The 114,894-nt window shown below is 63.8% G+C and carries 101 protein-coding genes (1 of these 101 only partly in view); 65 read left to right on the top strand and 36 right to left on the bottom strand.

What is annotated here, in order from left to right; genetic code table 11:
* The 16 genes in view from tssC to NKJ58_RS21250 are tightly spaced (at most 58 nt apart) and all read left to right on the top strand, a layout consistent with a single transcriptional unit that may run on beyond the window.
* Positions 1–533 carry the final stretch of a type VI secretion system contractile sheath large subunit gene (tssC, locus tag NKJ58_RS21325; protein ID WP_023682611.1) on the top strand. The gene continues 973 nt to the left of window position 1, outside the view, so 533 of the gene's 1,506 nt are visible here — the last part of the coding sequence; its start codon lies off the left edge, out of view; it ends in the stop codon at positions 531–533.
* 52 nt (positions 534–585) lie between these two features.
* Positions 586–1,035: an Hcp family type VI secretion system effector gene (locus NKJ58_RS21320; RefSeq protein ID WP_023673716.1), complete on the top strand. Its 450-nt coding sequence runs from the start codon at positions 586–588 to the stop codon at positions 1,033–1,035.
* Positions 1,022–1,777, top strand: coding sequence for a type VI secretion system baseplate subunit TssE (tssE, locus tag NKJ58_RS21315; RefSeq protein WP_023673715.1), 756 nt, complete (start codon positions 1,022–1,024; stop codon positions 1,775–1,777). The genes NKJ58_RS21320 and tssE overlap by 14 nt, the downstream gene beginning before the upstream one ends.
* 3 nt (positions 1,778–1,780) lie before the next feature.
* Complete coding sequence (tssF, locus tag NKJ58_RS21310; protein WP_352561271.1) at positions 1,781–3,655, top strand: type VI secretion system baseplate subunit TssF; 1,875 nt, start codon at positions 1,781–1,783, stop codon at positions 3,653–3,655.
* Complete coding sequence (gene tssG / locus NKJ58_RS21305) at positions 3,619–4,662, top strand: type VI secretion system baseplate subunit TssG (protein WP_352519184.1); 1,044 nt, start codon at positions 3,619–3,621, stop codon at positions 4,660–4,662. Before tssF ends, tssG begins: the two co-directional genes overlap by 37 nt.
* Positions 4,659–6,140 carry a type VI secretion system-associated FHA domain protein TagH gene (tagH, locus tag NKJ58_RS21300; protein ID WP_352561273.1) on the top strand — a complete coding sequence of 494 codons (1,482 nt, stop codon included), beginning with the start codon at positions 4,659–4,661 and terminating at the stop codon, positions 6,138–6,140. The genes tssG and tagH (NKJ58_RS21300) overlap by 4 nt, the downstream gene beginning before the upstream one ends.
* Positions 6,141–6,143: 3 nt before the next feature.
* Positions 6,144–6,596, top strand: coding sequence for a type VI secretion system lipoprotein TssJ (gene tssJ, locus NKJ58_RS21295; protein ID WP_352519182.1), 453 nt, complete (start codon positions 6,144–6,146; stop codon positions 6,594–6,596).
* A gap of 58 nt (positions 6,597–6,654) precedes the next feature.
* Complete coding sequence (gene tssK, locus NKJ58_RS21290; RefSeq protein WP_352519181.1) at positions 6,655–7,989, top strand: type VI secretion system baseplate subunit TssK; 1,335 nt, start codon at positions 6,655–6,657, stop codon at positions 7,987–7,989.
* 4 nt (positions 7,990–7,993) lie between these two features.
* Positions 7,994–9,319 carry a type IVB secretion system protein IcmH/DotU gene (gene icmH / locus NKJ58_RS21285; protein ID WP_023682616.1) on the top strand — a complete coding sequence of 442 codons (1,326 nt, stop codon included), beginning with the start codon at positions 7,994–7,996 and terminating at the stop codon, positions 9,317–9,319.
* Between the two features lies 1 nt (position 9,320).
* On the top strand, positions 9,321–12,857 hold the full coding sequence (tssM, locus tag NKJ58_RS21280; protein WP_023682617.1) for a type VI secretion system membrane subunit TssM: 3,537 nt from the start codon (positions 9,321–9,323) through the stop codon (positions 12,855–12,857).
* The gene (tagF, locus tag NKJ58_RS21275; RefSeq protein ID WP_023682618.1) at positions 12,839–13,375 is read left to right on the top strand and encodes a type VI secretion system-associated protein TagF; all 537 of its coding nucleotides are present in this window, start codon (positions 12,839–12,841) and stop codon (positions 13,373–13,375) included. Before tssM (NKJ58_RS21280) ends, tagF begins: the two co-directional genes overlap by 19 nt.
* A gap of 5 nt (positions 13,376–13,380) precedes the next feature.
* A complete protein-coding gene (locus tag NKJ58_RS21270) occupies positions 13,381–14,247 on the top strand; it encodes a DUF4150 domain-containing protein (RefSeq protein ID WP_023682619.1) in 867 nt (288 codons plus the stop codon).
* A gap of 3 nt (positions 14,248–14,250) precedes the next feature.
* Positions 14,251–14,700, top strand: coding sequence for a hypothetical protein (locus NKJ58_RS21265; protein WP_023682620.1), 450 nt, complete (start codon positions 14,251–14,253; stop codon positions 14,698–14,700).
* A gap of 18 nt (positions 14,701–14,718) precedes the next feature.
* The gene (locus NKJ58_RS21260) at positions 14,719–15,198 is read left to right on the top strand and encodes a hypothetical protein (RefSeq protein WP_023682621.1); all 480 of its coding nucleotides are present in this window, start codon (positions 14,719–14,721) and stop codon (positions 15,196–15,198) included.
* A 3-nt stretch (positions 15,199–15,201) separates the two neighbouring features.
* Complete coding sequence (locus NKJ58_RS21255; RefSeq protein ID WP_023682622.1) at positions 15,202–16,293, top strand: DUF2169 family type VI secretion system accessory protein; 1,092 nt, start codon at positions 15,202–15,204, stop codon at positions 16,291–16,293.
* The gene (locus tag NKJ58_RS21250; protein WP_023682623.1) at positions 16,281–17,327 is read left to right on the top strand and encodes a hypothetical protein; all 1,047 of its coding nucleotides are present in this window, start codon (positions 16,281–16,283) and stop codon (positions 17,325–17,327) included. Before NKJ58_RS21255 ends, NKJ58_RS21250 begins: the two co-directional genes overlap by 13 nt.
* Before the next feature lie 33 nt (positions 17,328–17,360).
* On the opposite strand, the gene NKJ58_RS21245 is transcribed toward NKJ58_RS21250, so the two are convergent.
* Genes NKJ58_RS21245 through NKJ58_RS21235 form a run of 3 tightly spaced genes read right to left on the bottom strand, consistent with a single transcriptional unit; the run spans position 17,361 to position 21,301 of the window.
* Entirely contained in the window at positions 17,361–18,524 is a 1,164-nt protein-coding gene (locus tag NKJ58_RS21245; protein ID WP_023704807.1) for a hypothetical protein, read from the bottom strand.
* A gap of 10 nt (positions 18,525–18,534) precedes the next feature.
* Positions 18,535–18,960 (bottom strand): DUF6484 domain-containing protein, encoded by a 426-nt coding sequence (locus tag NKJ58_RS21240; RefSeq protein WP_023682625.1) that lies wholly within the window; start codon positions 18,958–18,960, stop codon positions 18,535–18,537.
* 7 nt (positions 18,961–18,967) lie between these two features.
* A complete protein-coding gene (locus tag NKJ58_RS21235; RefSeq protein WP_023815182.1) occupies positions 18,968–21,301 on the bottom strand; it encodes a type VI secretion system Vgr family protein in 2,334 nt (777 codons plus the stop codon).
* A gap of 271 nt (positions 21,302–21,572) precedes the next feature.
* Between NKJ58_RS21235 and tagH (NKJ58_RS21230) the strand changes: the two genes are divergently transcribed.
* The 8 genes from tagH (NKJ58_RS21230) to NKJ58_RS21195 all read left to right on the top strand — a co-directional run bounded on the left by tagH (NKJ58_RS21230) (position 21,573) and on the right by NKJ58_RS21195 (position 36,001).
* On the top strand, positions 21,573–22,622 hold the full coding sequence (gene tagH, locus NKJ58_RS21230) for a type VI secretion system-associated FHA domain protein TagH (protein WP_352853760.1): 1,050 nt from the start codon (positions 21,573–21,575) through the stop codon (positions 22,620–22,622).
* A gap of 223 nt (positions 22,623–22,845) precedes the next feature.
* Entirely contained in the window at positions 22,846–24,372 is a 1,527-nt protein-coding gene (gene tssL / locus NKJ58_RS21225; RefSeq protein ID WP_352519180.1) for a type VI secretion system protein TssL, long form, read from the top strand.
* The gene (tssM, locus tag NKJ58_RS21220; protein WP_352519179.1) at positions 24,369–27,890 is read left to right on the top strand and encodes a type VI secretion system membrane subunit TssM; all 3,522 of its coding nucleotides are present in this window, start codon (positions 24,369–24,371) and stop codon (positions 27,888–27,890) included. Before tssL ends, tssM (NKJ58_RS21220) begins: the two co-directional genes overlap by 4 nt.
* A gap of 157 nt (positions 27,891–28,047) precedes the next feature.
* Positions 28,048–28,806 (top strand): PP2C family protein-serine/threonine phosphatase, encoded by a 759-nt coding sequence (locus NKJ58_RS21215; RefSeq protein ID WP_023692196.1) that lies wholly within the window; start codon positions 28,048–28,050, stop codon positions 28,804–28,806.
* Complete coding sequence (locus NKJ58_RS21210; RefSeq protein ID WP_352519178.1) at positions 28,803–31,256, top strand: serine/threonine-protein kinase; 2,454 nt, start codon at positions 28,803–28,805, stop codon at positions 31,254–31,256. Before NKJ58_RS21215 ends, NKJ58_RS21210 begins: the two co-directional genes overlap by 4 nt.
* 11 nt (positions 31,257–31,267) lie before the next feature.
* Positions 31,268–31,729 (top strand): DUF1036 domain-containing protein, encoded by a 462-nt coding sequence (locus NKJ58_RS21205; protein WP_023667922.1) that lies wholly within the window; start codon positions 31,268–31,270, stop codon positions 31,727–31,729.
* On the top strand, positions 31,726–34,122 hold the full coding sequence (locus NKJ58_RS21200) for a M23 family metallopeptidase (RefSeq protein ID WP_023830364.1): 2,397 nt from the start codon (positions 31,726–31,728) through the stop codon (positions 34,120–34,122). The genes NKJ58_RS21205 and NKJ58_RS21200 overlap by 4 nt, the downstream gene beginning before the upstream one ends.
* Before the next feature lie 265 nt (positions 34,123–34,387).
* Complete coding sequence (locus NKJ58_RS21195) at positions 34,388–36,001, top strand: caspase family protein (protein ID WP_245274414.1); 1,614 nt, start codon at positions 34,388–34,390, stop codon at positions 35,999–36,001.
* Positions 36,002–36,089: 88 nt separating this feature from the next.
* On the opposite strand, the gene NKJ58_RS21190 is transcribed toward NKJ58_RS21195, so the two are convergent.
* Positions 36,090–36,626 (bottom strand): OmpA family protein, encoded by a 537-nt coding sequence (locus NKJ58_RS21190; protein ID WP_023709975.1) that lies wholly within the window; start codon positions 36,624–36,626, stop codon positions 36,090–36,092.
* A 229-nt stretch (positions 36,627–36,855) separates the two neighbouring features.
* Here NKJ58_RS21190 and NKJ58_RS21185 point away from each other — a divergent pair, with 229 nt between their 5' ends.
* On the top strand, positions 36,856–37,419 hold the full coding sequence (locus NKJ58_RS21185; protein WP_023667916.1) for a DUF6931 family protein: 564 nt from the start codon (positions 36,856–36,858) through the stop codon (positions 37,417–37,419).
* Positions 37,420–37,477: 58 nt separating this feature from the next.
* On the opposite strand, the gene NKJ58_RS21180 is transcribed toward NKJ58_RS21185, so the two are convergent.
* Positions 37,478–38,722 (bottom strand): caspase family protein, encoded by a 1,245-nt coding sequence (locus NKJ58_RS21180; RefSeq protein ID WP_352519223.1) that lies wholly within the window; start codon positions 38,720–38,722, stop codon positions 37,478–37,480.
* A 56-nt stretch (positions 38,723–38,778) separates the two neighbouring features.
* Complete coding sequence (locus NKJ58_RS21175; RefSeq protein ID WP_352519176.1) at positions 38,779–39,864, bottom strand: OmpA family protein; 1,086 nt, start codon at positions 39,862–39,864, stop codon at positions 38,779–38,781.
* Positions 39,865–40,242: 378 nt separating this feature from the next.
* Here NKJ58_RS21175 and NKJ58_RS21170 point away from each other — a divergent pair, with 378 nt between their 5' ends.
* The 4 genes from NKJ58_RS21170 (at position 40,243) to NKJ58_RS21155 (ending at position 47,385) form a co-directional block, all read left to right on the top strand.
* Entirely contained in the window at positions 40,243–40,890 is a 648-nt protein-coding gene (locus NKJ58_RS21170) for a LuxR C-terminal-related transcriptional regulator (protein WP_031244072.1), read from the top strand.
* Positions 40,891–41,226: 336 nt separating this feature from the next.
* The gene (locus NKJ58_RS21165; RefSeq protein ID WP_023726320.1) at positions 41,227–44,034 is read left to right on the top strand and encodes a DUF5801 repeats-in-toxin domain-containing protein; all 2,808 of its coding nucleotides are present in this window, start codon (positions 41,227–41,229) and stop codon (positions 44,032–44,034) included.
* Positions 44,035–44,139: 105 nt separating this feature from the next.
* Complete coding sequence (locus NKJ58_RS21160) at positions 44,140–45,855, top strand: type I secretion system permease/ATPase (RefSeq protein ID WP_023726319.1); 1,716 nt, start codon at positions 44,140–44,142, stop codon at positions 45,853–45,855.
* Positions 45,856–45,858: 3 nt separating this feature from the next.
* Positions 45,859–47,385, top strand: a complete 1,527-nt coding sequence (locus NKJ58_RS21155; protein WP_352444507.1) for an HlyD family type I secretion periplasmic adaptor subunit — start codon at positions 45,859–45,861, stop codon at positions 47,383–47,385.
* A 199-nt stretch (positions 47,386–47,584) separates the two neighbouring features.
* Here the strand turns inward: NKJ58_RS21155 and NKJ58_RS21150 are convergent, their stop codons facing one another.
* On the bottom strand, positions 47,585–48,232 hold the full coding sequence (locus tag NKJ58_RS21150; protein ID WP_352511498.1) for a ThuA domain-containing protein: 648 nt from the start codon (positions 48,230–48,232) through the stop codon (positions 47,585–47,587).
* Between the two features lie 257 nt (positions 48,233–48,489).
* On the opposite strand from NKJ58_RS21150, the gene NKJ58_RS21145 reads away from it, so the two are divergent.
* Complete coding sequence (locus tag NKJ58_RS21145; RefSeq protein ID WP_352519175.1) at positions 48,490–49,134, top strand: YjbE family putative metal transport protein; 645 nt, start codon at positions 48,490–48,492, stop codon at positions 49,132–49,134.
* Between the two features lie 13 nt (positions 49,135–49,147).
* Here NKJ58_RS21145 and NKJ58_RS21140 read toward each other — a convergent pair whose 3' ends face one another.
* Entirely contained in the window at positions 49,148–50,533 is a 1,386-nt protein-coding gene (locus NKJ58_RS21140; protein ID WP_023724280.1) for an FAD-binding oxidoreductase, read from the bottom strand.
* Between the two features lie 226 nt (positions 50,534–50,759).
* Between NKJ58_RS21140 and NKJ58_RS21135 the strand changes: the two genes are divergently transcribed.
* Positions 50,760–51,824, top strand: coding sequence for a LacI family DNA-binding transcriptional regulator (locus NKJ58_RS21135; RefSeq protein WP_031200553.1), 1,065 nt, complete (start codon positions 50,760–50,762; stop codon positions 51,822–51,824).
* On the opposite strand, the gene NKJ58_RS21130 is transcribed toward NKJ58_RS21135, so the two are convergent.
* The 3 genes from NKJ58_RS21130 to NKJ58_RS21120 form a co-directional block, all read right to left on the bottom strand.
* Positions 51,812–52,792 carry an alpha/beta hydrolase gene (locus NKJ58_RS21130; protein WP_023830367.1) on the bottom strand — a complete coding sequence of 327 codons (981 nt, stop codon included), beginning with the start codon at positions 52,790–52,792 and terminating at the stop codon, positions 51,812–51,814. The two genes, NKJ58_RS21135 and NKJ58_RS21130, sit on opposite strands and share 13 nt — an antisense overlap.
* A gap of 14 nt (positions 52,793–52,806) precedes the next feature.
* Positions 52,807–53,955, bottom strand: a complete 1,149-nt coding sequence (locus NKJ58_RS21125; protein ID WP_023732214.1) for a Gfo/Idh/MocA family protein — start codon at positions 53,953–53,955, stop codon at positions 52,807–52,809.
* Positions 53,956–54,210: 255 nt separating this feature from the next.
* Positions 54,211–54,972 (bottom strand): DeoR/GlpR family DNA-binding transcription regulator, encoded by a 762-nt coding sequence (locus NKJ58_RS21120; RefSeq protein WP_023682641.1) that lies wholly within the window; start codon positions 54,970–54,972, stop codon positions 54,211–54,213.
* A gap of 162 nt (positions 54,973–55,134) precedes the next feature.
* Between NKJ58_RS21120 and NKJ58_RS21115 the strand changes: the two genes are divergently transcribed.
* The 9 genes from NKJ58_RS21115 to NKJ58_RS21075 all read left to right on the top strand — a co-directional run bounded on the left by NKJ58_RS21115 (position 55,135) and on the right by NKJ58_RS21075 (position 63,989).
* The gene (locus NKJ58_RS21115; RefSeq protein WP_023692211.1) at positions 55,135–55,935 is read left to right on the top strand and encodes a beta/alpha barrel domain-containing protein; all 801 of its coding nucleotides are present in this window, start codon (positions 55,135–55,137) and stop codon (positions 55,933–55,935) included.
* 3 nt (positions 55,936–55,938) lie between these two features.
* Positions 55,939–56,889, top strand: coding sequence for a PfkB family carbohydrate kinase (locus tag NKJ58_RS21110; protein ID WP_023732215.1), 951 nt, complete (start codon positions 55,939–55,941; stop codon positions 56,887–56,889).
* An 89-nt stretch (positions 56,890–56,978) separates the two neighbouring features.
* Positions 56,979–58,124: an ABC transporter ATP-binding protein gene (locus NKJ58_RS21105; RefSeq protein WP_023686996.1), complete on the top strand. Its 1,146-nt coding sequence runs from the start codon at positions 56,979–56,981 to the stop codon at positions 58,122–58,124.
* A 115-nt stretch (positions 58,125–58,239) separates the two neighbouring features.
* Complete coding sequence (locus NKJ58_RS21100) at positions 58,240–59,487, top strand: ABC transporter substrate-binding protein (RefSeq protein ID WP_023729221.1); 1,248 nt, start codon at positions 58,240–58,242, stop codon at positions 59,485–59,487.
* 139 nt (positions 59,488–59,626) lie between these two features.
* Positions 59,627–60,523, top strand: coding sequence for a carbohydrate ABC transporter permease (locus tag NKJ58_RS21095; RefSeq protein ID WP_023726309.1), 897 nt, complete (start codon positions 59,627–59,629; stop codon positions 60,521–60,523).
* 4 nt (positions 60,524–60,527) lie between these two features.
* The gene (locus NKJ58_RS21090) at positions 60,528–61,370 is read left to right on the top strand and encodes a carbohydrate ABC transporter permease (protein ID WP_352853759.1); all 843 of its coding nucleotides are present in this window, start codon (positions 60,528–60,530) and stop codon (positions 61,368–61,370) included.
* 39 nt (positions 61,371–61,409) lie between these two features.
* Complete coding sequence (locus NKJ58_RS21085) at positions 61,410–62,231, top strand: sugar phosphate isomerase/epimerase family protein (protein ID WP_352519173.1); 822 nt, start codon at positions 61,410–61,412, stop codon at positions 62,229–62,231.
* A gap of 4 nt (positions 62,232–62,235) precedes the next feature.
* Positions 62,236–62,961 (top strand): ribulose-phosphate 3-epimerase, encoded by a 726-nt coding sequence (locus NKJ58_RS21080; protein ID WP_352853757.1) that lies wholly within the window; start codon positions 62,236–62,238, stop codon positions 62,959–62,961.
* Positions 62,961–63,989, top strand: coding sequence for an ROK family protein (locus NKJ58_RS21075; RefSeq protein ID WP_352519172.1), 1,029 nt, complete (start codon positions 62,961–62,963; stop codon positions 63,987–63,989). The genes NKJ58_RS21080 and NKJ58_RS21075 overlap by 1 nt, the downstream gene beginning before the upstream one ends.
* A 77-nt stretch (positions 63,990–64,066) precedes the next feature.
* Here NKJ58_RS21075 and frp read toward each other — a convergent pair whose 3' ends face one another.
* The 3 genes from frp to NKJ58_RS21060 all read right to left on the bottom strand — a co-directional run bounded on the left by frp (position 64,067) and on the right by NKJ58_RS21060 (position 65,760).
* Entirely contained in the window at positions 64,067–64,402 is a 336-nt protein-coding gene (frp, locus tag NKJ58_RS21070; protein ID WP_023704781.1) for a fluorescence recovery protein, read from the bottom strand.
* Positions 64,403–64,476: 74 nt separating this feature from the next.
* Positions 64,477–64,752, bottom strand: coding sequence for a hypothetical protein (locus NKJ58_RS21065; protein WP_023729215.1), 276 nt, complete (start codon positions 64,750–64,752; stop codon positions 64,477–64,479).
* 96 nt (positions 64,753–64,848) lie between these two features.
* Positions 64,849–65,760 (bottom strand): LysR family transcriptional regulator, encoded by a 912-nt coding sequence (locus NKJ58_RS21060; RefSeq protein ID WP_023818559.1) that lies wholly within the window; start codon positions 65,758–65,760, stop codon positions 64,849–64,851.
* A 102-nt stretch (positions 65,761–65,862) separates the two neighbouring features.
* Between NKJ58_RS21060 and NKJ58_RS21055 the strand changes: the two genes are divergently transcribed.
* The 3 genes from NKJ58_RS21055 (at position 65,863) to NKJ58_RS21045 (ending at position 68,059) form a co-directional block, all read left to right on the top strand.
* Entirely contained in the window at positions 65,863–66,501 is a 639-nt protein-coding gene (locus NKJ58_RS21055; RefSeq protein ID WP_352498044.1) for a DsbA family protein, read from the top strand.
* A gap of 52 nt (positions 66,502–66,553) precedes the next feature.
* A complete protein-coding gene (locus tag NKJ58_RS21050; protein WP_023692222.1) occupies positions 66,554–67,162 on the top strand; it encodes an NAD(P)-dependent oxidoreductase in 609 nt (202 codons plus the stop codon).
* Between the two features lie 165 nt (positions 67,163–67,327).
* A complete protein-coding gene (locus NKJ58_RS21045; protein WP_023753996.1) occupies positions 67,328–68,059 on the top strand; it encodes an SDR family oxidoreductase in 732 nt (243 codons plus the stop codon).
* Here the strand turns inward: NKJ58_RS21045 and NKJ58_RS21040 are convergent.
* Positions 68,010–68,942: a LysR family transcriptional regulator gene (locus NKJ58_RS21040; RefSeq protein WP_023751826.1), complete on the bottom strand. Its 933-nt coding sequence runs from the start codon at positions 68,940–68,942 to the stop codon at positions 68,010–68,012. The genes NKJ58_RS21045 and NKJ58_RS21040 overlap by 50 nt on opposite strands.
* A gap of 264 nt (positions 68,943–69,206) precedes the next feature.
* Between NKJ58_RS21040 and NKJ58_RS21035 the strand changes: the two genes are divergently transcribed.
* Positions 69,207–70,115: a dihydrodipicolinate synthase family protein gene (locus NKJ58_RS21035; RefSeq protein ID WP_352519171.1), complete on the top strand. Its 909-nt coding sequence runs from the start codon at positions 69,207–69,209 to the stop codon at positions 70,113–70,115.
* Between the two features lie 168 nt (positions 70,116–70,283).
* Here the strand turns inward: NKJ58_RS21035 and NKJ58_RS21030 are convergent, their stop codons facing one another.
* Positions 70,284–71,699 carry a trypsin-like peptidase domain-containing protein gene (locus NKJ58_RS21030; RefSeq protein WP_352853754.1) on the bottom strand — a complete coding sequence of 472 codons (1,416 nt, stop codon included), beginning with the start codon at positions 71,697–71,699 and terminating at the stop codon, positions 70,284–70,286.
* Positions 71,700–72,785: 1,086 nt separating this feature from the next.
* On the opposite strand from NKJ58_RS21030, the gene NKJ58_RS21025 reads away from it, so the two are divergent.
* From NKJ58_RS21025 to NKJ58_RS21010, 4 genes are all read left to right on the top strand, one after another.
* Complete coding sequence (locus NKJ58_RS21025; protein ID WP_245263069.1) at positions 72,786–74,618, top strand: ABC transporter ATP-binding protein; 1,833 nt, start codon at positions 72,786–72,788, stop codon at positions 74,616–74,618.
* Entirely contained in the window at positions 74,618–76,504 is a 1,887-nt protein-coding gene (locus NKJ58_RS21020) for an ABC transporter ATP-binding protein (protein WP_023818565.1), read from the top strand. Before NKJ58_RS21025 ends, NKJ58_RS21020 begins: the two co-directional genes overlap by 1 nt.
* A gap of 361 nt (positions 76,505–76,865) precedes the next feature.
* Positions 76,866–77,030: a DUF3309 family protein gene (locus NKJ58_RS21015; protein ID WP_023667887.1), complete on the top strand. Its 165-nt coding sequence runs from the start codon at positions 76,866–76,868 to the stop codon at positions 77,028–77,030.
* Positions 77,031–77,245: 215 nt separating this feature from the next.
* Positions 77,246–77,380, top strand: a complete 135-nt coding sequence (locus NKJ58_RS21010) for a hypothetical protein (RefSeq protein ID WP_023804413.1) — start codon at positions 77,246–77,248, stop codon at positions 77,378–77,380.
* Here the strand turns inward: NKJ58_RS21010 and NKJ58_RS21005 are convergent.
* Both NKJ58_RS21005 and NKJ58_RS21000 read right to left on the bottom strand, forming a co-directional pair.
* A complete protein-coding gene (locus tag NKJ58_RS21005; RefSeq protein ID WP_023804414.1) occupies positions 77,371–78,552 on the bottom strand; it encodes an MFS transporter in 1,182 nt (393 codons plus the stop codon). The two genes, NKJ58_RS21010 and NKJ58_RS21005, sit on opposite strands and share 10 nt — an antisense overlap.
* Positions 78,553–78,654: 102 nt before the next feature.
* Positions 78,655–78,882 carry a DUF1127 domain-containing protein gene (locus NKJ58_RS21000; RefSeq protein WP_023692229.1) on the bottom strand — a complete coding sequence of 76 codons (228 nt, stop codon included), beginning with the start codon at positions 78,880–78,882 and terminating at the stop codon, positions 78,655–78,657.
* Positions 78,883–79,137: 255 nt separating this feature from the next.
* Here NKJ58_RS21000 and NKJ58_RS20995 point away from each other — a divergent pair, with 255 nt between their 5' ends.
* On the top strand, positions 79,138–80,655 hold the full coding sequence (locus NKJ58_RS20995; RefSeq protein ID WP_031193231.1) for a winged helix-turn-helix domain-containing tetratricopeptide repeat protein: 1,518 nt from the start codon (positions 79,138–79,140) through the stop codon (positions 80,653–80,655).
* A 532-nt stretch (positions 80,656–81,187) separates the two neighbouring features.
* A complete protein-coding gene (locus tag NKJ58_RS20990) occupies positions 81,188–82,684 on the top strand; it encodes an aldehyde dehydrogenase family protein (RefSeq protein WP_023682665.1) in 1,497 nt (498 codons plus the stop codon).
* Between the two features lie 24 nt (positions 82,685–82,708).
* Here the strand turns inward: NKJ58_RS20990 and doeB are convergent, their stop codons facing one another.
* The 10 genes from doeB to ehuR form a co-directional block, all read right to left on the bottom strand.
* On the bottom strand, positions 82,709–83,713 hold the full coding sequence (doeB, locus tag NKJ58_RS20985) for a N(2)-acetyl-L-2,4-diaminobutanoate deacetylase DoeB (RefSeq protein WP_352519169.1): 1,005 nt from the start codon (positions 83,711–83,713) through the stop codon (positions 82,709–82,711).
* Positions 83,714–83,718: 5 nt separating this feature from the next.
* Positions 83,719–84,897 (bottom strand): ectoine hydrolase DoeA, encoded by a 1,179-nt coding sequence (doeA, locus tag NKJ58_RS20980; RefSeq protein WP_023682667.1) that lies wholly within the window; start codon positions 84,895–84,897, stop codon positions 83,719–83,721.
* A gap of 129 nt (positions 84,898–85,026) precedes the next feature.
* A complete protein-coding gene (locus NKJ58_RS20975) occupies positions 85,027–86,019 on the bottom strand; it encodes a cyclodeaminase (protein WP_352519168.1) in 993 nt (330 codons plus the stop codon).
* Between the two features lie 232 nt (positions 86,020–86,251).
* Positions 86,252–87,238, bottom strand: a complete 987-nt coding sequence (gene eutB / locus NKJ58_RS20970) for a hydroxyectoine utilization dehydratase EutB (RefSeq protein ID WP_023732232.1) — start codon at positions 87,236–87,238, stop codon at positions 86,252–86,254.
* A 5-nt stretch (positions 87,239–87,243) separates the two neighbouring features.
* Entirely contained in the window at positions 87,244–88,023 is a 780-nt protein-coding gene (gene eutA, locus NKJ58_RS20965) for an ectoine utilization protein EutA (protein ID WP_023682672.1), read from the bottom strand.
* An 8-nt stretch (positions 88,024–88,031) separates the two neighbouring features.
* Positions 88,032–88,691, bottom strand: coding sequence for an ectoine/hydroxyectoine ABC transporter permease subunit EhuD (gene ehuD, locus NKJ58_RS20960; protein ID WP_023709687.1), 660 nt, complete (start codon positions 88,689–88,691; stop codon positions 88,032–88,034).
* Positions 88,691–89,350, bottom strand: coding sequence for an ectoine/hydroxyectoine ABC transporter permease subunit EhuC (ehuC, locus tag NKJ58_RS20955; protein ID WP_023682673.1), 660 nt, complete (start codon positions 89,348–89,350; stop codon positions 88,691–88,693). The genes ehuD and ehuC overlap by 1 nt, the downstream gene beginning before the upstream one ends.
* Before the next feature lie 204 nt (positions 89,351–89,554).
* Complete coding sequence (ehuB, locus tag NKJ58_RS20950) at positions 89,555–90,406, bottom strand: ectoine/hydroxyectoine ABC transporter substrate-binding protein EhuB (RefSeq protein WP_023682674.1); 852 nt, start codon at positions 90,404–90,406, stop codon at positions 89,555–89,557.
* Between the two features lie 63 nt (positions 90,407–90,469).
* Positions 90,470–91,255 carry an ectoine/hydroxyectoine ABC transporter ATP-binding protein EhuA gene (gene ehuA, locus NKJ58_RS20945; RefSeq protein WP_023682675.1) on the bottom strand — a complete coding sequence of 262 codons (786 nt, stop codon included), beginning with the start codon at positions 91,253–91,255 and terminating at the stop codon, positions 90,470–90,472.
* A 124-nt stretch (positions 91,256–91,379) separates the two neighbouring features.
* Complete coding sequence (ehuR, locus tag NKJ58_RS20940) at positions 91,380–92,765, bottom strand: MocR-like ectoine utilization transcription factor EhuR (protein ID WP_023682676.1); 1,386 nt, start codon at positions 92,763–92,765, stop codon at positions 91,380–91,382.
* 82 nt (positions 92,766–92,847) lie between these two features.
* Here ehuR and NKJ58_RS20935 point away from each other — a divergent pair, with 82 nt between their 5' ends.
* The 4 genes from NKJ58_RS20935 to NKJ58_RS20920 all read left to right on the top strand — a co-directional run bounded on the left by NKJ58_RS20935 (position 92,848) and on the right by NKJ58_RS20920 (position 97,482).
* Positions 92,848–93,336, top strand: coding sequence for an Lrp/AsnC family transcriptional regulator (locus NKJ58_RS20935; protein ID WP_023686966.1), 489 nt, complete (start codon positions 92,848–92,850; stop codon positions 93,334–93,336).
* 129 nt (positions 93,337–93,465) lie between these two features.
* Positions 93,466–94,959 carry an NAD-dependent succinate-semialdehyde dehydrogenase gene (locus tag NKJ58_RS20930; protein WP_023695234.1) on the top strand — a complete coding sequence of 498 codons (1,494 nt, stop codon included), beginning with the start codon at positions 93,466–93,468 and terminating at the stop codon, positions 94,957–94,959.
* Positions 94,960–94,990: 31 nt separating this feature from the next.
* On the top strand, positions 94,991–96,370 hold the full coding sequence (locus NKJ58_RS20925) for an aspartate aminotransferase family protein (protein ID WP_023695233.1): 1,380 nt from the start codon (positions 94,991–94,993) through the stop codon (positions 96,368–96,370).
* A gap of 8 nt (positions 96,371–96,378) precedes the next feature.
* Positions 96,379–97,482, top strand: coding sequence for an alcohol dehydrogenase family protein (locus NKJ58_RS20920; RefSeq protein ID WP_023695232.1), 1,104 nt, complete (start codon positions 96,379–96,381; stop codon positions 97,480–97,482).
* A 12-nt stretch (positions 97,483–97,494) separates the two neighbouring features.
* Here the strand turns inward: NKJ58_RS20920 and NKJ58_RS20915 are convergent, their stop codons facing one another.
* Positions 97,495–97,671, bottom strand: coding sequence for a hypothetical protein (locus NKJ58_RS20915; protein WP_023692240.1), 177 nt, complete (start codon positions 97,669–97,671; stop codon positions 97,495–97,497).
* A gap of 178 nt (positions 97,672–97,849) precedes the next feature.
* On the opposite strand from NKJ58_RS20915, the gene NKJ58_RS20910 reads away from it, so the two are divergent.
* The 6 genes from NKJ58_RS20910 to NKJ58_RS20885 are packed head-to-tail and all read left to right on the top strand — an operon-like array spanning position 97,850 to position 102,676.
* The gene (locus tag NKJ58_RS20910; RefSeq protein WP_023751818.1) at positions 97,850–98,521 is read left to right on the top strand and encodes an amino acid ABC transporter permease; all 672 of its coding nucleotides are present in this window, start codon (positions 97,850–97,852) and stop codon (positions 98,519–98,521) included.
* Positions 98,521–99,192, top strand: a complete 672-nt coding sequence (locus tag NKJ58_RS20905; protein ID WP_023667866.1) for an amino acid ABC transporter permease — start codon at positions 98,521–98,523, stop codon at positions 99,190–99,192. The genes NKJ58_RS20910 and NKJ58_RS20905 overlap by 1 nt, the downstream gene beginning before the upstream one ends.
* Before the next feature lies 1 nt (position 99,193).
* Positions 99,194–99,928, top strand: coding sequence for an amino acid ABC transporter ATP-binding protein (locus NKJ58_RS20900; protein WP_023699816.1), 735 nt, complete (start codon positions 99,194–99,196; stop codon positions 99,926–99,928).
* A 2-nt stretch (positions 99,929–99,930) separates the two neighbouring features.
* Positions 99,931–100,851 carry an isoaspartyl peptidase/L-asparaginase gene (locus NKJ58_RS20895; protein WP_352519167.1) on the top strand — a complete coding sequence of 307 codons (921 nt, stop codon included), beginning with the start codon at positions 99,931–99,933 and terminating at the stop codon, positions 100,849–100,851.
* Positions 100,852–100,868: 17 nt separating this feature from the next.
* The gene (locus NKJ58_RS20890) at positions 100,869–101,660 is read left to right on the top strand and encodes a transporter substrate-binding domain-containing protein (protein WP_023667863.1); all 792 of its coding nucleotides are present in this window, start codon (positions 100,869–100,871) and stop codon (positions 101,658–101,660) included.
* The gene (locus tag NKJ58_RS20885) at positions 101,654–102,676 is read left to right on the top strand and encodes a LacI family DNA-binding transcriptional regulator (RefSeq protein ID WP_023714894.1); all 1,023 of its coding nucleotides are present in this window, start codon (positions 101,654–101,656) and stop codon (positions 102,674–102,676) included. Before NKJ58_RS20890 ends, NKJ58_RS20885 begins: the two co-directional genes overlap by 7 nt.
* Before the next feature lie 80 nt (positions 102,677–102,756).
* Here NKJ58_RS20885 and NKJ58_RS20880 read toward each other — a convergent pair whose 3' ends face one another.
* Genes NKJ58_RS20880 through NKJ58_RS20855 form a run of 6 tightly spaced genes read right to left on the bottom strand, consistent with a single transcriptional unit; the run spans position 102,757 to position 107,096 of the window.
* Complete coding sequence (locus NKJ58_RS20880) at positions 102,757–104,016, bottom strand: ABC transporter substrate-binding protein (protein ID WP_352521191.1); 1,260 nt, start codon at positions 104,014–104,016, stop codon at positions 102,757–102,759.
* A 36-nt stretch (positions 104,017–104,052) separates the two neighbouring features.
* Positions 104,053–104,481 (bottom strand): hypothetical protein, encoded by a 429-nt coding sequence (locus tag NKJ58_RS20875; RefSeq protein WP_023667860.1) that lies wholly within the window; start codon positions 104,479–104,481, stop codon positions 104,053–104,055.
* Positions 104,478–105,533 carry an aldo/keto reductase gene (locus NKJ58_RS20870; protein ID WP_023667859.1) on the bottom strand — a complete coding sequence of 352 codons (1,056 nt, stop codon included), beginning with the start codon at positions 105,531–105,533 and terminating at the stop codon, positions 104,478–104,480. The genes NKJ58_RS20875 and NKJ58_RS20870 overlap by 4 nt, the downstream gene beginning before the upstream one ends.
* Positions 105,530–105,883 carry a TIGR04076 family protein gene (locus NKJ58_RS20865; RefSeq protein WP_023667858.1) on the bottom strand — a complete coding sequence of 118 codons (354 nt, stop codon included), beginning with the start codon at positions 105,881–105,883 and terminating at the stop codon, positions 105,530–105,532. The genes NKJ58_RS20870 and NKJ58_RS20865 overlap by 4 nt, the downstream gene beginning before the upstream one ends.
* Positions 105,884–106,372: a DUF3830 family protein gene (locus tag NKJ58_RS20860; protein ID WP_023667857.1), complete on the bottom strand. Its 489-nt coding sequence runs from the start codon at positions 106,370–106,372 to the stop codon at positions 105,884–105,886.
* Between the two features lies 1 nt (position 106,373).
* Positions 106,374–107,096, bottom strand: coding sequence for a GntR family transcriptional regulator (locus NKJ58_RS20855; RefSeq protein WP_023686960.1), 723 nt, complete (start codon positions 107,094–107,096; stop codon positions 106,374–106,376).
* A gap of 124 nt (positions 107,097–107,220) precedes the next feature.
* Here NKJ58_RS20855 and NKJ58_RS20850 point away from each other — a divergent pair, with 124 nt between their 5' ends.
* Genes NKJ58_RS20850 through NKJ58_RS20830 form a run of 5 tightly spaced genes read left to right on the top strand, consistent with a single transcriptional unit; the run spans position 107,221 to position 111,941 of the window.
* Complete coding sequence (locus NKJ58_RS20850; RefSeq protein WP_023686959.1) at positions 107,221–108,021, top strand: ABC transporter ATP-binding protein; 801 nt, start codon at positions 107,221–107,223, stop codon at positions 108,019–108,021.
* On the top strand, positions 108,018–108,764 hold the full coding sequence (locus tag NKJ58_RS20845; protein WP_023686958.1) for an ABC transporter ATP-binding protein: 747 nt from the start codon (positions 108,018–108,020) through the stop codon (positions 108,762–108,764). The genes NKJ58_RS20850 and NKJ58_RS20845 overlap by 4 nt, the downstream gene beginning before the upstream one ends.
* Positions 108,761–109,669, top strand: coding sequence for a branched-chain amino acid ABC transporter permease (locus NKJ58_RS20840; protein WP_023682690.1), 909 nt, complete (start codon positions 108,761–108,763; stop codon positions 109,667–109,669). The genes NKJ58_RS20845 and NKJ58_RS20840 overlap by 4 nt, the downstream gene beginning before the upstream one ends.
* Complete coding sequence (locus NKJ58_RS20835; RefSeq protein WP_352853795.1) at positions 109,666–110,649, top strand: branched-chain amino acid ABC transporter permease; 984 nt, start codon at positions 109,666–109,668, stop codon at positions 110,647–110,649. The genes NKJ58_RS20840 and NKJ58_RS20835 overlap by 4 nt, the downstream gene beginning before the upstream one ends.
* The gene (locus NKJ58_RS20830) at positions 110,646–111,941 is read left to right on the top strand and encodes an NAD(P)/FAD-dependent oxidoreductase (protein ID WP_352462108.1); all 1,296 of its coding nucleotides are present in this window, start codon (positions 110,646–110,648) and stop codon (positions 111,939–111,941) included. Before NKJ58_RS20835 ends, NKJ58_RS20830 begins: the two co-directional genes overlap by 4 nt.
* A gap of 132 nt (positions 111,942–112,073) precedes the next feature.
* On the opposite strand, the gene NKJ58_RS20825 is transcribed toward NKJ58_RS20830, so the two are convergent.
* The gene (locus NKJ58_RS20825; protein ID WP_352853793.1) at positions 112,074–114,839 is read right to left on the bottom strand and encodes a nitrate reductase; all 2,766 of its coding nucleotides are present in this window, start codon (positions 114,837–114,839) and stop codon (positions 112,074–112,076) included.
* Positions 114,840–114,894 lie beyond the last annotated feature (55 nt).

Here is a 114,894-nt window from a genome sequence, read left to right as displayed (position 1 = left end):
GCTCGATCGCGATGAAATGCCCGACGGAAGTCGCCATCGACGACCGGCGCGAGGCGGAACTGGCCAAGCTCGGGCTGATGCCGATCCTGCACCGCAAGAACACCGATCTCGCGGCCTTTATCGGCGCCCATTCGCTGCAGGATGACGAGACGCGGGCGGGCCGCCTGGTCGACCCCGACGCCCAGTCCAACGAGCGGCTCTCCGCCAACCTGCCCTATCTGTTCCCGGTCTCGCGCTTCGCCCACTACCTCAAGGCGATTGCGCGCGACAAGGTCGGCTCGTTCAAGGAACGCACCGACATGCAGATCTGGTTGACCGAATGGATCAACCGGTACGTGCTGGCCAACCCGGCCTTCGCCGACGACAAGGCGCGCGCCAAGCGTCCGCTTGCCGCCGCCGAGGTGCAGGTCGACAGCGTGGAGGGCCGGCCGGGCTACTACAACGCCCGCTTCTATCTGCGCCCGCACTACCAGCTGGAGGGCATCAACGCCTCGCTCAGGCTGGTGTCGGAATTGCCGTCCGTTAAGACCTGATTGCAGCAACCAAACCTTTGTTTGAAAGCGGTGGAGAACGAAAATGCCCACAATGAAGATCGACGGTTTTCTGAAAGTTCCGGATATCAAGGGGCCCAGCACGCGCGACGGCCATGACGACGAGATCGAAATCCATGGCGTCGATTACAAGATGGTCGCGCCCTACGACCCCAATTCCCTCTCGCGCCGAGGCCGCGTGTCGATGGGCATGATCAAGTTCACCAAGCACTACGACAAGGCCTCACCCTATCTGGCCAAGGCCCTGTTCGAAAACAAGGCGCTGGACGAGGTCAAATTCTCCGCTCGGCGGACCATCGACGGCGAGAGCAAGGACTATCTGGTCGTTACCCTGACCGACGCCTCGATCATGGAATACGACATGTCGCAGGCCGATGATGAAGCCGACCTGATCCAGGAGGAAGTCTCCTTCGCCTACAAGAAGATCAAGTTCGTCTATGACGACAATGACGAAGCCGAAATGGATGTCTATGTCGGCAAGTGAGGGGCGAGCAAAGCGCCCTGCCGCCGACAAGGTACAGGCGGGCGGTTCACGGGCCAAGCGCGAGGCGGTACAGCCTTCGCTGTGGGACCGCCTCGTCAACGACCTGCCGGGCCTGAGCTCGGAGATAGACGGGCTCAGGCAGGCTCTGCAGGAGGAGCTTGGCGCAGAGCGCCTGGACGAGCTGCTGGCAGACGGACCGAGGCGCATCGACGCCGATGACGCATTGAACCCCGATCAGAAGCGCCGGCTGCACCGGCTGGCGTTTCAGAACCGGCACCGTGGCGAGCTTGAAAGCCGAGGCATCGTGGTGTCGCCCGATGTGCTGCGCGAGGCCGTGCGGCGCGACATCGAGGCGCTGTTCAACACCGAGCGTTTCGAATCCGCGCCGCTGCTATCCGATCTCGAGGCCGAGCAGATGACCGACAGTCCGACATCGCTGGCCGACTTTCCGGAGGTGCGCCGCAGCGTTGTCAATTATGGCGTGCCGTCCTTCTCCGGCCGGTCGTCGCGCGACTTCGATCGCGATGTTCTGGCACGCGAGATCCGCGCCGTGCTCGCCGCATTCGAGCCGCGGCTGAAGGAGAGCGCGACGAAAGTCACGGTCAACCTCGGCGACAAGACCGGCCTGAAGATCGAGATCGACGCCGTGCTGATCATGACGCCGACGCCCGAGCGCATGCGCCTGCGCACGACGATCAATCTCGACAACGGACTGGCGCGCACCGAGTTCAGGGAAGCCTGAGAGATGGACAGGGTCTTCGTAGAATATTACGAGGAGGAACTGTCCCACATACGCGGGCTGGCGGCGGAGTTCGCCGACATGCATCCGGCGGTTGCCCGCAATTTGTCGCTGGATACGGTGCCGTGTCCCGACCCCTATGTCGAGCGGCTGCTCGACGGCGTCGCCTTCCTCGCCGCGCGCACGCGCCTGAAGGTGGATGCCGAGCGCTCGCGGTTTTCGCGCAGCATCCTCGACGTGCTTTATCCCGATCTAGTCACGCCGGTGCCGGCAACCGCCATGGTGGTGCTGAAGCCCGGCCAGCAGGTGCAGACAATGCTTGCCGGCCACGTCGTCAAGCGCGGCACGCGGCTGGTCTCCAGCCTGCAGGCTGGCCTGTCGACACGCTGCACCTTCACCACCGCGCAGGACATGACGCTGTTTCCGATCGCGATCAGTTCGGTCGGCTATTTCCAGGACCGCAGCGCGCTTGCCGCCGCCGGCATCGGCCCGATCGCCGGCAAGGCCGGCGAAGCGGCACTTCGCATCACGCTGGCGCGGACCGGCAAAGGCAAGCTCGACGAACTGGCGCTCGACCGGCTCGACTTCTATTTCGCCAACCGCACCAAGGCGCCGCTGATCTTCGACGCCATCTTCGGAGTCTGCTCTGGTGTCGGCGCTCGACCGGAAGGCAAGACCAATCCATTGTCGCCGCTACCGCCGCCGGAGATGGTCGGCATTGCCGATGCCGAGGCGCTGATGCCGCGCACGCGGCCGACCTTCGAAGGCTACCGCCTGCTGCGCGAATATTTCATGATGCCCGAGCGCTTCCATTATGGGCGCGTCACCGGCTTGCTGCCGGTCGTGCGCAAATGCCAGGCCGGGCTCGAAATCATCTTCCTGTTCCGGCGTCCGGTGCCCGAACTCGCCGATCTGACGCCGGCGGATTTCGATCTCTTCGCCACCCCGATCATCAATCTCTTCGAGCGCGAGTGCAACATCGTCGAGCTCGACCAGCGCAAGACGCGCCAGGTGCTGCATGCCGACCGCACGCGGGCGCGCGACTTTGAAATCTACCGGGTCATCCGCGTCGAGGACGCCGATGCCGAGGGGCCCGATGCCGAGATACCGGAGCTGTTCAGCCTCGGGCAAAACCGCGGCAGCGGCTGGGTCTATTCGACCGAGCGGCGGCCGCGCCGGCCAACCGAGGACGAGCGGCGCCAGGGGGTGACCCGCACCTCCTATGCCGGCGACGACGTCTTCCTGGCGATCTCGCGCCCGGTCCACAGCCAGGCCAACAGGCCGCTCAAGCGCGTCGATATCATGGCGCTTTGCACCAATCGCGACCTGGCCATCCTCGACGACACGCCGACCCTGACGCTGGAAGCCGGCGACCCTGTGGAGACGGTCCGGCTGCTCGGCGCATTGCGTTCGCCGCAGCCGGCGATCCCGGCAGCGCTGCCGACCGGCGCCGACGGCGAGTCGCGCGCCGACGACCTGGCCTGGCGACTGGTGTCACAGCTGGCGCTCAACTTCCTCAGCCTGGCCAAGGAAGGCCGCGGCGTCGATCCGCTGCACGCGCTGCTCGATCTCTATGCCGAGCGCGGCGACCCCGGGCTCGCCCGCAATGTGCGCTCGATCGTGCGCATCGACTCGCGCGCGGTGATCGAAAGGCTGGCGATCGAAGGGCCGATGTGCTTCGGCCGCGGCACGGAAGTGACGCTGCATGTCGACCAGTCGGTGCTGGCGGGACAGAGCACTCTGCTGCTGTCGGGCCTGCTGTCGCGGCTGTTTGCCCGCCATGCCGGCATTAACGGGTTCGTGCGCACGCGCACGCGGTTGCTCCAGAAACAGGAGGATGTGCCATGGCCGATGACGCCCGGCAATCGCTACCTGATCTAGAGCGAGCCGCAACCCTGTCCGAGAGTTTCGACTTTTTCGAACTGCTGCGCCGGCTCGAACGGCAAGGCGGCCTGTTCGGCCATTCCGGCCGGCCGGACCGCGAGCCGGCAAGGCTCGGCCAGAATGTGCGGCTGTCCTTCGCAGTGCAGGACGTGGTGGATTTCCGCGAGCCGACGGACAAGTCGCCGGCACGCGTCACGGTCAACAATCTCGGCCTGCTCGGACCCGAAGGGCCGATGCCACTGCATCTGACGCGCTGGGTGCTCGATCGCCTGTCGCAACGCTGGTATGCCGGCGCCGAGGCGCGGCAGATGAGCGACACGACCTTCGTCGATTTTGTCAATATCCTGCAGCACAGGATGATCGCGCTCTACTATCGGGCCTGGGCGGATGCGCATCCGGCTGTGCAGGTCGAACGCGGTGTCGGGGGCCGCGTCCGTTCCATGCTGGAAGCGATGGCCGGCATCGGGCTGCCGGGCACGCAGGATGCCGAACTCGATACAGTAAAACTTCGCCAGGCCGCCTCGCTCGCTGCCCAAGTCGACGGCCCCGAGCGACTGACGCTGTTCCTGGCCGAAGCCTTCAAAGTGCCGGTGGTGCTAAAGGAGTTCGTCGCGGCCTGGATGACCATCCCCAAGGCGCTGCAGACGCGGCTTGCCGGCAGCTATGCCACGCTCGGCCGCAGCGCCACCATCGGCCCGCGCAGCTTCAGCCGGCAGAGCCGCATCGAGCTGCGCATCGGCGCGCTCAGCTATATCGATTACAAGGCCTTCCTGCCGGGCGGTGAGCGGCTGAAGCTGTTGAAGCAGGCGGTGCGCGACCTGATCGGCGAGACCATCGATGTCGATCTCAGGATCGTGCTTGCGGCAAAGGCAGTGCCGCCGGCGAAGCTCGGCACCGTCCAGCTTGCCCGCACCACCTGGCTGGCGCGACCGGTCGAAAAGGGGGACGCCGACGACATGCGGTTGCGGACCATCGTCGGCTGGCGGGAAGAGGTGGCGGCATGAGCCTGCTTCTGACTCTCGAACAGGGACCACGCGCGCAAGTCACGCGGCAGGCGCGGCTGGACGAGGGCGAGCTGGTAATCGGCCGCAGCGCCGACGCCGACTGGCAGATCAACGATCCCGACATGTTCGTCTCGCGCGCCCACTGCAAGATCACCAGCAAGCAGGGCGGCTATTTCGTCACCGATACCTCCAGCAGTGGGTTGTTCATCGACGATGCCGCCAGCCCGCTCGGCGCGGGAAATACCGCGCGCCTGCAAAGCGGCATGCGACTGCGACTGGGCGACTATGTGGTGTGGGTCGATTTGCAGACGGCGAAGACCGAGGCGCCGGCCTCCAGGCCTTCAGCGCCTGCCAGTAAGCCGGCGGCGTCGCGGGCGCCGGTCAGCCTCGGCGGCGACGATTTCTTTTCGTCCACCACGGAAGAAGAGCCGGGACGGCCACGCCCTGCCAACCTGCCCGATCCATTCGAAAAGCCGGTGCCCGGCGCATTCGCGCGTGCGCGGTCCGATGAACGCAGCTCGCAGGCGTTCGACGATCCGTTCAGCCTCGACCCTGTGGCAACGCCGGTGGCCGAGACCGCCCCCGACAAGGGTGTTGGCAAGCCGCTGTTCGACGATCCCTTCGGCCTCGATTCCGCACCGCTGTCGAGAGAGCCGAGCAGATCCAGTTCCGAGCAGCCGCCGGCCTACGATGACGGGTTTGGTTTTGGCCCGGCCGAGTCCACCAGTCTCGACGCAGGCGCGACGGATGGCGGCGCAGTGGATGCGCCCTCGCCTGCCCCGGCGCCCTGGGATCTGCCGGTCCGCGCGGCCGAGGCATCGCCACAGCGGCCACCGCCAACCCCGCCTCCACCGCCACCACGTGCTCCTGTCCGGCAAGCTGCTGCGCGGCCGTCGACCGGACAGGCGGACGCGGAATTGCGCGCCGCTTTCCTGCGCGGCATGGGCATGGACGAGTCCGATTTTCCCGGCAGCGATCCGGTGGCCGACATGGAGAAGTTCGGCCGCGAATACCGGCTGATGATGGAAGGGTTGATGCAACTTTTGCGCAAGCGCGCCGAAGAGAAGGGCAACGCCCGCGTCGCCCAGACCGTGGTTGGCGCGTCCGAGGTCAACCCGCTCAAATTCCTGCCTTCGGTCGACGATGCTCTGGTGACCATGCTGGCCGAGCGCAGCCCCGGTTTCCTCGGCGCCGAAGCGGCGATCAAGGACGCGGTGCGCGATCTGGCGCAGCACCACGTTCGTGCCTGGCGCGGCGTGCAAGGCGCGCTCAAGCGCATGATCGACCGCTTCGATCCGGCGGCGATCGAGCAGGAACTGAAGTCGAGTTCGGCGATCGGCAATCTGCTGACCGGCGGGCGCGGCGCCAAGCTCTGGGAATTGTACCAGAAACGCCACCGTGAAATCGCTCACAGCGCCGAGACGCGTTTTCTGGGCGAGATCGGCGCTGATTTTCGTGATGCATATGAGGAGGACTGAGACATGATCGACAGACGCGAATTCATTCTGGCCATCGGGGCTACGGGACTGCTGACGGCTTGCCAGAGCGGCCCGCCTAAACCGTCCGTCATAACGGTCAATTTGGCCGGTGGGGCCGGCATGAACCCGGGACCGGGCGGCGGCGACAGGCCGGTAACGGTAATGGTCTTACGGCTGAAGAGCACCGGCGCCTTCAATTCGGCCGATTACTTCGCCCTGCAGGGCGGCGCCGGCGCGGCACTTGGCGGCGATCTCATCGGCTCCGATACGATATCGGTCGGACCCGGCAAGACCGCATCGAAGACCATCACGGTCGAACCGGAAGTGGCCGCACTCGGCTTCGTCGCGCTGATCAGGGAACCCACCGGACGCAACTGGCGCACGACCAAGTCGGTGTCGCCGGGATCGAAGTTCACCGTCAATGTGAAGCTCGGCAGCGGCGGCATTTCCGCCTAGCGGCGGCGGGTCCGCAAAGCCGCGCCAAGGTGATGAGCAGGAAGCAGAGAGTGCCGGCATGAGCGATGCAAACAGGGTGCTGTGGTCGGAGGGGCTTTTCCTTCGCACCCAGCATTTCCAGCAACAGGACCGCTTCTTCGAAGCGACGGTGCGCGGCGCCTTGCAGGCCGGGCATCTGCATACGTTCGGCTTTCGAACGCTGATGCTCGATCAGGCACAGCTCGATGCCGGCCAGATCTCGGTGCTCTCGGCACGCGGCATCTTTCCAGACGGGACGCCGTTCGCGATCCCCGAGACGATGGATGCGCCGCGGCCGCTGGCGGTGACGCCGGAGATGGGCGCTGGACCGGTGCTGATAGCGCTGCCGCTCGAACCGCCAGGCGGCGTCGGCTTCGACCCCGCTCACGCCGAGCCGTCCGGCGCGCGCTATCGCGGCCGGATCGTGTCGGTGCGCGACGCCGTGCATGGCGGCTCCGATCCCGAGGAAATCGAGATCGCACGGCCGCAGGCGCTGTTGCTGGCGCCGGGCACGGCCGTCGGCGGCTACACCGCGCTGCCGGTGGCCGAATTCAAGGGCGTGCGCGCCGATGGCGGCGTGGCCCTGGACGACACCTTCCTGCCGCCGACCTTGGTCATCGGCGCGGCGTCCTGGTACAGCCGGCTGCTGCAGGAAGTGGTCACCGGCCTCGACCAGATCGCCGAGGCGCATGGCAAGATGGTGCTGGGCGGCCCCGGGCGCAGCGTCGAGGATCTTCTGATCCTCAATTTGGTCAACGCCGCGCGGCCGCGGCTGGCGCACATGCTGGTGCAGGATGTCTTCCATCCAGCCGAGGTCTATATGGAGCTGGCTGGCTTAGCCGGCTCGATGGCGACCTATGGCTCGAGCGCAAGGCGGCTCGGCGAACTGCCTGTTTACGACCACATGGCGCCAGGCCCGGCCTATTCGGCGCTGGCCGACGCGCTGCGTTCGCTGATCCTCAGCCTGCGCTACATCGAGCCGAAATCGCGCGCCCTGCCGGTCATGCGGCATGCCACCAATGTGTGGAAGATCCGCATCGACAACCCGAAACTTCTGGTGGCGAGCCGCATCGTGGTGCGGATCGGCTCCGAACTGTCGGAGGATGCCTTGCGCAAGATTTTCGTCAACCAGGCGACGGTCGGCTCGGCCAGCGAATTCGAAGGGCTGTGGAAATCACGCCTGCCCGGCATTCCGCTGAAGCCCCTTCATTCGCAGCCGCGCGAAATTCCCTATGACGGCGACCGGCTGTGTCTCGAACTGGACCAGAAAAGCGAGCACTGGGCCTCGCTGCTCGAAGCGCCGGGTTTTGTGATCGGCGTTTCGGGCGTGCTGCCCAGCGAACCGCAGGTCGACTGCTACTCGGTCAACAGGTGAGATGATGAGCAGGGACGATCCATTCGGACTGTCCGAGGATCGGGAGCGGACGCGCATTCGGCTGAGCGGAGCGCCAACGCCGCGCGCCATGCCGCTGCCGGCGTCAGGGGTGACCGCGAAACGCACCGCGCGCGCGCATTCGAACGTGCTCGTCAACGCGTTCTCGCCGCTGCTGGAATTTGCACCAGAACTCGAAAACGCGCAGCCGCCGGAGAACCCGGAAGCCCTGCGCACCAGGCTGCTCGACGAACTTGTGCGCTGCCGCGACACCACCATGGCGCAGGGCTCCTCGCTCGAGCGCGCCGACCAGGCCGCGTGGCTGGTGGCGGCCCTGCTCGACGATCTGGCGCTGAACACGCCGTGGGGCGGCGCCAGCGCATGGCCGCGCCAGCCGCTGGTGGTGATGCTGCGCGGCGACGTCGACGCCGGCGCGCAGTTCTTCGCCCGGCTCGAAGAGCTTGAACGCCATCCCAATCGCGACCGCGAAATGCTGGAGTTGCAATATCATTGCATGGCGCTCGGCTTCCGCGGCAAATATCGCGTTCCGGGCCGCTCCGGCGACCGTTCGCTCAATGCGGTGCGTGTGGCCGCGGCGCGTTTCCTGCGCGACAGCGACGCCGAAGGCGCACAGCTTTCGCCCAACTGGAAGGGCGTGATCGCCTCCGACGAGCCGCAGCGCTTCATCGTGCCGATCTGGGTGATGGTTGCGGCAGCGGCGGTGATCGCCACCGCCATTCATATCGGGCTGTCGATGAGCCTGAGCAGCCAGGCGGTCGAGCTTTCGGCGCTGGTTCGCGCCTTGCCGCCGCCGACGCGTACGGATGTCACCCGCGCTTCGCCGAAGGTCGACGCGCCGCCGCCGGTGGCGGTGGATTTCGCGCTGCTGCCGGAATTCCAGGCCGCGGCGCCGGACGAGCTCAAGAGAGCGCTGAGCGGCACGGAGAGCGTGTCGCTGGCGCGGCTGGTCATCCAGGCCTCCAATCCCGAACTCTTCCAGTCGTCGCGCGCGCAGCTGACAGACGGCTTCGATCCGCTCATCGCCTCGGTCGCCAAGGTGATCCTCGAGAACCAGGATCTGATCGGCGATATCACCGTGGTCGGCCACACCGACGGCGTTCCCTTGCAAAAGACCAACCCACTGTCCACCAACCAGCGGCTGTCGGAAGCCCGCGCCGCGGAAATTGCCGATATCCTGATTCAGAACGGCGTGCCGAAGGAGCGCGTGCGCTCCGAAGGCCGGGCCGCCACCGATCCGGTGGCCGACGACGGCACACGCGAAGGCCGGGCCTTGAACCGCCGCGTCGAAGTGCTGGTCGAAAAGAGGCTGTGACATGTTCATCCTGCGCTTCCTCTGGGCGGTCCTGACTTCGCGTTTCCTGTGGACGCTGATCGGCCTGGCGCTGCTGTCGCTGATCATCTGGGTATTCGGCCCGATCGTACGGGTCGGCGACTATGTGCCGATGGCGTCGGAGACGGTGCGCATCGTCATCATCGCGCTTTTGGTGATCTTCTGGCTGATCTGGCTGATCGTCGCGCAGCGCCGCGCGATCCGCGCCAACCGCATGTTCGTCGCCGAGATTTCCGCCCCGGTCGAGGAAAAGCGGCTCAGCCCGGGCGAGGAAAACGTCGCCGCGGTCGGCGCCAAGTTCCAGGACGTCATGGTCGAGTTGAAGCGCCGCAAGCTCGGCGGCCGCAAGTTCCTGCGCGAGATGCCGTGGTATGTGATCGTCGGCCCCCCGGCGACCGGCAAGACGACGGCCTTGCGCCAATCCGGCCTCAACTTTCCGATCGACCTCACCGACGATCTGCAGGGCATCGGCGGTACCCGCAACTGCGACTGGTTCTTCTCCGAAAACGCAGTGATGATCGACACCGCCGGGCGCTATGTCCAGCAGGAAAGCCAGCCCGATGTCGACGCCGTGGAATGGCTGGGTTTCCTCGATCTGTTGAAGAAGCATCGTGGCCGTCGTGCGCTCAACGGCGTCATCGTTGCGCTTGGGATCGACGCGCTGTCCGAGGGCGACGAAGCCGTCAAGGCGCATGGCCGCAAGATCCGCAGGCGCTTGGCCGAGCTCGAGGAGCGGCTGGAAATCCGCTTGCCGGTCTATCTCATGCTGACCAAGGCCGATCTGATCAGAGGCTTCGAGGCCTTCTTCAGCGGCCTGTCGACACAGGCGCGCGAACAGGTATGGGGGACGACCTTCCCGCTCGATGCACGCGTCGACGCCAAGACGATCGCGGGCGAAATCACGACGCTGTCGAGGGAGCTGGAAAAGCGGTTGGTGCCGCGGCTGGAAGACGAGGACAAGCTGGCCGAACGGGCCGAGATCTTCCGCTTTCCCGCACAGCTGCAAAGCCTGTCCGAGCCGATCCAGGTGCTGGTCGAGGCGATGTTCGGCGAGAGCCGCTACGAGGAGGCGGCCTGGCTGCGCGGCCTCTATCTGACCTCGGCGACCCAGGAAGGCGCGCCGATCGACCGGCTGACCGCGGCGCTCGCCTCCTCCTTCGGCCTGCCGGCACGACGCACGATGCCGGCGCAGCGCTTCGAGAAGCGCAGCTTCTTCCTCAAGAACCTTTTGACCGAGGTGATCTTCAAGGAGGCCGGACTCGGCACTTTCGATCCGCTGGCGCAGCGCCGCCGCAGCTGGATCTGGCGCGGTGCCGCCGCTGCCAGCGCGGCTGCGGCCATACTCGCCGGCGGCCTGTTCACCTGGTCCTACTACGACAATCGCAACGCCATCGCCGCGCAAGCCGGCCAGTTCGAAGCGCTGCAGGCGCCGCTGACGTCGACCGCGGCGACGCCCGCCTCGGTGCTGCAGCCGGCGATGGACGTTGCCCTGACCGCCATGGACGAAGTCGTCAATGCCAGGACTGCGCCTCCGAACAAGGCACAGGACCTGCTCGGACCATCGGCTTCGGCCGAGATGATGCGGGCGCAGACCGACACCTATGACCACGCTCTGCGCAACGTGCTGGAGCCGCGGATGGTGGCGCTGCTCGAAGCGACCATGTGGCGGCAGATCCGCGATCCGGACTTCATGCTGGGCGCACTCAAGACCTACCGCATGATGACCGGCCTGTCTCAGATGGACTCCGACTTCGTCGAGAATTGGTGGGTGAACGACCTGCCCGAATTCGCGCCGGCCGCGCCCTTCCCGACCGCCGATGCGGAAGAACACCAGTTGGCCGCGATCCGGCGCATGGCGGTTGACGACAGCTACATCGCGCCCGACCAGGCGCTGGTCGCCGAAGCGCTGAAAACGGTCTGCACGATCTCGCTGCCGGCGCGGGCCTACAAGCAATTGCTGGCCGATCCGGCGGTGGCCGGATTGAAGGAATGGATCCCCGCCAATTTCGCCGGGCCGAACGGCGCCAAGGTGTTTTCGCGACGCTCCGACAAGACGCTGCGCGTCGGCATATCAGGCGCCTTCACCTATGACGGCTTCCACGACGCGATCCTCGACCGGGTCGAGGATGTGGCCGCCCAGGCGGCACTCGACCGCGCGGTGTTTGCCGGCGGTTGCTCGGAAAATTCCGAGACCTCGGTGTCGGCGCTATCGGAAGATATCCTGAAGCTCTACTATGACGATTACATCGCGCAGTGGGACAGTTTTTTGCGCGACATGCGGCTGGCGCCGCTCAGCGACCTCAACATTGCCAGCGAGAATCTGAAAGACCTTTCCAGCGCCGATTCCGCGCTGAAGCGGCTGCTGACGGCGGTGGTCCAGGAGGTCGACCTCACCCGCTCGGACGAGGCGCCGACCGACGACAAGGCGGCGGCGAAGGGCGGCTCGAAACTGCTGGGCAAACTCGGCAAACTGGGCAAGATCGTCAAGACTGGCGCCAAGCTGCTGCCGCGCGCAGGATCGGCCAGCGAAGTCGACCTGACCGGCACGCTGGTGGCCGAACACTTCAAGCCGCTCAAGAGCACGATTGCCGAGGTCGACGGCCAGCCGCCGGCGCTCGATGCCGCGGTCGTTGCGCTGACGGCGCTGTCCAATGTGCTGCAAACGGTGACCGCCAATCCCGACCCGCAGGACGCGATCAAGAAACAGGGCGGGCTGGCCGAACTGACCGGCGCCGTCGCCCGCCAGGCACAGATCCTGCCCGACCCGGTCAACACCTGGCTGAGCGGCATTGCCGGCGACACCAGCGGGTTGACGCAGAAGGCCGTGGCCTCCGAGCTCAACGCCATCTGGCGCGCCGATATCCTGCCCTTCTGCCAGGCCGCGCTCAACGACCGCTATCCGTTCAGCCCAGACAGCGCCGTCGACGTCAATGTGCGCGACTTCGCCCGCCTGTTCGGACCGGCGGGCATGATCGACGGCTTCATCAACGACCATCTGCTCGGCTATGTCGATACATCGGCGCAGCCATGGAAATGGCGCGCCGATTTCGGACTCGATCCGTCGGCGCTTGCCGCCTTCGAGCAGGCGCGGCGCATTCGCGACGATCTCTTCCCTGGCGGCCAGGGCCCGGTGATGGCCTTTACGCTGGAGCCGACAGACCTGTCGCCCAACGTCACCCGTGTCACGCTCAATCTCGACGGCCAGAACCTGGTCTATTTCAACAATGCGACGCGGCCGCAACCGATGACCTGGCCCGGCAAGGACGGCACCGGCGTCATCTCGCTCGCCTTCCAGCCGATCGACGGCTCGCCCGAAATCATGCTCAACGAGACGGGTAGCTGGGCGTGGCTGAGGATGCTGCGCGGCGGCCGCTTTACCGGCACCTCGCTGTCCGACGTCTACAGCCTGCGGCTGGGGACGAAAGGCATGTACGCCGACTTCAAGCTCAAGGCGGCGAGCGTGGAAAATCCCTACAACCTCCAGATGTTCAAGAAATTCTCATGTCCGCCGCAGATCTGAACATCGGCTTCTTCGGCAAGATTCCGGCGACCGGAGATTTCGTTGCCGTAAACCTGCCGCGGACCTTCATCGACCGCTGGGACCGCTGGATGTCGATGGAGTTGCGCGAGAGGCCAGACGAGGGGGAATTGGATTCGCGTGTTTGGCGCTTCATCGTCAAGAGCGGCATTTTCGGCGACCGGCCCTGTGCCGGCGCATGGCGCATGAGCGAGGACCGCGTGGGACGCCGCTATCCGTTCGCGATCATCGGGATTGGGGCTACACCGGCACCTGACGATGCATGGTTCGACGGCGTTGCGTCAATCGTTGATGAAGCGGTCGAATTGCAGAGGACGCAGTCCTGGATAGCCGAAGGCTTGGCCAACCTTGCCGCGCCCAGCAACAGCCATGGCGATCCGAACCGGATTGGCTTCTGGCTCGACGACTGGTCGGTGCATGAGTTCGCGTTCTCGGATATTCACGACCTGGCGGCCAACGCCCTGCCGAAAATGCGCGCCCCGCGCCCTGAGACGGAATAGCTCTGATGGGCAGCACAGTCTTTGCTGAAGGCATGGGCTTCTTCCACAAAGGAAGCGGCGGCAAGGGCGTGGCGCCGGGAGATGTGTGCTTGAGCCCGCCTTCCCCGCCGGCAGGCCCGGTTCCGGTTCCATACGTCAACATGCTGTCTTCCAGCGATCTCACCAAAGGCAGTAAGAGCGTCAAGATCGAAGGCAATCCGACCGCGCTCGAAAGCTCGTCGGAGGTTGCGACCAGCACCGGCAACGAGCCGGCCACCCAAGGCCTCGGCGCGGGGGTCATAACGCACAAGATCAAGGGCAAGGGAGTGTTCAAGCTCTGGTCGTTCGTCGTCAAGGTGGAGGGTAAGGGTGTCTGCCGCCATGGCGACACCATGGAGCAGAACACGGCAAGTCCACTCCCGAACACCATCGATACCGCCGCCTTGGTCAACTTCCGCAATGCTCTTCTGGTGAAAGAGAAGAAGAAATGCACGACCGATTATTGCTACGACGATCATTACACCCAGCCAACAGGCCCGCAGAAAGCCAAGGTTCAGAACCGGCCATGCTGGGAATGCAAACGTAACCTTGACAGGTTGAAGAAACGCACGACCGGCAAGAACAAGACCGCGATCAAGCGACTGGAGGCCAAGGTCAACCGGCAAATTTCGGGGAAGGAAGCCCCGCTGATCGCCGATCACCAGCCGACGCAGAAGGCAGCGTGGTACGCGGGTGGATGCAATATAGAGATCGTCCCACAAGGCTTCAAGGATGCGATGAAAGCGCTTTACGTCAGGCCGCATTGCTCCAGCCACAGCAACAGCCAGCCGGGCCGGCAGTCGAAGGTGGACAACAAGGCGATTAGGAAGTTCATGAACGCTCGGGGGATCTAGGCGATGAGTGCAACGGGTTTTGCCGATCTCGACGCTGACTATACGGCGATAATCGATGCGTGGACCGCAGAGCTCCACGCCGTCATGCCGGCGATCGAGGAATGGTGGGGCGCACTGCAGCAGCGCCTGAACGCCTCCGGTGAGAACATAGCCAATCTGCATTGGCCCGCCGGGCTGGTGGCCCATCCACGGATTCTGGCGATCTACCGCAAGCACTACTTCAAGGTTCATGGCCTGAACCTTGAACGGTACGCCCGACAGACCGATGATGACGACGAGGACGATGAATCGAACTGGGGTGAGGATGGCGACGAAGCGGACGCCAGCGGTCCCGTGCCGCCCAATCTGCTGCTGGTCGAAATGATGTCCGAATACGACACGGAACTATTCAAGTACTTCAAGTACTTCGTCTATGTCCCGATCGGCGAGGATCCATCTCTCGAAATGTGCTGAGGCTAGAAGAAGATGGCAATGCGGATTGATCATAGTGTCGAACTCGGCCTGAACCGGCTTCTCAACGCACCCCAGGACGTTGTCGGTCCCGATCATGGAATTCGCCTTTCGCGCCGCGAGGCCTCTGCTGCCTATAGGTCCCTGTTCAAGGCCTACCTCGCTGACTTGCAGGAGACGTTCGAGGTGGCTTCCGAGATCTGGGAAGCTGGCCTCGACGAACTGGTCGATGGCGGCCTGACCGTCAATCAAGCGATCACGGCCCAGCTGGATGATGCAGCGGCCGGCCCGGCGAATCATCCGGCGGTGGTGTGGCTCGTGCGGGAATACTGGCTGCGATGCGTTGCGGTGGGGGAAACGCTGCCCGCGGCCGACCGCCTCGCGCCTGAGGTGTTCCTGCTGCAATGGGTCGTCGATGAAGGCAACAAGGAATATGTAGAACTGCTGACGGCCATGCCCTATTGGCCGATCGGGCTTGATGAAAACGGCCGGTGGTGCTGAACGATGGCCTTCGATGTCTGGCTGGAAAACAGGACACCCTTCGCCGCCGCGACGCACGTCCAATTGAATGCTGACGGCCAAGAAACTCTGATTGTCATGCTATCGGCAAGTTTCACGGCGACGGATGAAGGAAAGGAATTCCAGCCAGCGGCCGAACAGGTGCCGGTGATCTTTGGCGATGAGCCTTTTGGCGATCCGGCCCTTTCATCGACCCGCTACGAAGCGGACATCGCGCCCGTCAAGCCTGGCGCCGAGGTGATCGTGAATGGCGTCGCGCACGCGCCGGATGGAAGGCCGGTACGCGAGATGCAGGTTGGCCTGCGTGTCGGTAACTCGATCCGCAAGGTATTGCAGGTCGTCGGGGACCGGATCTACGACTCCGGCGGCTACAGCGCACCGGCGCCTTTCCGGACCATGCCGATCGTCTATGAACGCACCTATGGCGGCACTTTGGAAGACTTGCGCACGGACCAGCGCAACCCAGTCGGCGTGGGGTACCATAACGCCCGGTCTGCAGATCCTGCGGTCAGAACCGAGGCGCCCAACGTCATGTATCCGGGCGAAGCGCAAGCCCGACCTGGGGAATCCCTGAGGCCGGCGGGATTCGGGACGATTGGCCGGGGCTGGCAACCGCGCCTGGCTTTCGCCGGAACCTACGACAAGGCTTGGCTCGAATCCCAATGGCCGCTCGCTCCCAAAGACTTCGACACGCGGCATTATATGTGCGCCCCAGCCGATCAGCAGATGGCCGGCATCGGCAACGGCGAGGATATCACGGTGATCGGCATGACGGCTTCGGGCAGATGGGATTTCCGCCTGCCGCGCATCACGGCCCCGCTTCGGCTCATTTATGACGATCGTGTAGAAGAAAACGCGTTCAAGCCTGACACCGTGCTCATCGAGCCTGACTTGAAGCGCGTGACCCTTAAGGCTCGTTTGGCAGTGGTAATCCGGCGCAACGTGCCGGCGCTGCGGGAAATCGCCTTCGGCCACATTTCTCCTGTTTGGATCAATGCGCGCCGCAAGCGAAAACTCTATCTCAATCTTCTCGGCGGCGACGGGGCCCTGCGCGATCGCTCGGCGTGGCAGCCGTGAAGCGGCCGCTCTACATCTCGGTTGGTGGCGCCGTCACGCCTGCTGGATTGAACGCGCGCCAGACCATCTCAGCCATTCGCGCCAACCTGTCAGCATTTCAGGAGGTGCCTCTTTCAGAGCCGTTTCCCACCACACAGATCGTGGCACGCATTCCAGCCAAGGCGGGCCTGCGACGCAATGACGGGGTATGGCTCGCCAGCATGGGCGCCCGCGCTCTCAAGGAGGCGATGCTCGACAACAAGGCAACGCCGGACCAGACCGCTGTTCTGCTCGCGCTGCCGGAGAGTTTCCGCGACCATCCGGCGTATGAAGAGGTCGAGCGGGGGCGCCTTTTGAATGCCATTTTCGAGCGATGCGGCCTGCGCTTCAATGCCGGCTCGCGCGTATTTGACGGCGGTGCCGCAGCCAGCGCCGGACTGCTCGACTATGCCGGCGACATGCTAGAATCCGGGACCGTCGCGCAGGTGCTGCTGGGTGGTGTGGACAGCCTCGTCAACGGGACCGACATTGCGCGCTTGATGCGAGCCAATCGTCTGAAATCCGAAAACAATGCTCAAGGGGCAGTCCCTGGCGAGGGCGCTGTCTTCGTGCGCCTGACGCGAGCGCCGGGGAGCGGGCCGGCTGCAATGATTTGCGGGGCGGGCCTGGCTCAAGAGATCGACAGCGTTCTTTCCGAACGCCAGAGTCAAGGCCGTGCGATGGTGGCTTCGCTGCTTGCTGCCTTCAGCGGGTCCGGACCCAAGGAACCCGATATCGAGTTCCTTGTCAGCAATGGAAACGGGGAACGGTACAGCGGGCTCGAACAACTGGTCGGTCGCTCGCGCTTCTACCGCACGCACCGCGAGATATTCCCGACAGCCTACCCTGCGATGACGGTCGGCGACATTGGAGCCGCTAGTGCGGCACTTGTTCTGATGCTGGCGGCCGACAGTTTTATAAGCGGTTACGCGCCGGGCCGCGTCGCAGCCTGCGAGCTTGCATCCGAGGGTGGCAACCGGTCGGCGATCGCGCTTACCGACCTCCGCCAACGCTGAACGGAGGGACAAGCCTTCCCTCGGCGAAAGCGATCACATCCACGCCGGGAACTTGCGTGTCCTGCGCCAGTCTGCCAGCGGCGCCTCGGGCGTGGCGATTGCCGCGCGCAACGCATCCACCCTGAGCCTGCGCATCGAACGGAACAGACGATGGTTGCGCCCGCCGCGCCCTTCGTCCCACCATGCTTCGACGCGATCGGCGGCCGGCAGCGAGCTGTCGTCGAGTTGGGCAAAGCCCTCGCCAAGAACAGCTGGATCGGCAACGAAAAGGTCGGTGTCGCCGAAGTCCACCTCGAACAGATCGCGAAGTGCTGCACCCGCTGCGGATGCCAGTTCCGGCTCGCGCATCTTCTCGATCAGCCACGGCACCACCGCTTGGTCGCCGAGCAGCCCGATCGATGCCGTGGCCGCGATGCGCAAGACAGGCTGTCCGAGACGTGATTGCAGCCAGGCCTTGCCGGCCTTCGGCGGCGTCGTCAGCAGGCGCAACTCGATCGCCGCCTGCGCATGGTCCGTCTCCGTCAGCACGATCTTGTCGATCACCGAGTGCGCGGACCGAGCCTCGCCAAGCAGGCAAGCAGCGAAGGCGGCCGCAAGACGTTCTTTCGTTGTCTCGCCGTCAAGCCCAGCCAGGACTTCCGGAAGCAGGTCGCGCCGCCTGAGCACGCCGGCGAGCCGGACGGCGCGCCAACGCACGTTCGCATTGGAATGGCTGGCCAGATCATGCAGGCGCTGTCCCGGATCGACGCGATGATGCCAGAGCGCAGATAGCCCAAGACAGCGCAGCCGCGCGTCGCGCGTGTCCAGCCACTGCGCCACGAACGGGCGCAGGTTTTCGCCCGGCGTGCGCGCGATCGCGGCAGACAGGCTCGATATGCCGGCGTCACCTAGGCTTGCGCCCGCGTCGATTGCAGAGGTCACCAATTTGGCATCGCTCCAACGCATTGCCAGAGTGCCAAGCACGAAAATCTCGCCCGGTTCGGCGTAGTCGGCGAAGCGCGCTTGAGCAGCTTCCCAACCGGCCTTGCCGGCTGCCATGAGCCCTTCGAGATTGGCTTCGAGACGCTGGTCGATGCGGCCGATATCGGTCTCGTCGAGGATTGGACCGTCGATCTCCAGACGACGTCGAAGCCACAGGAACGCCGCGTCCTCGGCGTGTTGGTCCACGATCGCCGCAATGGTCGCGATGCTGTGCATCGGCAATGCCTCAGTTAAGATGCACGGCCCCGCCGCGGATGCGGTTGGTGCCACTGGCCTGGCTGGTCAACTGGGTGCCACGAATGGTCACGCGTCCATTCTTCTCCAGAATGATCGATGCCAGGCCGCAGCGCAGTTCAATGCGCTCATCGCCGTTGATGACGACACGTTCGCCGTCGCGGACGACTTCGAGGCTCCTGCCGCGGGGCGCAGGATCGACGATGCGCCCGACCACCAGCGGCCGCGCCGGGTCGCCGCCCTCGAAGAGCAAAGCCAGTTCGGATCCGACGGCCGAAACGTCCAGCTCCGTCAGGCTGCGCGCCGCTATCGCGGTCTCGCGCGGATTGCCGACGAAGACAACCAGCGGCGCCCCGCCTTGGAAGCCGATCAGCAGGCCGATCACGACGCCGTCGATACGCTCCAGCACTTCCATGATGATGCCCTCAATTGTTGTTGATCGTGCTGCCCTTGACGATCACCTCGCCGTCGGCCTTGACGGTGATCTTGCCGCTGCCCTTGAGGGTAATATCCTTCCCATCAGCGACAATGGTGCCATCCTTTTTCATCGTGATCGAGGCCGAACCGCATTTGAGCGTGATCGAGTCGGCCGCCTCGATCATCAGATTCTTGCCGACCTTGATCACACTGTCTTCGGCTATCTGGATTCCGCTGCCTTTGCCGACCTTGAGCGCGTGCCCGCCGCCGACATCGGTTGCGTCGTCCGCAGCGATTTTTGCCGACCTGCCCTTGCCGATCTGCGACGACTGTGCCCCGCCGATGGTGAAACTCTGATCGGCGCCAACATTGACGCTTTGCGCCGCCGCGATGTTCCAGCTATCAGCCGCGCCGATATCGTGGCTCTGCGCAGCACCTACGGTGACCGACCGCGTCGCACCGATCGTGTTCGTCTGCGGACCGCCCACAGTTCGGGTCTCGGATGCTCCGACCGAATCGACCCGGGCCGCGCCAACGGTCACCGTCTGGACGATTGCAACCGTCTGGGTGTGGTTGGCACCTATGGTCTCCGTGGAGTTCGAGCCGATGTTGATCGTCTCATCGACCCCCACCGTCAGTGAGCGGTTCTTGCCCACCGTCTCAGTGTCGTTCGACCCGATATTGGTCGTCTGGTCGACGCCGACCTTGACCGTCTTGTTGTTGCCGACGTCCTCGTCGAGGTTGTGACCGACGGAGTGCTTGGCGTCGTGGTCTATGCGGTCGGACTGGTCGTGCTGGACCAGCTTCTGGCGATCATTCTTGATCAGAAGGTGATGGTCCTTCTGCGCCTGGAAATTGACCAGTTCGGAGCCGGCCTTGTCCTCGAACATCAGCTCGTTGTAGCCGCCACCGCCCTTCGACGAGTTGGATTTCCAGCCCGACTGCGTGGCGTTGCCGGGCAGCCCGTAGGGCGGCATCTGCGAGGCGTTGTAGACCCGGCCGGTGATGATCGGCAGATCCGGATTGCCTTCGATGAAATCGACGATCACTTCCTGGCCGATGCGGGGAATCTGGATGAAGCCCCAGCCGCTGCCGGCCCAGGTCTGCGACACGCGCACGAAGCACGAGCTCTTCTGGTCCTTCTTGCCCAGGCGGTCCCAGTGGAACTGCACCTTCACCCTGGCATATTTGTCGGTGAAGATTTCCTCGCCGGACGGACCGACGACCGTCGCCGTCTGTGGCCCGCGCATGATCGGCCGCGTCGTGATGCGCGGTGGCCGATAGGCGACTGAAGTCGGCGCCACGCCGAGCACGACCTTGAAATTCTCGCCATCGGTGTCGACGCCGGCGCGGTAGCCCGGATCGAACAGCCGGTATTCGGCGCTGACGACCAGATACTCCTTGTTCTGGTCTTTGCGCGGAAAGCCGTCGAGCTTGAAGGTGCAGCCGGAGAACAGGCCGCGCACGGTGCCGACGGCGGCAATGCGCATATGCGGCGCCTGGATTTCTTCGCGCCTGATCGCCGCCAGGCTGTCGCCGCGGCCGACTTCCAGATGCGCGCCGGGGTGGCGATAGTTCTCGCCGGCAGCCTGCTTGTGGCCGAAGGGCTGCGCCGACTTCGCCATCAAATCGGCGGCGGGTTTTTCGAAGTCATAATCGGTGTGGGCATAGGCGCCGGGGCGCACCGCGCTGCCTGGAATCCAGTCGGTGATGTATTCGACGTCGCGGCGCGAGCCCTGCCCTTCGAACTGATATAGCACCGTCTCATAGCCCGGCGCCGGCTTGAGCTTGCTCATGGCGTCGGCCAGGATCAGTGTGTGCTCACCCTCGGCATGCTCGAAGAAGTACATTATGCCTTCATGCTCGAGCAGCCGCTGCACGAAATCGAGGTCGCTCTCGTCGTACTGCACGCAATATTCGCGCGGCGGATAGGAGCCTTGCAAGCGCTTCTCGAACTTGGCGATGCCGCCATATTTGGAGAAAATCTCCTCCACGATCTCGACGGCGGTCTTGTCCTGGAAAATGCGGCAGTCGGTGGTATTGCCGAGGAACCACAGCCACGGCCTGACGACCGCCTCATAGTGAGCCAGCCGATCTTCGATGCGGGTAAGGCGAAACTCGGCGATGAGGCCGCTGAACCAGCGCTTGGGGTCGGCCTCGCCTTCGATCGAAACGGCGCCGCCCAGCATCTTCAGCGGGTCGATATCGGCATTGGTCGAAACAAATCCAACGGTGTAGGCAAGGCAGCGGCTGATCTCGTCGCGGCCGACGAGATGCGTGAAAGTCAACAGTTCGGCGCCGACCGGCGTCTGCACAAGCGCGGCGCGTTGTTCACTCGGCATGGGTCGTGCCCCTCCTGAGCGCTAGTGTGGCAGGTTCGAAGCCCTTCTTGTGTTAACGACCTCACGTTCAGGGATATTTCGCAACTTGCCACCCAAGCCATGTTGAGCCTACCACATGTTCTATGGCAGACCAAAGAGGACAAGCGGCAGGCCGTTGCTGTTTGCGCCGCTTTCGCCAGTGTGAAACGCCGCTCTCCCGCTGTGCCCGCAAGCTGCTAGACTGTGGCACATCGGATCAATGGAAACGGCAGCGGTCGACGGTCCATAGCGCATGTTCATCAGTCTGCAGATCAGCAATGTCGATGTCCTGCCTGCCGGGCTGCCGCCCGGCTACGCATCGCGCGACCGCGGCTTCGAGATCGGGCGGGAGAACTGCGCCTGGACCTTGCCCGATCCGGACAAGTTCATCTCCGGCCGACATTGCGAAATCCGCTACGAAGGCGGCGCCTTTTTTCTCCACGACGTCTCGCGCAACGGCACATTCGTCAACGGGTCGAGCCAGCGCCTGACCGGCCCGCATCGGTTGGCGCAAGGTGACCGGCTCCGGATCGGCCGCTATATCGTCTCGGTGTCGATCGATGACGGGAACCCAGCCTTCGGTGGCCATGGTTCGACGCAACGGCAGATGCCAGTTGCCGGATCCTTTCCAGACCATGTCGCATCGCCACGGTCACCGACCGCGCCACCCGCTTCGGTCTCCAGCCGGCCGCAGCAAGCCGACGAGATCCTGCGCGCGATTGCCGCCGGCGCCGGCATTCCGCCAGAGGTGCTTTTGCTGCGCCAACCGCAGGAGGTAGCCGGCGAGATCGGCGCGGTGCTGCGCATCGTCGTCGACGAGCTGGTGTTGCTGTTGAAGGCGCGCGCCGCTGCAAAAGTCCTGGCCAAGACCAGCGACCGGACCATGATCAATTCCGCCGACAACAATCCGCTGAAGTTCGTGCCCGGGACAGACGAAATCCTCGACATCATGTTCGCGCGGCGCAGGGCCGGCTATCTCGATGCCAGGCACAGCATCGAAGACGCTTTCCACGACCTCAAAACACATGAATTCGCCACCTTCGCCGCCATGCAGGCAGCGCTGTCGCGGTTGCTTGACGATCTGTCGCCCGAGGCGATTGCGAAAAAACTGCCGCCATCCTCCTTTGCCTCGAAGAAGACGCGCGCCTGGGACGCGCTGGTCGCGACCTGGCGGGCCAAGGAGGAAGCGCACGAGAACGGCATGCTGGACATATTCCTCACCTATTTCAGTGAAGCCTATGCCAAGGCCGCCAAACAGAAGACCGGCAAGGGCCAAGCCCGCGCACCGCTGAAGACACCGTGAAGGCGACCCGAGCACGGGCCGGCCACCAAAATTGCGCCGGGTTTCCATCGCAACCTTCTGAGACTACGATCACATACGACGATTGAGCACGCGGGTACGGTTGGTCGACCTCGGGGGTCTGCGGCACATGTCATGTCACGGCGAGATAGCGTCCTGCGGTCCGCGTTTGCGCGGACATGGCGCTGTGCGTCGCGGCGCGCGGGCGTAGAGGCAGGGATCGGCGATGAGCTCGAAGGATGATCCTTTCGATCCGACCGGCAAAACCGTCATCCGCCCCAGCCGCCCCAATCCCGGCCGCAAGCAAAAGACGGTTCTCGCCCGCGATGCGCCGGCCCCCGGCAGTACGGTGATCGCCCCTGCCAGCGTCCCGGAACCCACGGTTTTCGATCCCAACGCCGGCCGCCAGCCGCCGTCCGACGTCACGGGGACGGTGATCTATCAGGGAACGCCCTTCGCCAACGCGCCGGCCGATCCGCCCGTTCACGGCTCAGCCGGGACGGCGGGGAAAACGCCATGGGATGCGCTGCACGGCGCCAGCGATGCCGTCGATTATGGCGCGGCCAACCCGATCGTCGCTGCCGCGGCGCCCTTGCTGATACTGCTTGGGCATCTGCGGCTGATGGCTGTCGAAAGACCGGCCGAGCCGCTGGCGCAGCATGTCGCCGGCCTGATCGAGGATTTCGACCGCAAGATCGCCAGGACCGATACCTCGGAAGAGGATGCGCGCATCGCCAGCTATGTGCTTTGCGAAACCGCCGACGATATCGTCGCCAATCTGCCCGGTTCCAGCCGGGATGCGTGGGCGCAGCACGCCATGCTGCAGCGCTTCTTCCAGGTCAAACCCACCGGCGCCGGTTTTTTCCAGGCGCTGAACACGGTGCTGGCGACGCCGGAACCTCATCGCAATCTCATCGAGCTGATGCATGTCTGCCTGTCGCTTGGCTTCGAAGGCCAGTATCGCGGCCAGCCGCGCGAGAGCCTCGAACGGGTCCGCCGCGACGCCTACGAGACATCAGCCTATTTCCGCGTCCTCGGTGACGACGACATTTCGCCGCGCTGGCAAGGCTTGTCGGTCACATCGGCGCAAGGCTCCAGGCGGGTTCCGCTCTGGGCCATAGCCGCTGCAACCGCGGCAGTTTTGACCGCAGCCTTTTTCACGCTGCGCGTGCTCATCACCAATGATGGCGAGGCTGTTGCCGGCGAGTTGCTGGCGCTCAATCCGGCGACGCCGGTCACCATCGAGCGCACCGGTTTCGTGCCGCTGACCGAGGAGGTGAAAGTCGTCGCAGCGCCAACGACGATTGCGCAGGTCGATCGCATCCGCACTGCCTTGGCCAAGGAGATCGAAGGCGGCGGCGTCAGCGTCGGCACCAAGGGTGATTTCATCATCGTGGAAATCAGCAACGCCCTGCTGTTCCAGTCGGGACGAGCCGAGGTCAAGCCGGAGTTCGAGCCGGTGGCCGCCAGCATCGCGGCGGCTCTCGACGCGGAGCGCGGGCCGATCCGGATCGTCGGCCACACCGACAACGTCAAACCGAAGAAGACCAGCGCCTTCAAATCGAATTTCGACCTCTCCGTCGCACGTGCCCAGTCGGTGGAAAAGATGATCGCAGCGCATTTCAGCGATCCGTCGCGGACAAAGGTCGAGGGCAAGGGCGAGGACGAGCCCATCGCCGACAATGCAACGCCGGACGGCCGCGCCAAAAACCGCCGTGTCGATGTAATGATCCCGCGGGAGGAGATGCTGTGACCGGCTGGCTGCTGCGCATCTTCAGCGCGCTCGCGCTCGCCGGCTTTGCCGCCGCGGTCTGGTACGCCGGCCCGTTAATCCGCTTTGCCGGCGCCCGGCCGTTGGATCCCATCTGGCTGCGGGCAGCGATCATCGGCATCGTCGTCGGAACGGTGGCGATCATCTATGCAATCCGGTTCTGGCGCAGGCGCAAGGCGCAGAAGGCGCTGGAGGCCGCCATGGCCAGCGCCGAGGATGACGGCAGCGATGCAAAGGTGCTGGAAGCTCGCATGAACGAAGCAGTCGCGACGCTCAGGCAGTCGAGCGGCAAGCGCAACTTCCTCTACGACGTCCCCTGGTACATCGTCATCGGCCCGCCGGGCGCCGGCAAGACCACCGCGCTGGTCAATTCCGGCCTGAACTTTCCGCTTGCCGGGTCGGGCCAGGCGCAGCCGGTGGCGGGTGTCGGCGGTACGCGCAATTGCGACTGGTGGTTCACCGACGAGGCGGTGCTGATCGACACGGCCGGGCGCTACACGACGCAGGATTCCCATGCACGGACCGACAGCAAAAGCTGGCTGGCGTTCCTGTCGCTGCTCAAGCGGCACCGGACGCGTCAGCCGATCAATGGCGTCATCCTGGCGATCAGCCTTGCCGATCTGATGGCGGACGGAGAGCAGGCGGCCCGTGTCGCCGAGATCCGCAGCCGCCTGCAGGAAATCCACGAGGTCCTGAAGGTCCGCTTTCCCGTCTACGTGCTGTTCACCAAGGCCGACCTGGTCTCCGGATTCATGGAATATTTCGGCGGTTTCGACGAAGCACGCCGGCGCAAGGTGTGGGGCGCGACCTTCCAGACCGCCGAGCGCGGCCTGAACATGGTCGCAGAAGCGCCAGCCGAATTCGACGCGCTGGTGAAGCGCCTGACCGAAGAGATGAGCGAGCGGCTGCAGGCGGAGACCGATCCGGTCGCGCGCATCGCCATTTTCGGCTTCGCCGCGCAGCTCGGTGCGCTGAAAGGCCGGATCGTGAATTTCCTCGAGGGCGTTTTCGAGCCGACGCGCAAGCAGCTGAACGCCCCCCTGCGCGGCCTGTATTTTTCTTCCGGCACGCAGGAAGGCACGCCGATCGACCAGTTGCTGGGCAGCATAGGCCGCAGTTTCGGCAGGAATGCCCAGGCGCATCTTTCCGGCACCGGCAAAAGCTTCTTCCTGCACGATCTGTTGAGCCGCGTCATTTTCGCCGAGTCCGGCTGGGTGTCCTATGACAGGGCGGCCGACAGGCGCGTTGCGATCGCCCGCTACGCCGGCCTGACAGCGATCGCGGCCATAGCGATCGCCGCGCTTGGCGTTCTCGGCCTGAGCTTTACGACCAACAAATCGCTGGTCGCCGCGACCGGCCAGGCGGCAGGCCAATACCGCGCGACAGCCGCGCCGCTGCTGGCCAGCACGACGGTGTTGGATGCCGACCTCGAAACCGTCATCGGCGCGCTCGATGCGCTGCGCGGCCTGCCGGCCGGCTACGATACGAGAGACCAGCCCACCCCGGCCACGGCGACGTTCGGCCTCAGCCAGCGTGAGCGTATCCTTTCGGCCTCCGAGACCGCCTACCGGCAGGGGCTGGAGCGGATGTTCCGCTCGCGCCTGCTGTTCCAGCTCGAACGCACGATCGAGGCCAGGATGGCCGATCCGATGGCGCTGTACGAGCCGTTGAAGATTTACCTGATGCTGGGCGGCAAGGCGCCGAAAGTGGATGACGAGCTGGTCGTCACCTGGCTGAAGCGGGACTGGGAACAGAACCGCTATCCCGGCGCCCACAATCGCGACGGCCGCGCGCAACTGGAGAAGCATTTGCGCGCCATGCTGGCCCTCGACGATGACCAGGATCCCTCGTTCGAACTCAACCGCGCGCTGGTCGAATCCGCCCAGCGCTCGCTCGGCCGCATGAGCCTTGCCGATCGCGCCACCGCGCTCATCCAGTCGGCCACCTATGCGGCGGCGCTGGACGATTTTTCGGTGTCATCGCAAGCCGGCGCGGAGGCGCCGATGCTGTTCGAGCGCAATGACGGAAACGATCTCGCCGGCCTTCGCGTCCCCGGTCTCTACACCCATGCCGGCTTCGACTTCTATCTGGCGCAACTTGCCAGGAGCGCGCAGGCGCTGGTCGACGATCAATGGGTGATCGGCTCGAGCGGCGAGCAAGGCGGTTTCGACCAGGAACTGCTCAAGCTCGGCCCGGAGCTGCTCGATCGCTATGGCAAGGGCTTTGCGGCGGCGTGGAACGAGGTGCTCGACAGGTTGAAGTTCAAGGCAATGGCCGCCGACAAACCGCAATATCTGGCGCTGTCCGCAGCGGGATCACCGAGTTCGCCGCTGATGCAGCTGTTCGAGGCGATCGCGCGCGAAACAGCTTTGACGCAAGAGCGCAATCCGGCTGCGCCGTCTCAAGACAGCGACCAGGAAATCGCCGCGCGCGCCAAGGGCCTCGCCCGCATCGGCATCGAGATTGCGGCGCGCAAATCGCAGAGCAGGGCCGGGACCGCCTTTGTCAGCACCCAGAACCAGGATCCCGGCGCCAACATCGAAGCCCAGTTCCGGTCTTTCCAGGCTTTGGTGGCCGGGGCGCCGGGGCAGCGGCCGCTCGACGCTCTGACCCAGAATTTCCGCGAAATCTACCAAAGCGTGCGGCTGGCGGCCGATGTCCCCGCGCAGACCGACCAGGCCAACGCCAATCTGCAGCTGCAGATCTCGACGCTGCGCGCCAATGCCTCGCGGCTGCCGAAGGCGCTGGCCAGGATGGTGAGCGCGGCGGCGGACGATTTCGAGGGCACCGTCGCCGAAACATCGACCACGCATCTCAACGAGATGCTGGAAGAGACCGTTGGCCGTCCGTGCGAAGAGGTGATTGCCGGGCGCTTTCCATTCGCCCCCGCCGGCACCGACGATGTCGCCATGGCGGATTTTGCGAGATTGTTTTCTCCGGGCGGGGTTCTCGACCGGTTTTTCGCGCAGAACCTGGCGTCGCTGGTCGACATGAGCGGCCAGGACTGGGACTGGAAACAGGACACCAGGTTCGGCCGCAATCTGGCGAAATCGACGCTGAAGAACTTTCAGCTCGCGGCACAAATCCGCGCGGCTTTCTTTCCGCTCGGCGGGCCGGCGCCGTCGATCAACATCACCTTCACGCCGCTGTCGCTGCATGGCGATGCCGACATGGCGCTGCTCAATATCGACGGCCAGGTGTTGCAGGCCACCCAGGCCGGCAACACGCCGGGCCTGATTCCGTGGCCGGGCAAGACCGGTTCGGCCAGTCTCAGCCTGACGCCGGAGCTGCCCGGCCGTGAGTCCGCAATCAAATTCGACGGCCCCTGGGCGTTGAAACGATTGCTGGACAAGGGACAGGTCACCGCCAATGGCGACAGTCTCGAAGCGCATTTCGTCATCGGCGGACGGGATGTCGCCTACACGATCAAGACCGGGGAGGACGGCAACCCATTCACGCTGCCGGCGCTTTCCGCCTTCAGCTGTCCGAAGGCTTTCTGATGGGGAATTGCATGGCAGGACCAAAGATTGCAGGACGCAGAGACAGCGGCGGCACCACACCGTCCGTCATCAGCGGCTTAGATTTCGATACTCTAATGAATGGGGCTGTGGCAGACTGGCCAGGCACGTCAGCCAAGGCGTTGCGGAGCGTAGGCAAGTGAACGATGCCGCCTTTGAGAGCTACGGCGTGAGCCACAAGGGCTGCGTGCGTGACCACAATGAGGACAGCTTCCTGGTCGAGCCGCGGATCGGCCTCTGGGTGGTGGCCGACGGCATGGGCGGGCACGAGGCCGGAGAAGTCGCTTCGGCAAGCATTGTCGAGCATCTGGCGACGATCGGCATCGCCAGTTCGGCGCCGGATCTGCGCGCCCGCTTTGAGGATCGGCTGAACCGGGCGCATGCCGAGATCCGCCGGATTTCGCGCTCACGCGGCGTGACCATCGGCTCCACCGTTGCCGCACTGCTGGCCATGGACGGCAGGTTCGCCTGCCTGTGGTCGGGCGACAGCCGCGTCTATCTCGTGCGCAACGCCGCGATCTCGCAGATTTCGCGCGACCACACCGAGGTCCAGGAACTGCTCGACAGCGGCGCGATCAGCGCGGCCGAAGCGGAGAACTGGCCGCGCCGCAACGTCATCACCCGCGCCATCGGCGTCAACGACGAAATCGCCATCGACTTCCAGCAGGGAGAGACCCTTGCCGGCGACATTTTCATCCTCAGCACGGACGGCCTGACGGCGCATGTCAGTGACGCGGAGATTGCGGCTGCAGTGCTCTCGGCAGCGCCGCAGGCTGCCTGCGAAAAGCTGCTTTCCATGGTGCTTGAGCGCGGCGGCACGGACAACGTCACCATCGTTCTGGTCAAGATCAGAGACAAAGGCAATGGCCTGTCCCGAGCAGAAGGCCGCGACCGATGAGCTCCGACGACAAGACCCGGCTATTGCCCAACATGGCGGATACCAGCGTCGGCACGCAGCTCAGCGGCATCTACGAGCTCGACGAACGCATCGCGTCGGGCGGCATGGGCGAAGTCTATCGCGGCCACAACATCCAGACCGGCGATCATGTCGCGATCAAGATCGTGCTGCCGGAATTCGCCCGCGACCAGACGATCCTGTCGCTGTTTCGCAAGGAAGCCTCGATCCTCAACCATCTGTCGCATGACGCGGTCGTGCGCTACCACGTCTTCACCATAGATCCCGGCATCGGGCGGCCCTATCTGGCGATGGAATTCGTCGACGGCCAGTCGCTGTACGACGTCATGCGCGGCGGGGCGATGGCGACTCCGGATGTGCGCAAACTGTGCCACCGGCTGGCCTCGGGCCTGAGCGCCGTGCACCAGGCCGGCGCCATCCACCGCGATCTGTCGCCCGACAACATCATCCTGCCGGGCGGCCGGGTCGAGCGGGCAAAGATCATCGATTTCGGCATTGCGCGATCGGCCGCGGTCGGTGGCGAGACGCTGATCGGCGGCAAGTTTGCCGGAAAATATAATTACGTCTCCCCCGAGCAGCTCGGGCTCTTTGGCGGCGAGGTCAGCGAACAGTCCGACATCTACAGCCTGGGGCTGGTGCTGGCGGCGGCGCTGCGCGGCAAGCCGATCGACATGGGCGGCTCGCAATACGAGATCGTCGAAAAACGGCGGACCGTCCCTGATCTCTCCGGCATCGATGCCGATTTCAGGGACATTGTCGAAGCGATGCTGCAGCCTGACCCGGATGATCGACCGGCCAGCATGGCCGAAATCGCCCGGTTGACGCGCGACGACAGCGACGCGACCTTGCCGCCGGCATCGCTCGCGCCCCGGCCCGGTCTGCCGCGAACCGGGCAGACCGCAGGGCCTGTCTCCAAGATCGGGGACTCGCCGGCCCAAGGCTTCGGTTCGGCCCCGCCAAGCGGCACGGCGGAGCCGTCTTTCGTGCCGCACGTGCGCCCGGCGCACCTGTCGCAGCCGAAACCGGCTGCTGAAACTCCCAAGCGAGCAAGCACACCGCCGAAGCGTGCTACTACAGGCAGAAATCTGACGATCGCGGTGCTGGCGGCGGTGGTCATGGTATCGCTTGGAGGGCTCTATGCATCGGGTATCGTGGGATTCGGAGACCGGCCTCGCCTCACCGACCCCGGCAAGCCGCTCCAACCCGAACTGACAAAGCCGATCGTCGCTGACAAGCCCGTTCCGGACACTGCGCCGGTCGAGAAGACGGTGCCAAAGACGCAACCAGCGGAGACTGCGGCTGAAGATCAGGCCAAAGCGCCGGTCGAGCCGCAGCCGACGCCACCAGTCGCGTCGAGCGCTACGGCCCCGCTGCCGGCCGCACCAATCGACAAGACCGTCGCGCTGCAACCGCCATCCGGCCCGTCACAGTCCGATGCCGCGAAGAACCCCGAGCCTGTCAGTCCGCCGGTAGAGCCCAAGGCGACAGCGCCGGCCACGCAAACACCTGAACCAACGACCCAGGCACCCACGCCCACAGCACCGGCGCCGCAACCCACCGCTCAACCGCCCGAGCCCAAGGCGCAGGCGCCTGAACCGACCGCGCAGGCGCCCAAGCCGGACACGCAGGCGCCCAAGCCGGACACGCAGGCCCCCAAGCCGGACACGCAGGCGCCTGAAACGACCGCAGAGCCCAACCCAAGCCGGCCCAATATCGCCAGCGGCGAGCAGGCCGACAAGTCCGCAGAGCCCGACATTGCCATGAACGTGCCCAAGCCGGAGGTGCCGCCACCGGCCGATGCGGCCGCGGAGCGGGTCACCTGGGTACGCGCCTTCAATGGTGGTGACTGTTTTTTTGCGACGGTGACGTCGGCCGCCGACAAGGGTGTCGCGATCGAGGGCTTCGGCACGTCGGTGCCACCCTTCGAACAGTTGCTTGGGGAATTCCAGGCGAAGTTCCATGTCGAGCCGGATATCAGCGTCCGCCTTATCCAGCCCCCGCAATGCGGGATCACCGGCTTCCTGCGTTTCATGGGCGCGAGCACGGCCGACAGGCCGCAGCTTGTCCTCGACCAGACATCGGTGCCGGACGGCTCGCCGATCGACGGCACGCTGGTGACGCATGGCGGGCTGGTGTCGAGCGTGTTCCTGATCGACCACAGGGGCATCGCCTTCAACCTCGACGACCATGTTGTCGTACAAGCCGACAAGGCGACCTTCTCGATCCCGATCGGGCTCGGCGCCGCCGACAAGGCGGCTGGCAAGGCGTTGCCGCAGATCATCATGGTGATCACCGGGCCGCAGGACATTAAGGCGGCGGACTTCACAACGCCGACGCCGGCCTCGGTGCTGTTGCCCAGGATACTCGACGAGATCGGCGCCAGGAGTTCGGCATTTTCGGCGACCGCCAAATATTTCCGCCTCGGCGGCTAGCACCGACGCCGATGCAACGTCGTCGCCGAGATCCCGTCCTGCTTGCCCGGAACGTGCGGGTGAAGCTCGCCGCGAGCGCGGTCGCGACGCTGTTGCTGGCGCTTCTTTCCACCGGGCAAGCGCGCGCCGAATTCACCGTCTGCAACCAGACGCTCGACGTCGTCAATCTTGCCGTCGGCCAGAAGGTCGACGATGCCGACCAGACCGATGGCTGGTGGACCATCGGCGCCAATCAATGCGTCAACGTCATACGCGAGGAGCTGACCAACCGCTACATCTACATCTACGCGACGGATGTGTTCGGCCACGCCATTCTGGCAGGCTCCACCGACATGTGCATCGAGCGGCGGCGGTTCTCGATCCGCGGCATCGATGAATGCTGGCAGCGCGGCCATATCGCGGCGAAGTTTCTCGAAGTCGACACCCAGGAACAGGTGCGCTGGACCTTCTTCCTGACCGGAAGCGCGCCGTGACGCACAGCATCGACACCAGCTTCAAGGCAAAGAAGCAGGCGCGCGCCGCGCTGCGCAGGCGCAGGATCTGGATCGGGCTAGCGGCTGGCCTGGCGACAATCGTCCTCGCCGCGATTGCCACCGGCTTTTATCTTACCGCCGACTACTGGTCGTTCGGCGACGAAGACGAGGAACTGCACGCCGTCGAAGGCTCGGACGACGTGCCGGCCGACGCATCGGTCTATGTGCCGGCCATCATCGACCTTGCCGGCGACCCGATGTGGATCACACTGGCGCCGGAGGCGGGCGCTGCCAAGAGCCGCGGGATGCCGCGCCCGACGGAGCTCGACCAGGCCGGCATCTCCCCTCAGATCATGGTTCTCTCCGACGTGATGCTGAGCGCCAGCGAAAAATTCATGACGACGATCCCCTCGACGCAAGAGGATTTCGCCTTCTTTCAGGCGCAGCGGAAGACCGCGGTCGCGCCACCCGCCGAGCCCAACGATCCGCAGAATGACCTGCAGAACGATCTTCAACCATCGCCCGGCACGGACGGGGCTCCGGCGGCCTCCGGCCCAGCTCCTGACCCGCAGGTCGCTCCGGGTGCATCGGCGGCGGCCGATGACCCCGAGGCCGGCTGGGGCGAGACCATCGATGAGGGCGAAGCAGCACTCCCCGCCTTTCAGAAGACAGCGGTCGAAAACAACACCAGCGTTGCCACCGTCAGCTCGGAATACCAGCGCTTCGAGGCGACCCAGGACATTTTCGTGAAAATCCTCAACGACCGCAGCCTGGACAGCGTGGCGCTCGATGCGCATTTTTCCGCCGACGACGCAAAGCTTGCCGGCGAGGCGCTGAAGGCGCTGTTCGACAAGGACGGCCTGCAGCCTGGTTATGTCGTGGCGATGCGCGGCTTCAGGCCGACGCGCGAGACCACGACGATGTCGCTGATGCAGGTTTCGATCTACGCCAGGAACGTCTTTGTCGGCACGCTGACACGCAACGCGGTGGGCGCCTTCGTGTCGGGCGTCGACCCGTGGGTGCGCGAGGACCTGTTCAATTATTCGGGCGCCGAGACCGAAGGCACGCAGAAACGGCAATACCGCCTGCTCGACGCGATCTACTCGACGGCGGCCCGCAACAATGTGCCGAGCGGCATCATCGGCGAAGCCATTATGTATCTGTCGCGCGGACAGGATCTGGATGCTTTCGCCAGCGAGGACCAGCGCCTTGTGCTGATCTATTCGCAGACGCCGCGCGGCAAGAACGAGACCGACGGACGGGTGCTCTATGTCGGTATCCAAGGCACGCAAAAGAGCTTGGATTGTTTCGTTTTCCAGCAGGGCGACGGCCAGTTTTCCTGCGTCTCGGGCGATGACCAGGTGCGCTCGCTGACGGTGGCCAACGGCATGGTGACGCCGGTCAACGGTGTCATGACGTCGACCTTCGGGCCGCGCAAGCATCCGATCCTGGGCGTTGTTCGCATCCATAAGGGCGTCGACTGGGCAGCACCCGTGGGGACGCCGATCGCCGCAGCCTTCGACGGCGAGATCATCTTCCAGGGCGACGGCGGCGGCTACGGCAATGTGGTCAAAATCGCCCATGGCGGCGGCCGCGAGACGCGCTACGCGCATATGTCGAAATTCGCCATTGCCAGCGGTGTCGGCACCAAGGTGAAGGCCGGCGACATCATCGGCTATATCGGCACCACCGGCCTGTCGACCGGGCCACATTTGCATTTCGAACTCTATCAGAGCGGTCAGGCGATCGATCCGCTCGGAACAGTGACCGCTGCAATCGCCGTCACTTCCAGCGATCCCGCCGTCGAAACGCTGACCGACCGTATCGTCCACGTCGAATCGGGCGGTAGCGCGCGGGCCAAGAACCCGCTGTCTTCGGCAACAGGCGCCGGCCAGTTCATATCCAAGACCTGGATCCGGATGATGAACACCTATCGTCCCGAACTGGCGCGCTCGCTGTCGACCGCAGACCTGCTCGCTTTGCGCTACGACGCCACCATCTCGCGTGAGATGGTGCGCAATCTGGCGCGCGAGGGCGAAGCCTATCTCAAGGCGCGCGGCCATCAGATTACCGCCGGCCGGCTCTATCTCTGCCATTTCCTCGGCATGGAAGGCGCACATCAGGTGCTGGCGTCGCCGGGATCGGCGCAGTTGAGCGCCGTGCTCGGCTCGTCCGTTATCCAGGCCAACCCGTTTCTTGCCGGCAAGACCGCCAGCTACGTCGTCGACTGGGCGGAACGGAAGATGGGCCGCAAATTGCCGACGCCCGCCACCACCGATGCGGGCCAGCAGACGACGACGGAAGTCCGCCAGACATCGCCGGAGTTCGAAAAATACAAGCAGGCGATAACGGCACTGGTCGGCTCGATCCAAAATACTCTTGAGCCGGGCTAGAGCTGGCAGTTCGCCCCGGCTTTCGCCAAGCCGATTGGTTCTGAGGCCGGCGAATGGTATGTTTGCGGATATTTGGGAAGGTTTTTGGGTCCTTGTGAACCAAAACTGTGGCTGGGATCACATACGCCCAACAGCCATTTTGGCAGAAGCGATACAGTCGCTGGTGAAATTTAGCATGCGCAGCCATCAATAACGCGCCCCATTGGGGCGGAGGGCCGATCCCATGAAAGCGTTTGCCGTCCTTTTGAGCGGATTTTTTCTGTTAATGCTGACCGCGCTTGGCACCGTCCAGGCGGCGGCGCCGGATGCCGGGGGCGTCAAACGCGTCGCGCTGGTCATCGGCAACAGCAAATACGTCCATGCCGTCGAATTGCCCAATCCGGCCAATGACGCGCATCTCATCGCATCGACGCTGCGCAATGCCGGCTTCGAGGTGATCGAGGGCGTCGACCAGGACAATGCCGGCATGCACAGCCTGATCAGCAAATTCACCGAGCAGTCCTACGATGCCGACCTCGCCGTCATTTTCTATGCCGGCCACGGCATGCAGGTCGACGGCAAGAACTTTTTGATCCCGGTCGACGCCGAACTGACGTCACCTGCCTATCTCAAGACCCGCACCGTCCAGATCGACGACTTCATGGCCGCATTGCCACCCGACCCGGCGGTCGGCGTCATCATCCTCGATGCCTGCCGCGACAATCCGCTGGCACGCACACTGGCGGCCGCGATGCCGAAGACCCGCTCCACCGCACTGGGCACCGGCCTGGCGCCGATCGACCCTAAATCAGAGGGCGTCGGCACCGGCGGCATCCTGATTGCCTATGCCACCGACCCGGGCGCCATCGCCTTTGACGGCAACGGCGTCGACAGCCCCTACTCGACCGCGCTCGCCCGGCACCTGACCGAACCCGGCGTCGAGATCCAGAGTGCGCTGACGCGGGTGCGCGGCGAAGTGGCCGAGACCACGCAAGGCCGCCAGCGGCCATGGCACAACGCATCGCTGGGCCGCGAGGTTTTCCTTGGCAAACCGGCCGCCGAAGCCGTGCCGGTGGCAAAACCGGCCGCCGACGACGCGAACGCCGCGACAGCGCCCGCCCCCACTCTCGTCACCAGCGAACCGCCTTCGTGGGAAGTCGAGCAGCGGCTTTGGGACGAGGCCTCGAAGCGCAACACCGCGCCATTCTACGAAGCCTATCTCGAACAGTTCCCGAATGGCCGCTTCGCCACGGTGGCGCGGCTCAACATCGATGCGCTGAACGATCCGAAAGCCCAGGAACGGGAAGTCGCCGCGCTTGCTGCCGAAGAAGCGAACTCGGGTTCTGCCGTGCGCACCTCGGTAGGCATTTCGGACGACATGAAGAAGGTGCTGGGCACCGAGGCGACGGAGAACGCGATCGGTCTCGATCGCCAGGGCCGCATCGACCTGCAATTGCGCGTCGAGGCGCTGGGCAACGAGCTTGGCCGCGTCGACGGAAATATCGGCGCCAAGACCCGGCAAGCGATCGGCGACTGGCAAGAGGGGAACGGGCTGCCTCCGACCACTTTCCTGACGCGCGAGCAACTGGCGTTCCTGGTTATCCAGACGGATCCGATGATGGAGGCCGTGCGTGCCAAGCATGAGGCCGACCAGGCCGGCGTGGACAAGCCGAAAAAACAGGTGGTGCAGAAGGCCCGCACGCTGAAGCCGGTGGCGGAAAAGCCACGCAAGAAGCAGTACGCCCAGAAGCCGCGCCGACAACAGCAGTTCGTGCAGAAAAGGCGCAACCGGGAGGTCGTGCGCGAGGATGAGCCGCCGCCGCGGGACAACAATGATTTCCTGACCAAGGCGCTGATCTTCGGCACCGGCGTAGCGGTCGGCGGCGTGCTCAAGAACTGATCGATCATGTCAAACAATAAAAACGCCGCGTGTCCGTTGGACGCGCGGCGTTGTGTTTGACGACGGCCGGAAGACGCAGCCGGCGAAGCTACTGCGCCTTGATCCGCATCTCGACCCGCCGATTGACGGGATCGTAGGGATCGGGATTGCGTGGATTGGCCTCGCCGAGACCGACCGCCTTGATGCGGGTGGATTCGATGCCGTTGGATTCGAGGAAGGCGGTGACCGATTGCGCCCTGCGCTGCGACAGGCCTTCATTGTAGGTCGCCGAGCCGGATGCGTCGGTATAGCCTTCGACGACGAAGGACAGCTTGCTCAGCCGATCGTCCTTCAGCGCCTTGGCGAATTCGTCGAGTTCGCTGCGCGCCTTGGCGTCGAGCTCGGACGAATCCAGGCTGAAATTGATCAGCATATCGAGGCCGGTCTTCTCCGGGGGCTTTTCTTTCTGGCTGGTCTTGCTCTTGCACTCGTCCTCGGTGCCGACACAAATCCCGCGTGCCGCGCCGTGATCGATCGCGCCGGCAAAGAACTTCACAATGTCTTCCGATCTCTGAAGTGGGTCGGCATAGACGTGAGTCGAGAAAAGCACGGTCGCCAATGCCAAGACTGAAATGTGCCGCTGCATAACGGTTACTCCCGTTTCGAGCATCCGATTTTCACTCAGGCCCGATCCATGGATCCGGGCCAACTCTTCCTGTTCGACAGTGATCTGTCGAGATCACGGTCGGCTGTGGAATATACCAAACCGTGAGGCGTTTGTCTGTGAACAACGTCATGGACATGTGGTGGTCGACAGACTTGACCCGCGCCTCGCAGGCGGGTTGAGTGAGGGCTGGGGGAGGATAACAGCAGCGATGGTCAACGGGCTTCGATTCCAGACCGCACGCGATCTCTTCGCCGCGAACACGGCTGTCGCCCGGGACATGACGGCCGTTCCGACCGACCAGCCCTCGCTCGAGTTCTGCCGCCGGCTGATGGCCGGGCGCATCCCCGAGGAAGCGATTACCTTTTGCGCCTATCTCCTGCCTGACCGGGCCGCAATCTGGTGGGGCCATGAGTGCCTTGGGCATCTGACCGAGCTGCTCGAAGAGCAGGATCTCGCAACGCTGGCCCTGATCCAGGACTGGGTCGGCGACCCCAACAATGCGAGCCGCCGGGAGGCTGTCGCCGGGGCGGCGATGACGCAGCAGCACACGCCTGCCGGCTGGATCGCGCTAGCGGCGCAACGGCACATCAATGGCCTGACGCCGCAGACCAACGGGTCGAGGCTGCGGCCGCTGCCGGCTGCGCATGCCGTCAATGCCGGCATACTGGCCGGACTGGCGCGGGTTGCGGTGGCGGACCGTTTCTCCGTGCTCACCGCCTTTGTCGAGATGGGCATCCATCTGGCCGAAACCGAGGCGCTGCGCCGAGCCTGATTGCTCTGGATCGTGATGAGATTTCATTGAAATCTGATCCAACCCATTGTTGGCGGTCTCATTTGCAGCCGTTTTGCGCCCATTTGCCGAGTGCCACCTTGAAGCGCGTGCCCAGCGGGTGTTGCAGGCGCAACACCGAGACATCATTGGTGACGTAGGTCTTGGCCTGGTCGCACAGCCGCTCCTCGGTCCATTGATGACAGTTGCTGCACTGGTTGTCCCAGACGGACTTTTCCAGGCCCTCGACCGGACTGAAGTGCGGCTTGCCCTGGATGAGTTGGGCGATGCTCTTGCCGTCGATCGCCGGGTCGCCGAAATTGACCGGAACGTCGAAAAGGACTGGCGCGTCCGAGCCCAGCTTCGGAATTTCCTCACGCAGCTGTTCCAGCGCCTGCTCGCCGGCGTCCGTACCCGGCGGATTGGCGGCCGCGCCGGTGCGCGCCTGCGTATCGCCTTCGGGCGCAGCCGCGCCGGAATCGCCGACGATCAGCGGCGCCTTGAGATCGACCTTGTGAAGCACGACATCGGTGGTCAGCGAAACGTTGATCCAGGGCCGCTGGCGTCCGGCTGTGGCCTTGAACACATCCGACGTAACCCGGTTCATCGCTTCGGTGATCGAGACGTTGACCTCGCCGATATGGGCAAGCAGCGCCGCCGAAAATGGCGAGTGCTCGCCCGGTCCGTCATAGGCGAGCTGGTTGGGACTGGCAGCGAAGGCGACCAGCGTGCCGGCGCCGCCATTCTCGATCGGTATTTCGGCAAGGCCGCTGCTTGCCGTGCTGTCGTCGCCAGTCTCCTTGGCAAGCACATCGGCGAGCGGGTTGTCGCGGCAGGCGTCGAGGAACACCAGCCTGATGCTGGTCTCGCGCGACATCTGCCGCAGGATGAAGTCCACCTGCACGGCTTCGAAGTCGAGCGAGGTCTCGTCCTCCAGCGCCGCATCGACAGGCAGCAGGTAATTCCTGCCCGAGACCTGCAGGCCATGACCGGCATAGAAGAACAGCGCGATATCGGCGCCACGCACCTGCCGCGCGAATTGCGCGATCTTTTCCTGCGTCTGCGCCTTGGTGAGATCGAGGCCGGAGACGATTTCGAAGCCCAGCCCCTTCAGGCGATCGGACATTGCCTGCGCATCGTTCACCGGATTGGGCAGCACCGGCGCGTTCCGGTAATGGGAATTGCCGAGCACCAGGGCGATGCGGCGTTCGGCACTGGCCGCGGTCATGGTAATGGTCATGGTCAACGCAAGCGCCAGCACGGCGAGGCCGATGCCGCGCATGAAGTTGCCGCAACTTGCAATCATGTCCAAACGCACCGGATTCCTTTTCGGTTGACGGGCCTTCTCAGTTAAGGACCGGCTCAGTTGGAGAGCGGCGTGGCGGAGAACTCGATCCGCCGGTTCAGCGCCTTGTTCTTCGGCGTATCGTTCGGCGCCACCGGCTTTTCCTCGCCATAGCCGGAAGCCGTGATCTGCGCCGATGGAATGCCCGCAGCGATGATCGCGTCGGCGACCGCCTTGGCGCGCCGTTCCGACAGGTTCTTGTTGGCCGTCGGCGAGCCGTCGGAATCGGTATGGCCCGAAACCTCGACCTTCAGTTTCGGACATTTGCCGACGACGCCGACCACCTCGGCCAGCAGCGGGCGGCTCTTTTCATCGAGCCGAGCGCTGGCTGGGCGAAAATAGACGGCGCCGGTGCGCGACAGCACCTCGAACCTGTTCAGGCATTCATCGTCGCTGAAGGACGTCTTGCCTGCATCTGTGGCGACCGGCCCGGCATCGGCTGGGGCTGCGGCCGCGACGGCAGGCGTGGCCGCAGGCTTGGCGCCATCAGCGGCGAAGACGAAGTCGAACGACACCGAAGCCGTCGGGACGATGCTGCTGACATTGGCCGCCTGCTGGAGTTTTTCGATGTTGGGCAACAGGCCGAAATCCTCGACATGCACGGCGACCGGCGCCTCCGAGGCGATCGACACCATGCTGTCGGTGATCATGGTGACCACGACATTGGCCTCAAGGTCCTTGTCGACGCCGTGCAGGCTCATGCGAAACGGGATATGCGCGCTCATGCGCCGTTTGGTGGCGAGATCGGCAAAAGCGGCGGGATCGACTTTCGCCGTCACTTCCGCCGTCGGGAATTTGAAGGTTTCGAAGAACAGGAAGCGCATGCGGACATTGCGAAGGTCGATACCGGTGTCGACCGAGTTGAGGTCGAACGTGACCTTGGCGGCGCCATCCGATGTCAGCGTGCCCGAGAGGTTCCTGATCTTGTTGGTTTCGACAATGGTGTTCTTCTTCACCGATTGATAGGTGAGCGTCGAATTCGCCGGATCGAGCGTCCAGTTCGGCTTCGCATTCGCCACTTCCGGTGCGAGCAGCAACAGCCCGAATACAGCGGCGACGAGAGCAAGGGCGCCGACGATGCGCCGGCCCTTTGAGAACGGCATTCGTTGCCGAAAAAATCCGCCGACCTCGAACATTGATGCCCCGCCTCAGGACAACAGACCTCAGTTCCGATCACGGCTGTCGAACGCAGTGATGCCAGCGAGCATAGAACATATGATTTGGCTTTGCGAGTAGCTCCGCCTGTCTGCCCAAGGGGAGAAGACAGCTCAAAAATCCGTCATCACTGGCAGCTTAACAGGCGTCAAATCCAGAGGCGCCTTGCGCGATCACGAGCGCTTCGGCGGGCCTGTCGAACGCAGAAAATGCCATTCATAGCCTTGAATATACTACAATATTAGCAACTCCTTGACAATCGACCGAAGCTCTGGTTTCTTGACATATTAAACAAAGTTCGTTGCGTTTTTTACGGACGTGTTCCCATGTCGAGCTTGGTAGTCGCGGACCCGCGGGGGGTGTATCTCGCCGGTCTGGAGTGGGTTTTGCGGAAGGCGGGACACAGCGTTGTCGCAGAATGCCACCACACGATTGAGGTTCTCCCCTTGGTGGAGCGCCACCGGCCCGATCTTGTCATCATAGGGTTGGATGGTGTGGACCGGCAGACGGCCGGCCTTTCCGCAAGGCTGAGAGCCACCAGCAGCCCTTTGGGCATCATCTACATCCTGCAGCCAAACGGCGGATTCGACTTCAACGAAATCCCCAAGCTCGATGCCGACGGCCTGCTGATGGACGGCATCAGCCACAGCTACCTTGTCGAATGCGCCAATGCAGTGGCAGGCGGCCGAAAGTGGGTCGACGACCATATCCTCCAGCATCTGCTGACGCCGAGATCGCTGCCTCAGCGCGCGCCAAAGCTTACTGGACGCGAGACGGAAGTCGCCGGCCTTGTTTCACGCGGCCTGCGCAACAAGATCATTGCGCAGCGACTGCATGTATCCGAAGGCACGGTGAAGATGCACCTGCATCACGTCTACGAGAAGCTCCGCCTCGGCAGCAGGGCGGAACTCGCCTGGGCGACTTTTGGCGAAGCTTCCGACCATCTGGGACCAAGTCACAAAAGCGGGCTTTGATCCTACCTTCGGCGAGCTGGCAAGGCAGGCTGCGTCGACAAGATGCCGACAAAAGGCCGGAAACCCACGGCATATCGATCGATCCATACCAACGCGGTTGCCCGCGAGCGCCTGTCGCGGCTCGATCTTTCGAAGGATGTATATCGTTCGATCAGGTAGGGGCATTCACCATAACACTATCGAACCGCGAATGGACGCGTCCTCTGCGTCGGCGGCACAATGGAGGATAAACGGCCGCAATTCTGTGCGCCGGCGGATGCCCTGGGGTAGGTGCATCCGACATCGGGTGGGGGTGAACCCCTTTTCTTGATGTTGTTCAAAAAGGGGAGAATCTCCATGGCAATCGACATCACAGCTCATGACATCATCATCGATGAGAGCGCTGGCCTCACGGACAATGATATTGACCCATCCGATCCGCTGTACAGCACCAACACCACGCTGCAATATCTGCTGAATCTTGGCACCGCGCTGGAGGTCGCCTTCAAGGAGGACTTCGTGGTGGCCTCCGCGGACCCAGGGGAGACCATCACCTCGGTCGTTCTCGCCCAGGACTCTTCGGGAACTGCGTTTTCACCCACCGACGGCGCGGTCACCGGCATCCGGACGGTCGATGGCAATTATGTCTGGCTGTTCCAGGACCCGAACAATGCAGACGTCGTGATCGGCGTCATTGGGACCTCTGACCCGACCTCAGTTGGCGAGCCCGATCCATTACTCGATCCCCTCGCCTTCTCGTTTGCGCTGGACGGCGACGCGGACCTGTACCTGGTCCAGTACGTGGCGTTGATGAATCCGGACCCTGACAACGCGGACGTCGATCTAATCGATCTGGATCAGCTAGTCTACGCCTCGGTCACCGGGACCAGCGTCCTGAATTTCAGCTCGCTTGGTGACGCCCCTCCCGGACACAACAAGTGGTATATCCTCGACGCTGACACGGCGAGCACGCAGAAGATCCTGGTCACGGCTCATGACAATGGCGTACAGGCTGAAGTCAATGTCAGCACGCAAGGCCTGGGCGTCTCATCACAAGACGTGCGCTTTGGCCGTGAGCTTCAGATCGACCTGATCAACGGCGGCACCCAGAGCGCCGGCAAGAACTTTACCAACACGCCGACCGCGCCGAACTACACAGATCACATCGAGACCGTCTCCACCGCGGGTTTCTCGATTTCGCAGTCTACTCCGACCCATACCGTGGCTGACATAGAGGTCCACGCCTACAACAATGATGACAACGCGAAAGGCGCCACGTTACCGGGTGATGACAACGATGCGGAAGTCAACATCGCCTCAGTGACTTTCAAGCTGAACGGCGTGGTAACGGATGCCGCCACCCTGGGCATCACGGTTGATTACACCAACCTGGGAGTGATCCTTCACAATGTCGGCGAGGGTGTGACGGTCGATTTCACCGCAGACGCAACCTTTGACCGCTTCACTATCAAGAACATTGACGAGCAAAAAGACTATTTCGATGTCAAGGAAGTGCATTTCGGCACAGATCAGACCAACGTCGCCAGCGCAGAGGTCGGCTCCTTGATCAACTTCGACGATGACGGCCCATCGATCGTGCCGTCCGGCAATGACGTACCGACCCTGGTGGTCGGCGATTCGGACTTCGTTACCGACGACTCGACCAGCTTCGCGGCGCTGTTCACGCCGAACTTTGGCGTCGATGGACCAGCGGCCACCGACGATGTGACCTACACGCTGGATGTACTCGGCGGCGGCAGTAACGTCGCCAGCGGCGTGTTCGATACGCTCAGCGGCCTTGAGGTGCTTCTCAATGTTGTCGGCGGCGACATCGTCGGCACTGCCGGCACGGATGAGGTGTTCCGCATCTCGGTCGATGCCGACGGCAACGTGACCCTCGACCAGTCGCGTGCGGTTGTCCATGGCGATCCAACCGATCCCGTAGAGGCGGACACTCCGGTCATCCTTGCCGCCAACCTGGTGAGCCTGACCGCAACCGCAACCGACGGCGACGGCGACAGCGCGCACACCTCGGTCGACATAGGCGGTGCCTTCACCTTCGAAGACACCGGGCCGGCAATTGCTGTGGAGAACGCAACCGGTGACTACGACAGTGGCGCCCATGGCACCTGGACGCACGACCCAGGCGCCGACGGGTTCAACCTGCTGGGCGTAACGCTGGACGATTATACAATCGACTCCAACCCGACGGTAACGTCGGGCCTATCCCTGACACCGGACGCGGCAGACCCTTACACCTTCACAGGCTCGATCCACGATGACTTCAACGGCGACGGCACGGCTGAAGACGTGGACTTCACACTGACCTTCGATCCGGTCAACGGCACTTACGACCTTGACGTCGACACCCCTCCCGGAACGATCACGACCTTCGACACCACACAGGGTTCGCTGAAGGCGGGCGGTCCGGACGCGGTGCAAACGCTGCAATTCCCGCCGACCGGTCACGACGGTGACGTCATCTTCTTCAGCAATCTGGTGACCGCTCCCCTGGAGAATGGGGCGGGCAGTTTCCCGAACGACATCGAAGACCTGGTCAACAATGACCCTACCGAGGCAACGCTGGAGGGGTATGGTGCCACTAGCCTGATCAACAGCTCATCGAAGATGAACGTGTCGACTTCGGGCATCGGCGTCAACAACAACAACCTCGACGGCAAGAGCGGGGGTACCCCGCTGTTCGCCGGCACCTCAATCACCTCGGGCGACGAGAGCTTCGTGGTCAATCCCCAGCAAGACGTGGATAAGGTCACGGTCTATATCGACAACTCCGTCGGCGGCTACAACCCGGCTACGGAAGACCTCTATTACATCGTCTATTATACGGACGGTACCGTCAGCGGTCCTACCGACGTGACGGCGGGCATGCTCAGCAATGCCCCGCGCCACGACCCGCTCATTCCTGACGTCGCGGAGGGCGGGAAGTACTTCGAGATCGACGGCGGCGCGAAGCAGATCGAGGCGGTCCAGCTCATCATGGGCGTGGGCACCGTCAAGATCCCCGTGATTCAGTTCTCGCTCGAGCAGGAGTCCAACCCGGCGCCGCTCGACCTGGATTTCACGGCCAATCTCGTCGACGGCGACAATGACAGCTTTACCGACACGTTCTCGGTCCATGTCGACGCCCCGGACGGCATCATCTGACCCGACACCGGGCGGGCGCCTTTCCTGGCGCCCGGCCGGCACAATCCAAAGCATCACAATGGGGGGCGAGCCGTGCCGCAGCCAAGACCGCAGTTCGAAGAGGTAATGCATCTGGCCCGGCGCCAGGCGCCCGCCCTGCTCATCTTCAGCCTGCTTGCAAACGTCCTGATGCTCGCCAGCACCGTCTACATGCTGCAGATCTACGACAGGGTGCTGTCGAGCGGGTCGATCGACACGCTGGTGTGGCTCACCCTGGCGGTGATCGGCGCGATCGCCGTCTATGGCCTTTTGGAACAAGCCCGCCGCATGATCCTCGGCCATATCAGCCAATGGCTCGACGACCAGTTGAACGTCCCGGTGATCGAACGAGCCATGGAGGCTCGCCTCGCGGGTAGCAACGTCGAGGCCGGCCTGAAGGACGTAGCGGACCTGCGCGGTTTCGTCGGTGGCGACAGCATGCTGACCTTTCTCGACGCGCCGTGGACGCCCGTCTTCCTGGCTTTCATGTGGCTTCTGCACCCAGCACTGGGCGTGCTCGGACTCATCGGGGCGATCCTTTTGTTCTGCGGCGCGCTCGCCAATGATTTCTTTACCCGCCGCAGGAGCCAGGAAACGTCGGCAGAGCTGCGTCGCAACCAGGTCGCGGCCGGCCAATACATCGATGGCGCTGAGACGTTGCGCTCGCTCGGCATGTCGGGCTCGGCGCTGCAGCGCTGGGAAGAAAAGCAGCAGTCGTTGATGACCATCCAGGCGCAACTTCTCGGTCGCACGACCAGCATCGGGAGCCTGTCGCGCTCGCTGCGCATGGCCCTGCAAGTGGCCGTGCTGGGACTTGGCGCCTACTTTGTCTTGCGCGGCGAACTGACGGCCGGATCGATGATCGCGGCATCGGTACTGCTGAGCCGCGCGCTTGCGCCGATAGAACGCTCGATCGGAGCCTGGCGCAGCCTGGTTACCGCTCGCACCGCGCGTCGCAACCTCATGCGCCTGTTCGCGGACACCAATTCTAGGCAGGGCGGTGAAGTGACCTTACCCCGCCCGCAAGGCCGGCTAAGGCTCGAGAACGCACACTACCATGCGCCGGGTACACAGCAGGCCCTGATGAACAAAGTATCCTTCAACGTCGAGGCCGGCGAGACCTGCGGCGTGATTGGTCCGTCGGGTTCCGGCAAGACCACACTTTGCCGCCTCATGGTGGGAACGTTGCGGCCTTCGCTCGGTCATGTAAGGCTGGACGGCGCAGAGCTCGCGAGTTGGCCTTCGGACCAGCTTGGAATGCACATCGGCTACCTGCCGCAGCAGGTCGAGCTGTTTCCGGGAACGATCGCCGACAACATTGCGCGCTTGCGCGATGTCGATAGTGCCGCAGTGATCGCCGCGGCGCAGGCCGCAGGTATCCACGAGACGATATTGCGGATGCCAAATGGCTATCAAACGGAGGTGGGGCCGCATGGGGCGCGAATCTCGCGTGGCCAACGTCAGCGCATCGCTCTCGCCCGGGCGCTATTCGGCAATCCCGCGCTCGTCGTGCTCGACGAACCGAACACTGGCCTCGACGGCGATGGTGAAATGGCTCTGTTCAATGTTCTTCACCATTTGAAGGAACGGGGCTGCACCGTCATTCTCGTCAGCCACCAGACGAATCTGCTGCGTACGGCGGATCATGTCGTTTTCATGCACGACGGCACCGTTAAGATGTTCGGCACGCGCGACGAGGTGCTGGGCGCGCTGGGCGGTCACCGCAAACCGACTGCCGTGCCGTCGTCCGGGCAAGACAAGACCAGCGTCGTCGTTCCGGCAAAATTGAAGGCGGCGGAGTGAGCCATGAGCGACCGATTTAGCGACCTGTCGAAGATGATGGACATGCTGATGGCCAGCCTGCGTGACGTGCTGGACAGGTTAGTTGTCGCTGCTGGAGATCTAGCTGCGGCGGCTTCGAACCGTTTCGACAGCCTGGACGTGCCGGCGCGCGCCGCGCTGGCTGCAACTGCCACCGCGCTGTTCGTGCTCGTGCTTGTCGGGCTTGTCCGGCGGCGTTCGTCTGCATATCGCGATAGCAAGCGCGACCTGAATCGCCGGACGCGTCCAGCGCGTATACTCGGCTATTTCTCCGCGCTGTTCTTTGTCGGCGGCATCGCCCTCTGGTCAGACGTGGCCCTCCTGGCCAGCGCCATCGTGGCCCCCGGCATCGTCAGCCCGGACGGCTACCGGAAGACCGTTCAGCATCTGGAGGGCGGCATCATCGGGATGATCCACGTGCGGGATGGCGACAAGGTCACAGCGGGCCAGGTTCTGATAAGCATGAAGACGACCGATGCACAGGGCCGCTACGACGAGCTGCATGAGCGCTACATTCGCTTGCTGGCCGTCGAAGCGCGCTTGGGTGCGGAGCTTGCCGGAGAAGATCAGATCATTTTTCCCAAGGAACTGACATCGGCTGACAACCAGGCCGGGCAGAAAGTGGCCGCTGAAGAGCAGGAACTGCTTCGCAGCCGCCTTGCCACTCGCGAGGGGCGCGAGCAGATCCTCAACAAGCGGATACGGCAGATAGAGGAGCAAATCACCGGGTCCAGGGAAGTGATCGCAGCCGAGGAGGAGCAACTGGGGCTGATCGACCGCGAGATCGCTTCGGCACAGGAAATGTACAAAAAGGGATTGGAGCGCCTGCCGCGGATCCTTGCGCTGCAGCGTGCCCAGGCCGACATCCGAGCGAGCCAGGCGTCGAACCGGTCGCAGGTCGCGCGCAACGAACAGCAGATCGGCGAGACCGAGCTGCAGCTTCTCAATTTGCGGCAACAGGATGGTGAGAAAGCGAACGAGGATCTTGGCAAGGTGCGCGGCGATCTGGCCGAATTGCGGAGCCTGTTACCCTCGCGTCAGGATGTGCTGGCCAGGACTGACATTGTCGCGCCGATCGCGGGAACAGTGATGAACGTGCGTGTCACAACTGAATCTGGCGTGATTTCCAGCGGCCAGCCCCTCCTCGATATCGTTCCGAATGAGTCCAACCTGGTCATCGATTCACGGATCAAGCCGCGGGACATCGACATGGTGCATCCGGACATGCCGGCACGCGTTGTGCTGTCAGCCTATCCAACACGGCATCTTCCGCAAATCCACGGGTTGCTCACCTCGGTATCGGCCGACCGGCTGACGGACGAGAGGACCGGAGAACCCTATTTTCTCGCCAAGATCAAAGTCAATATGGCTGACCTCGCAAACCTCCATGACGTAAAATTGTCGCCCGGCATGCCTGCCGAAGTGATGATCCTGACTGGCGAGCACACACTGCTCGACTATATGCTGGCGCCGGTTCGCGACTCGCTCAATCGAGGATTCAGAGAGAATTAGAGTCTTCTACTTTCCCGTATCCCGACGCCATCCAGTCCTCCGAAAAGCCGCCCGTCGAACGATACGGCTCGAGTGTCATGGCATTGGCGATTCCTTCGCCAGCGCGCCCCCAGCAGTGTCGGGAGCGCCGCTTCGCGGAACTGGACGATCGCTATAAGCAATCCGTCCCACTGCGCTCAGCTTGACGCCAAGCCCGGGATCAGGCCGATCGGCTGGCCCACAGCACCCCACGCTCGAAGATGGTGCGCATTTGCGGCACGGAAAACTCATCCGCGGTGTGGCCGAGCGCGCTGAAGAAGACGCGGCCCTTGCCGTAGCGGCGCTTCCAGACCACGGGCATGACGACGCCGTCGATGAAGTCGAGATGCTCACCGCTGAACGTCGTCGTCGCCAGCACCTCGTTGCTCGGGTCGACATGCATGTAATACTGCTCGGAATGGTAGGCGAAACCCTCGATACCCCTGACGATCGGATCGTCGCTGATGATGTCGACACGGTAGTCGATGATGTCGCCGGGGTGCGCGACCCATTGGCCGCCGGTCATGAACTGATAGGCCGGCTCGTTGCGAAAACTGTCGCCCATTGTGCCGTGGAAGCCGGCAAGGCCGGTTCCGCCGCTGACGGCGGCGGTGAGGTTTTGCAGCTCCGGTTTCTCGATCGTCGACATGGTGATCACCGGCACGATCAGATCGATGACCGGGAGCTGCGGATCGGCGAGCGCCGATGTGCCCTCTTCTATCCGCACTTCGAAGCCATGCCCCGTCAATATATCGCTGACGACAGCGGCGCTGCGGGCCGGCGTGTGACCCTCCCATCCGCCCCAGCAAATCAGTGCCGTCTTGCTCATGCTCGTCTCTCCTTTGGTCGGCAATATTGATAGGCAAGCGGAACGCTTTTGTCTTCCTTCCATGATGGGCATTCTGGGACGGGCATTTCTGGTCGGAAATCACGACCCGGCGATGAATTCCGTGGATGAGGACCGATTGGCCGCGCTGGCGTCTTGTTTCAATACCGGGCTGCACTCAAATCAGCTGTCTTCGCGTTTGCGCAGACATCGGTCCGATGCGCCCGCAACCAGCCGGAGCCTTCCGGGGAGACCGCTTTATGAGTTTCGACCAGACGACTGTCGCCGCCTATCTGGAAGTCATCACCATCAACCTTGTGCTGTCTGGCGACAATGTCGTGGTGATCGGCATGGCGGCCGCAGGCCTCGCCAAGGCGTTGCGGCAGAAGGCGATCATCGCCGGCATTGCCGCGGCGGCGGTGATCCGCATCGTCTTTGCCGTGATCGCGGTGCAGCTGCTGGAAATTCCTGGGATCATGCTGGTCGGCGGCATGCTTTTGTTCTGGGTGTGCTGGAACATGTTCCAGGAGTTGCGCTCGGCCGGCGACGGCGAGGACGTCGACAATGAAGCCGCAGCACTTGCGACGGCGCGGCCGGCCAAGGCGCTGCGCACCGCGATCCTGCAGATCGTCGTCGCCGATGTCTCGATGTCGCTGGACAATGTGCTGGCAGTGGCGGGCGCCGCCGCCCACGACATGAATGCGCTGGTGTTCGGTCTCATCCTGTCGGTGGTTCTGATGGCGGTCGCCTCGACGCTGGTGGCGGCGCTGCTTGCCAGGTATCGCTGGATCGGCTGGCTCGGTCTGGCAATCATCGTCTATGTCGCGGGAAATATGACTCTGAACGGCGTCGAGCAGATGAGAACGGTCGACTTCCACGCGCTGCTCTCGCCAGTTGCAAGCTAGATCCTCCTGGCGATCAAATGATATCGAAAATCCGCCCTGGGTTGAGAATGTTGTGCGGATCGAACGCCACCTTCAGCCGGCGCATGGCTGATAGTTCGGCGTCGCTGCGCACGAGGTTCAGCCATTTCTTCTTGTCGAGGCCGATGCCGTGCTCGGCCGAGACGGCGCCACCGCATGCCGCCACGCCGCGATAGATGATCTCATAGGCGGCCGCCGGTTCCGTGGTGTCGACCTGATAGTGCAGATTGCCGTCGCCGAGATGGCCGAAGACGTAGATCTCGGCGCGGCTGTCGACGGCGTGGATCGCGGCTTCGGCGTTGCGCAGGAAACCCGCCATGGTCGCCAACGGGATGCTGATGTCGACGCCGATCATGCCCTCGATCGCAAACAGGAAGCGGTTGGCCTCTTCGCGCACATCCCATAGCGCACGGAATTCGCGCGGCGACTGCGAGACGACCACGTCGTCGACGATGCCGTCCTCGACCGCCTGCATCAGCACCGAAGCGAAACGCTCGCCGTCCAGCTCGGCCTGGTTGCCCTGGATCTCGGCCAAAACATAAACCGGCGCGCCGGCAGGCAGCGGCGCCGGCGCCGCCATGCCGGCAATCATGGCGCCGTAGAGCGGCGAGAAGTTTACCTCATAGGCCGAAAGCAAGGGCCCGAGCCGCTGCTTGAGCAACCCCAGCAACGCAATCGCCGCCTCCAGCGAGCCAAGGGCGCAAAAGGCGGCAACCTCGGTGGCGGGCTTGGGATGCAGCCGCAGGCAGGCGCGAGTAACCACGCCCAGCGTGCCTTCGCTGCCAATGAAAAGCTGGTTGAGATCGTATCCCGAATTGTCCTTGGCCAGGCCACGCAACGAAGTCAGGATCGAGCCGTCGGCAAGCACGGCCTCCAGCCCCAGCACCTGGGCGCGGTACATGCCGTAGCGCAGCACGCGAATGCCGCCAGCATTGGTGGCGATGTTGCCGCCGACCGTCGCCGTGCCGCGCGCGCCGATATCGACGCCGAACATCAGGCCGGACGCATCGGCCGCTTCCTGCACCATTTGCAGCGGCGCGCCGGCTTCCGCGATGATGGTTGCCGCGGCGCGGTCGGGCGCTTCGACCGCGGTCATGCGCTCCAGCGACAGCACCGCTTCGCCCGGCTGCACGCGCGCGCCGCCGGCCAGCCCGGTGCGGCCGCCATGGACGACCAGCTTCTGGCCGATACCACTGCATAGGCGCAGGATTTCGGCGACGTCGGCGGCGTTGCGCGGACGCAAGACCAGTTCGGGCTGGCCGCCGCCCTTGCCGGAGAGGTCGTCGCTGTAGCGCGGATCGATAGCATCGCCGATCACAACCGCGGCGGCATCGAGCCGACGATAAAGCTGGGAAAGAAGCCGATCGATCTGTTGTGTCATGGTGCCTGGACTGTTTCAGCGCTCTTTGTGACCGAGACTTTGATGCGCGACAATTTTCGCGTCAATTGAACAAATTTACGCACGGTATAATCTGTCATTGCGCGTTGAACCCACTGACGTTTCCTGTAAATTTCGTCTGCCGTTGCGTGGCGGACGCGCCGGCTGCAGGACCGTGGGCAGCGTCAAGGGATGACCGAGGTTCTGGCGCGTGCCAGACGAGGATTGAATGCCAATGACGCACAAGACGATGGAGGATTTCGCCCGCTCCTGCGGCGTCTCCAGGCCGACGCTGTCGAAATATTTCGACGATCCGACCAGCGTCAAGCCGGCAACGCGCAAGCGCATCGAAGAGGCGTTGCGGTCGTCCGACTACCAGCCCAATCTGTTTGCCCGCAACCTCAACCGCAAGCGCACCCGCGCCATCGGCATTGTCGTACCGACGGTCACCGATCCCTTCTATTCCGAAATGGTCAGCCGCATCGAGCTCAGGCTGCGCGACGAGGGCTACTGGCCGATCGTCATCTCCTCGCATGGCTCAACCGAGCTCGAAATGGAGGCGACACGTACCATCCTGTCGCTGAAAGTTTCGGGCGCGCTGATCGCGCCGCTCGGCTTGCGTTCGGACCGGCGCACGCTGGAGAAGCTGACCCAGACAATGCCGGTCGTCTATTTCGACACCTATCTTGAAGGCGGCACGCCCTTTGTCGGCAACAACAATGCCCAGAGCGTCTCGACCATCGTCGACTATCTCTGCCGCTCCGGCGACGCCCCGATCTATTTCGACATCCCGCATGTCAATCACAATTCGCCGGAGCGCCTGAACAGTTACGTCGCCGCGATGCGTCAGCTTGGCCAGGAGCCGGTGGTTATCGGCGACACCCGAGACTACACATGGGATTTCGAGCGCATCGGCTACGAGCAGATGGAACAGATGCTCGGGGCCAGCGGCCTGCCGGGCAAGACCAGAGGTCTGCCCGGCAAGACCGGGGGTCTGCCCGGCAAGACCATACTGTGTGCGAATGACCGCCTGGCCTTCGGCGTGATGGCGGCAGCCTTCGCGAAAGGGCTGAAGATCGGCCGCAAGGCCGATTGCGACCTGCGTATCGCCGCCCATGACGACCATCCGCTGAGCCGCTACACCTGCCCCGCACTGACCACCATCGCGCAGGATTTTGCCGCCATGGCGGGGCGCAGCGTCGAGACACTGCTCGCTTTGCTCAACGAGGATAGGGCAAACGTCGCGCCGAAGGTCAGCCTCGACGCCGCCCTGGTGATGCGTCAGTCCGCTTGAGCCTTTCCAAAGGCAGGATCGAAGCTTCGCCACGCGGCAATGGCGGCGGCAACCGCCTGTCTCGCTGCCGGGCCGTGACGGCCCATCGAGACGAAGCCGTGGATCTGACCGGGCCAGTGTTCCAGCACGACCGGCACGCCGGCCTGCTGCAGACGCCTGGCATAGGCCTCGCCTTCGTCGGCGAGGATGTCGTGACCGGCGATGGCGATGAAGGTGGGCGGCGCACCGGCGAGGCTTTCCGCCTTCAGCGGTGAGGTACGCCAGTCGCCGATGTCGGCGGCATTGCGGATATAATGGTCGCGGAACCAGGCCATGGTCGAGGCGGTCAGGCCAAAGCCTATGGCGAAGCGGCGATAGCTGTCCGTCGTCTGCCCGGCATCGGTGTTGGGATAAAACAGCAGCTGCGCTGCCGGCGGATTTTTGTCCCCCCGCGTGAGCAGGCCGAGCACCGTAGCGAGATTGCCGCCGGCGCTGTCGCCGGCAACCGCAATGCGGGCAGCCTCGATGCCGAGCTCGTCCGCGGCGCTTTGCATGTAAGCAAGTGCCGCTCGGCAATCCTCTATTGCCGCCGGGAACTTGTGTTCCGGCGCCAGCCGGTAGTCGACGGAAACGACGACAGCGACTGCCTCGTTGGCGAACCAGCGGCAGATCTCGTCATGCGAGTCGAGATTGCCGATCACCCAGCCGCCGCCATGGAGATAGAGCAGCGCCGGAGCGCCTGCCGAAGGCGCGCCCTGCCCGCGATAGATCCTGAGCCTCAGCGGACCGCCGGGTCCTGCAATGATGCGCTCGCTGATCGACGCGACCAGCTCGCGCTCGCCTTGCAGGGTCGGGAAGCCTTCATTGTAGGCACGGCGCGCCTGCTCAGGCGTTCCCGTTTCGAACGGCGGCGCGCCGGCCTGGCTGCCGAGCTCGAGCACATGCCGGGCCTCCGGATCGAGTGTCGACGGGGACGGTGGCGATGTCACGGACGAATCTCCCGTCAGGCAAGCAGGGTTGCGGCTTCGTCTTCGCCAAGCAGCGGCGGCTGGTCGACCGTGCCGTTGACGGCAACCGAGCCACGGCTTTCGCCCGAAGCCAGGATCGCCTCCATGATCTCAAGCACATGCAGCGCCAGCTCACCGGAGGCGCGCGGCTTTCTGCCCGCGGCCAGCGCGCGCGCCAGATCGGCGACGCCGAGCATGCGGTAATTGGCGCGGTCGGGCGCGGAATAGGGCCAGTTGCGGTCGCCATAGAGTTCGCTCTCGCTGGCGAAATCGGCCCAGTCGGCGCCACGCTCCGACAGCGAAACGGTGCCGCCGAACGTGTCGGGGTCGGGCAGCCTGAGCGAGCCTTCGGTGCCGTGCAGTTCGATCGGATGGTTGGAGTGTTTGAACACGTCCCAGGAGGCGCCGAAGGTGACGGTGGCGCCGGAACGGAATTCGAGCAGCGACACTATGTTGGTCGGCGTGCCGACCTTGAATGTCGTGTTCTTGAACGGCCCGTCGGCCGTGATCAGCCTCTCCTCCTGGCCGTGCGTCGCCATCGCCATGACGCGCTCGACCGGTCCGAGCAGGTTGACCAGCATGGTCAGGTAGTAGGGACCCATGTCGAACACCGGACCGCCGCCGGGCTGATAATAGAATTGCGGATTGGGATGCCAGTGCTCCATGCCCCGTCCCATCATGAAGGCGGTGCCGGTCACCGGCTTGCCGATCGCGCCGTCATCCATCAGCCGGCGCGCGCGGCGGCCGGCTGCACCCAGGAATGTGTCCGGCGCCGAGCCGATCAGCAGGCCGCGCTTCGCGGCCTCGGCGACAAGGCGGCGGCCGTCGGCGGCGGAGGTTGCCAGCGGCTTTTCGGTGAAGACATGCTTGCCCGCCGAGAGCGCTGACAACGAAATGTCGAAATGCGCCGCCGGGATGGTCAGGTTCAGCACGAGGTCGATGTCGGGGTCGGCGAGCAGCGTGTCGACGCCAATCGCTCGGATGCCGTACTCGCTGGCGCGCAGCTCGGCCATGTCAGCGGAAATGTCGGCGCAGGCGCGTAGCTCGACACCACCGAAGAGCGCTGCATTGCGCAGATAGGTCATCGAGATGTTGCCGCAGCCGATGACACCGATGCCGAGCTTTGTCTCTGACTTTCCGTGCATTTCCAGCTTTCCTCCGAAGCCAAGGGCATGCTGCACGAACCGTTGCAGTTCCCACGCCCCCCCGCAATCCGCTATACAGGATTTTAAATGTTGACGCGCGTAAAATTTTTATAGAGCTTATGAGAATTCTGGCGCGCATTGGGAGGCCGCCAGCGCGAGGAGGAGAACATGACCGGCATGAAAAAAGGCCGACGGCCGCTGCGAAGCCCGTGGGTCATGCGCGTCTTCCGTCGCGCATCAGAGACCGGGACGGCTTCAGGCATAGATCACCTTGGCCCCGACCCTATCAAGCTCACCGCGTATTGGACCGGGCAGGCCATCGTCGGTGATCACCACATCGACGGCCGACAGCGAAAATGCCTTGGACGTCCCGCTGACGCCCCATTTGCTCGAATCGGCGAGCAAGACAACGCGCCGGGCCATGCGAACGAGGTTCCGCTTCGTTCGCGCCATGTCTTCGTTCACGTCGACCACATCCAGTGACGAGTCTATCGCATGCGCTCCAACAAATACCTGATGCGCTACCAGGCCGCCGAGAGCCGTATCGGCATCGGTGATCAGCGTGCTCACCGTGTCGGGATAGACCCGGCCGCCGATCATATGAACGTCGAGCCCGGGACGATGCATAAGATGCTGCACGATATTCATGGCCGTGGCCGCGACCACGACATTGCTGAGCGGCGGTAACTGCATGGCAAGCTGCATCAATGTCGAGCCGCCGTCGAAGATGACCGACTGGTTGTCCTCGAACAGGTCCAGCGCCGCCCGGGCGATGCGCTTCTTTGCGTCGAGGTTCGTTTGCATCCGCCGCGCGAACGCGGCCGTCGTCGAATCGGTGGTCCGGGTCACCGCCCCTCCACGGGTCTTGGTCAGCAGTCCCTTGCGGTCCAGTATTTCGAGGTCGGAGCGCACCGTGACCTCCGACACGCCAAACCCGTCCGACAGGTCCTTGATGCGAACCTGTCCGCTGCGTTGCACCTCGCCCAGGATCGATTGGCGTCTCTGCTCCGACAACATTGCCCTGCCCTTGCCTGCCTGCGCCGAGCAATCGCGCCGGCCTCGGCTCACCTTACCGGAAATATGCAGATTCGAAAGCTTTCGAAAGATTGTTTTTCTTTTTTCTTTCGGAAACACTGGATCGAGCATTTTTAAACCAACCGATCAGGGAATTTTGGACTCATGAGCCTAGGAACCAAGGTGCGCCTCGCGCGCCTCTTCTCGCATCCATCGGGGAACCTTTTTGGCGGCGCGGTCGACCACTTCGTCGGCTATGGCGACGTGCGCAAAGGCGGCCTTGCCGACCTGCCGGGTGCGCTCGCACGCGTCATGGCGGGGAAACCCGACTATGTCAGCATCCAGCCTGGCACTGCGCGCCATCTGTGGCCGCAATATGCGGGCAAAGCTTCCCTGGTAATTCAGGCGGGCTGTTTCACCGCGGACGATCGCATCAGCGAACTGATCGCAACGCCCGAGGATGCGGTGCGCGCGGGCGCCGATGCGTTGGCCGTGGCCATTCCGGTGCGCGGCGCGACGGAGGGCAAATACATACGCTGGCTGACCGATTCGGTGAATGCGGCGGCCCGCTACGGCATGCCTGTGGTGGCGCATATCTACCCTCGCGATTTCACCGACGGAGCAAAGATCGTCTTCACCCCCGACGAGATCGCCTATGCGGCGCGCATCGGTTACGAGTCCGGCGTCGACGTGATCAAGATCGGCTACACCGGCGATTTCGAGTCGTTCCGGGAGACCGTCCGGACCTGCCCGGTGCCGGTTGTCATCGCGGGCGGTCCAAAGACCGATACGCTGCTCGGCGCGCTTCAGCAGACGGCGGACGCCATCCGTGCCGGCGCGCGCGGCGCCGTGGTCGGCCGCAATCTCTGGGGGCACGGCGATCCGGAGAAGGCAGCGCTTGCCTTTCGCGGCGTCATCCATGACGGCCTTTCGGCGCAAGACGCCCTGGCGAAGGCGGGTGCCTGAACGATGCCCACCATCCCCTCGATCCTCGGCTTCGGCGCTATTGCGATCGACGACATCGTCTACGTCGATCAGCCATTGTCGGCGGGCAAGGGTAAGGTTCTGCAAAGTACCCGCGCCTTCGGGGGAAATGTCGCGACGGCGCTGGCCGCCGTCGCGCGGCTCGGCGGAACCGCCGGGTTCGTCGGATGGCTGGCCAGTGCCTCGGACAACGCGGTGCAGCTCGATCTCGTGGCGAGCGGTATTGAAACCGCATTCGCGCCGCGCCATCCCGACGCGCGCCCGGTGCACTCGCGGATCACCGTCGGCTCGGACGGGGAAAGGTTCATCGCGTATGACGACGACGCGATGCTGGGCACCGCTCCGGACTTTCCGGACGATATCCTCAGCCGCGCAACCGTCCTGATCGTAGATAGCTATGCGACCGGGTCGCTGGATGTCGTGGCTCGGGCTCGCGATCTCGGCCTTGCGATCCTCGGCGATATCGAATGGAGCAGCGGCCCCGCCACGGAGCGGCTGATCGCGCTCTGCGACCATCTCATTGTTCCACTTAGCTTTGCACGGACTGCCACGGGGCGCCGATCGCCTGCCGAGATGCTCGATGCCTTGTGGTTGCCATCGCGATCCGCCGTGGTTCTGACCGATGGAGGCAGGGGTGTGTACTATCGCGGCCGTGAAGAGACAGGTCTCTGGCACCTGCCCCCGCACCGGGTTGCGGTCGTCGACTCCACAGGCGCGGGTGACTGCTTTCATGGCGCCTATGCCCATGCGTTGACGCGCGGAGCCGACACCGCGGGCCGGGTGGCATTCGCGGCCGCGGCGGCGGCCGTTTCGATAACGGGGCGTGGCGGGCGCGAGGCGCTTCCGACCGAGGACCAGGTCACGCAACTCCTGGCATCGGCGAACGCGCCGTCAGCAGTCGACCTGAAAAATGCGCATGTGGATGCTGGAGCATGACCTGAAACGATCCGACGAAACATTTCGCAGGCGAACACAAGCCCAGGAGAATCATAAAAATCAGGGCTTATACTTGTGGAGGGAGGAATATGGCAGAAGTCATTCTTGAGAAGATCTGCAAAACCTACGGGAACAGTTTTCGCGCAATCGACCAGTTGAACCTGTCGGTCAAGGACGGCGAGTTCTTGATCCTCGTCGGGCCTTCCGGCTGCGGCAAATCCACGGCGTTGCGAATGATCGCGGGGTTGGAAGACATCACCAGCGGCAGCCTTCGGATCGGCGGGGTCGACGTCGTCGACATGCCGCCCAAGGACCGCGACATCGCGATGGTGTTCCAGAGCTACGCGCTCTACCCGCATATGACGGTATCCGAAAACATCGCCTTTTCGATGCGGCTGGCAGGCAAGCCGAAGGCCGAGCGCAAGAAGCGCGTGGACGAGATCGCCAAAACTCTTCAGCTGACGTCTTTGCTGGACAGCAAACCCGCGAACCTGTCAGGCGGGCAGCGTCAACGGGTTGCCATGGGCCGCGCCATGGTGCGCGAGCCGGCCGCCTTTCTCATGGACGAGCCGCTTTCCAATCTGGATGCGAAACTGCGTGTGCAAATGCGCGCCGAAATCACCAGCCTGCAAAAGCAGCTCGGCGTCACGACCATTTACGTGACCCACGATCAGATCGAAGCGATGACGATGGGCGACAGGGTCGCGGTGCTGAAAGGCGGTGTGCTGCAGCAGGTCGACACACCCAAGAGGCTCTATGAATCGCCGGTTAACGCCTTCGTTGCCGGCTTCATCGGCTCTCCTTCGATGAACCTTTTCGAGGCGACCCTGAAGGGCGGCGAGCTCGCTTTTCGCGACTTCGCCGTCCGGCTGCAGGATGCAGCCTTCGTGCGCAGGCCGGCCTTGAGGTCGTATGCGGGGCGCAAGGTCGTGTTCGGGATCAGACCGGAGGATCTTTATGACAGCAGCCTTGAATCCGGTCGCAAGTATCAGACGATACCGGCCAGGGTGACCTCGATCGAGGAACTCGGCTCCGAACAGATCGTCCACATGAACATCGACGCGGTCCGGGTGGACTCCGGCGATCCGGATGCGGTGGACGATTTCGGCCTGGCATCGAACGCGGTGGCGAGGTTCGAGCCGATCAGCGCCGTCCGCTCCGGCTCGGAAATCCGGTTGGCCGTGGATGATGCCAAGTTCCATTTCTTCGATCCCGAAACGCATCTGGCGATCTGAAGATCTGCGGAAGACCGCGGGCGGGAGCGAGGTGCCTGCGGAAGATACAAGAAGGCTTCTGAATGAACAGACGACCGTCCGCATTGTGCGGCCGATCTTGAAGAAGGAGGAGAAAATGATGTTTCGGATACGACCCGCGATGCTGAAAATAGCCGCGGCCGCATGGTTGCTTGGTGCAACCGGCGCCATGGCGGACACGACGCTGGAATTCACCCAATGGTGGGAGCCCGAATTGCCGGCGGGATCGCTCAGGGCAATCATGAACGACTTCGAGGCTGCAAACCCCGGCATCAAGGTGACGCTGGTCAGCGGTCCCTATGCGACCACGCGAGACCAGATCTCGGTCGGCGCCGCAACCGGAACGCTCAGCGACGTCGTCGGTCTCGACGGCGCCTGGGTGAACAATCTGAACGCGCAGGGTGCGCTGGCCGACATGAACCCGATGATGGATGCGAGCGGGTTCGACAAGACCCAGGTCGCGGATATCATCAAGGTGGACGGCAAGGCGGTGATGTTTCCCGTGGCTTCGTTCGTCTATCCGGTCTTCGTCAATCTGGACCTCGCCGCCCAGGCAGGCGTGACCAAGCTGCCGTCGACCCGCGCGGAGTTTCTCGAAGCCGCCAAGAAGATGACCCATGCCGACAAGAACCAGTATGGCTGGGTGCTGCCGCTGTCGCTGCAAACGCCGTCCGGTGTCCAGAACGACCTGATGTCGTGGGTCTGGGCCTCGGGTCAATCGATGATGGTTGAAGGCAAGCCGGCTCTCGAGGGCAAGCCGGTCGTCGATATGCTCACCTTCGTCAAATCGCTGAACGACGCCGGCGTCATCTCGCCCGGCATTGCCACCAAGACCGAGCAGGAAAAGGTCGAGGAATTCGTCAACGATCGGGTCGGAATGATGATCGACTCGCTCGCGCATGTGAATCTCATCCGCAAACGCAATCCCAAGCTGAACTTCGACCTCATCCCGGTCCCAGTCGTGGCGGACTACAACGGCAAGCGCGGCCTTCCCTATGCCTCCTGGGGCATCGGCATCTCTGCCGCCTCGAAACATCAGGATGAAGCCTGGAAGCTCGTCCAATATCTGATGAGTGAAAAGGTGAATGCCAAGCTTGTGTCGCTTGCAAACGCCTTCCCGGGGAACGTCAACGCCAAGCCCGATTTCGTGACCTCGGACAAGGCTTTCGCCAAGGCTTTCGAAATCTTCAAGACCGGCTATCTCGCCAACGAGTTCACGGGCCTGCCGGTGGCTGAAGACCTGATGACCCAGTTCGACGTGGAGGCTCAGAAGATGCTTGCCGGCGAGCAGTCTCCGGAACAAGCCGCAACCAACGCTCAAAAGGGCTGGATGGCGAAATTCTGAGCGGCCCATTGCCCGTTTGCTATCTTCCACCGGGTGGCCCGGCCTCGGCCAGGCCCCCCGTCAACAACGGATCGCAATTTGAGATGGACCTGTTTTTGAAGCGCACCTTCCTCCTGAAGGCACATCCCAGGGGTCGCACATGACCGGGCAGAAGCGCTCCCACCATCGACTGAAACGAGCGGTCGCACCCTATCTCTATCTGTCACCATCGCTCCTCATAATCGGCCTTCTGATGCTGCTGCCGATGGTGACGGTGATTGGCTATTCGTTCCAGAACAGCGCGGTGCTGCGTCGCGACCCGTCCTTTGCCGGACTGAAACACTACCAGGCGATCTTTGCCGATCCGGTGTTCTGGGCCTCGCTGTGGCACACGCTCTACTTCACCTGCATGAGTGTCGTCTTCCATATGACCATCGGCATGCTCTTCGCACTCATGCTGAACAGCGACCGCATCAATCCGACGCTGCGCAACATTCTGCGCGTGCTGTACATACTGCCCTGGCTGTTCACCGCGGTAATTATCGCGGTGATCTGGCGCCTTCTGCTTGAGCCGAATGGTGTCGTGAACAGTGTTCTCATGCAGATGGGCATCATCGGTTCCAAGGTCGAGTGGTTTTCCTCGCCCGCGACCGCGCTGCACGCCGTCACCTTCGCCAATATCTGGGCGGGCTACCCGCTTTTCATGGTCAGCCTGCTCGCAGGCTTGCAGGGCATTCCCGAGGATTTCTACGAGGCCGCCGATATCGACGGCGCGAAGGCCTACCAGAAGTTGATCTTCATCACCATTCCGCAGCTGATGCCGATCATCATCAGCATCTCGCTGCTCGACTTCATCTGGACCATGCAGGTCTTTCCATTGATCTGGATAACGACGGGTGGCGGTCCGATCTACTCGACCGAGGTCCTCAGCACCTACACGTACAAGCTGGCGTTTTCGAGCTACAACCTGTCGCAGGCCTCGGCGAGCGCCGTGGTCATCCTGCTGATCTCTCTCGGCCTGACGCTGTTCTACATCCGCTATCAAAAGGCTCGGTAGTCACATGAGGAAAATGCACACGCCGAAAGACAGGCTGATCACCGCCGCGCTCCATGTCGCGCTTGCCGCAGGGCTCTTTTTCGCGGCCTTCCCGATCTACTGGATGCTGAGCAGCTCGTTCAAGTCGAACACCGAAATCTTTGCCCTGCCACCAACCGTCCTGCCGAAGGCCTTCACGCTGGAAGCGTATGCGGCCATCCTGGGCGACCCGGTAAAGCTGCGCTTCTTCTTCAACAGCTACTTCGTGGCCGGAGCGGTGACCGTGCTGACGGTGCTGATCGCCTTGCTGGCGGCCTATGGGTTCAGCCGTTTCAATTTCCGCGGCAAGGGCAGCCTCAACACTCTCATCATCAGCACGCAGACGATCCCGCCGATCACGCTTTTGATCCCCTTCTTCGGGCTTGTCGTCTCGTATGGCATCTTCGACACCTATGTCGCGCTGATCCTGACCTATCTGGTGTTTACGCTGCCCTATGCGATCCTGCTGATGACGGGATATCTGAACACCTTGCCCCGCGACCTCGATGAAGCGGTGGCTGTCGACGGCGGCACCAGTTGGACCGCACTGTGGAGGGTGATCGCCCCGATTTCACTGCCTGGTATCGTGGCGACGTCGGTCTACACCTTCCTGTTGTGCTGGAACGAATTTCTCTTTGCGCTGACACTGACGAAGTCGACGTCCATGCGCACCGTCCCGATCGGCATCCAGTTGTTGATGGGGCAACACGCATTCGAATGGAACCAGATGATGGCGATGAGCGTGCTCGGCTCGCTGCCGCTCCTGGTCATCTACCTGGTTGCCCAGAGGTTCTTCCTCGCCGGCATGACCGCCGGGTCGGTCAAGTAGGATGTCCCTCCAACGGAGGTGGAATCAAGGAATGAAAGGATGACCGTGAAAGACCTGGAAGTCGGTTGCCAGACCTTTACCTGGGAAATGCTCGGCGACCGTTTTGCCGGCGGCCCGGACGATCTGCTCAAGGCGATCGCCGATGGCGGCTATGCCGGCATCGAGATCACCGACACGATGATCGGCCGCTATGCCGCCAAGCCAGCGGAGTTCGCCGCCGCGCTGAAGTCATCCGGGCTGACGCTCGTCTCCTTCGCCTTCGGCTCCAAGAGCGGTTTCACGCTCAGGGATGAGATCGGCGCCGACCTGGAGACCGCCAAACGCTGGATCGACTTCGCCGCCGCCTTTCCCGGCGCGCTGGTGTCGATGGGCTCGGCCACGATCATTTCCGACGGGCCGCGCGACGACAAGTTTGCCATCGCCGCCGAGGTCTACAACAAAGCCGGCGAGCTCGGGCGCGAGGCCGGCGTCCAGGTCGCGGTGCATCCAAGCTCGCATCACAACACGCTGCTGTTCGACCGCGCCGACTACGACCGCATCTTCGGGCTGCTCGACGCCTCGCTGGTGGGCTGGGTGCCCGACACCGGCCACATCTTGCGCGGTGGCCAGGACATGGCGGATACGCTCACCACTTATCGCGACCGCATCCGCTATGTGCATCTGAAGGATGTCGACGCGAATGGAACCTGGGCGATGCTCGGCAAGGGCGTCTGTGACACGGCGAAGGTGATCGAGATCGCTGGTGCTGCACCCAATTTCAACGGCTGGCTGGTGCTGGAGGAAGAGTCCGAAACGGCCGCCGCCGACCCTGCCGGCGCCGTCAAAACCAACCGCCAGACAATGCGCGGCTACGGAGCCTGAGACGATGACGACGAACAAGCCCCTGTCCGGCCCCGCAGCAATTGCCGCCCTGCCGCGCAACCGGCTTATCGGCGAGTTTTCGCTGTGGTCGGCCGACCTCGCCAATATGGAGCGCGATTTGAAGCGCATCGAGACCCATGCCGATGTCCATCATATCGACGTCGCCGATGCCCGCTTCACCCCTGGCTTCCTGTTCTTCCCGGACCTGGTGGCGCACATCGCCAAGATCACCGCAAAGCCTATCCATGTCCATTTGATGGTCGAAGCCGAGATCGTCGAGGAACAGACGCGCCAGTTCATCGAGGCCGGCGCCGACCTGATCAGTGTGCACGCCGAAAATGGCGAGACCGGTCTGCGCGCCGTGAGACTGGCGCGTGAACTCGGGGCCGAGGCCGGCGTGGTGCTGCGGCTGGAAACACCGGTCGCGGCCGTCACGCCCTTCCTGCCGGAAGTGGCGTTCGTGACGCTGCTCGGCACTTCCATCGGCGTCAAGGGCCAAAGCCTGTCGGAGCAGGCGTGTCCGCGCCTGATCGAGGCGCGCGTGCTGATGCGCAAAGCCGGCCGCGAGGCCGACATCGTGCTCGCCGCCGATGGCGGCATCCGCCACGAGACCGTGCCCTTACTGCGCGCCGCAGGTGCGGAGACCGTGGTGCTGGGCTCGCTGGCCTTCGGCGATCCCGACCTTGCCCGGCGCATGGCCTGGCTGCACGGGCTGGAGGTCGCCGCCTGATGACCAAGCTTGCGCTGGCCTTCGATCTCGGCGGCACGGCGCTGCGCGGTGCGCTGGTCGAAAGCGATGGCCGCATCGTCGCTCATGCTTCGGCGCCGACGCTTGCCGGTGCGGGATCGGAGGCGGTGATCGGCCAGATCGTCGCTCTGGCAGGCACGCTGCTTAAGGAACACCCGCAGGCAAACGTCGCCGGCATCGGCGTCGGCGCGCCGGGGCCACTCGACCCCAAGGCGGGGATCGTCATTGCGCCGCCAACGCTGGCCGGCTGGCATGATGTGCCGCTGATCGACATTCTGGGGCGGCATTTCGGGCTGCCGGTGCGGCTGGAAAACGACGCCAATGCGGCGGCGCTCGGCGAATGGCGTTTTGGCGCCGGACGTGGCAGCGGATCGCTGGTGTTCGTGACTGTGTCCACCGGCATTGGCGGCGGCGTCGTCGCCGATGGCCACATCTATCACGGCAGGCGCGGACTGGCGGCCGAGATCGGCCACATGACCATCACCGGTGAAGGCGACCGCTGCTTTTGCGGCGCCATCGGCTGCTTCGAGGCCGTTGCCTCCGGAACCGCGCTCGGCCGCCGCGCCACGCGACTGACCGCGCCGGGCGACGGCTCGCTCTTACGACGGCTGTCAAATGACGGCGACGTCTCGGCCAGGCATGTCGTAGAGGCTGCCAAGGCCGGCGACGCCAACGCTCTCGACCTGATCGAGGCGGAAGCACAATGGCTGGGCATCGGCTTCACCAATCTCTTGCATCTCTATTCGCCCGATCTGATTGTCATGGGTGGCGGCCTTTCCAACGGGTTCGACCTTCTGGCACCGGCGATCAGAGCGGTCATCCAGCAGCGGGCGATGCCGGCCTATCGCGACGTGCCGATCGTGCAGGCTGAACTCGGCGACCGCGCCGGGCTGATCGGCGCCGCCAGCCTGATCCTGTTGGAAGGCGAACCGGGTGCGCCGCTGGCGATGGCGCAGGACGACAAGGACAGAGGCGGGACCGCCGATGCCACGGAGGCACGCCATGGCTGAACTCGAGCTGCGCGGCGCGCGCGAAGATGGTGAATGGTCCAGTTTGAATGCAGCGCCAAGGTCCCCGAAGAGGACCCCTACCCTTCGCGATTCCAGCTGGCGTATTTTCGGATCGTTTGCCGCTTGTCTTCCGACAAGCCAACAAGGAGATTCTCCTCGAGATAGCCTTGCCGGATGAGATTGGCGAAGACCTGTATTAGCTGTGAATAGCGATAGTCGAACATCTGGTCGATCTTCCGTCGCTGCTGCCGCAGAAAGTCTTCGACATCCCATATTTCGGAAGGCGTTGCCGCAACGTGGGCCCTGCTCTTGAGTTCAGCCAACGTCTTGTCGAGCGCCACCTTCAGCGCTGCGTCATAGGCAGTGCGGGCGACTTTCTTTTCGGACGGAGACCATTTCTCACCAGCGGTCATCGACTGTCTCTATCGTGTTCGCGGCGGCCGTCATCCGGTAACCCTGGGACGCAGGACCCCGCCTTTGGGACAATCTACTTTCCGCAATGGTGATCGTTGACCTTGTTCAGCGCATTCGCGTCCGGCCCGACCCGGTCGTAAGAGCACGGGCCGGCCGCCGTGGTGATCAGCATTTTGTCATAGTAGCGCGGGCCGCCGAACAGGGCGTAGATGAGGTCGCGATGGGCGGGGACGTAGCGTTCGGGTTCTGGCTGACGATGGCGATGCTTGTCTTTGGCGACAGCCGCTGTGGACAGGCTGCAGCCGACAGCGAGAGCGAGCATGCAGGTCGCAAAGATCTTGGTGGTCATCGGCAGTACCCCTTCTGACGGTTCGGAATCGCAGCATATCCAAAAGCGCCTGCCGAACAAAGGTTCCCTCGCCGGCATTGCCGGCCGGTGCCGAGATCAGCCCGCACTGCGCGCGCGCCGCCGTTCGGCTGCAACCAGGAGGTCGACGAAAGCGCGCACCTTGGCCGGCCTGAAGCGCGCCGGCGGGAAGACGGCATGGATGCCACCGGACGGCAAGGTCCAGTCCGCGAACACCCGCACCAGCCGGCCGCGCGCAATGTCGTCGGCGACACTGTAATCCGGAAAGATGCCGAGGCCGATGCCGGCCAGCACGCAGGACAGCACGCCTGGTGTCTTGTCGCAGCTGACGACGGGGTTGAGTTCGGCCAGCACCGTTTCCGTGCCCCTCGAGAACAGCCATTGGCCGACCCCGCGCAACTGGGCGTTGCCGACCCAGGGCAGCGACTTCGCCTGCCTGGGGCTGGCTTCCCCAGGCAGCCTGGCGGCCAGTTCCGGGCTGGCGACGACGAATTGCTGCAGGCTGCCCAGCCGCCGTGCCAGATTGCTGGAATCGGCAAGCCAGCCGACGCGGATGCCGAGATCGATCTGCTCGTCGACCAGGTTGCTGACCGCATCGTCGAAGATCGTCTCGACCCGCATTTTCGGATATTTTCTGAGATAGGCGGCGATGGTCGGCGCCACGACCTTCTCGCCATAGTCGAGCGGCGCCGTCAGCCGCAGCGTCCCCGTCGGCTGCGCCGCGCGCTGCGAAATGTCGCCATAGGCTGCCTCCGCCTCGCGCAGGATGATCGCGGTCCGGTCATAGAACAGACGACCCTCTTCGGTCGCCGTCACGCGCCGGGTCGTGCGCCGCAACAGCGTAGCGCCAAGCTCTTCTTCGAGCTTGCCGACCTGATGGCTGACCACAGCCTTGGCAACATCGAGACGGTCGGCAGCGGCCGTGAACGAGCCGGTCTCCACCACGGTGGCGAAGTAAACGAGCCGGTTGAGATTGAGGAGTTCGGTCACAGGCCGCTCATTGTCTGATTTTATCAGACAGTTTGTATGATTGATCGCTATTTTTCGCAAGCGGTCCAGCTGTCATCTATCGGGCAACAGAATGAGGCCGCCATGACCAATGCAACCCTAACCTATCTTTTCGACCCGCTCTGCGGCTGGTGCTATGGCGCCACGCCGATGCTGGATCGACTGGCCGCCGGCGGGACCGCGCTCCAACTGCTGCCGGTGGGGCTTTTCTCCGGTGCCGGCGCGCGGCCGCTGGATGCAGGTTTTGCCGCCCACGCCTGGGACAATGACCAGCGCATCGCGCGGCTGAGCGGACAGCGCTTCAGCCAGGCCTATCTCGACAATGTGCTCAATGTCAGCGGCACCTTGCTCGATTCTTCCGCTGCCACCATGGGCATCAACGCCGCCGGGCTGGACGACTGGCGCCAGGAACTTGCGGCACTGAAGGCGATCCAGCATGCCCGCTATGTCGACGGTCGCGATATTGTGACGGTTGACGGCGTCGCCTCGGTACTGACCGACGCCGGCATGAGCGACGCGGCAAAGCTTTTGAAAGCGCCGACGCAGCCGTTTCTGGCGAAGCATGACGACCTGGTCAGCCGCGGGCGGATGTTGTTCCAGCGGCTGCATGTCAATGGCGTTCCCGCGCTCGCGGTGATCGGCCAAACGGCGCCGCGCCTGATCGGCGCCAACGCGCTGTTCGGCAGCTACGACAATCTCGTCGCTCACATCGAGGCGGCGTAGGCCCAGAAATTCTCCCCAGACGAAATTCTCCCCAGACGAAAGGAAAATCCCCATGAAAATCGCACTTATCGGCGCGTCCGGCCAGGTCGGCTCGCGCCTGCTTAAGGAACTCTCCGATCGCGGTCACAGCGTCACCGCCATTGCCCGGCATCCAGACAAGATCGCGGCACTTCCGGGCGTGACTGCCAAGAAGGGCGACGTCTTCGACAAGGATGGCCTTGCCGCCCTGATCAAGGGGCATGACGCGGTGATCTCCTCGGTTCATTTCCTCGACAGCGATCCCGATACGCTTATCGCAGCCGTGCGTGCTTCCGGCGTCAAACGCTACCTCGTCGTCGGCGGCGCCGGCAGCCTTGAGGTTGCGCCCGGCAAGCGCCTGGTCGACACGCCGACCTTCCCTGATATCTACAAGGCCGAGGCGCAGAAGGGCGCCGACTTCCTCGACACGCTACGGACGGTCGACGATCTCGACTGGACCTTGCTGTCGCCTTCGGCGCTGTTCGTCGCCGGCGAGCGGACCGGCAAATACCGCATCGGCAAGGACACGCTGCTGACGTCCGACAAGGGCAGCAGCATTTCCTTCGAGGACTACGCCATCGTCATGGCCGACGAGATCGAAAAGCCGGCGCATATCAAGCAGCGCTTTACGGTCGGCTATTGAGCGCACTTCTATTGACAGGTGGGCCACTCGACGGAGTGGCCCGCGTCGGTTCCTATCGACGATAGTGCCATCGGAGTCTCCGATGGCACTATCGCTTTCTTCCGTTTCCACTCCTGCCGCCGGTCTGCGACTCTCGCCGGAGCGGTTCAGGACAGGAACGGAAACATGGCAGACATCGCAAAATCGAAAATCGCTATCATTGGCGGCAGCTCCGGAATGGGGCTGGCGTTGGCAAGGCGGTGCCTGGACTCAGGCGCCGAAGTCATCATAGTCAGCCGCAGTGAAGCCAGGCTCAAGCGTGCCGGCGAGGCGCTGCAGAACCCTTCCGCTTTGAGCGCCGTCGCGGCCGATATCGCCAGGGAGGATCAGGTCGCTGACCTGTTCAAGCGAATTGGCCGGCTCGACCATATCGTCAGCACCGCCGCCGATATCGAAGGCGCCTATGAGCTATTGCCTTCAGTCGACCTGAAGGCGGCGCAGCGGGTCGTCGAAAGCAAATTCTACGGGCCGCTGCTGCTCGCCAAGCATGGCGCGCCGCAGCTTTCGGCCAACGGCTCCATCACCTTCACCTCAGGCATCGCCGCCTACCGGCCGGCGGCGCGCGGCTCGGTCGTTGCCGCTGTCAACGCTGCGCTGGAAGGGTTGGTGCGGGCGCTGGCGGTCGAGCTGGCGCCGGTCCGTGTCAACGCCGTCTCGCCGGGCTGGGTCGACACGCCGATCTGGAGTTTTGTGGCCGGCGACAAGAAGGACGAGACGCTCGATGCAATGGCCAGGCGCCTGCCGGTCGGCCGCGTCGGACAGCCGGACGACATTGCCGATGCCATCGCCTTTCTGATGGGCAACGGTTTTACGACAGGGACGGTTCTGCATGTCGAGGGCGGTCATCGGCTGATCTGAGCGCAGCGAAATTCCTGGCCGCGGCCGCCAGCAGCAGTTTCAGCGCCGGCGGCTGAACCCGCCGGCGGCGCCAGACCATGACCAGCGACGCCGTGCGGGCCGACCCCGGCCACGGCAATTCGACGATCTCGCCGCGATCGAGCGCGTCGGCAACGGCCAGCCGCGGCACCAGGCCCATGCCGACACCAGTCGCCACCAGGCCCGCAATGGCGCCGATGCTGCCGACTTCGGCGGCAAGTTCTGGCGCTGCAATCTCGGCAAAGGCAGTGTCGAACAGATGCCGGTAGACGCATCCGGTTTCCGTCACCACGAAACGCATCGCGGCGAGCGCGGCTAGGTCGTTCTGTCGCGATGCGGCCGCATGCTCAGCTGATGCGACAAGGACCAGCGGCTCGGCCGATATCGTGCGCCTGGCCAGGCGTTCATCCAGACCGCCCTTGTCGAAACAGAAGGCGACGTCGATCTCGCCTTCTTCGAGCTGCCGCAGCAGGGCATCGCTGCCGGCGATTTTGAGCCGCAGACCGATCTCCGGGTGGTCGCCTTGAAAGGCCGCCAGCCATTGCGGAAGTTTGACAGTGGCAATCGTCTCCAGCGCGCCGACCGTAACCGTTCCGGCGGTCATTCCCGTCGTTGCCTCGACCGCAATACGCGCCTCCTCCGCCAGTTGCAGAATCTCTTCCGCATAAGGTTTCAGCGCGTCGCCGGCCGTCGTCAGGTCGAGGCCGTGGCGCGAGCGGATGAAGAGGACGACGCCAAGTTCGCTTTCCAGCGACTGGATCTGGTCGCTGACGCTCGACTGCGCCAGATGAACCTCCCGCGCTGCACGGGTGATATTACGGTGCCGCGCCACGGCGAGGAAGGTCTTGAGCAATCGTGGGTGCATGCCGTTTCCGGATCTGTCTCTGTTCGACATTTCGGGCTTGGCTGGTCCACTTGCAACCCTGGTCCATTTGCAACCCCGGTCCATTTGCAACCCATTGACGCCGGCGTCATCAGGTTGCGGCAGACCGAAGGGCCAGAATTTCGCGGCAATGACCCGCAAGTTTTCCCACGGCCGGCGCGGTGGCCCAAGAGATCGCCTCTGGCAGATCGCATCGTACGTATGCTCTATGCCAAGCTGATTTCCAGCACCGATGGAAGGACCGACATGACCCGCCCGCAAGGAACCATCGCCCCGATCCTGACACCGTTCGAAAATGACGGCCGGATTGCTCGTGACTTGTGGATCTCACACGCCAAATGGGTGCTGGGCCAGGGCGCGCATTTCCTGTCGCCGTTCGGCACCACGGGCGAGGCACTGTCGCTCTCGCTCAATGAGCGCATGCAGGCGCTGGAATGGCTGATCGAGGCCGGCATTTCGCCGGCGCGCATGATGCCCGGCACCGGCGTCACCGCACTCCCCGAAACCGTCGAACTTTCGAAGCACGCGGTCGGCCTCGGCTGCGCCGGCGTGATGGTGCTGCCATCATTCTTCTACACGGCCGCCGGGGATGAAGGCCAGGCGCGCTACTACAGCGAGCTGATCGAACGGGTGGCCAACCCGGCGCTGAAGATGATTCTCTACCACATCCCGCAGAACTCCGGCGTGCCGGTAAGCCCTGCCCTGACCGCCCGGTTGAGCGCGGCGTTTCCAGAGACGGTCGTCGCCTACAAGGATAGCGCCGGCGACTGGAACAACACGGCGGCGGTGATTGCCGCCGCACCCGACGTCGCGGTGTTCCCCAGCTCGGAGGCGCAACTGACCAAGGGGCTCGCCAGTGGTGCTGCGGGCTGTATCTCCGCGACCGTCAATCTCAACGCTGCGGCCATCCGCGCCCTCTACGACGCGACGATCGCTGGCCAAGACGTCACGGAAGCGGACGCCGCGATCAGGGCGTTCCGCAAGGTGATCCAGGATGCAGGCCTGATCCCGGCAACGAAGGCCGTGCTGGCGGTGCGCTCCGGCGACAAACGCTGGCTGAACCTGCGCGCCCCGCACCAGAATGCAACGCTGGAAAGCGGCAAGGCGCTGCTCACGGCGCTCGGTCCCGCAGCCGATCATATTGGCCGCAACTGAGGCTCAGCACAGCGTCGAACCGCCACCGAGCGCCACGACAGCCAACGTCCGTCCCGATTTCGTGGAGTAACGTGCCGAGTGAAGCCCGGATTGTCTCCTCACAATGGAGCCGCTTTGTTCTACACAAACCGAGGCAGGATTCGCGCAACGGCATGACAACCGGATCGCTTATCCCAGGCCAGCTTTGAAAGCCCGGCAGATCGATCCCATGGAGATGCCTTCATTGGCAGAATAAACCCCCGCCTTGCCGTCTAGCGGCGATGCGTTCTCGACATATTTGTGATGGATGCCCACGACTTTCCAATTGCGATTGAACACCGGGCTGCCTGAGCTGCCATTGTCGGTCGGCGATCGATAGTGCATGCGCTGCGGCTTTGCTTCCGCCAGAGGCTCGAACGCCACAAGCCGGCCGTCGAGGAACGAAAAAGAAATTTCCTGCCCCAACGGATGGCCAATAACGACCGCGGTTGGATCGGGCGGCATCACCAACGGCAAATCCACCACTTCCAAAGGATCGATGTCGGATACGTCGTTGTTGAGCTTCAACACGCTGCAATCGTGAGTTCCTACGGAAAGACACTTCACAATCTTCGCCACCGTGTAAACCTTGTTGCCGGGCTGAAGCTGGAACGTGACCTGAACATCTCCCGGCAATGCGGCCCCGCTCTGCGATGGATCGCTGACCACGTGAGCGTTGGTTATCACGACCTGCCCGATTGCGGGGTCGAGCCCAATGTCGGCCGCGGAGACGAGGAAGCCCGTGCCAAGGGGGGCAAAGCCGGAACGAATCATCGCGATCGATTCAGCCGACTTCATCGCAAATCGTAGCGCCACGAGTGAGACCGGGGGCGTTGTGCCGATCAGGGCCTGAAGCTGGTCGGCATTGCCTTTCGTCAAATGGAAGCCTCCCCCCATCTCCACGAGAGCGTCCAGAACGAGGCCTCCGATTATGGCGCCTTCCTCGATCTCGCCAATGCGCCATATTTGCGAAAGCTGCCGATGCGCGCTGGCAAGGGTAAAATTGTCGGTGCGCTCGGACCCGATCGCCTTTTGATACCAATCACGCGCCCCTGCATAGTCCTGAAGCGCTACGCACATCTCGCCTGCCGCTGTGGGGATCCACGGGTCATCGTTGCCGTCGCCGCGGTAGTCAGCTGCCATGCGTTTCAGAATATCTTTGGCAAGCTCGGTCTTCGAGCCGAAATCATGGGGCAGCTCGTGGCTTTCAGCGAGATGTGCCACGGCAACGATCTGCGTCCCGTGCCATGCCAGCATTCCGACATCGTCGGGATTGGTTTCCAATCCTTTCGAGTAGCACTCGTAGGAGCTCTTTAATGCTCTCTTTGCTACATCGAGGCGCTTTTGTCCTATCGCCTCATAGGCAATGTCCTTCCATGCCCTCCCGCGTATGCCGTGAATCTCCGACGCTTCCTTGGCGAACTCCTCGGCCGAGGCCTCCAAAGCAAGATTTCCCAGAATGCCGATTGCGGCCACCTGATTGCCGCGGTCGACCAGGGCTTGCGCATAGATGGTCCAGATACGCGGCGTGCAGTAACCGGCCTTGATGAACGTCTCACCCAGCATCTGTATCTGGTCGTCCTGCGGTTGCGCCGAAGTTCTTTCATCAGCGCCGCGCCAAGCGCCCCCGCGCTGTCCGAAGGCTCCGGCAGGGCCATCCCCAGCCGCTCGCAGAGTTCTCGCAGTTCCCTCAGATCATACCTGCGATTGGCCGAAATTGCCTGTTCGATGAGTTCCTTGTAGTCGTCCATTGTCTTGTTCCCCGTCCCTACGGCTCTCTTGCCTGTGTCATTCGGTCCGCCGCCGGCCCGTCAGCCGCAATGAAATCATAGGGGCTGCGAGATATCCCTCGATCTGAAGCAGCGCAGTACGTCTCCTGCCGGCACTGCGCTTGCTCGCAGCTGGTTCGCGGCAACACGGCTTCCGGAGAAATCGTCCCGGGTTAAGTTGAGGGGTATGTCATGGACCATATCCTTGCCTCCATTCTGGTGGGTAGTCGCTACATACGGGAGATCCACTTGCGCCAGGGCCCGAAGCATAGGTGTACCAAAGTCGGCTACCTATAGTGGATATTTTCTTTCTACCGCAGGCAGCACCGCCTGGCAGCGATTGGCCGCCTCGTGCAGTGCGCGCTACCAGCGCTGGCCGGCGACAATGCCGCGCTCCGGGTCCAGATCGAGAAAATAGCCGTCCCAGCCATTGGAAATCAGCCAGTCGCGTATGGCACGCGCCTCGGCATTGTTGCGGCTCGAATGGCTGAAAAAATGCGTGACACGTTATCGCCCCTCAGCGACAATAAATTCTGACATCACATCGTCATGCGGGGAAAGTTTATAGAGAAGAAATAGGAAAGAAACAGAAACAAATAGACGGATAGCCAGCAACTGACAGAGATTGGCCTCGTAAAGCATGCAGGAGCCAACGCGCGATCAGATGGTGACCGCATGGCCGTCCCACAGGCAATCCGGCTGGGCCCGAGCAGAATGTTCACGCTTCCAGGCACAGTGCGATGCCGCCATTGGCCCTTGAACGGTCAAAATCGAGGCGTACCATCGCGGTATCTGAAACTGAGTCTGTTTTCATTCGTCTGGGCTAATGTCCGGATCGGATTGGGTATTTTCCTTGGCAATGGATGCAACCCGCGGCGCAGCGATGCGCGGCAAATCGTTTGCCCATGTGGCGGAGGCGTCCTGGGGCAAGGGCCTCAGCACGCTGCTGCGCATCCTGCGCATGACGTTGCGCCATCCCTGGCAGGTTGCGATCACCATCGCCTCGACCTTCATCGCCGCGACGCTGCAGCTGTTCATCCCGCGCCTGCTGGGCCACGCCATCGACCAGGCGCAAGGCGTGATGGCTGGAGGCGGCGGCGCGGCGGCTGAGCAGGCGCTGTGGACGACGGCGATCACCTTGCTCGTCGTCAGCATTCTGCGCGGCCTCTTCACCATGGCGCAGAATTATTATGGCGAGGCCGTTGGCCACCGCACCGGCTATGAGCTGCGCCTGGCCTTCTACGAGAAGATCCAGCGGCTGAGCTTCTCCTTCCATGACCGGGTGCATACCGGCGACCTGATTACGCTTGGCCTGCTCGACCTCGACGGCGTGCGCATGTTCTTTTCCACCGGCATATTGCGCGTGGTGCTGCTCGGCGTGCTGATCGGCGTCGGCTCCTATCTCCTGATCAGCACCGATCTCGAGCTCGGGCTGCTCAGTCTGAGTTTCGTGCCGTTCGTCGCCTGGCGCTCCTCGGTCACACAGCTCAGGCTGCGCAGCACCTGGCTGACGCTGCAGGAGCGGCTGTCAGTGCTGAGCCGGGTGATGGACGAGAACCTCGGCGGAATCCGCGTCGTGCGCGCCTTTGCGGCGCAGCGGCATGAGCTGGAAAAATTCGACCGCGCCAAGAAGTCGGCGCTGGAGCTTGCCGACCAGCGCGTCGACATCCGCGTCTCTAACACCAGCGCCATGAATTTTTCCTTCCTGGCGGCCATGGGCCTGGTGCTGTGGTTCGGTGGCCAGAAGGTGATCGCGGGCCAGATCAGCGTCGGCACGCTGGCGCAGTTCCTCACCTTCATGACCATCCTGCAGATGCCGGTGCGCCAGCTCGGGCTGATGGTCAACTCGTTCGCCCGCGCCTCGACCTGCGGCACAAGGCTGTTCGAACTGCTTGACGCCGAACTTGACATCGAGGATGCGCCTGATGCCAAGGATCTCGTGGTCACCGAAGGCTTGCTGCGCTTCGACAATGTCGGCTTCCGCTACGCGGGCGCCGGCGGCCGGCCGGCACTGTCGGGCATTTCCTTCGAGGCCCGGTCCGGCGAGACCGTCGGCATTGTCGGCCCGCCGGGCAGCGGCAAGTCGACCATCGCGCATCTGATCCCGCGCTTCTACGATGTGACGTCAGGCGCGATCACCATCGACGGGCAGGATATACGCGAGGTCACGCTGCAATCGTTGCGCAAGGCGGTCGGCGTCGTGCAGCAGGACGCCTTCCTGTTCACCACCTCGATCGAAAACAACATCGCCTATGGAAATCCGTGGGCGCGCGAGACCCGCATCGGGCAGGCGGCTGAATACGCCCAGTTGCACAATTACATCATCGGGCTTCCGGCCGGCTACACCACGGTCGTGGGCGAGCGCGGCTCATCGCTTTCCGGCGGCCAGCGGCAGCGCCTGACCATCGCCCGCACCCTGATGCTGCGGCCTTCGGTGCTGGTCTTCGACGATTCCACCGCGGCTGTCGACGCCGGCACCGAGCAGCGAATCCGCACCGCGATGAAGCGCTTCGCCAAGGACCGCGTGACGCTGATCATCTCGCACCGGCTGAGCTCGCTGATGCATGCCGACCAGATCCTGTTCGTCGAGAATGGCCGCATCGCCGAGCGCGGCATGCACCAGGAATTGCTGGCGCTGGGTGGACGCTACCGCGCGCTTTACGACCTGCAGCTGCGGCCGGACGACGATTTGCCGGTGGCGGTGGGAGCCGCATGATGTCGACACAGAACGACGACCAGAAGGAAGACACCAGCCGGCGGCCCACCAGGGCCGTCGTCGGTTCGCACCGCGACGAGGAAGAGGTCTTCGGCAAGGTCTACGATCCGCGTATCGTGCGCCGCATCTGGAGCTTCGTGAAACCGTATCAGGGCCGGATCTTCATCTCGGTTGCCGCCGTGCTGGTGTTCACGCTGACGCAATTGGCGATCCCGCTGGTCATCCGTTACGCCATCGACCACGGCATGGCCGCTGGCAAGGCCGACAGCTCCGTCATGAACTGGGCGATCGGCGCCTTCGCTCTGATCATCCTGATCAACTATGGCGCCAGCTATGTCCAGGAAAGTGTCGTCGGCAAGGTGGCCGAGAATGTGCTGTCGGATTTGCGCCGCGCCATGTTCAGCCATCTGCAGCGCGTCTCGCTGAGCTTCATGGACAAGACCGAAGTGGGACGGCTGATGTCGCGCCTGCAGGGCGACGTCAATTCCATGCAGGAATTCCTCGAGACGTCGGTCATGTCGGTGGGCGACATCGTGCTGCTGTTCGGCATCGTGAGCGTTCTGTTGTGGCTCGATTTCCGGCTCGGTCTGCTGACGCTGTCGACCATGCCGGCGCTGTTCATCGTGCGCCTGTTCTGGCTGCCGCGCGCCAAGGTCGCCTTCATGGCCGCGCATGAGACCAACTCGATCGCCAATGGCGCGCTGGCGGAAGGCATCCATGGCGTGCGCACTGTGCAGAGTCTCGAACGCCAGCACGTCAATTTCGACCTCTATGACGAGAAGGTGCTGGCCAATCTCAGGGCTCACCTGACCTCGGCCAAATATGCGCAGGTGATGGTGCCGATCGTCGACACGCTGACCGGCATTGCGATGGCGACGGTCATCGTCGTCGGCGGTTCGATGGTGCTGTCGCACAGCCTCGACATCGGCGTCATGGTGGCGTTCCTGTTCTACATCCAGCGCTTCTTCGACCCGATCCGCTCGCTCACCATGCAGTACAGTGTCATGCAGCGCGCCATGGCGTCGGGCCAACGCATCTCCGAAGTGCTGGACGTGCCGGTCGACGTTAGCGACAAACAAGGCGCGGTGGCGCTGACGCGCGACATGGACGGTTCGGTCGAGTTCAGGAACGTCACCTTCGGCTACCGGCAGAACCAGCCGGTGCTGAAAAACATCTCCTTCCGCGTCAATCCGGGCGAGACGGTTGCGCTTGTCGGCCCGACCGGTTCGGGCAAGTCGAGCTGCATGGCGCTGGTGCACCGCTTCTATGATGTCTGGTCGGGCGAGGTGCGGGTCGGCGGCCACGACGTGCGCGACGTGACGCAGGATTCGCTCGGCGACCAGGTGGCGATGGTGTTGCAGGAGCCATTCCTGTTTTCCGGCACGGTGCTGGAGAACATCCGCTACCACAAGACATCGGCTACCCGCGAAGAGGTTGTGCGCGCCGCGCAGGCCGTCGGCGCGCACGACTTCATCGAGCATTTGCCCGATGGCTACGACACCGAGCTCGAACAGCGCGGCGGCAATCTGTCCCTCGGCCAGCGCCAGCTGATCAGTTTCGCCCGGGCGCTGGTCGCCGACGCCAAGATCCTGGTGCTCGACGAGGCCACGGCGAGCATCGATTCCTACACCGAGATGCTGATCCAGAAAGCGCTGGTCACGCTGCTGGAAGGCCGCACCGGGCTGGTCATCGCGCACCGGCTGGCGACCATACGCGGCGCCGATCGCATCATCGTTCTACAGAACGGCGAGATCGTCGAGAGCGGAAATCACGAGCAGCTGATGGCGGCCAAGGGCCTCTATGCCAGGCTCTACAACATGAACTACGCATCGTTCGACGATATTGCCGAGGAAGACATAGGCGCGCCGGCCGGCAAGGCGACGTGAGCTGCTGCCGGTTCAGCTCGACTGGGAATGGTGCGGGGCCAAAACTCGTCGTCGACCAATTCGGCTTCAGATGACGACACGTTTCAGCTCGCCTTCCAGCGTAAGCCCGGCGTCAAGCCTGCCGCGCGTTCAGGTGGAGGAGCGGCCGGCCGCCTAAAGGGCAATCCCGCGTAAATTCTGAATTCTACGCGCCGCCTGGCGCGATGCACGCGCAGCTTGCGCCTGAACCTCAGCAAACGCCGTCATGATGGCTTTCGTTCCTTAGCCGTCGGATGAAAATCGCCGGGGAACAGGAAGGCTTGCTGGGAGTTTAGTTCTTCGAGCCGCGCCGTGAACGGCGCGGCAGCGAAGGAGACGGCATATGGGCCTGGGTACCATTCTTATTATCATCCTGATCATCGCGTTGCTCGGCGGCTTCAGCGGCCTCGGCGGCGGCCCCTTCTACGGCACTGGTTACTATGGCGGCGGTGGCCTCGGGCTGGTGCTGATCATCGTGATCATTCTGGTTGTTCTCGGGCGAATATAGCGTCGCCATTGGCGGCCGCCGAGTTCTACGGCGGCCGCGTTTTCGCCTGACATCGAGGTTTGAAGACATGGCAGCTGAAGACATTGCTGGTCCGGAAACACTGGGCCGGCCTCGGCGCGAGCGAGAGCGAACGCGACGAGCTGGGATATCCTAATGGTGGCACGATCCGAAGGCGGCGGGCGTAAGCTGCAGACCCCGACACCCGCCTGGCGGCCGTGGCGTTCATCGAGGCGGATCGGACGCTTCGAGGAACCCAGGACGGCGACGAGGCGGGTTCGGCCTTTCTCGCTCTTGTCGACAAGGGCAGCATCGGCCTGAAGGCCGCAATGGCAGGCACGCCTTACGCCTGAACGCGGTCAACCCGCCGTAACTCCGCCAGCAGAAACACCACCAGCACGCAGCACAGCAGGCCAAGCGACGATGGCAGTCCCTGATGTCCGGTCAGTTGCATCGCCAGCCCGGCCACGGGTGAGCCGACGATGCCGCCTACCCCCCATACGAACGCGAAGGCGGCATTGCCGGCGATCAAGGCTTGACCGGTGAAACGCTCGCCGAGCTGGATCAGCGACAGCGTGTAGATCCCGAACGAGACCCCGCCCCAGACGAAGAAGAGCGGCCAGATAAGCCACGTAGCGAAGAGCAACGGCAACAGCAGGCAACCGGCCAGGCAAGCCAGGACACAGAACAGCATCATCGGCTTCGAGCCAAACCGTTCGGCGGCGCGCCCAAGCACGACCTGCAGCACGGCATTGCCGGCGATGAAACAGGTGATGAGCGAAGCGATGCGCTGCTCAGTGCTGCCGAGCGCGGCACCATAGACCGCGAACAGCGAAAGCAGGACTTGCTCGAAGGCGGCAGCCGTGAAGACTGCGAACAAGAGCAGCGGCGCCAGCGCGAAGAAGCCGCCGACCGACACCGCTTCGCCCTCACGCGGCATGTCGGGCAGGCGCGGCGCGACGGCAAGCACGATCAGGCCGCAGACAAGGAAGGCCGCGCTGCCGATGATGAAGGGTGGCCATCCTTGCGTGCCGACCAAGCCTAGCGACAGCGGGCCGAGGCCAAAGCCGGCGGAAACGATGGAGGAGTATAGGCCCATGATGCGGCCTCGGCGTGCGGCGGGTGTGATCGAGACCAGCCAGGTTTCACTGATCACGTAAAGCGGATTGGCAAAGAAGCCGAGCAGGAAGCGCAACGGCATCCAGGCCCATACATCCTGCGTCCAGGCAATCGCGATCAGGACGGTTGCTGCCAGGATCGAACACACAACCGCAAAGCGCGCCGCGCCCACCCGCCGGACCAGCGCCGGCGTGAAGAGCGACGATATAATGAAACCCAGAGGCGTCATCGCGGCCGAGAGGCCGATAAGGCCCGGTGTCGTCCCTTGCCGTTCCAGGATGAAGCTGAGCAGCGGATACGTCAGCCCCTGTGCTATGGCGAACACCGTAACTGTCGCGATGATGCCGGCCATCGCGGCCCATGCGATGTGGTTCTCCGGCGGTGACGTCGCGTCTTCGGCGCTCATGCCGACTTCGAAGCAGGATCGGCACGTTCCGGCAAGGGCAAATGCCGGCAAAGTGCCGCGGCACGCCCAAACAGGCGGTCGGGTGTTATCCGCGACATCAGCTCACACTTGCCAGAAGCGTTTGACGATTTCGGCCTCGACCTGGCGTCTGGTCAGACCGATATCGTCGATCAGGTGCGGATTGGCCTCCGCCATCTGCTTGAGGTCCCAGCGAAAGCGTATCCGCTCGCGCCAGGCCGCGATCATGCCCCGCGGGCCTGTCGGACGCCGGCCCGATGACACCGCCTTTTCCGGCAAGGCTGCACGAGCAGAAGCAAGGGTATCGTTCATGGCAACCTCCATTCGGTTTGAGGGGCGACAGCCCTCTGCTTGAAAGAGGTTGAATTCTGCCGCATGCGGACGGCGCCGTAATTAAGCCCGGCCAAATAGTTCTCAAAAGTTCCAAACCGGCTAGAGCACCTCGCCGTTTCATGGAAACGGCGAGGTGCTCAACTCTTTGTTTTGACGCCATACGTCCGTGAAGCGCTCCGCCGCGCTTTCCCGTGGGAAAACCGCCTTCACACCTTTCCTGGAATTGCTCTATAGATGCGCGTTATGCAGGGATCGCGCTTTGCCTTTGGTCCGTTCGTGCTTGATCCGGGTGCGGGAACGCTCCTTCGGGACCAAGTTCCCGTCGCCGCCGGCCACCGCGGACTGCAGCTGCTGGCGGCGCTCGTCGCCCGGCCCGGCGAGATCGTGGCCAAGGCCGAGTTGATGGATGCGGCATGGCCAGGCACCGCCGTTGAGGAAGGCAACCTCACCGTCCAGATTGCGCAATTGCGCAAGCTGCTGGGTCCGGCCACGAACGGCGGAGAATGGATATCGACCGTTCCGCGCGTCGGCTATCGCTTCGCCGGCGCCATCGAACAGCTCGGCGACGAGAAGCGACAGGCTTTGCCGCTGCCCGCCAAACCGTCGATAGCCGTGCTGCCCTTTGCCAATTTCAGCAACGACCCCGAGCAGGAAGCCTTCGCCGACGGGTTGACCGAAGACCTGATCACCGACCTGTCGAGGATCGGCGGCCTATTCGTCATCGCGCGCAACTCGACCTTTGCCTACAAGGGCAAGGCGGTGGATGTGCGCGAGGTCGCCAGGGAACTTGGCGTGCGCTATCTCTTGGAGGGCAGCGCCAGACGCGCCGCCGGGCGCGTGCGCATCAACGCCCAGCTGGTCGACGCGCTGAGCGGCGAGCATTTGTGGGCAGACCGCTTCGATCGCGGCCTGGAAGATATTTTTGCCGTTCAGGACGAGGTGACGGCCAAGATCGTCGAGGCGCTGCTGGGCCGGCTGCGCGCGCCGCTGCCGCGCAACCGGCCCCGAAATCTCGAGGCCTATGATCTGTGCGTGCGAGCCCGCAACCTGATCGACGTCTCGCCGGAGACGGCGCGCGAAGCGCATCTGTTGCTGACGCGCGCGCTTGCGCTCGATCCGGACTATGCCGAAGCCTATCGCTGGCTTGCCATGAACCACTGGATGGGATGGGTGCATTGGGGAGAGCCCATTGAGCCTGCCCGCGGCCTTGCCCTGGAACTGGCGCGCAAGGCTGTGGCGATCGATCCCAACGATGCCGGCTGCCACTGGGTGCTTGCCAACCTGCTTGCCTATGAGCGCAGATTCGACGAGGCGGATGTGGGATTTGCCAAGGCGTTCGAACTCGACCCGAACGAGGCCGATGCCTGGGCGACATTGTCCGACATCGCGATCCTGGCCGGGCGCGTCGAGGACGGCCTCGACTATATCAGCAAGGCGTTCCGGCTGAACCCGTTTCCGGCAAGCTGGTACTACCTGACGCTCGGCCAGGCGCAATATGCGGCGCGCGACTATGAAGCCGCGGTCGAGACGACGCGCCGGGACGAGACGTATCGGACAAGCTCGCGCCGTTTCCTTGCGGCAAGCCTTGCGCAACTCGGCCGGATCGACGAGGCGCGCGCCGAGGTCGACTTGTTCCTTGTCGCGAACCCACATTTCACCACCCGCCACTGGGTCGAGACGGAGCCGTTCCGCGACACTGCCACGCTCGACCATTTCGTCGATGGCTTCCGAAAGGCCGGCCTTCCGGAGTGACGGACCGGCGTGCTCGATCGATGCCAGGCACCGTCGGTTGCGGATCAATCCTGCCAATGTTTGCACGTCGCGAGGCCGCTCGACCGATCTTGCTTCCGCGAGCAGCCATCCAACAGCGATTGCAGCGAAGCGGCGCGCGAAACCTCTGTCACGGTGAAGCCGGCTGGAACGGCCACGATCGATCCGGCCACGGGTGAGCGCTGGGTGGCGGCTGGCGACTGCCTGTTGCGCTCTCGTCTGCAATGCCGGCATCACGGTCGCCGTGGGCAATGATCGGCTTGCCTCATTGAGCTTTTAGCGACGCGCTCCGACAACTCGCGATGATTTTTCTAGATGCCATTTGTCGAAGCACGATCTTTTCCGAAAGCCGGTTCCCACTTTTCGGGATCATGCTCTAGCGGCTGTCTGTTTCTTGTTGCTCGCGTGATCGGAAGTCACGCGCACAACCTGATTATCTGAGCGCCCTTTAGCTTTCCTTGTTTGAGGTTGGCGGCGGGAGTAATAGTCGCCACGGAATTGCGAGGAGGAAAAGATGACGCTGAACTTCGACCCGAAGGCGAAGGCCACGGCGTTGTACCATGGCGAATTCCGACCGATGTTCATTGGCGGCAAGTGGGTCGCGGCGCAGTCCGGCCACGGCATGCAGGCACTCAATCCGGCAACAGGCGAGGTGCTGGCGACAGTGCCGCGCGGCGGGGCTGCCGATATCGACTCGGCGGTGGCCGCCGCGCGCGCGGCCTTCGAAGGCCCATGGTCCAAATTCTCGCCCTACGAGCGGCAGTGCGTGCTGCTCAGGATCGCCGATCTCTTCGAGACGCATTGGGAAGAGCTCAGCGTTTCCGACACGCTGGATATGGGGCTGCCGATCACGCGCACGCTCGCTAACCGGCGCCGCGTCATCGGCATGCTGCGCTTCTATGCCGGCATGGCGACGGCGCTGCATGGCGAGACGATCGACAATTCGATTCCCGGCGAGATCGTCACCTTCACCCGGCGCGAGCCGGTGGGCGTCGTTGGTGCGATCATTCCCTGGAACGCGCCGACCGCCGCCTCGATCTGGAAGATCGCGCCGGCGCTGGCGACGGGCTGCACCATCGTGCTGAAACCGTCCGAGGATGCGTCGCTGACGCCGCTGCTGATCGCGCAACTGATGCAGGAAGCCGGCGTGCCCGACGGCGTCGTCAACGTCGTCACCGGCACCGGGGCCGAAGCCGGTGCGCGGCTCGCCGAACATCCAGACGTCAACAAGATCGTTTTCACCGGATCGACGCTGACCGGCCAGGCCATTGCGCGGGCAGCCGTGGCCAACCTCAAGCGCGTTTCGCTGGAACTCGGCGGCAAGTCGCCGATCATCGTCTGCCGCGACGCCGACATCGACAAGGCTGTTCCGATCGCGGCGATGGCGGTGTTCGTGCATTCGGGCCAGATCTGCATTGCAGGCTCGCGGCTGTTCGTGGCGCGCGAAATCCATGACGAGTTCGTCCGCCGGCTCGCCGATTTCGCCGGCAGACTGCGGATCGGCCATGGCATCGAGGCAGAGACGGAAATCGGACCGCTCATCAATGCCAAGCAGGCAGCCAAGGTGGAGGGCTATATCAGGGCCGGCAGCGACGAAGGCGCCGAACTGGTCGCCGGCGGCTCGCGGCTGACCGGCGAGCTCTACGATGGCGGCAACTTCATTGCGCCGACGGTCTTCGGCGCCGTGTCGGACCAGATGACCATCGCGCGCGAGGAGATTTTCGGCCCGGTCATTTCGGCGATGCCCTTCGACTCGCTCGACGAAGCGGTGGCGCGTGCCAATGCGACGCCCTATGGCCTGGCCGCCGGCATCTTCACAACACATCTGGGCACCGCGCACAAGCTTGCGCGCCGCGTCAAGGCCGGCTCGGTCTGGGTCAACATGTACCATGCCATCGACCCGGCGGTGCCGTTCGGCGGCACGAAGATGTCGGGTTATGGCCGCGAGGGCGGCATCGAGCATCTGCACGAGTATCTGGAGACCAAGTCGGTCTGGATCCAGACCGACTGATATTCGCGCGGCGTACTCTGCGAATCACGATGAAACCACAACGGCCAGGACGGCGGCGCAGTCACCGGCTTTGACCAGGCCGGGGAAATGCCGCGCCGCCAGAATGCCGGACATTTTTGCCCGGATTTCCTGCGGAGCGATGCCGGTGCGGCCGGTGGAATGGATGCGCGCCAGCACCGAGCCTTCTTTCACAGGCTCGCCGAGATCGACCATGGTTTCGATCATGCCGTCCTCCTCGGCGAAGGAGAAACAATCGCCTGACGGCATGTCGAGCCACTGAGTTCTGCCCTTCTCGACCGCACCATCAACAATGCCGGCATGGCGCAGCACATTGCTGATGCCGCGCCGCGCGATCCGCACAGTCTGTGCGCGCGAGGTGCCGCCGCCGCCAAGCTCGGTGCTGACGAAGACCTTGCCCATTTCCTCCGCCGCCGTGTCGTACATGCCGACGGAGTCGATCTCGATCATGCGCATCGAGAACGGGGCAGAGAACGCCGCGACCGCATCGAAGGCTTTCTGCTCCAGCACCTTGTCGGGCACCGTGTGGGCGGCACAGAAGGGCACGAAATCCAGTGTCTTGCCACCGGAGTGGAAGTCGAAGACGAGGTCGGCGCGGGGCAGCAATTCGCGCTGGAAATAGTCGGCGATCTTTTCCGTCACCCTGCCGTCGGGACGGCCGGGAAAGCTGCGGTTCATATTGCCCTTGTCGATCGGCGATGTCCGGGTGCCGGCGCGAAAGGCCGGATAGTTCATCGCCGGCACGATGATCACCGTGCCGCTGACCTGTTTGGGATCGAGCGTGCGGGCGAGATCGTAGAGCGCCAGCGGCCCCTCATACTCGTCGCCATGATTGCCGCCGGTGAGCAGGGCAGTCGGCCCCTTGCCGTTGCGGATGACGCAGATCGGGATCATCACCGAGCCCCACGCCGAGTCGTTGCGGCTGTAGGGCAGGCGCAGGAAACCATGTTGCACGCCGTCCTTGTCGAAATCGACGGTCGGGGCGATCGGGGATGGGCGAAGGCTAGGCATCGGGCTCAATTCTTCACCACCAGTTTGCGCGGTACATTGGCGAGGCACTCTACACTGGTTTCGGTGATCAGGATGGATTCGGTGATTTCCAGTCCCATGGTCTCCAGCCAGAGACCGGTCATGAAATGGAAGGTCATGCCAGGCTTGAGTTCGGTGCGGTCGCCGGGGCGCAGGCTCATGGTGCGTTCGCCCCAATCCGGCGGATAGGAGAGACCGATGGAATAGCCGGTGCGGTTGTCCTTGACGATGCCATATTTCTTCAACACGGCGAAAAAGGCGTTGGCGATGTCCTCACAGGCATTGCCGGGCTTTGCCGCCGCCAGCCCCGCCTCCATGCCTTCCAGTGTCGCCTTCTCGGCATCGAGGAATTCCTGTGTCGGCTTGCCGAGAAAGACGGTGCGCGACAGCGGGCAATGGTAGCGGTTGTAGCAGCCGGCGATCTCGAAGAAGGTGCCCTCGCCCGACTTCATCGGCTGGTCGTCCCAGGTGAGATGCGGCGCCGAGGCGTCGGCGCCCGACGGCAGCAGCGGCACGATCGCCGGATAGTCGCCGCCGATGCCATCGACACCGCGCGTGCCGGCATCGTAGATCTCGGCGACCAGATCGCATTTGCGCATGCCTACTTCGATCTTGTCGACGATGCGCTGGTGCATGGCTTCGACGATCCGAGCCGCCTTGCGCATATAGTCGATCTCGGTTGAACTCTTCACGGCGCGCTGCCAGTTGACCAGCGCTGTCGCGTCGACGAAGCGGGCGTTGGGCAGGTGCTTCTGCAACGCGGCGAAGGCGGCAGCCGAGAACCAGTAATTGTCCATCTCGACGCCGATGGTCAGCTTGCCCCAGCCGCGATCACTGAGCACTCTGGCCAAAAAATCCATCGGGTGGCGCTCGGTCGACTGCACGTAGTGGTCGGCATAGCCGACGATGTTGTCATGCGCGAGATAGGCGGTGCGCTTGGCGCCATTGGCATCCTGGCCGCGACCGTACCAGACCGGCTCGCCCGATGGTGGCACGATCACCGCCTGATGCACATAGAACGACCAGCCATCATAGCCGGTCAGCCAGGCCATGTTGGATGGGTCGCTGATAACAAGCAGATCGACGCCTTTCCCCTCCATGGCTTTTCTCGTCTTGGCGAGGCGATCCGCAAATTCGCCACGCGAGAATTTTAGGTTCGGCTGCATTGTTCTTGGTCCTCGTTTGTTGGGCCTGGAGCCTGTTTCAACTTTGTTGGAAACAGGCTCGTCGTTCTTGTTTGAACGTGATCTCTGGGAAAAACCGGGTTCCACTTCCGGATCACGCTTTGGCCAGCATCAGCTTTCAAAAATGGTTCCGGCATTGGCCGCCCGCGCCCGGTTGCGAGCGAGCGTGGCGATCGCCGTATCCTGCACGCCGGTGCCGGTGAGGTCGGCGATGGTGATGTCGCTGGGTGAGCGCCTTCCGTGCCGTTCGCCGGCGATGATCTGGCCGAGTTCGGTGACCGCGGCATCGGCTCCCATCACGCCCGATGCGATGGCGTGATGCAGTTCTCCCAGACGCCGTGTCTGCTTGGCGCTGTCGGCGACATAGAGATCGGCCATGCGCAGGATCGCCGTCGCGATCTCGTTCTTGTGTTCGGCATCCGAGCCCATAGCGGTGATGTGCTGCCCGGCAACGACAAAGCCGGCCTTGATCAGCGGCTCGGTCGACGGCGTGGTGGTGACGATGATGTCGGCGCCGATGGTTGCTTTGGCTGCATCCGGCTCGGCGCGCACGAGAATGCCGAGCTTTTCGCGCAGCGCGCCTGCGGCCGTCTCCGCCTTGACCGCATCGCGCGCCCAGATACGTGCCTCGGCGATCGTCCGCACCAACATGAGCGCTTCGAGTTGCAGCCCGGCTTGCACGCCGGCGCCGAAGATTGCGGCGACGGACGAATCCGGCCGCGACAGATGCTTCGCCGCGACGGCGCCGGCAGCAGCGGTGCGGACATCTGTGAGATAGCCATTGTCCAGCAGCAGCGCGTCGACCACACCGGTTCTTGCCGAGAGCAACACCATCATGCCGCCCCCGCTGGGCAGACCGAGCTTCGGATTGTCGAAGAAGCCGGAGCTTATCTTAACGGCGAAACCGTCTATTCCAGGCACATAGGCCGACTTCACATCGACCTCGCCGCGCTGCTCGTGAATGTCCAACCGCAGGATCGGCGGCATCGCCACCGGCAATGTGGCGAGCGCGCGGAAAGCGTTTTCGACGCAGGCGACCGCGTCGAGATCGAGCGGCACGATTGTGCGCAGTTCCTTCTCGGTGAGGATGGTCATCGGACTCATGTGTCGCGCTCCGTACTAGCGCGCACCACGAAGGATAGTGTTCCGTCACACCCCCCTCTGGCCTGCCGGCCATCTCCCCCGCAAGGGGGGAGATTGGACTGCACTCCTGCCTTCGCCAATCTCCAGCGCAGCAAGAACAGCGACCGCATCGAAGCTGCCGATCTCCCCCCTTGCGGGGGAGATGTCCGGCAGGACAGAGGGGGGTGGGCGGGAATTCGGCGTGGGAGAGTTTTCATGCCGCGCGCTCCGCGATTGCGTCACCGCAGACGATCTTGCGATGCGTGTTCATGTCGATATTGCGGCCCGAGAGAAGAACGACCACCGGCCCGGTCGCCTTGACCTTCCCGGCAAGCAGCGCGGCGATGCCGACCGCGCCGGCGCCTTCGACGATCTCGCGCTCCTGTTCATAGGCATGGCGGATGCCGGCGGCGATCTCGTCCTCGCTGAGCAGGATGACGTCGTCGAGCAGATCGCGGCACATGGCGAAGGTCAGCCGGTTGTCGAGACCGATGCCGCCGCCGAGCGAATCCGCCAGCGTCGGCAGTTCTTCCACCTCGACCGGGCGACCGGCATCTAGGCTCGCCTTCATCGCAGCACCACGCGCCATCGAAACGCCGATGATTTTTGTCCCGGGGCTGACGCCCTTGACGGCGGCGGCGATGCCCGAGGCGAGTCCACCACCTGAGAGTTGCACCAGGACGAGAGCGGCGTCCGGGACCTGCTCGATCATCTCCAGTCCGAGCGTGCCTTGCCCGGCGATGATGGCCGGGTGGTCGAAGGGCGGCAGCATCACCAGTCCCTCCTGCGCCACCAGCCGTTCGACCTCCTGCTGCGCCTCGTCCTGACTGTTGCCGATGATGCGGACATCCGCGCCAAGCCGACGGATTTCGTCGAGCTTGTTGCCCGGCACCAGTCGCGACATGCAGATCACCGCGCGCATGCCTTCCAGCTTCGCGGCATGGGCCAACGCACGGCCATGATTGCCGGTCGACGCCGCGACCACGCCGCGCGCCTTCTCCTCGGCGCTCAGCGAAGCAATGGCATTCGAGGCGCCGCGCAGCTTGAAGCTGCCGGTGGTCTGGCGGTGTTCAAGCTTGAGGTGGACGGGGATGCCCAGTCGTTCGGAAAGGCTGTGAGATAACCCTGTCGGCGTGCGTTCGATTTTGCCGGCAATTCGCTCCCGGGCGGCACGAATATCGTTAAGGGTGACTGTCGTCATGATCGTCAATCGCGCGGCAAAGGCAGCGTCATCAGACGGCCAAATTCGGGATGCGACGTCCCGTCGCCACACAACCGCAAACAATTCCAGGCGCTGGCCTGATTGCTGGTGACGACCGGGCGGTCGATCGCCTGTTCCATCCCGGGAACCGCGAGCGCTCCGCGCAATGCGGTGCAGGACACGAACAGTGCATCGGCCTGCGCATTCGTCGCCTCACGAGCCAGGTCGGCGATCGCTGCCGGCGCAATGCGCGCCATCTCGCGATCGTCCTCGAAGCCGAGGCAGGTGAAGCTGACGATCTCAAAGCCGCGCTCGGCGAAATACGTCGCCATCGGTCTGGAGGTTTCTACGGTGTAAGGGGTGAGGATGCTGATCTTCTTGGCACCCAGCGCCTTCAGCCCGCGCACGCCTGCCATGGGCGGCGTGACCACAGGAACACCCGGCTTGGCAGACTGGATCGCCGCCTCGATCTCGGCGTCGCCAATCACCACCGAGGCCGAGGTGCAGGAGTAGCAGATCGCGTCGAGCGGCTCGTCTGGCAGGATCAGCGCGGCGCCCGCCGCCAGCTCCGGCTGCATCTTGCGAAGGTTTTCCGGCGTCGTCGGATTCTTGTAGGGAATGCGCGCGACATAGACGCCGATGCGCTCGCTCGCCACCATGCGGCGGAAATCCGGTTCGCTGGTGTGGTCGGTGGCAAGGATGATCAGGCCGACGCGCTTTTCCAGCGGGCGCGCATCGAGCGCCGGCCTTGTCGGCATCAGCCTGATTTCGGGCAGCGGTTTCATCTTGAGAATTACCTTTCGATCTTGCCGTAGCGATGTTCCAGCCAGCGCAGCAGCACGACCGAGAAGAGGCTGATGACGAGGAAGAAAGCGCCGACCAGCGTGATCGGCTCAATGTAGCGATAGTAGGTGTTGGCGACGCTCTTTGCCTGGTTCATCAGCTCCAGCACGGTGATTGCCGATAGCAGCGGTGTCTCCTTGAACATCGCGATGAAATAATTGGCCAGCGCCGGGATCATCGGTGGGATCGCTTGCGGAATGATGATGTTGGTCCAGGTCTGCGTGGCGCTCAGATTGCAGGCCTTGGCCGCCTCCCACTGGCCGCGCGGCACGTTGTCGATGCCGGCGCGATAGACTTCCGCCGTGTAGGTGCCGTAGTGCAGGCCGAGCCCGATAACGCCGGCGACCAGCGGCGGCAACAGGATGCCGAAATCCGGCAGCACGTAGAAGATGAAATAGAGCTGCACCAGAAGCGGCGTGCCGCGGATGAATTCGGCCGCCCAACCAACGGTGCGCGACAGCGCCTTGTTGGGCGAGCGTCGTGCTAGCGCGATGCCCAGACCCACGACAGCGGCCAGCACGGAGCCGAGCAGCGTTGCCAGGATGGTGATCTTCACGCCCTGGATCAGCGTCGGCAGGATCTCCCAGACGAAGTTCCAGTCCCAATCCATCAGACGCGCACCCCGTCGAGGCCGCGCGCCATGCGGCGTTCCAATGAACGCACGCCCCAGGAGATGATCAGCGCCAGGGCGAAATAGATGATCAGGATGGTGGTGAACGGCGCCAGCGTGTTACCGGTCTGCGAGCGCACGACCTGCGCCTGAAAGGTGAGATCGGCGAGCGAGATCAGCGACACCACGGAGGTCGCCTTGAGCAGTTCGATGGCATTGTTGCCGAAGGTCGGCAGCATGATCAGCAGCGCCTGCGGCAGGATGACATGGCGCATGCCTTGCCAGCGGCCGAGGTTGAGCGCGATGCAGGCCTCATATTGTTCGCGGCCGACCGACTGGATGGCGCCGCGTACCACCTCGGCCGCATAGGCGCCGACATTGAGGCCCAGCGCCAGCACACCCGCCTGCAGCGGGGTCAGTTCGAGGCCGATCAACGGCAACACGAAATAGGCAAAGAACAGCTGCACGAAGATCGAGGTGCCGCGGAAGAATTCTATATAGACGGTTGCCAGCCAGCGCAGAGCAAAGAAGCGCGACACGCGGCCCATGCCGGCGAGGAAGGCCATGATCAGGGCGAGCACCGACCCCATCAGCGTCAGCTCGATGGTGACAAGCGCTCCCTGCAATATCAGGCCGAGGTAGCCGGACCACTGGGTCATTCGGGTTCCAACGTTGGCGGTTAGCTTCCTTCTCCCCGTTCACGGAGAGAAGATGCCAGTCCACCCTCCGAAGCTGCAGCGCAGCTGCTGCGGAGGACGGGCAGGCAGATGAGGGGCAGCGCTAAATTCCAGAACCTGGCGCCGCCCCTCATCCGGCCCTTCGGGCCACCTTCTCCCCGTGAACAGGGAGAAGGCAAAACGGCGCTATTTCGCCGCGCAGAGCTTGTCCCGCGTGGTCGACATCGCGGCTGCGGCCGAGAAGCCGTAGGGCTCGATGATCTTGGCGAACTCGCCGGATTTCTTCAGCTTGGCGAGCTCGACATCGAAGGCGTCGCGCAGGGCCTCATCGCCTTTCTTGAAGGCGGCGCCGTCGCAATAGACCGGCGCGCCGACCACCGGGGCGATGACTTCGAGGTTCGGATCGTTGGCTTTCTTGACGAGGTCGTTGATCGACAGGACGGGCAGCGAATAGGCGTCGATGCGGCCGTCCTGCAGCATCTTCAGGCCGCTCTGGCCGTCCGGCACGACGATGACGCGCTCGCGCGGCACGCCGGCGTTGAGCGCCAGCTTCTCCTCGGTGCCGCCACCGGGCGCGCCGATGGTGGCTGACGTGTCCTTGGCGACGTCCTCGTAGCTCTTGAAGCCCTTCGGATTGCCCTTCTTCACCAGCATCGCCTCGGCGTCGCACAGCACCGGCTCGGAATAGACGACCGCCGCGCAACGCTCCGGCTTCATGAACAGGCCGGCGGTGACGACGTCGAAGCGGCCGGCCTGCAGGCCGGGGATCATCGCGCCATATTCGGAGATCGAAGCGACGATGTCGGCAACACCGAGACGCTTGAAGACCTCGCGCGCCACGTCGGGCGCCGCACCCGAAACTTTGCCGTCGGCGGCGACCGCCGTATAGGGCGGCTCGTTGGCGATCGCGACGCGGGCAAAGCCCTGCGCCTTCAATTGCTCGAGCTTGCTGTCATCGGCCGAACCGGTGCTCGACGCGGCGAGCACCGCCGTCAGTGCGAGACCGGCGACGCCGGCCAGAATGCCAAGTTTCTTCATTGTTCCCAACTCCTTGTTGTCTTCTTGGTTTTGTCTGGGGCGGTCTTCCGCCCCGCAAAGCGGTCAGACACGATGTCCGGCTGCGATGATCTTCTTCAGGAAGCCTTGCGTGCGCTCCTGCTTTGGATGGCGGAAAATCTCGTCTGGTTTGCCCTCTTCGACGATCTTGCCGCGGTCGAAGAACAGCACGCGGTCGGCGAAGTCGTGGGCAAAGCCCATCTCGTGGGTGACCAGCAGCATGGTCATGTCGGTCTCTGCGGCGAGCTTGCGCATGACATTCATCACCTCCTCGACCAGCTCCGGATCGAGGGCCGACGTCACCTCGTCGAACAGCATGATCTTCGGCGACAATGCCAGCGCACGGGCAATCGCCACGCGCTGCTTCTGGCCGCCGGACAGCTGCGCCGGCATCGACTTCGCCTTGTCGGCCATGCCGACCATGTCGAGCAGTTCCATGGCCCGCTTTTCAGCGGCGGCGCGAGGCGTGCCCTTGGTCAGCATCGGCGCCAGCGTGACGTTATCCATGACGCATTTGTGCGGAAACAGATTGAACAGCTGGAAGACCATGCCGATCTTCTGCCGCATCTTGGTCAGGTGCCGCTCGTCGGCGGGCAGCAGCTGGCCGTTGCGCTCCATGTGATAGAGCTGCTCGCCATCGATCTGGATATGGCCGCCGTCGATCTTCTCCAGCGTCATCAGGATTCGCAGGATCGTCGTCTTGCCCGAGCCGGACGGGCCGATCAGCGCCAGCTTCTCGCCGGGCATGACCTGCATCGACAGGCCGTCCAGTACCTTGAACGAGCCGAAGCTCTTCGAAATGGCGTCGACCTTGATGATGGGTGAGGACAAATGAATTTCCCCTGCTGGAGAAGCCTGTGCCCTTAACGATGCGGAACGCGCCAAATCATGTCAATTGGGAAAATAAAATCATGACAATATTTCCGGCACTGCATGATTCCAGAGCAATTCCCGCTTAGATTGCGAGCAGCAGATGCTCCGGATCGCCAAGCAGCAACTTGGTGACAACGCCGAGGCCGGCGCGCAGTTCCCCCTCGGTGGTCGAGCCGAGCGAGATGCGCACCGCCGGATGCCAGGGCGCATCCGAGATGCGGAAGGAGGTGCCGGGCGCGATCGCCACGCCTTGCAGGCGGGCCTGGGCGACGAAGCTTTCCTCGGCACGGTCCGCGGGCAGTTGCAACCAGACATGCAGCCCGTCGCGCCTGGCGCGATAACCAACCCCGCCCAGCACCTCGGCTGCGATGTCCTGGCGGCGGCGCAATGCCGCGCGCTGCCAGCGAACGAGTTCCATCGCCGTGCCGTCGGTCACCCATTTGGTGGCGATCTCGGCCACCAGCGGCGTCGCCATCCAGTTCGACACCAGATGCCGGTTGGCAACGGCGGCGACATAGCGGTCGGGCGCCGCGAGATAGCCGATGCGCAGGCCAGGTACGGTGATCTTGGTGAAGGAAGTGACGTAGAGCGTGCGCTCCGGCGCAAAGGCGGCGACCGGCGGCGGCCGGTCCTCGATCAGCGGACCCAGCACATCGTTCTCGATGATGGCGATGTCGTGCTTGCGCGCGACCGCGGCGATCTCTTCGCGCCGCCGAGCGTCCATCAGCGTCGCCGTCGGGTTGATCACCGACGGTTGCACGAATACCGCGCGAATGTCGGTGAGCCGGCAGACCTCGTCCAACGCCTCCGGGATCAGGCCATTGCCGTCGATCGGCAGGCCTTCCAGGTTGAAGCCGAGATAGCGCGCCAGCGGCACCAGCGTGTGGTGGCCGATGGCCTCGGTGGCGACAGTCGATCCCGGCGGCGCAACGCTCATCAGCGCCACGGTCATCCCGGCGGTCGCGCCATTGGTCAGGCTGATATTCTGTGCGGAGGTGTCGAGCCCACACAGTTTCAGCCATTCGACAGCCACCGCGCGGTGACGCGGGAACACCATGTTGGGCCGGAACGACAACGCCGAACTGGATGGCAGGTTTTCGGCCAGCCAGCCCAGCGCCTGCTTCAGCCGCTCCAAATGCATCGGCTCGCAGACCGGCTTCAGGATTGACAGATCGATGACCTCGCCGAGGCGCTCCGGCAGATAGGGCGGCTCCGGGTCGCGGCGCTGCGTCTGGACAAAGCTGCCACGGCCGATCTCGCCCGAAATCAGGCCGCGCCGGATCAGTTCTTCGTAGGCGCGGCTGACCGTCTGCACCGACAGTTTTAAATCGTCTGCCAGCCTTCGATGCGTTGGAAGCCGCGCGCCGTTGGCCAGCCGCCCGTCATGAATGGCGCGGGCGAACTGGTCGGCCAGCGTTTGATAGGCTGGCCGGCGGATGAGCGCAGGGTCGGGTTGCCATGATGTCATGACTTAATAGAGATCGAAATCAGTGCAATTGACAATCGAAATAATGCGCCGTCATGGTGATGCCGACAAAAAGCGGACGCCGATGACATCGAAACTCGACGCGGTCGACCTCAGGATACTCGACGCCATCCAGCGCGACGGGCGCATCACCAAGCTGGCGCTGGCCGAACAGGTCGGGCTGTCGCCGACGCCGTGCTGGATGCGGCTGCGCAAGCTGGAGAAGGCAGGCATCGTCTCGGGCTACCACGCCAGGATCGCCATGCGCGTGGTGGCGCCGGTCGCCACCGTGTTGATGGAGGTGACGCTGGCCAGCCATCGCCAGGCCGATTTCGACCGCTTCGAACGCGTCATCCGCGACATCCCCGAAATCGTCGCCTGCTGGTCGGTGGGCGGCGGCGTCGACTATGTGGTCAAGGTGATGACGCGCGACATCGACGCCTATCAGCGGCTGGTCGACGACCTGCTGGAGCGCGAGATCGGCATCGACCGCTACTTCACCTACATCGTCACCAAGACGGTGAAGGACGAAATCGTGCTGCCGATAGCCGACCTGCTGCCGGCGTCGGCATAAGCCCGGAGAGAATGTCTGTCGGGACGGCACAATAGAGAGAGTCTCTCTCCTTCAGGGCGTCGAAACAGTCTCTCTGTCTGCATGTGACGGATAGTCTTCCCGCATCGTCCGAACCGGGAGGCCTCGACCATGTCCGCGCATTTTGCCCGCTCGCATCGCCATGAGGCGCTCGACCGCCTCTCCGACCGCCGGCTGCTGCGCGAGCTTGCCTATGTCGATGGGCATTGGACCGCGAGCGAAGCGGCCGAAAGCTTTGAAGTCACCGATCCGGCCACAGGCGCGACGGTCGCGTTTGTCGCCGCGCTCGATGCGCAGCAAACGACAAGGGCAATCGGTGCCGCCGCGCGTGCCTTCCCGGCTTGGCGGTCACTGCTGCCGCAGGAGCGGTCGAGAATTCTGCGAAAATGGTTCGAGCTGATCATCGCGGCGAAAGACGACCTTGCCCTGCTGATGACTTTGGAACAAGGCAAGCCGCTGCAGGAATCGCTCGGCGAAATCGACTATGCCGCCTCTTTCGTCGAATGGTATGCCGAAGAGGCAAAGCGCCTCAACGCCGAGAGCGTCACCAGCCATCTGCCGAATGCCGAAATGATGGTGCGGCGCGAGCCGCTCGGCGTTGTCGGCGTCGTCACGCCCTGGAATTTTCCGGCGGCGATGCTGACCCGCAAGGCGGCCGCCGCACTCGCCGCCGGCTGCACCATCGTCGCACACCCATCCTCGGAGACGCCGCTGTCGGCGCTGGCGCTGGCTGAACTCGGCGAGCGCGCCGGCCTGCCCGCCGGCGTCTTCAATGTCATCACCGGCAAGGCTGCTACCATTGTCGGTCGCATGTGCGAGGACCCGCGCGTTCGCGCCATAAGCTTCACCGGCTCGACCGAGATCGGCCGGCTGATCGCGGCGCAAAGCGCGCCGACGATGAAGCGGCTGGTGATGGAGCTTGGGGGCCACGCGCCGCTGATCGTCTTTGCCGATACCGATCTGGACAAGGCGGTGAGCATCGCCATCGATGCCAAATTCGCCACCTCCGGCCAGGACTGCCTCGCCGCCAACCGCATCTATGTCCAGCGCCCGATCTACGATCGCTTCTGCGCCGCTTTTGCCAGGCGTATCGAGGCGCTGCGCACCGGCAACGGCCTTACCGACAAGATCGACATCGGGCCGCTGATGCATGAGCGTGCCGTCGCAAAGGTCGAAGAGCAGGTCGCCGATGCCATCGCTCGTGGCGCGCGCTGTCTCACCGGCGGCAAGCGGCATCAGGCCGGGCCGCTGTTCTACCAGCCGACGCTGCTGGCCGATGTCAGCGACGAAGCGCTGATCATGCGCGAGGAGACCTTTGGGCCGGTCGCCGCCGTCACGCCGTTCGACAGTGAGGACGAGGTGATCGCCCGTGCCAACGCCACAGAATATGGCCTGGTCGCCTATGTCGTTACCGAGAACGGCGCCCGCCAGCAGCGCCTGGGCCGCGCGCTCGACTACGGCATGGTCGCTATCAACCGCGTCAAGATCACCGGCGCGCCGATCCCCTTCGGCGGCGTCAAGCAATCCGGCATCGGCCGCGAAGGCTCGCGCCACGGGCTCGAAGCTTTCACCGATCTGAAGTACCTCTGTCTGGACGTCACATAGTCCGTCCGGCCATCTCTCAAGGAGTCAAAAAATGCTCGACCAATCCAACGAACTCAATGCCTGGGATCGCGACCACTTCTTCCATCCCTCGACCCATATGGGCACTCATGCGCGGGGTGAATCGCCGACCCGCATCATGGCCGGCGGCGAGGGCGTCACGGTATGGGACAACAATGGCAGGAAGAGCATCGATGCCTTTGCCGGCCTCTATTGCGTCAATGTCGGCTATGGCCGCCAGAAGATCGCGGACGCGATCGCCACCCAGGCGAAAAACCTCGCCTATTACCACGCCTATGTCGGCCACGGCACCGAGGCTTCGATCACACTGGCCAAGATGATCATCGACCGCGCGCCGAAGGGCATGTCGAGGGTCTATTTCGGCCTCTCGGGTTCGGATGCCAACGAGACCAACATCAAGCTGATCTGGTACTACAACAATGTGCTGGGACGGCCGGAGAAGAAGAAGATCATCTCGCGCTGGCGCGGCTATCACGGCTCGGGCGTGATGACGGGATCACTGACCGGGCTCGACCTGTTCCACAACGCCTTCGACCTGCCGCGCGCGCCGGTCCTGCACACCGAAGCGCCCTACTATTTCCGCCGCGCCGACCGCTCGATGAGCGAGGAGCAGTTCTCGCAGCATTGCGCCGACAAGCTTGAAGAGATGATCCTGGCCGAAGGTCCCGAAACCGTCGCCGCCTTCATCGGCGAGCCGATCCTCGGTACTGGCGGCATCGTGCCGCCGCCGGCCGGCTACTGGGAGAAGATCCAGGCGGTGCTGAAGAAGTATGACGTGCTGCTGGTCGCCGACGAGGTGGTGACGGGCTTTGGCCGTCTTGGCACCATGTTCGGCTCCGACCACTATGGCATCAAGCCGGACCTGATCACCATCGCCAAAGGTTTGACCTCGGCCTATGCGCCGCTGTCGGGCGTTATCGTCGCCGACAAGATGTGGCAGGTGCTGGTGCAGGGCTCCGACAAGCTCGGTTCGCTCGGCCATGGCTGGACCTATGCGGCGCATCCGATCTGCGTCGCCGCCGGCGTCGCCAATCTCGAACTGGTCGACGAGATGGACCTGGTGACAAACGCCGGTGAGACCGGCGCTTATTTCCGCGCCGAACTGACCAAGGCTGTTGGCGGCCACAGACACGTCGGCGACGTGCGCGGCGACGGCATGCTGGCGGCGGTCGAGTTCGTCGCCGACAAGGACGACCGGGTGTTCTTCGATGCTTCGCTCAAGATCGGGCCGCAGGTGGCGACAGCACTTGCCGCCAGCGGTGTCATCGGCCGCGCCATGCCGCAGGGCGACATCCTTGGCTTCGCGCCGCCGCTCTGCCTGACGCGTGAGGAAGCCGACATCGTCGTTTCGAAAACCGCCGATGCCGTCAACAGCGTGTTTGCCAACCTCTGAGATCGACGATGAATGCCATGACCAAGACCCTCCCCGCCACCATGGCCGCCGTGCTGCTCACCGGGCATGGCGGACCGGAAAAGCTCGTCTATCGCACCGATGTGAAAGTGCCTGTGCCTGCCGCCGGCGAGGTGCTGGTCAGGGTCAGCGCTTGCGGTATGAACAACACCGATGTCTGGGTACGCCAGGGCGCCTATGGCACGGAGGAGGACGCTGCCGCCGTGTCGACGTGGCGGCGGCAAGGCAACACGCTTACCTTCCCGCGCATCCAGGGCACCGACACGGTCGGCACCATCGCTGCCGTCGGCGAAGGCGTTTCCCCGGGCCGTGTCGGCGAACGGGTAATGGTCGATTTTTCGATCTACAACCGCGACGACGATTCCCTCGCCGACATTGACTATATGGGCCACGGTCGCGACGGCGGGTACGCCGAGTACCAGACGGTGCCGGGCGAGAATGCGCATTTCGTCGATACTGACATGAGCGACGTCGAACTCGCCACCTTCTGCTGCGCCTACCTCACCGGCGAACAGATGCTGGAGCGCGCCGGGCTGAAAGCCGGCGAACGCGTGCTGGTCACCGGCGCCTCGGGCGGCGTCGGTTCCGGCATCGTGCAGCTGGCGCGGGCGCGCGGCGCCATTCCCTACGCCGTCGTCGGCAAGGGCAAGGAGCAGGCGGTGCGCGACATCGGCGCCGAAGCGGTTATTACCCGTGGGGTTGCCGATCTTCCCGCCGCCGTGAATGAAGCCACTGGCGGCCAGCCGATCGATGTGGTCGCCGATCTCGTCGGCGGCGCGATCTTCAACGACCTCTTGCGCATCCTGAGGCCCGAAGGCCGCTACACCACCGCCGGCGCGATTGCCGGTCCGGTCGTGCAGCTCGATCTCAGGACCATGTATCTCAAGCAGCTGCAACTGCACGGATCGAGCCAGGGGACGCGCGCCGACTTCCGCCGCATCGTTGGATACATCGAAGCGAAGAAAATCCGGCCGCTGGTCGGCGGTGTCTACAAACTGTCCGATTTCCACAAGGCGCAGGCCGACTTCATCGCCAAGGATTTCGTCGGCAAGCTGGTGGTTGTGCCGGACGCCATGTGGAACATCCGCGCATAACGGCTCCCAACGTCAGAGCGCGTCGTAAACGGCATCAATCAACACCTTGCGGCGTGGATCGACGTCGTCGAAACCCAGCATGCGGTTGGTGACGTAGCCGAATCCGACACCGGCGCCGGGATCGGCAAAATCGAGGGCGCCGCCCCCAGCCGCCATGGCCGAGGGATTGCGGCGACGCGCGGCTGGCATAGGCGGCGTCCTCGAGCTGAAAGCCGGCGGCGAATTGCCGGCGCTTGAGACATAGCGCGCATGAGGCGAACCGGAATCATCGCAACGAATGCAAGCCACAGGCCAGCAACCAGACCCTGCATCTTGACAGACGAGGCGAAAGCCAAAAGAGTGAAACCGGTTTCACTGGGGACCGCCGGTGCATTTCGATCTGTCCATTCTGCTCCCGCATCTGGGTTTTCTGGCGCGCGGCGCCGAACTCACGGCCGCGGCTTGCGCGCTGTCGCTGGTAGGAAGCGTCTTCATGGGCGCGTTGGTGGCGATCGCACGCACCTCCGCCTCGGCACTGCTTCGACGGATCGCCTTCGTCTATGTCGATCTCTTCCGCAATGTGCCGTTCATCGTCCAGCTGTTCTTCTTCTATTACGGCCTGCCCGAGCTCGGCATTTACATCGATGCCTTCACCACCGGCGTCGTGGCGCTTTCGATTGCCGGCGGCGCCTATGCCTCCGACATCATTCGCGCCGGCATCCTCGCCATCGACCAGGGCATCATCGACGCCGCTGAAGTGAGCGGCCTGTCCAGGCGCAAGATCTTCACCCGCATCGTGCTGCCGATTGCGCTGCGCACCTCCGTGCGACCGCTCGGATCCGTGCTCATCAACATGATCCTTACGTCCTCGATCCTCTCGACAATCACGCTCAACGAGCTCACCGGCTCAGCCCAGATCGTGGTCTCGCAGACCTATCGGCCCTTCGAGGTCTATATGGTGCTGCTCTGTGCCTATGCGGCCCTGACCTATCTGGTCTCGCTGGGCGTCACCCTGCTCCACCGCCATCTCAATCGGGACATGATGGAGGCGGTCGACTGATGCGGTTCAGCGACTTCACCTCCTACGACCTGATCCTGCTGGCGCAAGGTCTCGGCACCAACATCGCGCTGTTTCTCGTCACCTCTCTGATCGGACTGCTGATTGGCCTGAGCTGGGCACTGGTGCGGTTCTACCGTGTGCCGGTTCTGGCCCAGGTCGTCACCTTCCTGTCGGAGCTGTTGAAGAACTCGCCGGTGTTGGTGCAGCTGTTCCTGGTGTTCTTCGGCCTGCCGGCGCTGTTGCATATAAGGGTGACGCCGGTCACCGCAGCGACCATCACTCTGTCGGCGAACACCGCGGCATTCGTCTATGTCATCGCGGTCTCGGCGATCGAGTCGATCGAACGCGAGCAGGTCGAGGCCGCGCGTGTCTTCGGCCTGACCCGGTGGCAGGTCCTGCGCCATATCGTTTCGCCCCAGGCTGCCGCCTTCGCGGTCGGCCCGCTCGTCGCGCTGCTGGTCAACCAGCTTCAGGTGACGTCGCTGATTTCTGTCATCGGCGTCGTCGACCTGACCAAGATTGGCCACATCCTCAACATGCGAACCTTGAAGCCGTTCGTGGTCTGGACCGTCGTCGGGCTGCTCTACTATGGCGCGGCAAAGCTGGTCGCCCTGCTTGGCGAGCGTCTTGAAAACCGCCTGCGGGCGCACAGCGCCTGGCGGGGGCTTTAACATGCTCAAGATCGAAAACGTGCACAAAGCGTTCGGCGAGGTCACTGTGCTGGACGGCGTCGACCTGACGATCGCGCCCGGCGAAGTGGTCTCGATCCTCGGGTCGTCGGGGTCCGGCAAGTCGACACTGATCCGTTGCATCAACGGCCTCGAAAAGCTGAAGTCGGGCCGCATCACGGTCGACGATTTCGATGTCAGCAAGCCGAAGGAGCTGGCCGAGGCGCGCAAGCGCTCAGGCACCGTCTTCCAGCTGTTCAACCTCTATCCGCATATGAGCGCGCTTCAGAACATTACGCTCGCCCCGATCGAGGTGCTGAAGATGCCGCGCCCTGAGGCCGAGGCGCTGGCGCGCAAGCTGCTCGAGTCCGTCGGCCTCGCCGATCGGGCCAACGCCTACCCGGCGCAGTTGTCGGGCGGGCAGCGCCAGCGTGTCGGCATCTGCCGGGCGCTCGCCATGCAGCCGCGCTATCTGCTGCTCGATGAAGTGACCAGCGCGCTCGACCCGGAAATGACTTCCGAGGTGCTGGCCATCCTGGCAAAGCTCGCCGCGCAAGGCACGACGATGCTGTTCGTCACCCACGAGATCGAATTCGCGCGCGAGATTTCCAACCGCATCGTCTTCCTCGACAAGGGCAGGCTGGTGGTCGATCTGCCAACGGATCGTTTCTTCGCCGCGGACGGCGGCCGGGCGCAGCCGCGGGTTGCGCAGTTTCTCTCCAAGATGCGCAAGGACTAGGAATGCTGCTGTTAGCCAACAACGAAGCATGGCCGGGATTCGAAACCTCGGTGCAAATGCTGCGCGATGGCGCCGTCAGCCTGGACGCGATGGTTGCCGGCATCGGCATGGTGGAGAAAGAGGTCAAGGTTCGCAGCGTCGGTTATGGCGGCTGGCCGAACATGCTGGGCGAGATGGAGTTCGACGCCGGGGTCATGGACGGCAATACAAGAGAGGTCGGTTCAGTCGGCGCCGTGCCAAGGACCTTGGCGGTCGCTGCCCTGGCGCAGCAGGTAATGAAGCGCCTGCCGCATGTGATGCTGACCGGCGAAGGGGCGCGGCGCTTTGCCAGCGAAATCGGTTTTGCCGAAGACGAAGTCTTGTTCGAGGACAGCAAGCGCGTCTGGTGGGAGCGGCTGCAACAGGAACTCACACCGCAACAGCTGGCGAAATTCCCCGATATCGATCTGGCGCCGCTCAGCCGTACTATCACCGATCCCGAGCGGGTCCGCGACACCACCGTCTTCCTGTCGGCGGATGCGCGGCGCGGCATCCATGCCGCGACTTCGACCTCGGGCTGGGCCTGGAAATATCCGGGCCGGCTCGGCGATTCTCCCATTCCCGGCGCAGGCTTTTACGCCGACAGCCGCTATGGTGCGGCGGCGTGCACCCATACCGGCGAGATGACGATGCGCTGCGCCACCGCACGGACCGTCGTGCTGGCCATGAAGCTTGGCCGATCCCTGTCGGATGCGGTCGCGCTGGCGGTCGAGGAACTGGCTGAACTCGACACCGGCTTCCTGGCCGGAGTGGTCATCCACGCCGTCGACGCCGAGCAGAACCACGAGGTGGTGAATTTCAGATGCGAGGGCGAGGTCCGCTACTGGCTCTGGAAGGATTCCATGTCCGCACCCGAATTGCGGGCGGCAAGACGCGTCACTTGAAAATAAGGAGAGGAACCATGAAAACCGTACTGCGTGCCTTCGCCGCGCTGGCCATCGTGGCCGGTTCGGCATTTCCAGCCCTTGCCGGCATGATTGACGACATCCGCTCACGCGGCACCATTCGCATCGGCGTATCGCTCGGCGGCGAGCCGATCGGCTTTCGCGATGCACAAAACAACCCTGTCGGCTACGATGTCGATGTCGCGACGCTGCTGGCGCAAAAGCTCGGCGTGCCGGTCGAGTTCGTCGACGTCTCGGGCGATGCCCGTATTTCCATGCTGGTGTCGGGACAGATCGATGTCGCGGTCGCAAACACCTCGGCAACGCTCGAGCGGGCCAAGACCGTCAACTTCACCATCCCCTACAATCGGGCCGGGCTGCGCGTCATCGTCCAGAAGGATGCCGGGATAACCGACCTCAAGGGGCTCGCCGGCAAGAAGGTTGTCGTCGGCCGCGGCACCACGGGCGAAACCTTCCTCAAGGCAGCCGTGCCGGACGCAGAGCTCGTCTATGTCGACCAGTTCGCGCCCGACGGGGTTCTGCAGCTGCAACAGAAGCGCGTCGATGCGGCGATCGAGGATTCCTCGCTGCTCGATTACCTCGCAACCAAGACACCGAGCCTGGTGACGCTGCCTGGCCTCTATTCCAACGATCCGATCGGCATCGCGGTCGCCAAGGGCGATCCCGAATTCGTCCGCTGGCTCGACATGTTCGTGTCCGACTTCATCCAGTCAGGCACCTACGAGGCGACCTACAAGAAGTGGTGGGGGCCGGGCTCCAACCCGCCGGCGCTCAACCCGCTGTGGTGACACCCACTACCGGCAACCGATCGGCGCACAGTCGAGGCGCCGTCGCAACGATCGCCGATGTCGCGCGGCTGGCAGGCGTGTCGCGTGCCGCGGCCAGCCGTGCGCTGTCGAGCGGACCGCGACCGGTCTCGGCGGACAAACGCGAACGTGTCGTGCAGGCCGCCGCGCAGCTCGGCTACAAACCCAATCTCCTGGCGCAAAGCCTGACCACCAAGACCGTCAATCTGGTTGCCGTCGTGGTCAACCACATTCACGACCTTTCAGATCTCGACCTGTTCGACCGGCTGCTCGACGCAATCCAGTCGATCGGCAAGCAGGTCATCCTCATCCGCATCGGCTCGGCGGAAGGGGTCGAGGATTTTCTGCGCAACGGCGTTGCCTATCATGTCGATGCCGCCGTGGTGTTCTCCGACTTTGCCGATGCAGCGACGGTGCGGCGCATGTTTCGCTCGGACCTGGTCATCATGCTGAACGGACTGCATGACGATCTGTCACCCACCGTCATTCCCGATGAAGGCGTCGGCATCGCCGAGGCCGTGGCGGATGCGGCGGCCAAGCGCGCGCGCACGGCCAGCCTGCTGACCGGCCGTTCGTCCTCGCGGGTCGAACAGCTGCGCATCGGCCACTACCTCGAAGCGTTCCGGCATCATGGAATTGAACTGCTGCAGACGGTCCAGGGAGACTATTCCTACGAGTCGGGCTATGCGGCAGCCGCCGGCCTGACGGGACGCGGCTGTCCCGATGCGGTCTTTTGTACGTCCGACGCGATGGCCATGGGTGTTCTGGATGTCTGCCGGGCGGATTTCCCCGACAACCGGCCCAGCCGCTTCCGCCTCTATGGCTTCGACAATGTGTCCCTGACCAATTTCGACGCCTACCCGATATCGTCAATCGGCTACGACAAATCAGACTATGTGGGTCATATCGTCGGCGCCCTCTCCAATCCGCAGGTCTTCATGCCCGGCCAGCCGCCTGTCGTTATATTGACCCGGCTGATTTCGCGCTTGACCGCGTAACTAGCGCCGATGTTGGACTGCTTGTCCGGCGTCGATCTCCCAGAGATCGAACGGAGATCGCGCCGGACAATGTACCGGCGCTACTGCAATTTCGCCTGCAGCGCGTTGACGTCGTCGGTTGTCATTTCACCGTCGGTCGTCACCTTGCCGTCGACGATCTTCCACAGCCGGAACGGACCGGTGATGTCGCCATATTTGTCGAAGCTGACCGGACCGATGACGCCTTCATAGCGGATCGGCTTGCCGTCCTTGATCAGGCCGAGCGCCTTGGCGAACTCGTCCTTGCCGGCATAGATCGGTGTGCCGGCAAGATCGACCGCCTTGTACATGGCATCCTTGATCTTGGCTGGATCCTCGGAGCCGGCAATGGCAATGGCGAGACCGACAATGGCGCCGGCATCATAGGAACGGTCGGCTGCCGGGTTCGACGGTTCGATGCCCGAAAACTCCTTGTAGTTTTTCAGGAAATAGTCGGTGGATGCCGTCGGGCTGGTGCCGGAAGAGGTACCATAGGCATCCTTCAGATAATCGGCGCCGACGGATTCGATGAAGTCCGGGCTGTTCATGCCGTCATTGAGCAGGAATTTCTGCACGCCGCCCTGCGATATCCAGGTGCGGGCGACCGTTGCGCCGTCGACCGGCGTGCTGACGAGGTAGAGTCCGTCCGGCTCGCCTCCCATCGCCGCCGTCACTTCCGAAGCATAGCTCGACTGCTTTTCATTATAGGGCGTGTCGGAGACGATGGTGCCGCCGAGCGCTTTGTAGGCACGCGAGAATTCGGCCACCATGTTGACGCCGAAGTCGTTGTTGACATGGATGATCGACAGTTTCTTGAAGCCCTTGTCGATGGCGTATTTGGCGGCGGCCACGCCTTGCAGCGCATCCGACGTGATGGTGCGGAAGAAGATGCCGTTGGTCTTGCCGTCGCGGCCAAGGGCGGTCAGCGTCGGCGAGGACGAAGCCGGCGACACCTGCACGATCTTGGCCGGCCCGGTGACCGAGGTCAAAATCGGGATCGACACCGAGGAGATGATGCCGCCGATGATCACCGGCACCTTCTTGACCTGTACCAGCTGGGTCGCGGCATCGACCGCGATATTGCCCTGGCTCTGGCTGTCGCGCGTGTCGGTTGCGAGATCGCAGCCGCGTACGCCACCGGCTTCATTGATGTCGCGGAAGGCCATTTCGACGGACTTCGCGCCGGCCTGGCCGTATTCGCCGGCCGGACCGGTGAGCTCCATGACCAGGCCGACGGTGATCTTGCAGTCCGCTGCGTGTGCGGCGCCGGCCATCGTCACGAGAGCCAGTGCTGTGGTGATTTGAAGTATCGTCTTCTTCATTGCCGTTCCCCTTTTTTTGTTTGAACTTTTGCCTGTTCAGCCTTCCGGCGCCTGCAGCCAGGTCTCATGCAGATGCCGCCATTCGACGCCGTTTGGTGCCGATGAACTGGTGGTGAAGACCGCACTGGACTGCCGGCGACTGTGTTTGCCGGCGCGCAGTTGCGCCTCGATGTAGAAGATGACGATCGTGTCCGCGTCCTGCCAACCCGGCCTGATGTCCTCGATCGATATGGCAAAACCGTCGTCGCAAGTGGCGCGGCTTGTCCGGACATGATCTACGACCGCGTCGCGATCGAGGATCTGGCCATTCGGCGCCACCATGGTGAGGCCTTCGCCCATGACAGCCTCGAAGCGGCCGAACTCCACAGCGTCGGCTCGCGCGGCGACAAACCAGTCGACGAAGAAGCGATGCAGGTCGATGATTTCAGCGCTGGCACGCGAAAAAAGGGAAGGCTCTCCGCTCATTTCTTCCCCGCATTGAGGTTGTAATGCATGATCGAGCCGTGGCGGCCATGACGGTCGCGCTCCAGCGCGTAGACATCGCCCGCGAGGCCGGTGCCTTGTGCGATGGCGGCAGCAATCCGCGCGCGATCGTCGGCGTCGAGCGCGACGTCCATGATTTTCGTATTGGCCAGCGCATGTGCCTGGTTGCGCGCACCCACAATGACGGCCGCGACCTGCGGCTGCTCGAGCACCCATGCCGAGGCGATGGTGGCAATGTCGACGCCGTGGCGATCGCCGACCGCTTTCAGCGCCTTGAGCAGGGACTGGAACAGCTCCCAGCCGCCGAAGTCGTCGATGATCAGCTTGTATTTGACCAGCGAGCGGTTTTCGAGCGGCGTGGAGGGCTCGGCCACGCCAAGCCATTTGTCGCTGAGGAAGCCGCCCGCCACCGAGCCGTAGCAGAGGAAGCGGACACCGTTCTTAGCGGCAAGGCCCGCAAGGCTGTTTGCCGGCCGCTGGTCGAGCACTGAATATTGCAGTTGCTGGCTGACCAGCGGGATGCCCGCGGAGAGGATTTCGGCTAGCCTCGGCGTATCGAAATTGGTGGTGCCGAGATTGCGCACCTTGCCTTCCAGCCGAAGCTCGTCGAGCCAACCCATCGCCTCGACGTAACGAGGCTGGTCATAATCCCACCAGTGAAACTGCACGAGGTCGATCCGCTCGGTCTTGAGCCTGCGAAGCGACTGATCGACGATGCCCCTGATGTAGTCGCGGCTGATGCCTGCCAGTCGTTCGAGGTCCGGCACCAGCTTGGTGTGCACCTTCATCCTGGCCGCGACATCGAGACCGCGCTCGCCGGCCAGCCGCAGGCGCGCGGCGCCGATCAGTTCCTCGACGCCGGTGTAGATGTCGGCGCAGTCATAGGTCCAGATGCCGGCATCGAAAGTGGCGATGAGGTCGGTCACCGCCTGGCTGCGGTCGACGGCGCCATGCCCGCCGGCCAGCTGCCAGCCACCGCGGATGACTCGCGAGATCCCATAGCCGGGGCTGAGTTCGATGGTCCTGGCGGTCATCCCTTGTCGGTCTCCTTCGGCAGCGGCACGGCCGTGGTTTCGGCATGGCTGAACCGCCGCTTGGCAAGCCTGACGATGCGGAGCCGGCTGGCGCAATTGGGATCGGGACAGGCGATCTCGGCATCCGAGGTCATCCAGTCATTTGCATGCGTCGGGCGCTGCTTTGCCGCCAGGAGCGGCAACACGGCCGAGATCGAATAGATCGAAAAACCCTGCCCTGCCGGCAGCGAGAGCATTTCGCCCTTGAGTTCGAAATAGTCGCCGGCCCTGGCGCCGCAATAGACCGGCTTGCCCTCGGGGATGACCGCTTCGACGCGCAGATCGAAGAGTTCGAAACTGTCGTCGGCCATTCAGGCCTCCACCAGGCTGAAGGTGATGTCACAGGCGCCGTTGCGGCGGATGACGCCGCAGGCGGCGGCAAACTGATCGCGCTCTCCGGCAAGCACTTGCGCGACCACGCTGCCGGCCAGCCAGCCGATCGGGAACAGCAGCCGCGCCCCCTGCCCGTAGTACAGGCCGATATCGAAGATGGCATTGGGATTGCCGCCCCACACGCGTGGCGGCACATAGGACAGCACGATATCGCCGGGCTGCGGCGTCAGCGTTGCATTCTCCGGTGGCAAAGACTGGGCATAGGCCTGGCCGTGGAGATCGGCTGACGGAACCGGGCACGAGATTTCCGGTCCTGTCCACATCGCATGGATGCCTGGGATGATGCGTGGCTGCGCCAGATACGCCAGCAGGAAGGCGGCATTCTCCGGCGCCTTTTCGGGCAATAGCAGCGCCGTCACGGAAAGCTTCGAGCGTGGTTCTGTGATGCCGATGGCGGGCTTGGGCATGTCAGTCCTTCGCCGATTGAAGTTTGTCGCGCAGGAAGGCGAAGGGGCGGCTGATGTCGGCTACCAGCGCCTCGCGCGCCGCTTGCGCATCCTGTTTGGCAAGTGCCGCGACAATTCGACGATGATAGTGGGCGGTATCAACCTCGCCTGCCTCGGAGAAGGCATAGATGGCGACGCGGATGCAGGGACCCGATTGAAGCCAGAGGCTTTCGATCATCGGGATCAGCACAGCCGAGCCGCAGCAGCGGTAGATCTCAAAATGGAAGCTCTGGTTGAGCGTCGCTTCGCGATCGATATCCTTCTTGTGCTTCAGGGCCCGCATCTCGTCCCACTCGCCCAGCATGGCTTCGATCGATGCGATCTGGCGCGGGCTCATGCGCCTGGCGGCAAGCGCTATCGCTTCGCCTTCGATGAGGGAGCGGGCACGCAGGAGGTCGTCGATGCGCTCCAGCGTGATCGGCGGCACGCGCACGGAACGGTTGGGCAGCGCCTCCAGCGCCTTTTCCGTGATCAGCCGGCCGAGCGCTTCGCGTACCGGCATGGTCGAGGTGACCAGCGCATCGGCAAGACCACGGATGGTCAGCACCTGGTTTGGCTCGAAAAGGCCACCGATCAGAGCACGGCGCAACTCGGAATAGACGCGATCCTGCACCGTCTCGCGGCCGACCGGCGTAAGCTGGGCTGCGATCGTCTCGTTGTTCTTTTCGATGGCAGCCTTCTGCATTACCGGCATTTGCCCCGTTTTCGGCTTGCGAATGAAATTAAAGCCGAATAGCGTGATCAAAGCAAGTGTGATCACAAATCAAAAATCAGGAGGCGACAACGATCGTCTTCGGCCAGAGGGTTTGATGAGCGATGCAGCGGAGCGCCAACGGCAGGAGACCCGTGCGCCAGTTCTGACGGCACGAAACGTCGTCAGGCGTTTTGGCGGCCTTGTCGCCGTCAACGATGTCTCGTTTGATGTCAAAGCGGGCGAAATCCTCGGCCTGATCGGGCCGAATGGCGCCGGCAAGACGACGATGTTCGATCTGTTGGCGGGCAGCATATTGCCAACCAGCGGCGATATCCTGCTCAATGGCACGCGCGTCTCCGGCGAAGCCGCTCATCTGCGTATCGGCCGTGGTCTTGGCCGCACCTTCCAGATCCCGCGCCCCCTGCCCAATCTGACGCTGATCGAAAACATCATGCTGGCGGCGCAGGGCCAAGCCGGCGAAAAATTGCTCGCCAACTTCGTCACGCCGTGGCGAGTGGCGGCACAGGAAAGAGCAGCCAGGGCAAAGGCACTCGAGCTGCTCGAGCTCGTCTCGCTCGCTCGGCTGGCGCACGAACCGGCGCGCGTGCTTTCCGGCGGTCAACGCAAGCTGCTCGAACTCGCCCGCGTCATGATGGCCGATCCGGCGATCATCCTGCTCGACGAACCGGCCGCCGGCGTCAACGCGACGCTGCTCGAGATCATCATCGACCGCATCCGCGACATCAACGCGCACGGCATCACCTTTCTGCTGATCGAGCACAATATCGACATGGTGACGCGGCTCTGCCATCGCGTCCTCGTCATGGCGAGCGGCCAGTTGCTCAGCGAAGGCACGGCGGAAGAGGTCGCCCGCGACCCGCGCGTCATCGAGGCCTATCTCGGAGGTGCGGCATGAGCGAAACTGTCCTCAACGTCCGCAATCTCGAGGCCGGCTATGAGCCCGGCGTGCCGATTGTGCGCGGCGCCTCGATCACCGTCGGCAAGGGGGAGATCGTCGTCGTGCTCGGCCCCAACGGCGCCGGCAAGTCGAGCTTCATCAAGGCGATCGCCGGCCTTGTCCCGATCACCGGCGGCACCGTATTTCTGGACGGCAAGGACATCACCGCCGCTCCCGCGCACACCATGGTTCGGCTCGGCCTGGCCTTCGTACCGCAGACGGAGAACATCTTCCCGCTGATGTCGGTCGAGGACAATCTGAAGGTCGCCTGCGGCATCCTCGAGCGACGCGAAATCCCTGCCCGCATCGAGGAAATGTATGCGGCCTTCCCCGACCTCGTCCGCCAGCGCCGCACCGCCGCCGGCAATCTGTCGGGCGGACAGCGGCAGATGCTCGCCGTCGCACGTGCGCTGATCGTCCATCCCAAGGTGCTGCTGCTCGACGAGCCATCGGCCGGCCTCTCGCCGAAATTCGTATCGATGGTGTTCGAGATGCTGGCCGGCATCCGCAGGTCCGGCGTCACCATCCTGCTGGTCGAACAGAACGCCAAGGCAGCGCTGGCCATCGGCGACCGCGCCTATGTGCTGGTCGAAGGCAAGGACCGGCACGAGGGTGTGGCGTCCGAATTGTGGAACGATCCTGTCGTCGCCGAACTCTATCTCGGCCAACGCCCTCACGCCGGCAAGGGAGGCGCGGCATGAGCCTGCAATTTGTCGTCGATGGGTTGCTGACCGGTTCGATGATCGGCCTCGGCGCCATTGGCGTGACGCTCACCTATTCGATCCTGCGCTTCTCGAACTTCTCCCATGGCGACTTCATGGCCTGGGGCACCTATGCGACGCTCGCCGTCGTCAGCACCATCGGCGCGATGTTCGGCAAGGTGGAGCCCATTGGACCGCTGTCCTTCGGCTGGTCGCTGCTGGTTGCGCTGGTTGTCGGCATGACTTTCACCGCCCTGCTGGCGCTGTTGCTCGACAAGGTGCTGTTTTCGCGGCTGCGCTCGCAGGGGCAAGCCATCATCGTGGTGATGGCGAGCTTCGGCGCCTCGATGGCGCTGCGCAGCCTGCTCGAATTCACCTTCAGCTCACGCCCGACCTATTTCAGCCGGGCGATCCAGATCGCCATGCCGGTCGGCTTCGGCATCCGCATCACGCCCGATCAGATCGCGCTGCTGCTGCTGACCGCAGTGCTGGTGCTCGGCGTGCATCTGTTGATGACACGCACGCAGACCGGCCGCTCCATGCAGGCGCTGAGCCAGAATGCGGCCCTGGCCCGCATCGTCGGCATCGATGTTGCCTCCGTGGTGCGCGTCACCTGGATCATCGGCGGGGCGCTGGCCTGTGTGGCCGGCGTGATGATCGGCATTCTGGTGCAGATCCGCCCGTTCATGGGCTTCGACATGCTGCTACCGATGTTCGCCGCCGCCATCCTGGGCGGCATCGGCAGCATACCGGGCGCCGTGCTCGGCGGCCTGATCATTGGCCTTGCCGAAGCCGGTGCGGTGCAGCTGATCGGCGCCGAATGGCGCGCCGCAATCTCCTTCATCATCCTGATGGCGGTGCTGTTCGTGCGGCCGATCGGCCTGTTTGGTGTGAGGGAACGCTGATGGACCTGCTCGGCTACGGCGCCTTCTTCCTGACCACCGCACTGATCTTTTCGCTGGTCACACTGGGGCTCAATCTGCAGTGGGGGCTGACTGGCCTTTTCAATGTCGGTCTTGCCGGTTTCGTCGCCATCGGCGCCTATACATCGGCGCTGCTCACGACCCCGGACGATGCCGCGCGCTTCGGCGGCTTCGGTCTGCCGATCCTGGCCGGCTGGGCGGGCGCCATGGTCGTCGGCGGTATCGCCGCAGCACTTACCGGCATGGCCACGCTGCGTCTGCGATCCGACTACCTGGCGATCACCACCTTCGGCGTCGCCGTCGTCGTGCAGCTGGTCGCGCTCAACGCGCAGAAACTCACCGGCGGCCCGTTCGGCATCGGTTTCATCCCGCGCCCGTTCGGCGGCCTTGCCGAAACGCCGCTGCTGTTCAACCTGTCGAACCTCGCCGTCGTTTCGGCTGTGACGCTGATCGCCTATCTCGCTCTGGAGCACCTGTCGCGCAGCCCCTGGGGCCGCGTGCTCAAGGCGCTGCGCGAGGACGAGCGAGCGGCGATTTCGCTGGGCAAGAGCGCGCGCTTCTACCGCGTCCAGGCCTTCGCCGTCGGCGGCGCTATCATGGCGCTGGCCGGCGCTTTGCAGGCGCATTTCACCGGCTTCATCGCGCCCGATAACTATCTGCCGATCCTGACCTTCCAGGTCTGGGTGATGCTGATCGTCGGCGGCTCGGGCAGCAATGCCGGCGCCGTTGCCGGCAGCATCCTGGTCTGGGCGATATGGGCGGGGTCGGGCACGCTGACCAGCGTGCTGTTTGCGCCCGAGCAGCAAGCACGCGCGGCCTCGCTGCAGATCGTCGCCATCGGCGTCATGCTGTGCGTCATCCTGCTGATCCGGCCGAACGGATTGTTCGGCGATCGGCCGCGCCGGCCGAAGCCCGGCAAACAGACAAAGGCGGCGGCCAGCGAGAACGAGGCCGGACCATGAATGCCATGATCCGGCAAGACGTGCATGGCGTTTCACTCTGGCATGCCGTCAGCCGCAACCGCCGCGACCGGGGCACGCTGCAAGGCGGGCTCGACGTCGATCTCGCAATCGTTGGCGGCGGCTTTTCCGGCCTGTCGACGGCATTGCATGCCGCCGAGAAAGGGCTTTCGGTCGCGGTCCTTGAAGCCGAATTCCTTGCCTGGGGTGCGACCGGCCGGAATGCCGGCTTCGTCGTTCCGAACTTCGCCAAGCGGGATCCAGACGACATCATCGCCGAACTCGGACCCGAGCGCGGCGGGCGCCTGGTTGACTTAGCCGCCGGCAGCGCCGACCTGGTCTTCGGGCTGATCAAGCGGCACGGCATCGAATGCGACGCTGTGCAGAATGGTTGGATCCAGCCGGCGCATTCGTCCGCCGCGCTGGAAAAGACGCGATCGCGCGCCGAGCAATGGGCGGCGCGGGGCAGGCCGACCGTTGCGCTCGATGCCATGGCGGTCACGGAGCTCACCGGCATCGACGGCTATGCCGGCGGCTGGATGGACAGATCTGGCGGCGTCCTCAATCCGGTCGAGTATGCGCGCAGCCTGGCCGATGCCGCCGAAAAAGCCGGCGCGCGGATCTTCGAGCAGACGCGCGTCGCTTCCATTGACCGCGCTGCGGATGGCTGGACCTTGACGACCGCATCCGGCGCCGTGCGTGCGGGCAAGGTGGTGATCGCCACCAACGCCTATGGCGGGGCACTGAACCGGACACTGGCGCGGACCTATATCCCGCTGAAAGTCTTCCAGATCGCCACTGCGCCGCTGTCGCGGGCCATACGCGCGCGCCTGCTGCCCGGCGGCCAGGGCGTTGGCGACACCAGGCGCAACCTGTTCACGTGCCGCTTCGATGGCCAGAACCGGCTGATCAGCGGCGGCATGCATGTCGTCGGAGCCGGCGCTGAGACGCGCATGCCGCAAACGATCTGGCGACGGCTCGCCAGGCATCTCGATTTGCCTGACCTGCCGCCGCTTGCCTACAGCTGGACAGGCGTGGCGGCGGTGGTGCCGGATTTCCTGCCGCGTCTCATCGACCTCGGCCCTGGCCTGATCGCCGGCTTCGCCTGCAACGGTCGCGGCATCGCCATGACCACGGCAATGGGCAAAGTGCTGGCGGACTGGGCGAGCGGAACGGACGCCCGCGATCTGCCGCTCCCCTTCGCGCCGCCAGCGCCGATCCCGCTGCATAAGCTCGTGCGCTATGCACCGAATATGCTGCTCCCCTGGAGCATCCTGCGCGACCGGCTGGATTAGACAGCCAAGCCAGGTGATCCCCCCTGCCGGCGCGCTCATGGCGGCCCGAAAAGGACCGCCACCACCTTCCGCAATCGATGACCATGGTGGCCCAAGAGGATATCGTCAGATCCCCTCCCCAGCCAGCCGCATCTACTCCGCAGCCTGAACCCGATTGGCCTGGATGACCGCCCGGATCTCGGACCGGCAGGAGCCGCAATTTGTGCCCGCCTTCAGGGCGCCGCCTATGGCTTCGATTGTCGTGCACCCGGCCGCCACTGCCGCCACGATCTGGTTGACCCCGACGTTGAAACAGGAGCAGACGGTCGCGCCCGCATCGGGCCGATCGGCGCCGGCGCGACCGGCGACGATCCTGAAGCGTTCGCGCTGGCTGGTGTGAACCTCCTGGAGTTGCTGTGCCGCCCAACCCCGCGAAACCGCCACCGGTCCCGACGCGATAAACAAAGCCCCGGCGAGGTGCTGGTCGTCGAAGGCAGCAATACGATGCTGGCCGGTATCGCGGTCGTGATAAGCGAGCGTATCGGCTACGGGAACATCGAAAAGCGAACCAGCAAAACCAGCCCAGTCGATGTCGTCGTCAGCAAAGGCAAGCTCCACCCGCCAGCCGCCCTTGCATTTGGCCATGGCCCAGTAGTCTGCTGCGACCGCCACCGGCTTGCGGCGCACCACGGCGAAGCCGAAGGCTCTCGCGGCGAACTTCTCGATGCGGGCGCCGACATGTTTCAGCGCAGGCTGACCGGAAACCGGATCGGTCAGAGGCGCGGTCAGCGTGTCGAGCCGGCCTTTTGCCGAAAACTGGTCAGTCCAGTGCATCGGCGCAAACACGCTGCCCTGGCGCTGGCGTGCCGTCACCAGCGCGCGCACCAGCACATCGCCGCGCGGGCTGGAGACGCGCACAATGTCGGCGTCGCCAATGCCGTGATGCGTGGCATCCGCCGGGTGGATCTCGACGAAGGGCTCGGCCATGTGCTGGGAGAGACGTGGGCTTTTCCCAGTGCGGGTCATCGTGTGCCAATGGTCGCGAACACGGCCGGTGTTGAGGATCAGCGGATAGTTCGGGCTGGTGCGTGTCTCGACGATGGGACGAATGGCGATGAAGCGGGCCTTGCGGTCGGGATTGTAGAAATTGCCGTTGGCGAAGAAGCGGGTGCTGGAAGGGTCAAGTCCCGCTTGAACACCCCCCTCTGTCCTGCCGGACATCTCCCCCGCAAGGGGGGAGATTGGCAGCTTTGACGCCGGCATATCTTCTGCATCGTTGATAATTGGCGAAGGCCGAGGCGACGGCTGATCTCCCCCCTTGCGGGGGAGATGGCCGGCAGGCCAGAGGGGGGTGGCTGTGCTCGGCGCCGGCCATTGGAAAGGCTCAAGCGCTGCATAGGCCTCCTTATCAACACCAGCATAAGCGCCAATATCAAAATCCCGTGCGCCGTCATTCTCGAACCCGGACAGCGCGGCGTGTCCGGCGAAGATTTCCGCTGGCGACGAATAGGAAAACGCCTCGTCAAACCCCATCCGCTTGCCCACCTCGGCGACGATCAACCAATCCGGCCGCGCCTCACCGGGCACAGCAAGAAAGCTGCGCTGGCGCGAGATGCGGCGCTCTGAATTGGTCACGGTGCCGTCCTTCTCGCCCCATGCGGCGGCGGGCAGCCGCACATGGGCGTGGCGCATGGTGTCCGTGCTCGCCAGCACATCCGAAACCACGACGAACGGGCAAGCCTTGATCGCCGCCTCGACGGCATCGGCATCCGGCATCGAGTCGACCGGGTTGGTGGCCATGATCCACAATGCCTTGATGCGGCCGGCGGCGATCGCCTGAAACATCTCGACCGCCTTCAGACCGGGCTTTGGGGCGACGGCCGGCGCATTCCAGAAACGCTGCACGCGGTCGCGGTGCTCGGGGTTTTCGATCTCCATATGGGCGGCCAGCATATTGGCCATGCCGCCGACCTCGCGGCCGCCCATGGCGTTGGGCTGGCCGGTCACTGAAAACGGTCCTGCCCCAGGTTTGCCGATGCGGCCGGTGGCGAGATGGCAGTTGATGATGGCGTTGACCTTGTCGGTGCCCGAAGACGACTGGTTCACGCCTTGGCTGTAGACCGTCACTGTCTTTGCGGTGGTGGCAAACAGGCTATAGAAGCGGGCAAGCTCCTCTTCGCTCAAGCCGGTGGCGGCGGCAACGCCGGCAAGATCGAGTTTCGAGGCAGCGAAGAGCGCTTGCCCGAAGCCGGTCGTGTGGGCGGTGATGTAAGCGCGGTCGAGTGCGTTGTGCTGGCCGAGCCAGGCGAGCAGACCAGTGAACAAAGCAACGTCGCCATCCGGCGCGATCGCCAGGTGAATGTCGGCGATATCAGCGGTCATGGTGCGGCGCGGGTCGACCAGCACGACCTTCATCTCCGGTCGTTTTTCCCGGGCCGCCGCGATGCGCTGGAAGAGCACGGGATGGCACCAGGCGAGATTGGAGCCGACCAGCACAATCAGGTCGGCGAGCTCGAGATCCTCGTAGGTGCCGGGCACGGTGTCGGAGCCGAAGGCGCGGCGGTGGCCGGCAACCGAGGAGGCCATGCATAGCCGCGAATTGGTGTCGATGTTGGCCGAGCCGATGAAGCCCTTCATCAGCTTGTTGGCGACATAGTAGTCTTCGGTCAGCAACTGGCCGGAGACATAGAAGGCGACGGAGTCAGGACCGTGCTCGGCGATGGTTTGCGAAAAGGTCGAAGCGACGCGGTCGAGCGCCTCGTCCCAGCCGGTACGGCGACCGTGGATTTCGGGGTAGAGCAGCCTGCCGTCGAGGTCGATGGTTTCGGCCAGGGCCGAGCCCTTGGAGCAGAGCCGGCCGAAGTTCGCTGGATGTTCGGGGTGGGGGCCGGCGGGGGCTTGACCCGCCCCCCGGCAGATAGACCCCCCCCCCCCACCCCCCCCCCCCAAAAGGGGGGGGGGGGGGAAACCCAAA

It is taken from the genome of Mesorhizobium sp. M0139, from assembly GCF_040322455.1.
Classification (GTDB): domain Bacteria; phylum Pseudomonadota; class Alphaproteobacteria; order Rhizobiales; family Rhizobiaceae; genus Mesorhizobium.
Note: the sequence above shows the minus strand (reverse complement) of the source record. Positions and strands in the feature narration are given on the sequence as shown.

What these genes read in the sequence shown, in the direction of transcription:
- NKJ58_RS21320 (WP_023673716.1), top strand. Translation starts at nt 586, where the DNA reads ATGAAGATCGACGGTTTTCTGAAAGTTCCGGATATCAAGGGGCCCAGC.
- tssE (WP_023673715.1), top strand. Translation starts at nt 1,022, where the DNA reads ATGTCGGCAAGTGAGGGGCGAGCAAAGCGCCCTGCCGCCGACAAGGTA.
- tssF (WP_352561271.1), top strand. Translation starts at nt 1,781, where the DNA reads ATGGACAGGGTCTTCGTAGAATATTACGAGGAGGAACTGTCCCACATA.
- tssG (WP_352519184.1), top strand. Translation starts at nt 3,619, where the DNA reads ATGGCCGATGACGCCCGGCAATCGCTACCTGATCTAGAGCGAGCCGCA.
- tagH (WP_352561273.1), top strand. Translation starts at nt 4,659, where the DNA reads ATGAGCCTGCTTCTGACTCTCGAACAGGGACCACGCGCGCAAGTCACG.
- tssJ (WP_352519182.1), top strand. Translation starts at nt 6,144, where the DNA reads ATGATCGACAGACGCGAATTCATTCTGGCCATCGGGGCTACGGGACTG.
- tssK (WP_352519181.1), top strand. Translation starts at nt 6,655, where the DNA reads ATGAGCGATGCAAACAGGGTGCTGTGGTCGGAGGGGCTTTTCCTTCGC.
- icmH (WP_023682616.1), top strand. Translation starts at nt 7,994, where the DNA reads ATGAGCAGGGACGATCCATTCGGACTGTCCGAGGATCGGGAGCGGACG.
- tssM (WP_023682617.1), top strand. Translation starts at nt 9,321, where the DNA reads ATGTTCATCCTGCGCTTCCTCTGGGCGGTCCTGACTTCGCGTTTCCTG.
- tagF (WP_023682618.1), top strand. Translation starts at nt 12,839, where the DNA reads ATGTCCGCCGCAGATCTGAACATCGGCTTCTTCGGCAAGATTCCGGCG.
- NKJ58_RS21270 (WP_023682619.1), top strand. Translation starts at nt 13,381, where the DNA reads ATGGGCAGCACAGTCTTTGCTGAAGGCATGGGCTTCTTCCACAAAGGA.
- NKJ58_RS21265 (WP_023682620.1), top strand. Translation starts at nt 14,251, where the DNA reads ATGAGTGCAACGGGTTTTGCCGATCTCGACGCTGACTATACGGCGATA.
- NKJ58_RS21260 (WP_023682621.1), top strand. Translation starts at nt 14,719, where the DNA reads ATGCGGATTGATCATAGTGTCGAACTCGGCCTGAACCGGCTTCTCAAC.
- NKJ58_RS21255 (WP_023682622.1), top strand. Translation starts at nt 15,202, where the DNA reads ATGGCCTTCGATGTCTGGCTGGAAAACAGGACACCCTTCGCCGCCGCG.
- NKJ58_RS21245 (WP_023704807.1), bottom strand. Translation starts at nt 18,524, where the DNA reads ATGCACAGCATCGCGACCATTGCGGCGATCGTGGACCAACACGCCGAG.
- NKJ58_RS21235 (WP_023815182.1), bottom strand. Translation starts at nt 21,301, where the DNA reads ATGCCGAGTGAACAACGCGCCGCGCTTGTGCAGACGCCGGTCGGCGCC.
- tagH (WP_352853760.1), top strand. Translation starts at nt 21,573, where the DNA reads ATGTTCATCAGTCTGCAGATCAGCAATGTCGATGTCCTGCCTGCCGGG.
- tssL (WP_352519180.1), top strand. Translation starts at nt 22,846, where the DNA reads ATGAGCTCGAAGGATGATCCTTTCGATCCGACCGGCAAAACCGTCATC.
- NKJ58_RS21210 (WP_352519178.1), top strand. Translation starts at nt 28,803, where the DNA reads ATGAGCTCCGACGACAAGACCCGGCTATTGCCCAACATGGCGGATACC.
- NKJ58_RS21205 (WP_023667922.1), top strand. Translation starts at nt 31,268, where the DNA reads ATGCAACGTCGTCGCCGAGATCCCGTCCTGCTTGCCCGGAACGTGCGG.
- NKJ58_RS21195 (WP_245274414.1), top strand. Translation starts at nt 34,388, where the DNA reads ATGCTGACCGCGCTTGGCACCGTCCAGGCGGCGGCGCCGGATGCCGGG.
- NKJ58_RS21190 (WP_023709975.1), bottom strand. Translation starts at nt 36,626, where the DNA reads ATGCAGCGGCACATTTCAGTCTTGGCATTGGCGACCGTGCTTTTCTCG.
- NKJ58_RS21185 (WP_023667916.1), top strand. Translation starts at nt 36,856, where the DNA reads ATGGTCAACGGGCTTCGATTCCAGACCGCACGCGATCTCTTCGCCGCG.
- NKJ58_RS21180 (WP_352519223.1), bottom strand. Translation starts at nt 38,722, where the DNA reads ATGATTGCAAGTTGCGGCAACTTCATGCGCGGCATCGGCCTCGCCGTG.
- NKJ58_RS21175 (WP_352519176.1), bottom strand. Translation starts at nt 39,864, where the DNA reads ATGCCGTTCTCAAAGGGCCGGCGCATCGTCGGCGCCCTTGCTCTCGTC.
- NKJ58_RS21170 (WP_031244072.1), top strand. Translation starts at nt 40,243, where the DNA reads ATGTCGAGCTTGGTAGTCGCGGACCCGCGGGGGGTGTATCTCGCCGGT.
- NKJ58_RS21165 (WP_023726320.1), top strand. Translation starts at nt 41,227, where the DNA reads ATGGCAATCGACATCACAGCTCATGACATCATCATCGATGAGAGCGCT.
- NKJ58_RS21160 (WP_023726319.1), top strand. Translation starts at nt 44,140, where the DNA reads ATGCATCTGGCCCGGCGCCAGGCGCCCGCCCTGCTCATCTTCAGCCTG.
- NKJ58_RS21155 (WP_352444507.1), top strand. Translation starts at nt 45,859, where the DNA reads ATGAGCGACCGATTTAGCGACCTGTCGAAGATGATGGACATGCTGATG.
- NKJ58_RS21150 (WP_352511498.1), bottom strand. Translation starts at nt 48,232, where the DNA reads ATGAGCAAGACGGCACTGATTTGCTGGGGCGGATGGGAGGGTCACACG.
- NKJ58_RS21145 (WP_352519175.1), top strand. Translation starts at nt 48,490, where the DNA reads ATGAGTTTCGACCAGACGACTGTCGCCGCCTATCTGGAAGTCATCACC.
- NKJ58_RS21140 (WP_023724280.1), bottom strand. Translation starts at nt 50,533, where the DNA reads ATGACACAACAGATCGATCGGCTTCTTTCCCAGCTTTATCGTCGGCTC.
- NKJ58_RS21135 (WP_031200553.1), top strand. Translation starts at nt 50,760, where the DNA reads ATGCCAATGACGCACAAGACGATGGAGGATTTCGCCCGCTCCTGCGGC.
- NKJ58_RS21125 (WP_023732214.1), bottom strand. Translation starts at nt 53,955, where the DNA reads ATGCACGGAAAGTCAGAGACAAAGCTCGGCATCGGTGTCATCGGCTGC.
- NKJ58_RS21120 (WP_023682641.1), bottom strand. Translation starts at nt 54,972, where the DNA reads ATGTTGTCGGAGCAGAGACGCCAATCGATCCTGGGCGAGGTGCAACGC.
- NKJ58_RS21115 (WP_023692211.1), top strand. Translation starts at nt 55,135, where the DNA reads ATGAGCCTAGGAACCAAGGTGCGCCTCGCGCGCCTCTTCTCGCATCCA.
- NKJ58_RS21110 (WP_023732215.1), top strand. Translation starts at nt 55,939, where the DNA reads ATGCCCACCATCCCCTCGATCCTCGGCTTCGGCGCTATTGCGATCGAC.
- NKJ58_RS21105 (WP_023686996.1), top strand. Translation starts at nt 56,979, where the DNA reads ATGGCAGAAGTCATTCTTGAGAAGATCTGCAAAACCTACGGGAACAGT.
- NKJ58_RS21100 (WP_023729221.1), top strand. Translation starts at nt 58,240, where the DNA reads ATGATGTTTCGGATACGACCCGCGATGCTGAAAATAGCCGCGGCCGCA.
- NKJ58_RS21095 (WP_023726309.1), top strand. Translation starts at nt 59,627, where the DNA reads ATGACCGGGCAGAAGCGCTCCCACCATCGACTGAAACGAGCGGTCGCA.
- NKJ58_RS21090 (WP_352853759.1), top strand. Translation starts at nt 60,528, where the DNA reads ATGAGGAAAATGCACACGCCGAAAGACAGGCTGATCACCGCCGCGCTC.
- NKJ58_RS21085 (WP_352519173.1), top strand. Translation starts at nt 61,410, where the DNA reads ATGACCGTGAAAGACCTGGAAGTCGGTTGCCAGACCTTTACCTGGGAA.
- NKJ58_RS21080 (WP_352853757.1), top strand. Translation starts at nt 62,236, where the DNA reads ATGACGACGAACAAGCCCCTGTCCGGCCCCGCAGCAATTGCCGCCCTG.
- NKJ58_RS21075 (WP_352519172.1), top strand. Translation starts at nt 62,961, where the DNA reads ATGACCAAGCTTGCGCTGGCCTTCGATCTCGGCGGCACGGCGCTGCGC.
- frp (WP_023704781.1), bottom strand. Translation starts at nt 64,402, where the DNA reads ATGACCGCTGGTGAGAAATGGTCTCCGTCCGAAAAGAAAGTCGCCCGC.
- NKJ58_RS21065 (WP_023729215.1), bottom strand. Translation starts at nt 64,752, where the DNA reads ATGACCACCAAGATCTTTGCGACCTGCATGCTCGCTCTCGCTGTCGGC.
- NKJ58_RS21055 (WP_352498044.1), top strand. Translation starts at nt 65,863, where the DNA reads ATGACCAATGCAACCCTAACCTATCTTTTCGACCCGCTCTGCGGCTGG.
- NKJ58_RS21050 (WP_023692222.1), top strand. Translation starts at nt 66,554, where the DNA reads ATGAAAATCGCACTTATCGGCGCGTCCGGCCAGGTCGGCTCGCGCCTG.
- NKJ58_RS21045 (WP_023753996.1), top strand. Translation starts at nt 67,328, where the DNA reads ATGGCAGACATCGCAAAATCGAAAATCGCTATCATTGGCGGCAGCTCC.
- NKJ58_RS21040 (WP_023751826.1), bottom strand. Translation starts at nt 68,942, where the DNA reads ATGCACCCACGATTGCTCAAGACCTTCCTCGCCGTGGCGCGGCACCGT.
- NKJ58_RS21035 (WP_352519171.1), top strand. Translation starts at nt 69,207, where the DNA reads ATGACCCGCCCGCAAGGAACCATCGCCCCGATCCTGACACCGTTCGAA.
- NKJ58_RS21030 (WP_352853754.1), bottom strand. Translation starts at nt 71,699, where the DNA reads ATGCTGGGTGAGACGTTCATCAAGGCCGGTTACTGCACGCCGCGTATC.
- NKJ58_RS21025 (WP_245263069.1), top strand. Translation starts at nt 72,786, where the DNA reads ATGCGCGGCAAATCGTTTGCCCATGTGGCGGAGGCGTCCTGGGGCAAG.
- NKJ58_RS21020 (WP_023818565.1), top strand. Translation starts at nt 74,618, where the DNA reads ATGTCGACACAGAACGACGACCAGAAGGAAGACACCAGCCGGCGGCCC.
- NKJ58_RS21015 (WP_023667887.1), top strand. Translation starts at nt 76,866, where the DNA reads ATGGGCCTGGGTACCATTCTTATTATCATCCTGATCATCGCGTTGCTC.
- NKJ58_RS21005 (WP_023804414.1), bottom strand. Translation starts at nt 78,552, where the DNA reads ATGAGCGCCGAAGACGCGACGTCACCGCCGGAGAACCACATCGCATGG.
- NKJ58_RS21000 (WP_023692229.1), bottom strand. Translation starts at nt 78,882, where the DNA reads ATGAACGATACCCTTGCTTCTGCTCGTGCAGCCTTGCCGGAAAAGGCG.
- NKJ58_RS20995 (WP_031193231.1), top strand. Translation starts at nt 79,138, where the DNA reads ATGCGCGTTATGCAGGGATCGCGCTTTGCCTTTGGTCCGTTCGTGCTT.
- NKJ58_RS20990 (WP_023682665.1), top strand. Translation starts at nt 81,188, where the DNA reads ATGACGCTGAACTTCGACCCGAAGGCGAAGGCCACGGCGTTGTACCAT.
- doeB (WP_352519169.1), bottom strand. Translation starts at nt 83,713, where the DNA reads ATGCCTAGCCTTCGCCCATCCCCGATCGCCCCGACCGTCGATTTCGAC.
- doeA (WP_023682667.1), bottom strand. Translation starts at nt 84,897, where the DNA reads ATGCAGCCGAACCTAAAATTCTCGCGTGGCGAATTTGCGGATCGCCTC.
- NKJ58_RS20975 (WP_352519168.1), bottom strand. Translation starts at nt 86,019, where the DNA reads ATGAGTCCGATGACCATCCTCACCGAGAAGGAACTGCGCACAATCGTG.
- eutB (WP_023732232.1), bottom strand. Translation starts at nt 87,238, where the DNA reads ATGACGACAGTCACCCTTAACGATATTCGTGCCGCCCGGGAGCGAATT.
- eutA (WP_023682672.1), bottom strand. Translation starts at nt 88,023, where the DNA reads ATGAAACCGCTGCCCGAAATCAGGCTGATGCCGACAAGGCCGGCGCTC.
- ehuD (WP_023709687.1), bottom strand. Translation starts at nt 88,691, where the DNA reads ATGGATTGGGACTGGAACTTCGTCTGGGAGATCCTGCCGACGCTGATC.
- ehuC (WP_023682673.1), bottom strand. Translation starts at nt 89,350, where the DNA reads ATGACCCAGTGGTCCGGCTACCTCGGCCTGATATTGCAGGGAGCGCTT.
- ehuB (WP_023682674.1), bottom strand. Translation starts at nt 90,406, where the DNA reads ATGAAGAAACTTGGCATTCTGGCCGGCGTCGCCGGTCTCGCACTGACG.
- ehuR (WP_023682676.1), bottom strand. Translation starts at nt 92,765, where the DNA reads ATGACATCATGGCAACCCGACCCTGCGCTCATCCGCCGGCCAGCCTAT.
- NKJ58_RS20935 (WP_023686966.1), top strand. Translation starts at nt 92,848, where the DNA reads ATGACATCGAAACTCGACGCGGTCGACCTCAGGATACTCGACGCCATC.
- NKJ58_RS20930 (WP_023695234.1), top strand. Translation starts at nt 93,466, where the DNA reads ATGTCCGCGCATTTTGCCCGCTCGCATCGCCATGAGGCGCTCGACCGC.
- NKJ58_RS20925 (WP_023695233.1), top strand. Translation starts at nt 94,991, where the DNA reads ATGCTCGACCAATCCAACGAACTCAATGCCTGGGATCGCGACCACTTC.
- NKJ58_RS20920 (WP_023695232.1), top strand. Translation starts at nt 96,379, where the DNA reads ATGAATGCCATGACCAAGACCCTCCCCGCCACCATGGCCGCCGTGCTG.
- NKJ58_RS20915 (WP_023692240.1), bottom strand. Translation starts at nt 97,671, where the DNA reads ATGCCAGCCGCGCGTCGCCGCAATCCCTCGGCCATGGCGGCTGGGGGC.
- NKJ58_RS20905 (WP_023667866.1), top strand. Translation starts at nt 98,521, where the DNA reads ATGCGGTTCAGCGACTTCACCTCCTACGACCTGATCCTGCTGGCGCAA.
- NKJ58_RS20900 (WP_023699816.1), top strand. Translation starts at nt 99,194, where the DNA reads ATGCTCAAGATCGAAAACGTGCACAAAGCGTTCGGCGAGGTCACTGTG.
- NKJ58_RS20895 (WP_352519167.1), top strand. Translation starts at nt 99,931, where the DNA reads ATGCTGCTGTTAGCCAACAACGAAGCATGGCCGGGATTCGAAACCTCG.
- NKJ58_RS20890 (WP_023667863.1), top strand. Translation starts at nt 100,869, where the DNA reads ATGAAAACCGTACTGCGTGCCTTCGCCGCGCTGGCCATCGTGGCCGGT.
- NKJ58_RS20880 (WP_352521191.1), bottom strand. Translation starts at nt 104,016, where the DNA reads ATGAAGAAGACGATACTTCAAATCACCACAGCACTGGCTCTCGTGACG.
- NKJ58_RS20875 (WP_023667860.1), bottom strand. Translation starts at nt 104,481, where the DNA reads ATGAGCGGAGAGCCTTCCCTTTTTTCGCGTGCCAGCGCTGAAATCATC.
- NKJ58_RS20870 (WP_023667859.1), bottom strand. Translation starts at nt 105,533, where the DNA reads ATGACCGCCAGGACCATCGAACTCAGCCCCGGCTATGGGATCTCGCGA.
- NKJ58_RS20865 (WP_023667858.1), bottom strand. Translation starts at nt 105,883, where the DNA reads ATGGCCGACGACAGTTTCGAACTCTTCGATCTGCGCGTCGAAGCGGTC.
- NKJ58_RS20860 (WP_023667857.1), bottom strand. Translation starts at nt 106,372, where the DNA reads ATGCCCAAGCCCGCCATCGGCATCACAGAACCACGCTCGAAGCTTTCC.
- NKJ58_RS20855 (WP_023686960.1), bottom strand. Translation starts at nt 107,096, where the DNA reads ATGCAGAAGGCTGCCATCGAAAAGAACAACGAGACGATCGCAGCCCAG.
- NKJ58_RS20850 (WP_023686959.1), top strand. Translation starts at nt 107,221, where the DNA reads ATGAGCGATGCAGCGGAGCGCCAACGGCAGGAGACCCGTGCGCCAGTT.
- NKJ58_RS20845 (WP_023686958.1), top strand. Translation starts at nt 108,018, where the DNA reads ATGAGCGAAACTGTCCTCAACGTCCGCAATCTCGAGGCCGGCTATGAG.
- NKJ58_RS20840 (WP_023682690.1), top strand. Translation starts at nt 108,761, where the DNA reads ATGAGCCTGCAATTTGTCGTCGATGGGTTGCTGACCGGTTCGATGATC.
- NKJ58_RS20830 (WP_352462108.1), top strand. Translation starts at nt 110,646, where the DNA reads ATGAATGCCATGATCCGGCAAGACGTGCATGGCGTTTCACTCTGGCAT.